Origin of the sequence: Streptomyces sp. NPDC001678 (genome assembly GCF_042892945.1) — a bacterium.
Classification (GTDB): domain Bacteria; phylum Actinomycetota; class Actinomycetes; order Streptomycetales; family Streptomycetaceae; genus Streptomyces.
Genome location: NZ_JBIAUP010000007.1, coordinates 56496 through 170832 on the forward strand (window position 1 = coordinate 56496; position 114337 = coordinate 170832).

Consider the following 114337-nt stretch of genomic DNA (forward strand, 5'->3'; position numbering starts at 1 on the left):
GGGAACAAGACGTGGTCATCGCGGGCGGTGTTCGCGGACCGGGCCTTCGGGCTGTTCCGCAGCCATCCCGGTGCGGACCGTCCGCACCGGGGGCTGACGTACGCGCTGTTCCCGCTGGACGCGCCCGGGGTGACCGTACGGCCCGTCGGGCGTCTCGACGGTAAGCCCGTCTTCGCCGAGATCTTCCTGGACGAGGTCTTCGTGCCCGACGAGGACGTCGTCGGGGAGCCGGGGCAGGGCTGGCGGGTGGCGATGAGCACGGCGGGCAGCGAGCGCGGGACGGCGCTGCGCGCCCCGGGCCGGTTCACGGCGGCGGCCGGTCGGCTGGTGGAGCTGTGGCGTTCGGCCGCCGGTCCCGGTCCCGGTGACGCGGCGCTGCGGGACCGGGTCGCGGACGCGGTGATCCGGGCGCGGGCGTACCGGCTGTACGCCTACGCGCAGGCGTCGCGGCCGGGTCCGCCGTCGGGGGCGGAGGCGAGCCTGACGAAGGTGTTCTGGTCGGAGCTGGATCTCGCGCTGCACGAGACGGCCCTCGATCTGCTGGGCGCGGAGGGTGAACTCTCGGACGGCACCTGGGCGCAGGGCTGGCTGTTCGCCCTGGCCGGGCCTGTTTACGCCGGGACGAACGAGATCCAGCGGGATGTGATCGCGGAGCGGCTGCTGGGACTGCCGAAGGGACGCCGGGGATGAGGTTCGCGCTGGACGACGGGCAGACGGCCTTCGGGCGTTCGCTGGACCGGATGTTCGCGGCGGCGGACACGCCCTCGGCGGTACGGGCGTGGGCGCGCGGCGAGCACGGGCCGGGGTGGGCGCTGTGGCGCCGGGCGGCGGACGCGGGCGTGTTCACGCTGGCGGCGCCCGGGGCGTTCGGCGGGGTGGGGCCGCTGCCGGTGGAACTGGGGGTCGCCTTCGTCGAGTTGGGCCGGCACTGCGTGCCCGGCCCGCTGGTGGAGACGGTCGCGGTGACGGCCCTGCTGGCGCGGCTGGCGGAGGCCGGGGAGGCGGCACCCGCGAAGGAGTGGCTGCCGAGGGTGTGCGCGGGCCGGGCACGGGTGACTCTGGCGGCGCCGGCAGCGGGTCCGTACGCGCTGGACGCGGACGCGGCGGACGCGGTCTTCGTGGTGACCAGCGGTGCCGGGGACGCGGCGGCCGGGCTGTGGCTGGCGCCGGGCCACGGGCCGGTCCTGCCGTCCGTCGACCCCGCGCGGCGTCTGGCCGTCCCGGCGGCGGGCGGGGAGCGGCTGGCGGCCGGGCCCGCCGTGCGGGAGGCGACCGCGCACGCGCACCTGTGGGCGGCGTTCGCGACCGCCGCGCAGGCGCTCGGGGTGGGGCACGCGCTTCTCGACCGGACGGTGGCCCATGCCGGGCGGCGCGTCCAGTTCGGTGCGGCGATCGGCTCGTTCCAGGCGGTCAAGCACCGGCTGGCGGACGTGCTGATCGGCCTGGAATTCGCGCGGCCGCTGCTGTACGGCGCGGCCGTGGCCCTCGCGGCGGGCTCCCCGGGGGTCCGGGCGGAGGTGGCGGCGGCCAAGGCGGCCGCCTGCGACGCGGCGTACGCGGCGGCACGCACGGCGCTCCAGGTGCACGGCGCGATCGGCTACACGTCCGACTACGAGCTGTCGCTGTGGCTGGGCAAGGCGCGGGCGCTGCGGCAGGCGTGGGGGTCGCCGGAGGACTGCCGCCGGGAGGTCCTGGAACTCCCCTCCCAACTCTTTCGCGAGTAAAACACCTGCTAATGTCTTTGTATGGTGAAGCTCCCTCCCCTGCCCCTGCGCGGTCTGGTCCGGCTGAGGCCGGCGGCGGACATCTGGCCCCGGCCCGCGCTGAGCGCGGCCGCCGCGATGGCCGTCCCCGATGTGACGCTCCTCGCGCTCGGCCGCCTCGACCTCGCCCTCTACACCGCCGCCGGCGCGCTCTGCGCGCTGTACGGGCACGACCGGCCCTACGCCCGGCGCGCCCGGACGCTGGCCTGGGTGGTCCTGGGCGCGGTCGCGGGCATGGGCGTGGCCCTGACCAGCGCCGCTCTCGTCCGTTCGGCCCCGCTACTGGTCCTGCTCGCGGCGCTCGTCGCGGCGGTCCACAAGGCCGTGTGCGACGCGGCGCGGATCGGACCGCCGGGGAACGTGGTACTGACGTTCGTCACGTCGACGGCGTTCTTCGTCCCGCAGCGGGCGGCGGAGGTGCCCGGACATCTGGGGCTGGTCGCGGCGAGCGGGGCGCTGGCCTGGCTGATCTGCATGGCCCCGGGCCTCGTCCGGCCGCGCGGGCCGGAGCGGATCGCCGTGGCACGGGCCCTGGAGGCGGCGGCCCGGGGCGACCGGCACGCGGTGCTGGTGACGGCGGAGGCGGCACACCGGGCGTGTGCGGGCGAGCCCGCCCTGGCGGCGCTCGTGGCGTGGGCGGAGAGGGCGTCGGAGGCGGAGGCGGAACGGCTGCGGGAGGTGGCGCGGGAGCTGCGCCGTGGGAATTCCCCGGTCCCGCCCCTTCCCGATGCCGGGGGCTTCGCCCCCGGGCCCCCGTTCCGCGCTGACGCGCGGTGTCCTCAAACGCCGGACGGGCTGTATTTGGCCGCGACCCGCGTCGCGCTCGGCGCCGCCCTCGCCGGGTGGGCCTCCCTCGCGCTGGGCAGCACCCATCCCCACTGGGCCGTCGTCGCCGCCGCGTCCGTCGTCCAGGCCCATGCCACCGCGTCGTGGCAGCGCGGCGCCCAACGCGTGATCGGCAATGTCGTGGGGCTGGCGCTGTTCGCCGCGCTGCTGCCCGTCGCCCGCGCGGGTGAGGTCGTCATGGTGGCGGTCGCGCTCGCGCTCCAGGTGGCGGCGGAGGCGACCATCGCCCGGAACTACTGGCTGGGCAGCGTGTTCGTGACGCCGATGGCCCTGCTCCTGGGCGAGTTCGCCGGGGCGCACCCGGCGGGCGGGACGATGGCGGACCGGGGCGCCGACACGGTGGGGGGCGTGGTGATCGGGGTGCTGGTGTGCGTCGTGCTCGCCGACGGCCGGGCCATGAACCGGGTGGAGGACGCTCTCCTCCAGGTCCGCGACGCCCGTACCGGCACGCAGGACGCCGCCCGCGCCCGGGAGCGGCTCGGCGCGGCGCTGCTGGAGCTGCGCGCGGCGGTGGACGTCGCGGCCGGTGAGCGGCGGCGGCACGCGCTGCCCGAGGCGCGGATCGCCGCACGGGCCGCCCACGAGGAGCGCGAGGGGCACCGGGCCCTGGCCGCCCTCCACACCCCCGCGCCGTCCGCCGCCGGCTGACGGCACACGGCCCTCCGGCGGGCCTCGACGGATCCGGCCGCGCCCCGCGCGGCAGAATCTACCGGGGAACACCGACTGGAGAGGATCGAGAACTGTGGCCGAGGACGCCGAGGACATCGTCGCGCGCGTGCTGCGCCAGTGGCAGCAGGTCCATCCCGGACTCGACACCGCGCCGATGGCCGTGATCGGCAGGCTCAACAGGTGCGCGGCCCTGCTTCAGCAGGCCACGGACGCCCCGCTGGTGCGCGAGGGGCTGACGCGGGCGGAGTTCGACATCCTGGGCACCCTGCGGCGCACGGGCCGGGAGCTGACGCCCGGGCAGATCGCCCGGGAGACGTTCGCCTCGGGCGCGGCCGTCACCAAGCGGCTGCGGGTGCTGGAAGAGCGCGACCTGGTCGCGCGCCGCCCGGACGGCCGCGACCGGCGGGTGGCCCACCTGTCGCTGACCGACTCCGGCCGGGAGCTCATCGACATACTGATCCCGCGCCAGCTGGACTACGAACAGGCGCTCCTCGCGGGCCTCGGCAAGGACCGGCAGGACGAGCTCGCCGACACGCTTGCCGCGCTGCTCGTCCATCTTGAAGGGCGGCTGGGTGGGCTCCAGCCCTGAGCGGCCGTCGTACACCTGCGGGCCGTCCGTGGCTGGTCGCGCCCACGCGGCGGTAGCCGCATGACGGCACTGCCCCGCGCCCCTACGGGCGCGGCTGCGTGAAGCGGAGCATGTTGCCGGACGGGTCGCGGAAGGCGCAGTCGCGGACGCCGTAGGGCTGGTCGACCGGCTCCTGGAGGACCTCGCCGCCGCCGGCCCGGATCCGCTCGAAGGTGGCGTCGCAGTCGTCGGTGGAGAAGATCACGCCGCGCAGCAGGCCCTTGGCCAGCAGTTCCGCCATGGCCTGCCGGTCGGCGGGCGAGGCGTTGGGGTCGGCGAGCGGCGGTTCGAGGACGATCTCCACGTCCGGCTGCGCGGGCGACCCGACGGTCACCCAGCGCATCCCCTCGAACCCGACGTCGTTGCGGACCTCCAGGCCGAGGATGTCGCGGTAGAAGGCGAGGGCCTTGTCGTGGTCGTCGACGGCGATGAAGCACTGGGAAAGCTTGATGGTCATGCCCTCGACGCTACGAGGCGACGGCCGGATCCGCTTCTCCGATCCTGAGCGGCCGTGTGCAGATCTTGGCCACGCACGCCGGGATTCCGGCGCCCGCCTCGTGGCGGCGGGCCCGGTACGCGCTCGGGCTCTCGCCGAACGCGGCGCGGAAGCCGCGGGAGAAGTGCCCGGACGACATGAGCGCGACGCGGGCCAGTGCACCGCACGGCGGTCAGGGCGCGGGCGTGATCGAGGCGGCCGGGGCGGGGCTGCTGCCGACCCGGGGCGTGAGGAGCTCGTTGTCGCAGACCAGGTTCCTCAGGGTCTTGCCGTTGCCCTGGAGGTCGACCTTGACGTCCTCGGGCCGGCGGTCGTCGGGCACGCCGTTGTGGGAGGCCGTGCAGACGAGCTGGTTGCGGGCGATGGCGCTGAAGCGGGTGGGGTCCAGCGGCAGCCGGATGGTCACGGTGCCGGGGAGCGTGACCACGCCGACGGAGCCCTGCGGCACCTTCGGCAGGTCCGTGAACAGGCCCTGCATCCGCTCGGCCTCGTTGGGACCCTGGAGCAGCAGGACCACCGCCTCCTCCGCGCCGACCTCGCCGGCGGCGGGCCGGGAGCGGGGTTCGAGGCCACCGGGGAAGCCGAAGTACAACCGGACCTCCCGCACGGGGGCGCCGGGTTGCTTCGCGCCCTGCGCCGGCTGTCCCACCTCGATGACGTCGGTGGGCTCGACGCCGCACCCGGCCAGGACGCCCGCGATGGCGCCGCACAGCGCCGCGGCGGCGGCCGCGCGCCGCTTCTCCATACCTCGCCGCCTCATGACCCGTCGCCTCATCACTCGTCACCTCCGCGCCGCAGCGGGAGGTCGACGGTGAACACCGCGCCTCCCCCGGGCCCGTTGGCGGCCCGTACGGTCCCGTCGTGCAGTCGTACGTTCTCCAGGGTGATGGCGAGGCCGAGGCCGCTGCCCTCGGAGCGGACCCGGGCGGCGTCGGCCTTGAAGAACCGCTCGAAGACGTGCGGCAGGACCTCCGGGTCGATGCCCTCGCCCCGGTCGGCGACCTCGATCAGCAGCCGCTCCCCGCTGTGCTCCCCGCCGTCGTACCGGACCTCCGTGCGGACGGCGACGGCGACCGGCTCCCCGCCGTGCCGCAGCGCGTTGCCGACGAGGTTGGCGACGACGACGTCGACGCGGCGCGGGTCCAGCCGGGCCCGTACGCCCTCGGGCAGGTCGGCGGTGACCTTGTCCTGCCAGCCGCGTGCCTGGAGGGTCTTGCGGACCGTCTCGGCCACGTCGACCTCGTCGAGGTGGAGGGCGGCGGCGCCGGCGTCGAAGCGGGAGATCTCCATCAGGTCCTCGACCATGCGGGCGAGCTTGCCGGTCTCCTGGCTGATGAGCCGGACGGCGTAGGCGGTGTCCTCGTCGAGGCTCTCGGCGTCCTCGTCGAGGACGTCGACGACGGCGGTCATCGCGGCCAGCGGGGTGCGCAGCTCGTGGGAGACGTCGGCGGCGAAGCGGCGGGAGTTGGCCTCCATGCGGCGCAGTTCGGCGACGTTCTCCTCCAGGGCGGCGGCCATGTCGTTGAAGGTACGCGAGAGGTCGGCGAGTTCGTCGCTGCCGGTGACCTTCAGCCGGGTGTCCAGCTCACCCTCGGTGATCCGCTGGGTGGCGCGACGCAGTTCGCGTACGGGCCGCAGCACGCCGCGCGCGGCGAGGAGGGCGGGCACGATGGCCAGCGCGGCGGCGGGCAGGGCGCCGCTCTGGGCCGCGTCGACCAGCGCCTGGACGTTCGCCTCGTCCTCGCGGAGCGGCACCTGGGCGTAGACCTCCAGGCCGGACAGCCGGCCGTCCTCGCCGCTGAAGGCGACGGGCAGGCCGATGGCGAGCCAGGGCTCGCCGTTTATGTCGACGCGCTGGAAGGCGGCGATGCCGTCGTGGACCTTCTGCTGCACGCCGTCGGGGATGCCCTTGGCGCCGGGGCGGGCCGGGGGGACCATGGCGCCGCCCTGGTAGCGGGCGTAGATGTTCCAGTGCTGCGCCTGGCCGGCCCGGGCGAGATTGGTGGTGAATCTGACCAGGTCGCCGTGGCCGGGCGGGAAGCGCAGGTCGGGGACCTGGGAGTTGACCTGGGCGCGGAGCGCGGAGACGGCCGTGTCCTGGGTGCGCTTGAGGATCGCGGTACGCGCCTCGCGGAAGGTGAGCGCGGCCGTGGTGAGCGCGCTGAGCGCGGCGACGAGGAGGAACGCCACCACGAGCCGGGCCCGCAGGCCCCGGTAGAAGGTGCGCAGGGCCGGCCGTCCCAGGGTGGGGCGGCGCAGGTGGACCGGGCGGTTCAGAGGGCTCATTCCAGGGGGCTCGTGGGGAGGGGTTTTCCGGGGCTCACACGGGGCCGAAGCGGTAGCCGAAGCCCCGTACGGTCTGGATGTAGCGGGGGGAGCGGGTGGACTCCTCGACCTTGGTGCGCAGCCGCATGACGCAGGCGTCCACGAGGCGGGCGTCGCCGTGGTAGCTGTGCTCCCAGACGTGCTCCAACAGCTGCTGGCGGCTGAAGACCCGGCCGGGGGTGGCGGACAGGTAGAGCAGCAGCTTCATCTCGGAGGGGGCGAGCGGCAGGTCCTGGCCGTGCCTGGAGACGAGCAGCCCGGCGCGGTCGATGGTCAGGTCGCCGTGGGTCTCGGCGGTGGCCTGGGGGACGGCCGGGTCGGGGCCGCCGCCGTCGACGGGGGCGGCGCGGCGCAGGACGGCCCGGATGCGGGCCTCCAGGACCTCGCCGCGGGCGGGCTTGACGATGTAGTCGTCGGCCCCGGCCTCCAGGCCGAGCACGACGTCGATGTCGTCGCCGCGGGCGGTGAGCATGATGATGGGTATCTGCTGGGTGGCGCGGATGCGCCGGCAGACCTCGAAGCCGCTCTTGTCGGGCAGCATCAGGTCCAGCAGCACCAGGTCGGGGCGGAAGCTTTCCAGCGCCGTCAGCCCGGCCTCGCCGGTCGGCGCGGCCTCGACCTCGTGGCCGCGGCGGCGCAGGGTGAGGGTGACCCCTTCCCTGACGGCCCGGTCGTCCTCGATCAGAAGCACGCGTGACATGAGGACCAGTATCGGTCGTTCGTGTGCGCGAACGCGCCCGGGGGCTCACTCCCGCCGGAACTGTCACCGACTCCTCATAAATCGGCCCCTGTCCCTTACACCCCGATGTGCCGCAGCAGCAAGGACCGGAAGTCCCGGTCGAAGGCCTCGTAGCGCTGCCGCAGCCGTTCCCCCGGCCAGTCGGGGGGCAGCAGGGGCGCGGGCAGCACCGGGTCGGCCAGCAGATGGCGCAGTACCGCCGCCGACACGGTGAACCGCTCGGCGAGACGGTCCGGACCGCCGGGCAGCGCCTCAAGGGCGGCTTCCAGGGCCCGGGCGCGGCGGGCCCAGCCCGTCAGGTCCCACAGGCCGGCGGCGAGGGCGGCCGGGTCCCCCTCGGGCGCCCCGGTGAACAGGGCGCACTGTCCGGCCACCACGGGCGGCCACGCCGGGTCGCGGACGAGGTTGGCGGGCCGCGTCCAGCACCCTTCCCGCAGCTCGGCCAGGCGCAGGGCGGCCATCGCCTGCCGCAGCGCGGCGCGCTCCGGGGCGGGGCGCCGTTCGGCCGTGACGACGGCGATCTCCCAGCCGCCGGACCAGGCGCGGGTGCGGGGCGCGCGGCTGTCGTCCTGCCGGGCCTGGCGGGCGAGCAGCCGCCTCGTGAGCCGGTACGTGCCGTCGCGCTGCTCCAGGTCCCCGGCGGCGACCATCCGGGTCAGGGCGGTGCGCACGGTGCCCTCTGCGGTGCCGAAGAGCTCGCCGACGCGGACCAGGGCGCGGGCGGGGAGGGCGGGCGGGTGGTGGCCCAGGAGCGTCGAGAGCACGACCGAGCGCGCGGTCAGCGGCCGCAGGGCGAGGGAATCGGTGGTGTCCATGACTGACGAAACCCTATCCATTACAGCTCCACATCACGCATCATGAAAGTGTAATGCCATGCGGACCGTGTCCCCCGGAGGTCACCGTGAGCGCCACGCACGACGTGTTCAACCAGGCCCCGCCCCTGACCGGCTTCTCCACGGCCGACGAGCCCGCGCTGCTGGAGGCGCTGCGCCGGGACGGCGGCGGCCGGGGCGAGGCCGAGGTCCGGGCGCTGGGGGCGCGGGCCGGCTCGGAGGAGGTGGCGGAGTGGGCCCGGACGGCCGAGGCGAGCCCGCCGGTCCTGCGCACCCACGACCGCTACGGCCACCGCATCGACGAGGTCGAGTTCCACCCGGCGTGGCACCACCTGATGGCGGCCGCCGTCGGGAGCGGCCAGCACGCCGCCCCCTGGGCCGAGGCCCGGCCCGGCGCGCATCTGGTGCGGGCGGCGAAGTTCTACGCCTGGGCGCAGGCCGAGGCCGGGCACGGCTGCCCGGTGTCGATGACGTACGCCGCCGTGCCCGCCCTGCGCGCCCAGCCGGAGCTGGCCGCCGTGTACGAGCCGCTGCTGGCGTCCCGGACGTACGACTTCGGGCTGCGCCCGCCGCTCGGCAAGCGGGGCCTGATCGCGGGCATGTCGATGACGGAGAAGCAGGGCGGCTCGGACGTCCGGGCCAATACGACCCGGGCCGAGCCCACGGGCGACGGCTCGTACGCGGTCACGGGCCACAAGTGGTTCACGTCGGCGCCGATGAGCGACGTCTTCCTCATGCTGGCGCGGACGGAGGAGGGCCTGACCTGCTTCCTGATGCCGCGAGTGCTGCCCGACGGCACCCGCAACGCGATGCGCCTCCAGCGGCTGAAGGACAAGCTGGGCAACCGCTCCAACGCCTCGGCGGAGATCGAGTACGAGCAGGCGCTGGCCTGGCCCGTGGGCGAACCCGGGCGCGGGGTGCGCACGATCGTCGAGATGGTCAACATCACCCGCCTCGACTGTGTGATCGGCTCGGCCGCCGGGATGCGCGCCGGACTGCGGCAGGCGCTCCACCACACCGCGCACCGGCGGGCGTTCGGCGCCGAGCTGATCGACCAGCCACTGATGCGCAACGTCCTGGCCGACCTCGCCGTCGAGTCCGAGGCGGCGACGACGCTGGCCCTGCGGCTCGCGGCGGCGCTCGACCGCTCGGAGGCGGGCGACGAGGGGGAGGCGGCCCTGCGCCGGCTCGCGCTGGCCGCCGGCAAGTACTGGGTGTGCAAGCGCGGCAGCGCCCACGCCGCCGAGGCCCTGGAGTGCCTGGGCGGCAACGGCTACGTCGAGGAGTCCGGCATGCCCCGGCTCTACCGGGAGGCGCCGCTGCTGTCCATCTGGGAGGGCTCGGGCAATGTGGCGGCGCTCGACGTGCTGCGGGCGCTGACCCGGGAACCGGCCTCGCTGGACGCCTACTTCGCCGAGGTCGGCCTCGCCGCCGGCGCGGACGCCCGGCTGGACGCCGCCACGGCCCGGCTGCGCGCCCTGCTCGGCGAGCTCTCCGACCCCCACCGCGCCCAGCTCCTCGCCCGCCGCGTGGCCGAGCAGCTCACGCTCGTCCTCCAGGGCAGCCTGCTGGTGCGCCACAGCACCCCGGCCGTCGCCGACGCGTTCTGCGCCTCGCGGCTCGGCGGCGAGTGGGGCAACGCCTTCGGCACCCTGCCGACGGGCAGCGACCTCGGGCAGATCCTCGACCGGGCCCGCCCGAAGGACACCCCGTGACTCCTGTGCCGACAGCTGTCCGCATCGAGCGCCGGGGCCCGGTGACCACCGTCGTCCTCTCCCGCCCGGAGGTGCGCAACGCGGTGGACGGCCCGACGGCCGCCGCCCTGGCGGACGCCTTCCGGGCGTTCGACGCGGACCCGGCGGCGCGGGTCGCGGTGCTGTGGGGCGAGGGCGGCGCGTTCTGCGCGGGCGCCGACCTCAAGGCCTTCGGCACCGGCCGCGCCAACCGCGTGGCGCCCGACGGCGACGGGCCGATGGGCCCCACCCGGCTGCGGATGGCCAAACCGGTGATCGCGGCGATCGCCGGGCACGCCGTCGCGGGCGGCCTGGAACTCGCGCTCTGGTGCGATCTGCGGGTGGCGGAGGAGGACGCCGTCCTCGGCGTCCTCTGCCGCCGCTGGGGCGTCCCCCTGATCGACGGCGGCACGGTCCGGCTGCCCCGCCTGATCGGCACCTCCCGGGCCATGGACCTGATCCTGACCGGCCGCCCGGTCCCGGCCGCCGAGGCGTACGCCATGGGGCTCGTCAACCGCCTGGTGCCGCCGGGCACTTCGCGCGCGGCGGCGGAGTCGCTCGCGGAGGAGATCGCCCGCTTCCCGCAGGCGTGTCTGCGGAGCGACCGGGCGTCGGTGCTCGACCAGGAGGGGCTGGAGGAGGAGCGGGCGCTGGGCGTCGAACTCACCCATGGGGTGGGGGCCTTGCCGGAGGCGGCGGAGGGGGTGGCCCGCTTCACCGGGCGACGGCGGCGGCGCTGAGGCAGAACTGCAGGAGACCCGCGCTCACGTCCTTGATGATTTTCTCCATCTCGGCCCACTGCGGCTGGAATTCCGTGCCCCATTCAATGGTGTAGGCGAGGATCTTCTCCTTCTTGTCGTCGGTGAAGTACCGGGAGAACGCGTAGTCGTCGCTGGTCCCGCATGTCGGGTAGAGGTCGAAGCTCGACTTCGGGGTGTACTCGGTGCCCCGTACGTCGTGCAGTGCGCCACTGAAGCTCCGCGCGAGCGCGGTCGCGCTGTCGAGGTCTTCCTTGGGGATGTATTCACGGTAGCCGGTGTCCCCGGCCAGGCCTCGGCTTCCGTCGTAGTCGGGATTGCGGAAGGTCATCGAATCGTCGTCGGACTGGTCCTCGTCGTCGCCCCATGCGTAGAGCATGTCCTGGGAATAGCTGTGCACGTCCACGAACCAGCGCGTGTGCGGGAATTTCTTTTCCAGGAGCCATCGGACGTTACGGGTCTCGGGCTCGGAGAACGCGTAAGGCCCCTGGTAGACCTGTGGGTCGCACGGATCGCTCGACACACGTACGCCCGCCGTGGGCGAGAACGCCTTGGCGGCGTCGAACAGGAAGTCGTAATTGCGGTTGATGTCGACGCCCACGCAGTCGCCGTTATGACCGGCGGGCGCGTGGGCGGGGTTGCGGTTCTTGCGCCACATCGGTTCGACGGTCTGGCTGTAACGGCGCCCGTCCGGATTGACCAGCGGGAAGACGACGATGTTCAGGTCCTCCAGCAGCGTACGCACCTCGGCGGCGGTGAAGCTCTTGCGGCCGTAGCGGAGGCCGGACCGGGACTTGTACGCCTCCAGCAGATCGGCGGCGAAATCGACGAGGATCTCGCAGCTTCCCCACTCCCGGGCGTGGACTCCCCCGATGAGTACGGCACAGTCACGGTCGCCGTCGGAGGACACACCCATGCGCAGCGCGTGGCAGGCGACTCCCTCGATCGATGTCTCGGGAAGCTCGACGAGTTCGCAGAGACCGGGGTAGGCGTGCGACAGGTTCACCGCCGCCGAGTCGACTTCGGCGATGTTGAGGTACGTCATCTCAACGCTCCCGCCTCTCGTCCTTCGTCTTCTCCCCGAGCCCGTGCGGAACCGCGTCGGGTGCCGCGAACCGGTTGCCGGTGCCCACTTCCGCCTGCCGGGCCCGGCCGGTGGCGGTCGCGTCCTTCAGGACGTGCACGGTGACGCCGTCACGCCCGTCGATCTCGAGGGCCTTCCGTTCGGTGACATAGGCCTCGATGCTCACCTCGTCCCCCGGGCCACCGGTGCGGCACGGGCCTCCGCCGATGTCCGGCCGCTCCTCCCGGAGCGTGGTGTGCAGCGTCTTGTCGTCCGTCGCCGTCACGCGTACGTGGAGCGTCCTTTCCCGGTCAGCCATGTCGGCTCCTTTGCGTTGCAGGGAGAACGTATTGCTCGCGGGGATCCGGGATCTGGCCGCCATGTCCTCCCAGAAGTCCCGTAGTTCCTTGCACGTCACGCCCTGCCAGGGCGCGCGCTTGCGTCGCACCCAGGACAGGGGGTTCGCATGGCTCAGCCGGCGGTACGGGCGCAGGAGCGCCTGCTGCTGCCGGCAGAACGTCTCACGCACCTCCGCTCGCGGCAGGGAGCCCATGGCGGGGTAGGGGCACAGCTCGAAGGGGCAGTCCCGCAGGCAGGCGCTGCCCGGTGGCGCGTTCTCGGCCATGCCGACGGTCCGCTTGGGGTCCAGGGGCCGGCGGTCCTTGGTGAGGCAGGGCGGCAGCGCGGTCCTGTTCACGCGCTTGAGGCGTGCTTCCAGCTCGTCCACGTTCTCCGTGTCGCGCTCCGTGAGGTTGAGGAGAAGGATGACGTCGGCGAGCAGTTGCTGGGCCCGGGGGTGGAGGGTGGACCATCCCACCGAGGGCGGAATCCAGAGGCTGTGCTTGCGGTACGCGCCGGGTTCGGCGGGTGAGGAGCCGATGTTGCCGACCGTCCCCATCTCGTCGATCCAGACGAACCGCTCGGGGTGGCCGCTCTGCAGGGCGAGCACCGCCAGGTTCGCCGCTTCGGCGACGAAGGGATGCAGCCGGTCTCCTTTGGGGGTCCGGTCCTCGTCCTGAGCGCGGCCCTGCGGGTCCTGTTTGGTGCCCGCCATCTCCAGCCAGCGCCGCACCGCCTGGACCGGATCGGCTTTCGCCGACGCGTGGGTACGGCCGGGCTGCCCGGTCCGGTTTCTCGTCGAGCTGTCCGGGAGCTCCCACAGACACAGCGCCTGGATGAGTATCAGCTGTGCGAACCAGGAACGCGCGTGGGCGAGCATCCCTTCCGCCTGCGTGATGAGGAATTCCCGGGCCTCCTCGTTCACCTGCGGGTGCAGCTTCCGCCGGTTGGCGGCGCTCTTGAAGCCCTGTGCCAGGGCGATCTCCAGGGAGAGCGGCAGGTCCGCCTGACGGGAGTGGGTGTGCTCCGGCTCCAGATGGCCTAGCCACAGCCGGACCCTCTCCTTCGCCTGGCTTCGGTGCGCTTCCCCGACGGATTCGGTCATCAGCGGCACCAGCCAGGCCCGCATGACGAACTTCCGCCAGATCTCGGCCCGGCGCTCGACGCTGTCCTTCTCGAATTTCGCGTACTGCACGCGGACTTCATCGTTGCCCGCCATCTGCCGGAGATAGAACTCCCGGGTCCGGTGTTCCGTGTACGACTCGTCCCGGGTCTCCCTCCCGTACTGCACCCAGGGGTCGTCGTCCCGGGACATCTCCTCCTTGGGCGGCAGCGGGAACATATTGCGAATGGCGTCGAAGGCCAGATCGCCCCCCGCGCCCACCTCCTGTGCGATGGCGAGCCTGATGGGGTACGAGGGCTCGACGGTGGCGAGGGAGATCAGGGAGCCGTAGCCGTTCCGGACCCGGTCGGCGATGTCCTCGCCGGAACCGGCCCCGGCGATCGCCCGGAGGACCTCGCCGAACCGGTGCACCAGCGTCAGCTTCGTCCCTTCGATGGTCCTCGGGTCGCCCGACCTGATCCACTTCCAGCGCCGGAGGACGGACCGCGCGATGGCCTGGAGATCGGCGCCCTTGCCGACCTGATCGATTTCGAGGGCGGCGGCGTACATCTCCAGCGCCTTGGGATCCGTGCGTCCTTCGGCCGCGCGGAGCAGCCGCCGGACGACGTCCGCCCAGTCGACGGCTCCCCACCGGGTGGTGTGCCGGTCCGCCCGGGACCTGAGGACGAGCCCGATGAGCAGCTCCCGGCCCGGCCCCGGCTCTTCGAGCGCCCTGGAGAAGGCTTCCCGGCAGGAGACGTCGAAATATCCGGCACCGAGATAGGCCTGGACGATGCTGTGCGGGAAGCGGACCCGATTGCCGTGCGCCTCCACCAGGCCGAGTTGTTCGCCCTGGGTGGCGCACAGGGCCAGGAGCACCCGGCACCGGCGCAGATCCCCGTGCACCGGGCAACGTACTCCCAGCCTCTCCGAGAGCCGTTCCCAGACCCCCGGGAATCTCGATTCCGCGTCGTTGTCCTTCCCGATCAGTTCATCGAACCGGACCTCCAGCCGGTCCCGCAGCAGACCTATCCCGGCCAGCGCGGAAATGACCTCGATGGTGGTCTCACGGTCCTCGGAGGACAGCGCGATATTGCCCCGGACATGCCCCGTGCTCAGGGCACTCCGCCAGGTCTCCAGCAGCTGCAGCCGCAAGCCCACCCGGTCGGAGTCACGGGTGTCCAGTTTCTCCGAACCCTTGGCTCCGCCGAGGTGGTCGAGCAGGTGATTGTCCCGCAGCTGCCGTGCGATCTGGAGGTACAGGGGGGATTCCGCCACGCACGCCGTTTCGACGATCCAGTCCAGCCGGTGGTCGTCCGGGTCGACGCTGTCCCGCTCCAGATATTCCAGCGCCGCCTCCTCGCTGAGCGGCTCCAGATCGATGATCGCCGCCTGGGTGTTCTCCAGTGGCGAGTGCGGCCGGGAGGCGATGACGAGGGGGAGCTTCTGACGCCGCGCCCGCTCGATCGCGTGCCGGATCTGGATGTCCCGCTCCTTCTGCTCCTCCCCTTCGGCGAAGGTCTCCTCGAGGCCGTCGGCCAGGATCACCACTTTGTCGTCGATGCACAGTTGCCGCCACACCCGCTCGCTCTGATGGCTGGACAGCACACCGCGGTCCACCAGCTCGGCGAAGCGCTTCATGCCCAACTCGTGGAAGTCCAGCCGCGACCCGTCCAGCTCGGCGTCCCGCAGCCGTACCGGCACGGGGGTGGCCCCTTTCCTGGCCAGCAGCTCGGTGAGCTGGACGAGCACCGACGTCTTTCCGGTGCCCACACCGCCGACCAGCAGGTAGGGCCGTCTGGTGCGCCGGTCGCGCAACGCCCGCGCGATGATGAGGCACACCTCTTTCCGCCCGACCACATCCGCCATCGTCGGACCGGCCGTCGGCACCAGACGGCGGGCGTTCTTCTTGGCCGTCTTGTTCAGCGGTCTGCGCACCAGGAGGTACTGCACGCCCAGAAAGACGCACGTCGCCAGCCCGATGCTCAGGAACGGCGCCAGGAAGCCGTACACCACCATGCAGCCGCTGTTGCCCGGGGGCTGCTCGCAGTATCTCTGCATGGGCGACTTGCGGTGGGTGAACATTCCGTACGCGCCCTCGGCGACCCAGGCCAGGAGGAGCAGGACGCCGAGGTAGGAGAGACGCTGCACGAACGTCTTCATCGACACCTTCGCCCACCAGCGCCGGGCCGGCGCCACCATGCTGCGGGCGGCCATACGGACCCGCAGTCTTCGGACGAACCGCTCGACGGCTCCGGCCACGCGGCGCAGCCCGCGCCGGACCCGGACCAGGGGCGGCCTGCTCGGCGGTGCGACTTTTCCCTTGGGATGTCTGATGGCGTAGTTCATGGTGCCTCAGCCCTTGCCGATCGGCCCTGAACCCTCCGTCCCTTCCATCGTGCGCTGGGCCTCCGCCGCTGTCGAACGCTGCCGAACACCGGGTGTCACGGCAGCCGGGCCACCCCCACCCTCACCCGATCGGAGTAATTCCGCCGGACAGGTGGAAATCCGGGCCACCACCCCCGCAAGATCCCCGACGTGAATGGATGGCGCCGAGCGGGACGGACCGGATGCGCGACCTTGGTGGTCGCCTTCGCGACGGTGGGGGCCGGGGTGCTCCCGGAGCCGCCCGACGCGGCGGGGCCCTCGAGCGGGATCGTCGTCACCGACGAGCTCGTCGAATCCCGCACCGCCGAAACCTTCGTGCACGCCGGGCCCGGCTGTCTGATCGCCCGCGCGGAGGGCACGCTCGGCGTGGCGTTCGCCGCCCTCTGCCCGGCGACCCCGGCACCACCGCCGCCCCCTCCCCCGTCGCCGTCCCCGACGCCCGCGCCCCCGCTCCTGCCGAAGGCCGCGCCCGCGCCCCCGGCCGCGCCGCTCGCGTCACCCGAGCCGCCGCCGGGCAAGGAGCCCCCGCCGCCGGCGCCCGCTCCCCCGGCCCGCCCCGCGCCCGCGCCCACCCCGCCGCCACCGGCTCCCGCGCCCACGCCGCACATCGCGCGGCCGTACCACCAGGCCGTCGCCAAGCCGGCCAAGAACGGCGCTTCGCTCGTCACGCTCACGCTGGTGATCACCGCTCCCGCCGTGCTCGCCGCCGCCCTGCTGCGCCCGCGCGGCAGCGGTGGCGGCGGCACCGGGGGCGGAAGCTGACCGCCCGGTTCCGACCCGCCGACCCACCCTCCTTGGAGGTAACCCTTGTCCGAGTGGCTGATGCTGGCCCTCGCCATGGCCGCCGCGTGCGCGGTCGTCCTGTCGATCACCGTCCTCAAGCAGCGCCGGGTCCGTGTGGACGACAACCCCCACGAGACCCCCGACGTCATCGAGTACATGACCATGATGGTCGGGGTGGTCTATGCCATCGTGCTCGGCCTGGCCATCGCCGGTGTCTGGGAGGCGCGCAACGGCGCGCAGGACACCGCCCGGGCCGAGGCCCAGGCCCTCCACGAGGTGAGCGAGCGGGTCCAGGCGTACTCCCCGGCCGCCCGTGAGCAGGTGCGCGCGGACGTGAACTCCTATGTGAGCTACACGGTCAAGAAGGAGTGGCCGTCGATGCTCAAGTCGGGCGAGCTGAACGACAAGGGCGCCGAGCTGCTCGAGAAGGTGCGCGCCGACCTCACCTCGTACCAGCCGCGCGACGACCACGAGGGCCAGTCGTACCAGCCGCTGCTCGACCAGATCGGCGCGGCCGACGCGGCGCGCAACGCGCGGGCTGCCAACGCCGGGCCGACGATGCCGGGCGTGGTCTGGTTCGGGCTGATCGCGGGGGCGCTGGTGGCGGTGGGGCTGATCTTCACGCTCCAGATCCGGCGGTCGCCGCGCGAACTGCTGCTCGCCGGGCTCTACAGCGCGCTGATCGCCTTCCTCCTCTTCCTCATCTGGGACTTCAACTCGCCCTTCGGCCATCAAGTGGTCGACACGGCGGGCCCGTTCAGCGAACTGTTCTCCATCTGACGGGCAGGTGCTTGAGGCCGTTCTGGAAGTTGGACGTCAGCCGGACCGGTTCGCCCGCCCGTTCCAGGCCGGGCAGCCGGTCCAGCGTCGCCCGCAGCATGGCCCGGATCTGGGTGCGGGCGAGGTGGGCGCCCAGGCAGAAGTGCGGGCCGAAGCCGAAGCTGACGTGGTCGTTGGGCGTGCGGGTGATGTCGAAGCGGTCGGGGTCGGGGAAGACGCGCTCGTCGCGGTTGGCGGAGGCGTGGTAGACGACGACCTTCTCGCCGCGCCGGATGAGCTGCCCGCCGAGCTCGGTGTCCCGGGCGGCGGTGCGCCGGATGTCCAGCACGGGCGGCCAGTGGCGCAGCACCTCCTCGACGGCGGAGCCGGTCAGCTCGGGCCGGCGGCGTAACGCCTCGTACTGCTCGGGATGGTCGAGGAGCGAGTGGAGGCCGCCGGGGATGCCGTTGCGGAGCGTCTCGTTCCCGGCGACGGCCAGGAGGAAGAACATGGTCTCGAACTCGTCGCCGGTGAGCCCGCCCTCGCGCATCCGGGCCATGACGCTGCCGGGCCGGGGCGCGTCGGCGAGCGCGTGGGCGTAGGCGTACATGTCGGTGAGCGCCTCGGGCGAGCGCGGGTTCAGCGGGGTGCCGTCGGGTTTGAGGAGCGTGGCGGGCCGGTGGGCGAGGGCGGCCCGGCCGAGGGGGCTGAGGGTGTCGGGGTCGGCGGTGCTGGAGGCGGCGTGGTCGGCGTCCTGGTAGCCGATCACCCGGTTGGACCAGTCGTAGAGCAGCCGCCGGTCCTCCTCGGGGACGCCGAGGATGTGGGCGAGGGTCCAGATCGGCAGGTCGGCGGCGAGCTCCACGTAGTCGGCCTCGCCCCGTCCGGCGACGCCCTCGACGAGATCGCGGGCGCGGGCCTCGATGGCGGTCTCCAGCTCCCGGGTCGCGCGCGGGGTGAAGGCGGCGGCGACGATGCGGCGCAGCCGGACGTGGGCGGGCGGGTCCTGGTTGAGCATCATCGCGCGGACGAAGGCGAGGTCGGCGTCGGTGTCCGGGTCACGGATCTGGGTGGCGCCCAGGTGCGAGGAGAAGGTCTCCGTGTCGCGCAGCACCTGCTTGACGTCGGCGTGCCGGAAGACCGCCCAGTAGCCGGGGCCCGCCGGCCACGGTCCGACGGCCGTCTCGGGCACCCGGCAGACGGGGGCGTGGTCGCGCAGCTCCCGGAAGAGGGCGTAGGGGACGCCGCGGGCGTAGGTCGCCGGGTCGAACACGGCGGCGGGGCCGGCGGGCGCCCCGGGGTGCGTCTGATGTGCGCTCACGGGCCGGACGGTACGTCGTCGGCTGGCGGGCCCGTCAAGGGGCCAGGAGAATTGTCCGGATGCTCCCGGCGGCCGCGCGCGCCGGGTCGCACCCCGGAATGACCGGTTCGGAGCTAGGTTCCCCACGCGTCGACTGGTGCCGCGGTTTTGGGGGTACTGAGCAACGGACGGGAGGTAGAGAGCGTGACCGACTGCTTTGCTGACAGGGAAGGCCTCACCCGGCCGGTCGGTGAATCGGAAGCCGACGCGTATGTGCGCGGCATCTCTTTCAAGACCGGACCGCCCCGCCTTCTCGGTGTCGAACTGGAATGGCTCGTCCACGATCTGCACGACCCCACCCGCCCCGTCGCCGCCCACCGGCTGGCGGAGGCCGCCGACCGGGTGGGCGCACTGCCGCTGAGGTCGCTGTTCACCGTCGAACCGGGCGGCCAGCTGGAGTTCAGCTCCCAGCCCGCGGAGTCCCTCACCGCCTGTGTGACGGACGTCTCCGCCGATCTCTCCCTCGCCCGCGCGGAGCTGCGCACCCTGGGCCTGACGCTGGCCGGGTACGGCAAGGAGCCGTGGTACGAGCCCCCGAGGGTCCGTAGCACCCCCCGCTACAACGCGATGGAGGTGTACTACGACCGTATCAACGGCGCCGGGCGCAATGTCATGTGCCGCACGGCGTCGGTGCAGGTCTGTGTGGACGCCGGGTACGAGGGGCCGGGGCCGCTGGGGTATCTGCGGCGCTGGCGGCTGGCCCATCTGCTGGGCGCGGTGCTGTCGGCGGCGTTCGCCAACTCTCCGCTGCTGCACGGCCGTCCCTGTGGCTGGCGCTCCAGCCGGCAGGCCTGCTACGCGCGGATGGACCCGGGGCGCACGCTGGCCCCGCCGGACTGGCACGACCCCCGGGCGGCCTGGGCGGCGTACGCGCTGGACGCGAAGGTGATGTTCGTACGGTCCGAGGGCGAGCCGTGGGCCGTGCAGCGGGGGCTGCCGCTGCGGCAGTGGACGCGCACCGGATCCCCCCGGCAGGTCACGGCCGACGACGTGGCCTACCACCTGACCACGCTGTTCCCGCCGATAAGGCCGCGGGGTCATCTGGAGCTGCGGATGATCGACGCGCAGCCGGGCGAGGACGGCTGGATGGTGCCGCTGGCGGTGACGGCGGCGCTGTTCGACGACCCGTCGGCGGCGGAGACCGCGTACCGGGCGGTCAAGGGACTGGGTGACGTCCCGGGCCGGCAGCCTCCGCCGAGGAACGCGCTGTGGCGGCGGGCGGCCCGGCACGGGCTGGCCGACCCCGAGCTCCACGCGGCGGCGGTGGCCTGTTTCGCCGCCGCGCGGGAGGCGCTGCCCCGGCTGGGGGCGTCGCCCCGGGTGCTCGATGCCGTCGAGGAGTTCACCGGCCGGTACGTCGAGCGGGGCCGGTGTCCCGCCGACGATCTGCTGGATCTGGTCGGGGCGCGGCAGGGGGGCGGGTCGTGAGGCCCGCCCCCGGGTCCGGCCCGGCCGCCCTGCGGGAGCGCGCCGCGAGTGCCCTGCTCGCCGCCCGCGCGCGCACCCGCGCGCTGACGACCTGTGTGGACGAGCGTGAGCTCGTCGCCCAGCACTCCCCGCTGATGTCCCCGCTGGTGTGGGATCTCGCCCACATCGGCAATCAGGAGGAGTTGTGGCTGTTGCGCGCCGTGGCCGGGCAGGAGGCGCTGCGCCCCGAGCTCGACCCGGTGTACGACGCCTTCGAGCATCCCCGGGCCGAGCGGCCGTCGCTGCCGCTGCTGCCCCCGCGCGAGGCCCACGCCTATGCGGCCGATGTGCGCGGCAGGGTGCTGGACGTGCTGGAGCGGGTGCCCATGGAGGGCGGGGGTCCGCTGCTCGCGGACGGCTTCGCCTTCGGCATGATCGCGCAGCATGAGCAGCAGCACGACGAGACGATGCTCATCACGCACCAGCTGCGGGCGGGCCCGGCGGCGCTGACGGCGCCCGAGCCGCCGCCCGCCGCGCCCGATACGGCCCTGCTGCCGGCGGAAGTGCTGGTGGAGGGCGGTCCGTTCACGATGGGCACGTCCACGGAGCCCTGGGCGCTGGACAACGAGCGCCCGGCCCATCCCCGGCTGGTGGCGTCGTTCTTCATCGACACGCTGCCGGTGAGCAACGGCGCGTATCTGCGTTTCATCGAGGACGGCGGCTATACGGATCCGCGCTGGTGGCGTCCGGAGGGCTGGGAGCAGGTGCGCCGCCATTCCCTTTCCGCCCCGCTGTTCTGGCGGCGCGAGGGCGGCGCGTGGGTGCGGCGGCGGTTCGGGGTGAGCGAGCCCGTGCCGCCCGACGAGCCGGTGCTGCACGTGAGCTGGTACGAGGCGGCGGCCTACGCGGCGTGGGCCGGGCGGCGGCTGCCCACGGAGGTCGAGTGGGAGAAGGCCGCCCGCCACGACCCGGCCTCGGGGCGCTCCCGGCGCTATCCGTGGGGCGATGACGATCCCACCCCCGAGCACGCCAACCTCGGCCAGCGCCATCTGCGTCCGGCGCCGGTGGGCGCCTACGCGCGGGGCGCCTCCCCGCTGGGGGTGCGGCAGCTGATGGGGGACGTCTGGGAGTGGACGGCGAGCGACTTCCTGCCGTACCCGGGGTTCCGGGCGTTCCCGTACCGCGAGTACTCCGAGGTGTTCTTCGGCGACGGCCACAAGGTCCTGCGCGGTGGTTCCTTCGCCGTCGACCCGGTGGCCTGCCGGGGGACGTTCCGCAACTGGGACCTGCCCGTCCGCCGGCAGATCTTCTCCGGCTTCCGTACGGCGCGCGACGCGGAACCCGTCTGATGTGCCGTCATATCGCGGTCCTGGGCCCCGACGCCCCACTCGCCGAAAGCCTGGCCGATCCGCCGTACTCGCTGGTGCGCCAGTCCTGGGCGCCGCGTCACCAGCGGAACGGGACCGTCAACGCGGACGGCTTCGGCGTGGGCTGGTACGCGCCGGGCGACCCGCTGCCCGCGCGCTACCGCAGGGCCGGGCCCATATGGGGCGACGAGTCGTTCGCCGACATCGCCCGGGTGGTACGGACCCGGGCGCTGCTCGCCGCCGTGCGCGACGCGACGTTCGCCGGCGGGGACGGGGAGGCCGCCGCGGCGCCCTTCGCGCGCGGCCCCTGGCTGTTCAGCCACAACGGGGCCGTCGCAGGCTGGCCGGACACGGCGGAGGCGCTGGTCCCGCTGCTGCCGCCGGGCGCGCTGCTGCGCCTGGCCGCCCGCTGCGACTCGGCGTTCGTCTGGGCGCTGGTGGAGCACCGGCTGCTGGGCGGCGAGCCGCTGGGCCGGGCGCTGGCCGGGGCCGTCACGGACCTGGCGCGGGCCGCTCCCACTTCGCGGCTCAATCTGCTGCTCACGGACGGCGCCTCGATCGCCGCCACGGCGTGGGGCGATTCGCTCTGGTACCGCGCCGGGCCCGGGGAGCGCACGGTCGTGGCCTCCGAGCCGTACGACGACGCCCCCGGCTGGGCCGAGGTCCCCGACCGGTCGCTGCTGACGGCCGACCGCGGAGGCGTGTCCGTCTCCTCTCTCACCCCACCCACATCACGCACCGCACGCTTCCCGGATTCCCCGCGCAAGGAGCCCGTTCAGTGAGTCCGTTCGTCCTCACCCGTACCCTCCCCCTCGACGCGACGGCCGCCGCCCTGCGCGCGGACGTCTCCGAGGGTCTGACCCGCTCGCCGAAGGAGCTCCCGCCGAAGTGGTTCTACGACGCCCGGGGCAGTGAGCTGTTCGACGAGATCACCCTGCTGCCGGAGTACTACCCGACCCGTGCCGAGCGCGAGATCCTCATCGCCCGCTCCGGGGAGATCGCCGCCGCGACCCGGGCCCGTACGCTCGTCGAGCTCGGTTCGGGCTCCTCGGACAAGACCCGCCACCTCCTCGACGAGCTGTCGTCGCTGGAGGTGTACGTCCCCGTCGACGTCAGCGAGTCCGCCCTGACCGGGGCGGCGGAGACGCTGCTGGCCGAGCATCCGTCACTGACGGTGCACGCGCTGGTCGCCGACTTCCAGTACGGGCTCACGCTGCCGGACGCTCCGGGGCCGCGGCTGGTCGCGTTCCTCGGCGGCACGATCGGCAATCTGCTGCCGCCCGAGCGGGCGGTCTTCCTCGCGGGCATCCGCGCCGGGCTCGCCGAGGGCGACGCGCTGCTGCTGGGCACCGACCTGGTCAAGGACGAGAGCGTGCTGGTGCCCGCCTACGACGACGCGCGCGGGGTGACCGCCGCGTTCAACAAGAACGTCCTCACCGTCATCAACCGCGAGCTCGAAGCCGACTTCGACCCCGACGACTTCGACCACGTGACGCTGTGGGACGCGCGGCGGGAGTGGATCGAGATGCGGCTGCGCGCCCGCGGCCCGGTGGTGGCGAAGATCCAGGGGCTGGACCTGGCCGTCACCTTCGAGCCGGGCGAGGAGCTGCGGACGGAGGTGTCGGCGAAGTTCCGTCAGGAGGGCGTGCGGCGGGAGCTGGCGGCGGCCGGTCTCGAACTCACCCACTGGTGGACGGACCGGGCGGGACGTTTCGCCCTGTCCCTGGCGGTACCCGTGTGACGGGAGGGGTCTGCATCCGCCGGTGCCGGTGAGATCACCATCTCATCGCACCGGCGCGCCGGGGCATGGTTCAATTCCGTGCGTGAAACCGCCCGTAGCCCCCCGCAGATTCGAGTAGCGCATGGTCGAGCCGCTGCGCCCCGGCGATCCCCGGCGTATTGGCCCGTACCGGCTGGAAGGCCGGCTGGGCGCGGGCGGCATGGGGCAGGTGTACCTCGGCGCGTCGCCGTCGGGCCGCAAGGTCGCGGTGAAGCTGATCCTCCGGGAGCTGGCGGACGCCCCGCAGTTCCGGGCCCGGTTCGCCCGCGAGGTCGACGCGGCGCGGCGGGTGGGCGGCTTCCACACGGCCCAGGTCGTCGACGCCGACCCGGACGCGGCGTCGCCATGGCTGGTCACCGCGTTCATCCCCGGTCCCACCCTGCAACGGACCGTCACCGAGCGGGGCCCCCTCGCCGCCGACGCCGTGCTGCGCCTCGGCGCCGGGCTCGTCGAAGGGCTCGCCGCCATCCACCGCTGCGGCCTCGTCCACCGCGACCTCAAGCCCGGCAACGTCATCCTCGCCGACGACGGCCCCCGCATCATCGACTTCGGCGTGGCCCACACCCCGGGCGACACGATGACCCGCACGGGCTCGGTCATCGGCACGTACGCCTATATGTCGCCGGAACAGATACGCGCCGAGGCCGTCTCCCCCGCCAGCGACGTGTTCGCGCTCGGCTCGGTGCTGGCCTTCGCCGCCACCGGGCGCGGCCCCTTCGACGCGACGTCCGTGCCGGCCATCGTCCACCGGGTCACCAGCGGAGAGCCCCACCTGGACGGCCTGCCGGGCGAGTTGTACGAGCTGGTGGCCGCCTGCCTGGCCAAGGAGCCGGCCGCCCGGCCGTCCACCGCAGACGTCCTCGACCGGCTGTCGGTCACGGGCCCCGGCATCGCGCCGCCCGTCGCGCCGCCTTCCGTTTCGCCCGCCGCTCCGCCGAGCACCGTGCCCGTCGTGCCCGTCGTGCCCGGCAAGCCGCTCGCCCGGCGGTCGGTGCTGTTCGGCGGAGCGGCGGCCGCGGTCGGCGTCGCGATACCCGGGTACTTCCTGTGGCCGAAGTCCGGTGACGGCGGGTCCGGCGACGGAAAGCCCGGTGACAGCGGGTCCGGTGGCGGCGGGTCCGGTGGGGACGGCAAGGACCCCGCCCTGCCCGTCGCACGCCTCGCCGGCCACACCAGTCAGGTGGAGAGCCTCGCCTTCGGCCCGAACGGCAGGACCCTGGCCAGCGGCGACTTCAACGGGACCGTGCGGCTGTGGGACGTCGCCACCGGCAATGCGATCACCACGTTCAAGGGGCAGGGGCACACCGGGTGGGTCATGTCCCTGGTCTTCGGCCGGGACGGGCAGACGCTGTACTCCGGAGGCTTCGACAAGGCGCTGAAGGGCTGGGACGTGCGCAGCGGCCTGCCGCGCGACGTCGCCTCGTACGACGGCCAGTTCGACAGCGTCGGCTGCCTGGCGCTCTCCCCCGACGGCACGACGCTCGCCGTGGGCGTGGGCGGCAGAGTCGAGTTGATGGACCCGTCCACCGGCCGCCGTACCGTCACCTTCACCGGGCACACCGGCAGCATCCACGGCATCGCGTTCAGCCCCGACGGCAGGTCCGTGGCCAGCGTGGCCGCCGAAACGAGGGCGAACAGCGTGGTCCAGCTGTGGGACGCCGGCACCGGTCGTGGCATCAAGAGCTTCACCGGCACCGACGGCAAGCCCTTCTCCTCCGTGACGTTCAGCCCGGACGGCAGGACCGTCATGGCCTCCGGCACGGGCGTCCACCTGTGGGACGTCGGCACCGGCGACCGCGTCGCGACGCTCACGGACGCCCACCCGTACCTGGCGACGGCGGCGTACCGCCCGGGCAGAACGGTGATCGCGGGCGCGGGCGGTGTCCGCGAGCCCAACATCAAGGACGGCACCGGCAAGACCGTCAGCCTCTGGGACGTGACCACCAAGCAGGTGACCACCACGCTGAAGGCCGTCATGCCCGAGTCGCGGCGCGACACCTCGATCTCGAAGCTGGCGTTCAGCCCGGACGGCAAGCTGCTGGCGGCCGGTGTCAACCAGGTCGGCGCGAGCGACGAGAAGGCCACCTCGATCCAGCTCTGGAAACTCCCCTGACCTCCTCCGGTCTCCCCTGATCCCTCTCGACGGACGGTATCCATGGACGCGTTGTTGCCCGACGACCCCCGCTCGGTCGGCCCCTACCGGCTGGACGGCCGGCTGGGCGCGGGTGGCATGGGACAGGTCTACGCCGGCATGTCGCCCGGCGGCCGGAGGGTGGCGGTGAAGCTGATCCGTCCGGAGCTGGCCGACACCCCGCAGTTCCGGGCCCGTTTCAAGCGCGAGGTCGACGCGGCGCGGCAGGTCGGCGGCTTCCACACCGCCCAGGTCGTCGACGCGGACCCGGACGCGGCGTCCCCCTGGCTGGTCACCGCGTTCATACCGGGGCCGACGCTCCACCAGGTCGTCAGGGAGCGGGGCCCGCTCACGCCGGACGCGGTCCTGCGGCTCGGCGCGGGGCTCGCGGAAGGGCTGGCCGCCATCCACGGGTGCGGCCTCGTCCACCGCGACCTGAAGCCCGGCAACGTCATCCTCGCGGAGGACGGCCCGCGCATCATCGACTTCGGCATCGCCCGTGCGGTGGACGCCAGTTCGCTGACCGCCACCGGCGCTGTCATCGGTACGTACGCGTACATGTCGCCCGAGCAGATCCGTGCCGACCGGGCGGGCCCGGCCAGCGACGTCTTCGCGCTCGGCTCGGTGCTGGGCTTCGCGGCCACGGGCCACAGCCCGTTCGACGCGCCCACGCTGCTGACGGTCGTCCAGCGCATCCTGGACGACCCGCCCGCGCTCGACGGCGTCGACGGCGAACTGCGCCGCCTGCTGTCCGCGTGCCTCGCCAAGGAACCGACGGAACGCCCGCCGGTCACCGGCCTCCCCGAACGGTTCGCGGCCGCGGCGGATGAGGAGGCGGCCGTGCCGCCGGAACGGACGGCGGCCTCGACGCCGGGGGAAAGCGGCATGCCGCCGACCCGGGCCGAGCCGACGATGCCGGTCCCTCCGGCGGAGCACGGCGCGCCGTCGCGCCCGGGGGAACACACCACACCCCTGACCCCTGGGCGCACCACGCCCCTGACCCCCGGGGACCAGGCGCGGCCTGCCGCCCCCGCGGGGCGGCCCTGGCCCGCGACGGTGGCGGACCCGGGCGCAGGCGCGACGCCGGGCGCGGCCCCGAGCGCGGGACCAGGTACGCCCCCAGGCGCGGGCGCCGCCCCGGCGGCGCCCGCCCATCCGTACGCCGCCACGCAGGCGAACCCGTACGCCGCCCTCCGAACGAGCCCGGCGCAGCCCGCGCATGCGGGCGCGGGCGCGACGCCGGACGCAGGCCCAGGTGCGCCCCAGGGCACGGGCGCCGCCACACAGGCGAACCCGTACGCCCCGGGCGCGGGCGCCGCCCCGGGCGCGGGCCCGGCGGCCCCAACGGCGCCGGCCCCGACCGCCCCCACCCCGGCCGGAGGCCCCAGGGTGTCCCGGCGTGCGCTTCTCATCGGCGGCCTCTCCGTCGTCGCGACCGCCGCCGCCATCGCCGTCCCCGTCGTCCTGCTCGACGACGACTCGGGCGACCCGTCCGCCCCCGGGGCGGACGGCGCCACCCTCGACGGTGCCTCCAGCGCGCAGGAGCTCGCCTACGGAGCCGACGGCAAAACGCTGCTCGTCTCCGCCGGGGACGGCACCATCTGGCGCTGGGACCTGGCCGCCCGGAGCAGCACGACCTCACGGATCGGCATCGCCAAGTACGAGCAGGCCAATGTGTTCACCCGGGACGGCAAGACCCTCTTCCGGGCGGACGAGAACCGGATCCTGGCGTGGGACGTGGCCTCCGGCCGTACCACCGGCACGTTCACCGGCGTCACGAACTACCGGCTCCAGGACGGCTTCGTCAACTCCCTGGACGTGAGCCCGGACGGCAGGACCCTGGCCGCGAGCACCCCGCAGGGCCTGTACCTGTGGGACATACCCTCGGGCCGCAGACTCGCCGTCCACGAGGACGTGAAGAACGGCCCGGCCGCGTTCGGCCCGGACGGCAAGACGCTGGCGACCGGAAGCCCCCTCCAGCTGCGGCGGATGCCCGACGACCGGACGCTGCTCACCATCGACGGAACCGACGGCGGGAGGATCGCGGCGTTCAGCCCGGACGGCCAGCTCCTCGCCGCGGTGAACAGGGGAACCGTCCTGCTGTGGAACACCGCCTCCCGGCAGGAGGTCGCCACCCTCAAGGGCGACGGGGAACTCATCCAGGCCGTGGCCTTCCACCCCGGTGGCCGGATCCTGGCCGGCGGTGCCATGGGCGGCAAGGTCTTCCTGTGGGACACGACATCGGGGCAGGTCACCACCACCTTCGACGCCCACGTCTCCGTCACGGCGCTGGCGTTCAGCCCGGACGGCAAGGCCCTCGCGGTGGGGCTCAGCCACGGCGCCTCCTCCGGTGGCAGGGACACCGTCCGTATCTGGCCGGTGCCCTGAGCACGCCCCGCGCGGCACGGTATTAGCCTGCCCGTGTGAGCGAATACCTGAGCGAGGGTTCGAACGAGGGGCAGAGCGCCCCGCTGCCGGCCGGTTTCGAGCGCGGCACCGACGGCCCCAAGGTCATCGTCGTCGGTGTCGACGGCTCCGACACGTCCTGGCGCGCGGCCGCCTACGCGGCGGGCCTGGCCCGCCGGCAGAACGCCCTGCTGGCCGTCGTCTACGTCCAGCCCCTCCTCGTGGGCGGCGCCGCCCTGGGCGCCCCGGTGGCCGAGACGACCGAGCGGGTCGCCGAGGAGCTGCTGGCGGAGATCCGCGAGACGACCGAGCGGCTGCGCGGTGTCCACGAGGTCCGCTGGCAGTTCCACACCTTCCGCGGCGACCCCTACACCGGGCTGGTGGAGACGGCCGACCAGCTGAAGGCGGACGCGGTGGTCGTCGGTGCGTCGGAGCAGGCGGGCCACCGCTTCGTCGGCTCGGTGGCGGTCCGTCTGGTGAAGGCGGGGCGGTGGCCGGTGACGGTGGTGCCGTAAGCACCATCCCGAAGTGCCGGATCGGCGGTGCCGGGTGAGGCTGAGGTGACACCCCCACCCCATCACCGACACCACACGGGAGGCGCCCCATGGGGCGACACACGTACGCAGCCGGAGCCGCCGTCACCACCGTCGCCGTCCTGTTCGCCGGAACGGGCGCGGCACAAGCGGCCGACCACCGCCGCCGGCTCCCCAGCGAGCGGGAGATCAGGAATCTGTTCGACCGGTGGAACGCCGCCCTGGGCACCCTCGACGCGAACCGCGTCGCCGACCTCTACGCCCCGGACGCCGTACTGCTGCCGACCGTCTCCGCCGAGATCCGCAAGACCCGGGCGGCGAGGGTCGACTACTTCAAGCACTTCCTGGAGAACAAGCCCGTCGGCAGGATCCAGGAGCGGGTCATCAACATCCTGGGCCGCACCAGCGCCATCGACACGGGCCTCTACCAGTTCACGCTGACCGACAAGCAGGGCCACAGGTCCAAGGTCGACGCGCGCTACACCTTCGTCTACAAGCTGCGCGGCGACAGGTGGCTGATCATCAACCACCACTCCTCGAAGCTGCCCACGGAGTAGCTAAAGTCGGGCGATGAACAACACCGCCCTTCTCGTAATGGACGTCCAACAGGCCATCGTGGACATCGTCGACGACGGCTCCGGCTACCTGCCACGGCTGCGCAGGGCGATCGACGGGGCACGGGCGGCCGGCATCCCCGTGATCTACGTGGTCATCGCCTTGCGCCCCGGCTTCCCGGAAGTCGGCACGCGCAACAAGCCCTTGGCCGCCATCGCACAAGCCGGCCTCTTCATCGAGGGCGCCCCGGGCACGGAGATCCACCCCGAGGTCGCGCCCCGGCCGGGCGACGTGGTGGTCACCAAGCGCCGGGCCAGCGCGTTCTCGGGCAGCGACCTGGACGTGGTGCTGAGGGCACGCGGCATCGACAATCTCGTGCTCACCGGCATCGCCACCAGCGCCGTGGTGCTGTCGACCGTGTGCCAGGCGAACGACCTGGACTTCGGCCTCACCGTCCTCTCCGACGGCTGCCTGGACCTCGACCCGGAGCTGCACCGGGCCCTTGTCGAGCGGCTGTTCCCGCAGTGGGCGGACATCGTCACCGTCGACGACTGGCTGAAAGAGATCAGTACGCGCTCACCCCGGTGAGCTCGCAGGAGAGCTCCCACAGCCGTGCCGCCGCCTCCGGGTCGACGGCCCAGGGCTTGACCCCGCCGACGAGCATGTCGTCGGACGCCGCCGGCTCGGCGATGTCGCAGTCCTGGCAGTAGGCGCCGCCGTGGGCGTCGAGCAGCGGTGAGGTCGCCGCCCACACGGCGGTCGCCGCGCCCTGCTCGGGTGTCTTGAAACCGTCGGCCGGGCGGCCGTCGGGCGTGATCCAGCCGAGCGCCTGCCACTCCTCGCGGGGCACGTGGCGCTGCAACGGCGTGAGGATGCTGCCCGGATGCGCGGAGAAGGCCCGCAGGCCGCTCGCGGAGCCGAGCCGGTCGAGGTGCGCGGCGAAGAGGGCGTTGGCGGTCTTGGACTGCGCGTACGCGAGCCAGCGGTCGTAGCCGGTGCGGAAGTGGATGTCGTCCCAGCGGATGTCCGACAGGAAGTGGCCCGCCGATGTCAGGGACACCACCCGGGCGCCCGGGGCGAGGGCGGGGCGGAGCCGGTTGACGAGCGCGAAGTGCCCGAGGTGGTTGACGGCGAACTGCGCCTCCCAGCCGGGGCCCACGCGGGTCTCGGGGCAGGCCATCACGCCCGCGTTGGTGATGACGACGTCGAGGGCGCGCCCGGAGTCCAGGAAGCGGTCGGAGAAGTCCCGCACGCTGTCCAGGTCGGCCAGGTCGAGCACATCGACCTCCGCCCGGGGCAGGAGGTCCGCCAGCGCCTCCTCGGCCGTCCCGGACCGGCGCGCGGGCACGACGACCCGCGCCCCGGCGCGCACCAGGGCGCGCGTGGCCTCCAGGCCGAGCCCCGAATACCCGCCGGTGACCAGGGCGGTGGTGCCGGTCAGATCGACGCCGGCGAGCACGTCGTCGGCCGTGCTGTGCGCACCGAAGCCGGTGCCGAGCCTCTGCTGTTTGGTGATCATGCGGGGGAGGCTAGGAGCTGAAGCGCACTCCAAGTCAAGGCGCGTGCCTCCGATGGCCCACCCGCTTAGCGCCCGCGCCGCCGCTGGGGCACGGTGGGGGGCATGGGCAACCACACCTACCGGGTGACCGAGATCGTCGGCTCCTCGCCGGAGAGCGTGGACGCGGCGATCCGCAACGGGATCAGCCGTGCCTCGCAGACCCTCCGGGAACTCGACTGGTTCGAGGTGACCGAGGTCCGCGGTCACCTCGAGAACGGCGCGATCGCGCACTACCAGGTCGGGATCAAGCTGGGCTTCCGGCTGGAGGACACCTGACGCACCGGCCCGCCCCGGCCCCCGTCAGCGGCCGCGCCGCCGGTACTCGCGGAGCAGGACGCCCAGAGCCGCGCGCGGAGACGGGCCGGCCGGTTCGCGCAGGACCAGGCCGCCCTTCGCCAGCGCCGCCTCGTTCGTGAGGAGCTCCAGCGCGAGGAAGGCCCGGACGAAGGCACGGTGAGCGGGCGGCGCCAGCTCCGGCAGCGAACGGCTGGCGAGAAGGTCCCGGCGGCTCTGCTCCAGGAGGTCCCGGAGCAGGGCGCGGGAGAGCGCGGTGTCCCGCTTCCGCTCGAGATCGGAGCGCGAGACCCCGTACCGCGCCAGGGTCTCCTCGGGAAGGGTGAGCCGGCCGTCCCCGAGGTCCTCGGCGAGGTCGTTGACGAAATCCAGACGCTGACTGCCGTCGATGTAGGAGCGGCACAGCGCACGGCTCTCCTCGGGGTCGGCGTCGGCCGAGAGGACGAGGCACGCCACGAGCATGAAGGCCGGAAGCGAGTACCCGTCGACGTACCGCTGATAGCCCGCCTCGTCCGCGAACCCCGCGAAGTCCCTGTCCATCGGCGCCCCGGCGAGGAACCGCTCGGCGTGCTCGCGCAGGCCGGGATGGACGGAGGCGGTGTGCAGCAACGGGCGGAGCACGGGGTGAGTGCTGTCACCGACAGCCAGCCCGTCGCGCACTTCCTTCTCCCAGACCGTGAACCGGTCGTCACCGCCCGCCGGATCGGTGGAACTCTCCTCGGCGAGCAGATCGGTGTGGTGCATGAACGCCGTGGCGGCGATGACGTGCGGAACGAGCTCGGGGGGCAGCAACAGCCGCACGGCGACATAGGCGTTCCGCTTGTAGTCCGCCACGAGTCTCCGCTGGCGGGTGTAGTCGTCACGCAGACGTCGGTCATGGATGCCTGCGGTGGTGAGCGTCCTGCCCCACGTGTGCATGCTGATCGTTCTCTCCGGGAGACGGCGATGACAGCCGAGCCTAACCGCCTCGCGCGGGGCGCCCTCCCGGGCCGGGGCTCAGGCCGCCGCCGACCGGCCGACGGCCGCCTGCTCGCGGCTGCTCGGCCCTGCGACGGCGGCCGCCGGGCGCGCACCGCCGTCCACCGACCGCAGGGCCGCCTTGGCCTCGGACGCGTACGTGTCCACGTACTCCTGCTCGGACAGCCGCCAGATCGCGTACATGATCTCGTCCGTGACGGCCCGCAGCACGGCCCGGTGGTCCTCCATGCCCGCGTACCGCGAGAAGTCCAGCGGCTCCCCGAAGCGGATGGTGATGGGGACGACGCGCGGCAGCAGTTTCCCCGTCGGCTGGGCCTCGAACGTGCCGATCATCGCGCACGGAATGACGGGCGCCCCCGACTTCAGCGCCATCGCGGCCACCCCCACCTTGCCCTTGTACAGCCGCCCGTCGTGCGAGCGCGTCCCTTCGGGGTAGATGCCGAGCAACTCGCCGGAGCCCAGCACGCCGAGGCCCGTGTCGAGCGCCGCCTGCGCCGCCTCCTTGCCGGAACGGTCGACGGGGATCGCCCCGATGCCCCGGAAGAACGCGGCAATGAGCTTGCCCTTGACGCCGCGACCGGTGAAGTACTCCATCTTTCCGAGAAACCGGATCCGGCGCTTCACCATCACCGGCATCAGGAAGTGGTCGGAGAAGGAGAGATGGTTCCCCGCGATGATGGCCGACCCGTGGGCCGGCAGGTGGTGGAGGCCCTCGACCTTCGGCCGGAAGACCCACCTCAACAGCGGTATCAACACCACGTTCTTGAAGAAGTAGTAGAACACGCAGCAAGCCCCTTGTCCGAGCCGACCTGACCCCCGCGCCGACGCACAGTAGTCGGCTGCGGGGATCATGTGGAGAGTGACTATTCGGCCACTCTCGGTGATACCAGCGGTAGGGGCGGTCACTCGTGCGCGTGCGCCTGCCGCTGATGAACGCCCATGCGGGCGGCTGCGTCGCCCATGCGCCGCGCGTCCCCTTGCACCTCCGCCTCGCGCCGCTGGTCCTTGATGGCGGCGCAGACGGCGCAGCGCGGCGCGGGCGGCCCGGCGGGGCGGGCGAGGAGCTCGGTGGGCTCGGGGGCCCGGATCGCCTCCTTCGGGCAGTCCCACTCGAGCCCCCCGCGAACGGGCCGGAGTTGGACGTCCGGCCCCTCGCGCCCCATCAGCTGACCGATCTTGCCGGTGCGCGCGTCCACGACGATGTCGCCGATGCGGAAAGCCATGGCCAGGCCCTCGATTCCTGTCGCGTTCGGTGATCTTTCCTGCACTCCAGGCAACCGGTTGTCAGTGGGCGGCGGTACTGTGGGCCACGGTGGCCGGACTTAAACCCTTTAAACGGGGGCCATGGGCGAGGAGTTGAGTGCCTTGACGAAGCGAGAGCCGAATACGGGTCTGGAGCGGCTGTACCGCGAGACCACGTGGACGCTGCGGCAGTTCGCCCGCGAGGTCAACCGCATAGGGACCGAGCGCGGCACCCCGCTCAGGTACCAGGAGCCTTCGGTCCACCAGTGGCTGAGGGGCTATGTGCCGAGGGAGGACGTCCGTCCGCTGATCCTGGAGGCGCTCTCCCGGCGCCTCGACCGCCCGGTGACGTACGCGGAGGCGGGGTTTCCGTCCCCGGCCGGGGACGAGTCCGGTGGCGGCACGGTGGAGGGGCTCGTCGACCTCGGTCGGCAGGACATGGACCCGTCCCGGAGGAGTGTCCTCGGGTACAGCCTGTTCTCCGTGGCGTTGACGGTTCCGGGTTGGCCGGATGTGGTGGGGCGGATGGAGGCGGCGCAGACGGGGCGTACGCAGCGGATAGGCATGCCCGAGGTCGGCATGGTCATCGCCATGACCGAGCGGGTCTCGGAGCTCGACGACCAGTTCGGCGGGCGGCACGCACGCCCGATGGCAGCGGCGTTCCTCGTGAATACGGTCGCGCCGTATCTCCGGACCGATGCGCCCGACGACGTACGGAAAGCGATGATGTCGGCCGCGTCGGACCTCTGTTACCTCACCGGATGGATGGCCGTCGATGAAGGACTTCACGGTCTGGCGCAGCAGTATTACGTCAAGGCGCTGCAATTGGCGGGTGCTTCGGAGGACCACCTGACCTATTGCACGACGCTGCGAGGCATGAGTGTCCAGGCCGTCGACCTGGGCCACGGCCCGCAGGCCATGCGACTGGCCGATGCCGCTGCTGCCGCGTCGCCGCAGGCCGGGCCACGTATGCGGGCGTTCCTCGCGGGTCAGCAGGCGCACGCCGCCGCGCAGACCGGTGATCGCAGCAGCGCTTTGCTGTACCTCAAGGAAGCGGAAATCGCCATGGACAAGGCGGAATCCCGGGAGAAGGCGTTCGGCTCCTACGACCCTGCGTCGCTCCACTACCACATCAGTCATGTCCGCCATGAGCTGGGCGATGTGCCGGGCGCGGTCGAAGCGATGCAGGAATCCGACAAGCTGTGCCACGAAATCTATCGGCGGTCGAGAATCAAGGAGCGGGCGACTCTCGCCGAATTCCAGATGGAGACGGGCCATCTGGAGGCGGCGTGTGCCACCTGGAACGGGGCTCTCGACGAATATCCGCTGGTGCAGAGCTCCAAGGTCGACCAGCGCATGAGGACCATGTTCGGAATGATCCGTCCCCACCTCAAGAACCCCCACGCCCGCCATCTCCACGAGCGTGCCCGGTCCGTCGTACCGGCCACGCTCACCGCGTGACCGTCACTCCTCCGCAGTCGCCGTCGCGAGCGCCTCGTCGCGTACGTCCGGGTGGGCGTGGCGACGCAGGGCCCGCAGTTGTTCGCGCCAGGAGGGCGACCAGTGGGTGCGGCGGCCTCCCATCGTGGTGAGGGCGACCGCGAACAGCCCGGCGGCGTGGCTCCCGGTGGCGGTCAGGGCGCGGGCCGCGTGGGCGAGCGCCTCGTCGCCGGTACGCCTGTCCAGGCGCTGGGTGAGGGAGGCGGCCGTGCGGGCGGCGAGCGCGGGCCTGCCGTCGTGGCAGCGGGCGAGGTGCTCGAGTCGCGCTGTCAGCGCTTCCGGTGCCGCGTGCGGGTCGAGGGTCCGGGCCAGCAGGTCGGCCGCCTCGGGCGCGTAGCCCCCGTCCCCCAGCCGGCCGAGGAGTTCGGCTACCTCGGGCGCCGCTTCCCGTACGGCGCGGGGCTGCCAGGTGCTCCGCGCCGCCAGGCCGGCGGTCAGGTGCCGGACGCGACGGCGGGCGGGCCGGTCGCGGTCGGGCTCGGCGTCAGGGGTGCCGGGCAGGGCGTCGGCCTCGGCCAGGGCCGTGAGCGTACGCAGGAGGGGGGCGGCGTCGGGTGAGCCGGAGGGGGCCAGGGCGACGAGGTCGCACAGCGCGTCGGCGGCCTGGCGCCAGCTCGTCCGGTTCTCCAGGTCGGTGACGGCGGCCTCCAGGACGCGCGCGGCGTCCGGGGACCAGGGCGACCAGGTCCCGAGGGCCGGGTATCCCAGGCGCGCGACCTCGGGGTCGTCGGTGTCGCAGGCGGCCCGCACGAGTGCGGCGTAACGGGGCCGGTGGTGCTCGGGCAGGTCGTGGGGACGGCTCGCGAGGACGGCCTTGCGGAGTTCGCTCCGCCCGGTCGCCGCCGTCTCCAGCAGCGCCCAGGCCGCTTCGTGCGCGAGCAGACCTTTTGCCACCGCCACGCACGCGGCCCGCACGTCGTGGTGCTGGTCCGGAAGCGCGCACGTCTCGGCCAGGAGTGCCACCGCCTCCGGCGCGGCGAGCGCGGTGGCGGCGAGCCGGGCGGCCTCCTTCCTGCTGGTCACCTTCGTCCCGCTCGTCCCGGTGAGCAGTCCCCTCAGCTCTCCCACCAGGGTGGAGGGCGCGACGAACCGGCTCGCGCGGGACGCCGCCGGGATCGCGACCCGGGCCCGGTCCCCGCCGGCGTGGGAGAGCAGCAGCCGCAGATGCCGCCCCGGGGTGTCCGTCCGGGCGAGGGCCGCGAGGGCGGCCTCGGCGAGCGGCACGTCACTGTTGTCGGCGTAACGCAGCAGCAGTTCGGTGCCGTGTCCTGGGATCCACGCTGCCAGCCGGAGAGCGGACACGCGCTGGTGGGTCGTGAGGCCGTCGTCCGCCGCCGCGCGCGCCAGCAGCCGTGCGGCTGCGGCCTGCTGGCGCGGCGTCCAGGACGCGGTGTCCCGGCAGACGGGCGGCAGCCAGTGGCTGCCCTCGATCAGGAACCGGCCGTACGGAGGCGTGTCGCCCAGCAGAACGTCCAGCAGATCGGTACGACGGCGCACGAGTATCCGTTGCACATGGGAGAACGTGGCGGCGGACGGTTCCAGCGCGAGGAGCTCGGTCAGCCGGGCGTCCCGGGTCCGGGGGGCGTCCAGCCAGTGCGCGGCGGCCTGTTGTCCGTCATCGGGTGTGCCGTGCTCGATGGCGCGCCGCAGCAGGGCCTGCAGCCCGGGTATGCCGTGGCCGAGCTCCTGGAGCGAGTCGGCGAGCCGGATGGTCTCCGTGAAGTCGGCCCTGTCGGCGGCGGCTTCGAGGGAAGGGCGCAGCGCCGCGAAGACCTCGTGCTCCTGGCCGGGGCGCAGGTCCTCGCGCGAGGGCACGGCGCCCCGCAGCCGGGCCACGGTGCGGAGCGCCCAGCCCGTGGGTTCCGCCGCTTCCGCCGGTCCCGCCGGTTTCCCCGCCTCGCGCAGCAGGCGGCGGGCCAGGGTGCGCAGGGCGTGGCTCTCGGGCCACGAGAAGTCCCGGGCCTCGACGGTGTCGGTGGTGATGCGCTCCAGGTGGGGGGCGGCTTCGGGGGCGAACAGGGCGGGCCGGAGCTCGGCGAGCGCGGCCAGGACGGCGGAGCGTACCGGCTGCTGCTCGTTGCGCAGCCGGTCCAGGCCCGCGAGCAGTTCCGTGACGGCGGCGGGGTCGCGGGTGAGGGCCGCGTTGCGCACCAGCAGTTTGTAGGCGTAGGCGCGCTCGGTGGGTTCGGAGCGGCGGGTGGCGGCCAGCAGTTCCGGGCGGGCCTCCGCCACCAGCAGGTGCGCCATGGCCGACAGGATCGTCTGCCAGCTCCCGCCGTACTCGCGGGCCTGCTCGGCCATGCGCCGGGCCTCGGCCTGGCGCCGGGCCCGGGGCAGCACGTCGAGGATGCCGTGGGCCAGGGCGGAATGGCTCGTGCTCCGCCCGTTCATCGCGAGGTCGTAGCACTCGGCACGCCGCGACGGCGCCATGGTCTTCAGCAGCCGTGCGAGGGCGCGGTCGTCACGGCCCATCACCCGGGCGAACGCGTCGAAGCCGGGCGGCCGGTGGCGTACGAGCACGCGCAGTACGGACGGCTTCAGGCCGTGGAGCTCGCTGTCCTCGCGCCCCGGTGCCAGCAGGACCCGGAGGGTGGCGCCGGGGCCGGCGGCGGCCAGCCGGCCGAGCCGCCCGCGGACGCGCTCGGGCAGCGCGCCCGGGCACAGTCGTTCCAGCAGGTCGAGCACCCTCAGGGGCCGTGCCTCGACGGCGGCTGCCACGATGGACCCGTACGCCTGCCACCACCTCCTGCGGTGGTCCTCGGGGAGTGCGGTGAGCCGGCGTTCCGCCTCGTCGAGGACGGCGTCGGGGTGGCGGTCGGCGAGCCCGCGCCAGGGGACGGTGGTGTGGAAGAGGGCGGGGAGCAGCTCCGCGACGGTGGCGGGCCCGCAGGCCGGCAGCAGCTTTGCCGCCTCCGCGTCGCCCCAGCGCTCGCGGACCGGCCGGACGAGGGCCTCGGCGACGGCTGTGCGGCGGCCCGCGACGACGGCCCGGGCGATCTCGCGGCGGATGGCCATGGGGGCGTCGTCCAGCGCCGCCGTGACGGCGGCGTCGGGGATCAGGCCCTGGCGGACGGCGGCGACGGAGTGGCCCCGGACGGCCGGGTCGGGGTCGGTCAGCCGGTCCCGCAGCCAGGCGACGTCACGGCCGGCTGTCGCGGCCATGGCGGCGACGCCCCGTTCGTACGTCCCGCGCCCCGACAGCTCGTCCAGCACCGCGCCCAGTTCCGCGCGGGCGCCGAGCTCGCGGGCCCAGAGGGCGATGTGGCGTACGCGCTGGGGGAAGGGCAGGGGGGCGACGGTGGTGAGGAGTGCGTCGGCGAGCGCGGGGGCGGTGTTCTCGATCACGTGGCCGATTCTCGTCGCTGCCGTCCGGATCGCCAAAGGGCCGCCGGACAAGGGCGGCCCGGGTGGCCCGGGCGATAGGGTGCGATCGCCCCCGTAGGTACGACGACCGAAGGAACCGCCCGGCCCATGCGCCTCGACGAGCTCGCCGACGTGGGACCGTTCTTCACCCTGCGCACCGGCGAAGGCGGCCTTCCGCTCCTCCACGAGGAGACCGTGCGGCAGCGCGTCGCGACCGTCGCCGCGCGGCTGGGCACCGACGACACCCGGGTCGCCGCGTCCATCGCCTTCCAGGGCATCGCCGGGCGGTTGTTGTCCATCGGCCTGGGCTCCGCCGTGCTGACCGGCGAGGTGCCCGATCTCGCCACGGGCGGCCTCCGCTGGGACACCGCCCGTACCGCCCCCGACGACCTGTGGTCGCCCTCCCCCGCCGCCCCGTCCGGTGAGGACCTCCGCACGGCCGTCCTGCACGGGCTGCTCGTCCCGCTGCACGACCTCGTCCGTACCGTCACCCCCATCTCTTCCCCTCTCCTCTGGGGCAACGCGGGCTCTTCCCTCGCGGGATCCCTGCGCGTTCTCCACACCTGGCTTCTCCACCGGCACCGGGCCGAGGACGCCGCCCGTGCCGTCGCCCTCACCCGCGACCTCTTCACCGACCCGCTCCTCCGCGACACCGGCGAGCTGAGCGGCAGCGCCACCTTCGTCCGCCGCACCTGCTGCCTCTACTACCGCGTGCCCGGCGGCGGCATGTGCGGCGACTGCGTGCTGCGGCACCCGCCGCGTCACTCGGCCCGGCGCCGCTGAGCCGGCGGCCAGCTCCCCGGGTCGAGTACGCCGAGGACATACGCCTTCGCCACCAGCGCCGTACGGTTCGGCACCCGCCAGCGGCGGCTGAGGCGGGTGAGGTGGTAGTTGACGCCGTCGACGGTCAGTCCGACCGCCTTGCCGATCGCCGCCGTCGTGGCCCCGGCGGCGGCGAGCTCCAGAATCCGCGCTTCCACAGCGCTCACCTCCGTCTGCGGGCCCGACGGCGTCAAGGTTTCCGCTGGCCGAACGTGCAGCACCGTCAGCAGCGCCGGATACGTCGGGGAGGCGTCGCCGACCGGTTCGACGATCAGCTCGCCCTCGCGTCTCGCGCCCTCATCGCCCGCCGCCGTCCAGCGCACGTCGATGGTGTAGCGGGACCGGCGGCCCAGGCGCAGGGCCTCGATGAGCCGGTTCATCTGGGGGGCGGCGCTGTCGCTGGGGTGGAAGAGGTCCAGCAGGTTGCGGCCGCGCACCTGCCCGGGCGCGAGGCCCCACTCGGCCGCCATGGCCGGGTTGACGGCGGTCACCTCGCCGTTCGCGCGGCAGATGGCGATGGGGACGGGCAGCCGGTCCAGCAGCATCATGAAGTAGTTGCGCCACGTGAAGTACGCCTCGTGCTCCGCGCTGTCCACGGTTCCCGGTCCCCCTCGTTCGTACGGTGACCGTCGTCGGCGCAAGAGCGACACGCCGTTGGTCACTGCACAATCATGCAGTGGAACGTACCGACGGTTCGGTTCGGGGAGGTGACCCTGAAGTCATGACAGCGACGTCCCTCACCACCGACATCCCCCTCGTCGACATCACCGCCGTCGGGGCCGGCGACACCCCGCTTCAGCAGGTCATGCGGCTGGCCCGGCACCACGGGCCGATATTCACCCGGCGGCTGCACGGCGCGGACCGGCTCTTCGTCACCTCCCTCGAGCTCGTCTCCGAGCTGGCGGACGAGGAGCGGTTCACCAAGTCCGTGGGTCCGGCGCTGGAGAACGTCCGGGAGTTCACCGCCGACGGGCTGTTCACCGCCTACAACCACGAGGCGAACTGGGCGAAGGCGCACGACATCCTGATGCCGGCCTTCGCCCTGGGCTCGATGCGCGCCTACCACCCGGCCATGCTGCGCGTGGCCCGCCGGCTGATCGACGCGTGGGACGGCCACCTGGCCTCGGGCACCCCCGTCGACGTGCCCGAGGACATGACGCGGATGACGCTCGACACCATCGGGCTCGCGGGATTCGGCTACGACTTCGAGTCGTTCGCCCGCCCCGAGCCGCACCCGTTCGTCGGGGCGATGGTGCGCTGCCTGGACTGGGCGATGAACAAGCTGGGCCGCGATCCCGACGCCGACTTCGCCGCCGAGGACGCGGCGTTCCGGGAGGACGCCGCGTTCCTGGCCGGGGTCGTCGACGAGGTCATCGCCGCCCGTACGGCGTCCGGTGACACCCGCACCGACGATCTGCTGGGGCTGATGCTGGGTGCCCCGCATCCGTCCGACGGGACCACCCTGGACGCCGCCAACATCCGCAACCAGGTGATCACCTTCCTCATCGCCGGGCACGAGACGACGTCAGGCGCCCTGTCCTTCGCGCTCCATCACCTCCTCAAGGACCCCGTCTCGCTGCGGCTGGCGCAGCGGGAGACGGACGAGCTGTGGGGCGACGCCGAGAACCCCGAGCCGACGTTCGAGGACGTCGGGCGGCTGCGCTGGACCCGGCAGGTGCTGCTGGAGGCGCTGCGGCTGTGGCCGACGGCGGCGGCGTTCACGCGTGAGGCCCGGGAGGACACGGTGCTCGCCGGCCGCTATCCGCTGCGCGCCGGTGAGAGCGTCGCCGTTCTCACGCCGATGCTCCACCGGGACCCGGTCTGGGGCGACAACCCCGAGCTGTTCGACCCCACGCGCTTCGACCCGGCCGTCGAAGCCGCTCGTTCCCCGCACGCGTACAAGCCGTTCGGCACCGGGGAACGGGCCTGCATCGGGCGGCAGTTCGCGCTGCACGAGGCGACGATGCTGCTGGGGATGCTGATCCACCGCTACCGGTTCGCCGACACCGCCGGCTCCACCGGCTCCACCGGATACCGGCTGCGGATCAAGGAGACCCTCACCCTCAAGCCGGACGGCTTCACCCTCACCCTCGGCCGCCGCACGGCGGCCGACCGGGCCGTGAACCGGGCCGCACTGCCGGGGGCGGCGCGCACGGAGACCGCCGGCGCGAAGACCGTCCGCGCGGAGAAGGGCGACGGCGGGCCCACCCGGGCCCGCACCGGCACCGGGCTCCTGGTCCTGCACGGTTCCAACTACGGCACGTGCCGCGAGCTGGCCCGGGATCTCGCCGACGAGGCCGCGCGGCTGGGCTTCGACGCGTCCGCCGCCCCGCTCGACGAGCGGACGGGGGCACTGCCCACGGACTCGCCGGTGGTGTTCGTCGCCGCCTCGTACAACGGGCGGCCGACAGACGACGCGGCCCGTTTCATGGAGTGGGCCGAGCGTACGGCCGGGCCGGGCGCCGCCGACGGCGTCCACTACGCCGTCCTCGGCGTCGGCGACCGCAACTGGGCCGCCACCTACCAGCGCGTTCCCACCCTCCTCGACGAGCGGCTCGCCGCGCTCGGCGGCACCCGGCTGCTGCCGCGCGCCGAGGCCGACGCGTCCGGCGATCTCACCGGATCCGTCGAGAACTTCACCCGTTCCCTGTGCCGGACGCTGCTGGAGCGCTACGGCGACCCGGAGAGCGCGGGGACGGCCGCGCCCCAGGCCGTCGACGGTCCGGCCTACGAGGTCGCCGAGGTCACCGGCGGTCCGCTGACCGCCCTGGCCGAGCGGCACGGGATGCTGCCGATGACCGTCACCGAGGCGTACGAGCTCACCGACCCGGCCCATCCGCGCACCAAGCGTTTCCTGCGGCTGGTGCTGCCGGACGGCATCACCTATCGCACCGCCGACCATCTGGCCGTGCTGCCCGCCAACGCCCCGGAGCTCGTCGCACGCGCCGCCGCGCTCTTCGGCGCGGACCTCGACGCGGTCCTGTCGCTGCGGCCGCGCCGCGCCGGGCGCGACACGCTGCCCGTCGACCGCCCGCTGACCGTACGGGAACTCCTCACCCACCACCTGGAACTGGCCCAGCGCCCCACGTCCCGGCAGGTGGCGGCGCTGGCGGAGCGCAACCCCTGCCCACCCGAGCGGGCCGCCCTGGAGTCCCTCTCCCCCGACGACCCGCGTACGCTCCTGGAGCTGATCGAGGACCACCCGGCCCTGCGCGGCGCCCTGGGCGCGGCGGCCCTGCCCGAGCTGCTGTCGCCGCTGCGGCCGCGTACCTACTCCATCTCCTCCTCCCCGGCCGTGGACGCCCGTCACGCCGATCTGATGGTGTCCGTGCTGGAGGCGCCGTCCCGCTCGGGCCGGGGGGTGTTCAAGGGAACGGCGTCCGGGCATCTGGCCGCGCTGCGGCCGGGTGACACGGTGCTCGCCCGGGTCCAGCCGTGCCGTGAGGCATTCCGGATCCCGATGGACGAGCGGACGCCGGTGGTGATGATCGCTGCCGGAACGGGGCTGGCCCCCTTCCGGGGGACGATCGCCGACCGCACCGCCCTCGCGGCGACCGGCACCGAACCCGCCCCGGCGCTGCTCTACTTCGGCTGTGACGCCCCGGAAGCGGACTTCCTCCACTCGGCCGAGCTCCGCGCCGCCGAGGACGCGGGAGCCGTCTCCGTACGCCCGGCGTTCAGCGAACGCCCGGAGGCGGGCGGCGGCCCGTACGTCCAGCACCGGCTGGCCGCCGAGGGCGACGAGGTCTGGTCACTGCTGGAGGCGGGGGCGCGGGTGTACGTCTGCGGTGACGGCGCCCGGATGGCGCCGGGCGTCCGGGCCGCGCTGCGCGACCTCTGCGCCCGCCGGACGGGCGCGGACGCCCGGGCCGCCGACGCGTGGCTGCGCGAGCTGACGGACGCGGGCCGGTACGTCGAGGACGTGTACGCGGCGGGGTGAGACCCGCACCGCCGCACCCGTCCGGTGGGTTCGGGGCCTCTTCTGCCCCGAACCCACCGGCGACGCGGCAGGCCGCAGCGGCTACGCTGCGGCCTGGGCCGGGCGACACGCACGGCCCGGAGCGACTTCACGGGGGACAGGGGGGTCGGTGAGCGGGACGACCGAGACCACGAGCACGAGCACCACCACGAGCGGCGGCGGCCCGGCCCGCATCGGCCGCCGCCGGGTGCTGGCCGTCCTGGCCGGCGCCGCCCTGCTGCCGGTGACGGGCTGCGGGAGCGGCTCGAAGCCGGGGGCGAAGCCCTCGGAGCCGCCACCGGGCGCCCGGTCCGGCCCCGACGCCACCATCATGATCATCCGGCATGGGGAGAAGCCGCGCGGCGCTGTGCGGGGGATGGACGAGAACGGCGAGCCGGACAAGAAGTCGCTGACGCAGCGGGGCTGGGAGCGGGCCCGTTCCCTCCCGAAGCTGTTCGCCCCCATGGCGGGCGCCTCCGCGCTGCCCCGACCGGCCACCCTCTTCGCCGCCGCAGACTACGGCCCCAACGCGGGCTCCCGCCGTATGCGGCAGACCGTCACCCCGCTGGCCGAGGAGCTCAAGCTGCCGGTCAACACCTCCTTCTCCGAGACGGAGGAGGCGAAGCTGGCCGCCGCCGCGCTGATATCGCCGCAGCCCGTGCTCATCTGCTGGGAGCACTCCAGGATCGCGGACATCGTCAAGGCGCTGGGCGCGGCTTCCGCGCACGGGGTGCCCAAATCCTGGCCGGACCGGTTCGACCTGGTCTGGGTGCTCACGCGGCGGAACAACGTCTGGTCCTTCCGGTCCGTCCCGCAGCATCTGCTGGACGGCGACGCGGCGTGACCGACCGTCAGTTTCCGTTGTCGTGCGGCTGACCGCCGGTGGGTTTTTCCGCGCCTTCGGCGCGGTTCTGCCCCACCCGCCCACCCGATCACCCGGAACCGCAGCCACGAGGTAGTGACGCCGCCCCCGTCACCCGGACGGGCCTGTCCTGAACACCACGCCCACCATCCGACGCATCCTTGACTCCCCCACCCGCCCACGCGAGCCTCGGCGCTGACACCAGTGTCGCCTGAGGGGTCGTGGTCACATGAGGGGTCGCAGGAGAGCCAGGAGAGTGACGGCGCCGCTCGCCGTGGCGGCGTTGCTGGTCGCCGGCAGCCCCCCGACGGCAACGGCCGCCGCCCCCGACGGCGACCTCACCAGCCTCGTCAACCCCTTCATCGGCACCGAGAACGAAGGCAACACCTTCCCCGGCGCCGCCGTGCCCTTCGGCATGGTGCAGCTCTCCCCCGACACCGGGCACAACACCGGCTACGACTACAAGGACCACCACATCCGGGGCTTCAGCACCGTCCACCTCTCAGGCGTCGGCTGCCGCATCGGCGGCGACCTTCCCGTGCTGCCGACCACGGGTGAGGTGAGCCAGACCGACAACGCCCGCTACGCCGCCGAGTTCAGCCACCGGGACGAGACGGCCCGCCCGGGCTACTACCGGGTCCGGCTGGGCTCGTACGGCGGGATCACCGCCGAGCTGACGGCCACCGCCCGCACCGGGCGGCAGCGCTACACCTTCCCCGCCACCGAAAAGGCGAACGTCCTGTTCAACGCGGGCCAGTCGCTGCACCGGCCGGTCTCCAGCTCTGTCCAGGTCGTCGACAGCCGTACCGTCCGCACCACCATCACCGGCCGTGGCTTCTGCCAGGACACCCGCCCGTACACCCTCCACACCCTCACCCGCTTCGACCGCCCCTTCCACTCCTACGGCACCTGGAAGGACGACCGGGTGACGAAGAACTCCCGCTCCTCGTCCGCCGCCACGGGCCGCAACGGCGCGTGGGTGCGCTTCGACACCACCGACGACCGGGAGGTGGAGGCCACCACGGCGATCAGCTATGTGGACGCGGCGGGCGCGGAGCGCAATCTGCGCGCGGAGGAGGACGACTTCGACCGCACGGCGGACGCGGCGCAGGAGGCGTGGGAGCGGCGGCTGCGGGACGTGGAGGTGCAGGGCGGCAGCCGGACGCTGCGGCGCACGTTCTACTCCTCCCTCTACCGCTCCTTCCTCTCCCCCAACATCGGCAGCGACACCGACGGCCGCTACACCGGCTGGGACCAGAAGACGCACCGCACGCGGGGCTTCACCTACTACCAGAACTGGTCGTTGTGGGACACCTACCGCACCCAGGCGCAACTGCTGGCGCTGCTGGCGCCGCGCGAGGCGAGGGACATGGCCCTGTCGGTGCTGCGGATCGACGCCGAGGGCGGCTGGCTGCCGAAGTGGGGCTACGGGACGGTCGAGACGAACATCATGACCGGTGACCCGGTGACGCCGTACCTCACCAACGCCTTCCACCACGGGCTGCTGACGGGCCATGAGGAGGACGCGTACCGCGTGCTGAGGAAGAACGCGGACGGGGTGCCTCCGCCCACGAACCCGGGAGTCGGCCGGGAGGGCAACGCCCAGTACCTCAAGAACGGTTACGTCCCGTACCTGCCGGACCGGCCGCAGACGAAACCGGGGGACTCCGACTTCCGCGAGGGCGCCTCCGCCACCCTGGAGTACGCGCTGGCGGACGGGGCGCTGGCGAGGATGGCCCGGGCGCTGGGCCACCGCGAGGACGCGCGGCGCTACACGGCCCGTTCCCGCAACTACCGGACGCTCTTCGACAAGGCCACGGGCTTCTTCCGGCCGCGCGGGGCCGACGGGGCGTTCACGGGGTCCGCCGACCCGGCGAAGAGCCCGGGCTTCCACGAGGGCACGGCCTGGCAGTACCAGTGGCTGGTGCCGCAGGACCTGCCGGGGCTGGTGGAGCTGATCGGCGGCAAGGACAGGGCGGACCGGCGGCTGGACTCCTTCTTCGCCTACGACAAGCTGCTGGCCGACCCCGCGCGCACCGCCCGCGAGGTGTGGGTGAACGGCCCGTACGACTACTACAGCGCCGACAAGTACAACCCGCAGAACGAGCCGGACCTCACCGCCCCGTACACCTACCTCTCCACGGGCCGGCCGTGGAAGACGACGGACGTGGTGCACGCCGCGCTGACGCTCTTCACGGACACCCCGGACGGGATGACGGGCAACGACGACCTGGGGACGATGTCGGCGTGGATGGTGCTGTCGGCCATCGGGGTGTACCCGGTGCAGCCGGGGGCGGACGTATGGGGCCTGAGCACCCCGGTGTTCGAACGGGTGGACCTGCGGCTGGACCGGCGCTGGTATCCGCGCGGGCGGTTCACGGTGAGCGCGCCGGGCACCTCGCACACGGACCGGTACGTGCGCTCGGTGCGGCTGGACGGGGAGGTGTACGACCGGACGTATGTGACGACGGAGGCGATCCGCGAGGGCGAGCGGCTGGACTTCCGGGTCGGGCCGCGGCCCGGTGACTGGGGCACGGGCGCGGCGGCGGTGCCGCCCGCCATCGGCTGATCCCCGGGGGCCGGTGCGGGGCGGCGCCTTCCGTCGCCGCCCGCGCTCGGCCATGATGACGCCAATGTGCGCCCGTGGGGCGAGCCGCCTCCAGGCCGACGAGAGGACGAGGCTATGGCCGGGCTCGGGATGGGGCGCGGTGTGCTGCGCCGCAAGCCGATCGAGACGATCGAGGAGGCGGAGGAGGCGGAGGCGCACGGCGAGCGGCTGTCCCGCACTCTGGGGCTGTGGCAGCTGACCGCGATCGGCGTCGGCGGCATCATCGGCGCGGGCATCTTCAGTCTGGCGGGCACCATCGCCAACGGGGTGGCGGGCCCGGCCGTGCTGGTCTCCTTCCTGATCGCGGGCATCGCGAGCGCGGCGGCGGCGTTCTCGTACGCGGAGTTCGCGGGGCTCATCCCCCGGGCGGGCTCGGCGTACACGTACGGCTACGCGGTCCTGGGCGAGCTGGGCGGCTGGTTCATCGGCTGGGACCTGCTGCTGGAGTACACGGCGATCGTGGCGGTCGTCGCCATCGGCATCTCGGGGTACATCAACTTCCTGCTCGGGGAGACGAACGCCCAGCTGCCCGCCTGGATGCTGGGGGCGCCGGGGACGGGGCACGGGCACCGGGTGGACCTGTTCGCGATGGTGCTGTGCCTGCTGATCGCCTATCTGCTGACCTTGGGCATCAAGAACGCGGCCCGGTTCGAGACCGTGGTGGTGGGCCTGAAGATCCTCGTGGTGCTGCTGGTGGTCGTCGTGGGGTTCTTCCACGTCAAGAGCGCCAACTACCACCCCTTCTTCCCGTTCGGGCTGAGCGGCGCGTTCACGGGCGCGGCCACGGTCTTCTTCGCGGTCTTCGGCTACGACGCGATGTCGACGGCGGCCGAGGAGTCCAAGGACGCGCAGCGCCATATGCCCAGGGCGATCATCTACTCGCTGGTGATCTCGATGGTGCTGTACGTGCTGGCCTGCCTGGTGCTGACGGGCATGCAGAACTACAAGGACATCGACAAGGCGAGCGGTTTCTCCACGGCCTTCAAGTCGGTCGGGCTGGAGGGGATCGCGGACGTGATCGCGGTGGGCGCGATCATCGGCATTCTCACGGTGATGTTCACCTTCATGCTGGGAGTCACCCGGGTCTGGTTCGCGATGAGCCGCGACGGGCTGCTGCCGAAGTGGTTCGCGCACACCCACCCGACGCGGCACGTACCGACGCGGGTGACGTGGATCGTGGGCGGCGCGTCGGCGCTGATCGCGGGGGTGATCCCGATCGGCGAGGCGGCGGAGCTCACCAACATCGGCATCCTGCTGGCCTTCGCGGTGGTGTGCACGGCGGTGATCGTGCTCCGCTACAAGCGGCCGGACCTGCCGCGCTCCTTCCGCTGCCCGGGGGTGCCGGTGGTGCCGGCGATCGGGGTGGCGGCGTCGATCTGGCTGATCACCTATCTGGCGTGGCAGACGTGGGTGCGGTTCGCGGTGTGGTTCGTGATCGGGCTGGCGGTGTACTTCAGCTACTCGTACCGGCACTCGGAGCTGGCGCACGCGGACGCGCGGGGGATTCCGCAGGACTAACGGGATTCGGCGGGACCGACCGGGGCGGGGGCGCCGCCACGCCGACCGCCCGGGGCCGACAGGCCGACCGCCCCCGTGAGCAGGGCCACCACCGTGCCGGCCGTGAGGAACGCGCCCGCCGGGGAGGCGTCGACGAGTGGCGGGAGGAGGAGTATCGCGGCCACGGTGCCCGCGCGGGTGACGGTGTGTTCGACGGCCATCAGCCGCAGCCGTTCCGCCGGTGGGTACGTGCCCAGGCGCGCCCGCATCGTGACGGTCCCCACGGGCACCGCCAGTCCCGACAGCAGGCACAGCGATCCCAGCGCCAGGTCGGAACGCGCCGCCGCCATGCAGGCGGTCGCCAGGCCGTCGACGGCCCAGGCGGTGCAGCAGACGGTGAGCCAGGCGCGCGGGCGCAGGCCGCCGGCGACCGGGTTGCCGATGAGCGCGCCGATGCCGGAGACGGCGGTGATCAGCCCGTAGGCGCCCGCGCGGGTGTCGTGGCCGTGGGCGAGCAGCGCGGGCAGCCCGATCGTCGTCGCGGCGACGCACAGCGGCAGGGCGCCGTGCACTCCGATCGCCAGGCCGATGTCGGGCCGTTCCCGTACCAGCGCGGTGACGCGCACGGCGGGGCCCCGTGCGGCGGAGGCGGCCCGGGGCGGTGGGGGCAGGCGCCGGGCCATGGCACCCAGCGCCGCCGAGGAGACGGCGAACGCGGCGCCCACGCAGGTGAAGAGCTCGCTCTTGGAGATCACCAGCAGCAGCGCGCCCGCGCAGGCGTGCCCGGTGGTGCGGGCCACTCTGCTGGTGAGGTCGAACAGCCCGGTGAGGGACTGGATCTGCCCGGCCCGTCCGAGACCGGGCACCAGGGCCTCGAGGTTCGGGTCGAAGAGCGCCCCGAGGACCCCGAGGACGCCCACGCCGCCCAGTACCAGGGCCGTGCCCCGGGCGTCGGGCGTCCAGACGAACGGCAGGGCCGCGGCGACGCCCGCGCGCAGGGCGTCGACCGCGCACAGCGCTCCGTAGGAGGAGAAACGGGCGACGACGCGCCGGCCGACGGCGCCGAGGACGACGTAGGGCAGCGACTCGAGGAGGGCCACGAGCCCGGTGAGCGATGCCGATCCGGTGCCCGCCCACACGCTCCACATGACCGCCATCGCGTACAGCCGGTCCCCCAGCGCGGACATGCTGCGGGCCAGCCACAGGACCAGCACGGGGCGCTGTCGCAAGAGCCGCGCGTACTCCATGCGTCCTCACCGTAGGAGGCGGGCGGAAGGACACGGCCGTCCGTTCGCGACAGATCACTCGATCACAGGAGAAGTCATCACATGTGATGGGAGGGCGCTATTTCAGCAGCCGGGACAGCCTGCGATCGGCCAGGGGCTTGCCGCCCGTCTGGCAGGTGGGGCAGTACTGGAGGGACGAATCGCTGTAGGAGACCTCGCGGATGGTGTCCCCGCAGACCGGGCAGGGCTGCCCGGTGCGGCCGTGCACCCGCAGCCCCGTCTTCTTCTCCGCCTTGAGGTCGGCGGCGGCGTGGCCGCGCGAGCGCTCGACGGCCTCGCGGAGGGTGGTCTCCAGGGCCTCGTAGAGCGTGGTGTGCTCCTCGTCCGTCAGGGAGGCGGCGAGCTTGAACGGGGACATGCGGGCGGCGTGGAGGATCTCGTCGGAGTAGGCGTTGCCGATGCCGGCGATGACGCTCTGGTCCCGCAGGACGCCCTTGATCTGCCGGCGCTCGTCGCGCAGCAGCCCCGCGAGGACGTCGGGGGTGAAGCCGGGCGCGAGCGGGTCGGGGCCGAGCCGGGCGACGCCGGGTACGTCCTCGGGGGCGTGGACGCAGTACACGGCGAGCCGCTTGCGGGTGCCCGCCTCGGTGAGGTCGAAGCCCGCGCCGCAGGCCAGCCGGACGCGCAGCGCCAGCGGCCCCTTGCCGGGGCGCGGCGGCGCGGCGGGGAGCGTGTCGTGCCAGCGCAGCCAGCCCGCGCGGGCCAGGTGGAGGACGAGGTGGGGGCCGTCGCCTTCGCTGTCGCCGGTGGCCAGGGCGAGGAACTTGCCGTACCGGCGCACGGCGGTGACCTCGCGGCCCTCCAGGGCGGACGGCGGCGGGTCGTAGGTCTTGAGGACGCTCACCGCGACCGGCAGGACCCGCTCGACCGTGCGGCCGACGAGGCGCTCGGTGAGGAAGCCCGCGAGGGCCTCGACCTCGGGGAGCTCCGGCATGGGTCCAGTTTGCCCCGCATTGCTGGGGTGGCAACTTTGCGGGCGTTTCGTCGCTGAGTGCGGGCCGATGGGTGGTTTGCGCCCACCCGTTCCGCCCTTGCGGAACGCCTGCCCACAAACCAGGTCACCAGTCGATGCGGTAACCCGTGAGCCAGTCCCGGACCGGGCGCGCGGACCTTGCCAGGCGGCGTTCCACCTCGGCGTCGCGGGCGCGCCGTTCCTCGGCGGTCACGGGTCTGCGGCGGGCGAGGGAGGCGCTCAGGGCGACGACGCGCTCGACGCGCTCGCGCCGCAGCCGCTCGTACCCGGCGAACGCCCGCCCGGTGTCCGGCAGGTCGCGCAGGCAGCGGGCGAGGACGACGGCGTCCTCGATGGCCAGGGAGGCGCCCTGGGCGGCGTTGGGCGCGGTGGCGTGGGCGGCGTCGCCGATGAGGACGGTCCGCTCGTCGTGCCACACGGGGGTGCTGGGCAGGTCGTAGCAGTTGACGCCCACGACGTCGTCGCCGGTGGCGGCCACGATGGCGGCGGCGGGGGTGTCGTCGGCGGCGAAGACCTCCCCGAGGCGGCGGCGCCACCCGTCGGGGGTGGCGGCGAGAGCGGCCCGGGGCAGCTCCGGCCCGGGGACGTTGGCGAACCAGAAGGTGGTGCCGTCCGGGGCCGTGGTGCAGCCGAAGAAGCCGCCCCGCCCGTAGTACATCCGGTAGGTGCGCGGCGGGGCCGGTTCGGCGCCGCCGATGGTGGTGCGGGGCCCGGTGCGCCCGGAGACCGTGAACTGGCCGGTGTGGCGGGGCGGTGGCGAGGCCGGGTCGAGGTGGGCGCGGACCCGGGAGCGGATGCCGTCGGCGCCGATCACCAGGGTGCCCTCGGCGTGGGTGCCGTCCGCGAAGGACGCCACCATCCGGCCGTGGGAACGGGTGGTGAGGCCGACGAGCCGTTTGCCGTGCTCGACGCGGATGCCCCGGCGGAGGGCCTCCTCCCGCAGCACCCGGCAGAGCACGGCCCGGGGGACGGTACGGGGGCTCAGCCCGGCCTCGCCCGAGCCGGACATGGGCCGCCGGCCGAGGAGCCGGCCGGACTCGCTGTAGGACTCGACCGTGTCGGCCGCGCAGGAGACCGCGCGGACGGGCCCGTCGGCGCCGATCGCGCGCAGGGCCGCGAGCCCGTTGGCGAAGAGGGTGAGGAACGAGCCGGACGGCCCGGCTCCGGCCGGGACCGCCTCGTAGACGGTCGCGTCGAGGCCGGCCCGGCGCAGGGCCATCGCGGCCACCGGTCCGGCGACGCCACCACCGATGATCAGGGCATGGGCCATGGTCCGGGTTCCGTCCCCCCACGTCGCGTCCGCTCGAATAATCGCTCGAACATGTGACTAGGCGTGCCTGTGACTAGGACGAAACCAGACGGGGTGGGAGGCGTCCAGAGCGCATGGCCTCCCGTCAGCGCCCCAGGGCGGCGGCGAGATACCGCGCGGTGGCGCTCCCGGCGGCCCGCGCGACCTGTCCGGGGGTGCCGGCGGCGACGATCCGGCCGCCCTCCGCGCCCCCGCCCGGCCCGAGGTCCACTACGTGGTCGGCGCCGGCCACCACGGCCATGTCGTGCTCGACGACCACCACCGAATGGCCCGCGTCCACCAGGCCGTGCAGCTGGCGCAGCAGCACCTCGGTGTCGGCGGGGTGGAGCCCGGTCGTCGGCTCGTCCAGGACGTACAGGGTGTGGCCCCGGTGGGCTCGCTGGAGTTCGGTGGCGAGCTTGATGCGCTGCGCCTCGCCGCCGGAGAGCTCGGTCGCGGGCTGTCCGAGCCGCAGATAGCCCAGGCCGACGTCCTGGAGGGTGCGCAGGCCGCGCCGGGCGGCCGGCACGTCGGCGAGGAATTCGGCGGCCGCGTCGACGGTCATGTCGAGGACGTCCGCGACGGTGGCGCCCCGGTGGGTGACCTCCAGCGTCTCCGGGTTGTAGCGGGCACCCCGGCAGGCGGTGCACGGCGTGTAGGTGCCGGGCAGGAACAGCAGTTCGACGGCGACGAACCCCTCGCCCTGGCAGACCTCGCAGCGGCCCGCGACGACGTTGAAGGAAAAGCGCCCGGCGGTGTAGCCGCGGGCCCGGGCCTCGTCGGTGGCCGCGAAGACCTTGCGGACGGCGTCGAACAGCCCGGTGTAGGTGGCGAGGTTGGAGCGCGGGGTGCGGCCGATGGGCTTCTGGTCGACGCGGACGAGCCGGCTGACGGCTTCCAGTCCGTCGGCCTTGCCGACGGGTTCGGTGCCGTCGAGGTGTGCGGCGACGGTCTCCGCCAGCACCTGGCCGACGAGTGTCGACTTGCCGGAGCCGGACACGCCGGTGACGGCCGTGAAGACGCCGAGCGGGAAGTCCACGTCGAGGTCGCGGAGGTTGTGCCGGTTCACCCCGTGCAGCCGCAGCGCGCCGGACGGCTCCCGGGGCGTCCGGGCGGGGGCGGGGGCGGCCTCGGGGAAGAGGAACCGGCGGGTCGCCGACTCCGGCACGTCCGCGAGCCCCGCGACGGGCCCGCTGTAGAGCACCTGCCCGCCGTGCTCCCCGGCCCGGGGGCCGACGTCGACGATCCAGTCGGCGCGGCGCACGACGTCCATGTGGTGCTCGACGACGAACAGCGAGTTGCCCGCCGCCTTCAGCCGGTCCAGGACGGTCAGCAGGGCGGCGCTGTCGGCGGGGTGCAGCCCGGCGGACGGCTCGTCCAGGACGTACACCACCCCGAACAGCCCGGAGCGCAGCTGGGTGGCGAGCCGCAGCCGCTGGAGCTCGCCGGCGGAGAGGGTGGGGGTGGGGCGGTCGGTGCTGAGGTAGCCGAGGCCGAGCTCGGTGAGCACCTCGATACGGGCGGTCAGGTCGCGGGCGAGGGCGGCGGCCACCCCCTCCTCGCCCTCGCGGGCCGGGCGCAGGGTCTCCGCCAGCGCGGCGAGCGGCAGGGCGGCGAGCTCGGCGATGTCCCGCCCGGCGAAGGTGACGGCGAGCGCCTCGGGGCGCAGCCGCCGGCCCGCGCAGGACGGGCAGTCCGCGCTCACCAGGTGCCGTTCGGCGCGGGCCCGCAGGGCGGCGCTCTTGGAGTCGGCGAAGGTGTGGAGGACATAGCGGCGGGCGCTCATGTACGTGCCCTTGTAGGGCCGCTGGATGCGCTCGGCCTCCCGGACGGGGTGCACGGTGACGACGGGCTGCTCGTCGGTGAACAGGATCCAGTCGCGGTCGGCCCGCGGCAGCTCGCGCCAGGGCCGGTCGATGTCGTACCCGAGGGTGTCGAGGATGTCGCGGAGGTTCTTGCCCTGCCAGGCGCCGGGCCAGGCGGCGATGGCGCCGTCGCGGATCGACAGCGACGGGTCGGGGACGAGGGAGTCCTCGGTGACGGTGTGGACCCGGCCCAGGCCGTGGCACTCGGGGCACGCGCCGGCGGGCGTGTTCGGCGAGAAGGCGTCGGAGTCGAGGCGGCCGGCGCCCTCGGGGTAGGTCCCGGCGCGGGAGAAGAGCATGCGCAGGGAGTTGGAGAGCGTGGTGACCGTGCCGACGGAGGAGCGCGAGGTGGGCGCGGAGCGCCGCTGCTCCAGCGCGACGGCGGGCGGCAGCCCGCCGACCTCCGCCACCTCCGGCGCGCCGGCCTGGTGGATCAGCCGGCGGGCGTAGGGGGCGACGGACTCGAAGTACCGCCGCTGGGCCTCGGCGTACAGGGTGCCGAAGGCGAGGGAGCTCTTGCCGGATCCGGAGACGCCGGTGAAGACGACGAGGGCGTCGCGGGGGATGTCGACGTCGACGCCTTTGAGGTTGTGTGTCTTCGCTCCGCGCACGCGGACGTAGGGATCGCGCATGGGGTCGATCTTGCCCCAGAGGGGCCGGCGTCAGCCCGTCCGGCGTTCGAGGACGCCGTGCGAGGGGCGGTCCGGGGGCCGGGGGCCCGCCCCCGGCCGCCACCGCCGCAGTGCCCAGCCCGCCGTCACCGCGCCGGCGGCCAGCGCGTAGGCCGTCGTGCCCAGCAGGTCCGGGTCGCCCACCGCCCGGCCGCCGACGTACTTCGCCACGCCCGCCACGGCGACGCCCAGCCATTCCCAGCGTCCGTCGAGGGCGACCAGGGCCACGAGCAGCAGCGCGTACCACGAGTATCCCGGGGTCAGCAGCAGGAACGCCGCCCCGGTGACCAGCAGCGCGCCGCGCCAGGGCCGGTCCGCGTCGCCCCGGCGCAGCACATGTCCCACCAGCACCGCCAGTACCAGGAGGGCCGCGGGCAGGGCCCAGGCGTCGGGCAGCAGGAGCCGTAGCAGGGCGTAGCGGTTGCGGGCGGAGGCGTCGTCGTACCCCTCCTCCTGTGTGTAGCCGCTCAGATATCCGAGGACCGAGGAGTGGGAGAGCAGGACGTACGGCAGGTAGCCGAGCGCCACGACCGCGGCCGCGGGCAGCAGGACCGCCGCCGCGCGGCGGGCCCCTTCCCGCCACGTGGTCCCCTCGGCCAGCAGTCCGCTCAGCGCCCCCGGCACGGTGACCGCGGGCAGCAGCTTGGTGGCGATGCCCGCGCCCAGCAGTACGCCGCCCCCGGCCCGGCGGCGCCGGGCGAGGGCGGCGAAGGCGGCCGCGGTCAGCAGCGCGCCCAGCACATCGGCGTGGGCGTTGTTGACCGCCTCGACGGGAACGGCCGGGCACCAGGCCCAGTACGCGGCGTGCCGCCCGCGGTCGCCCCGGCGCAGCGCGTACAGCAGGAGCGCCGAGGTGGCCACGGCCAGCACCGCGCCGCCCGTCTGGAGCGGCTTGTGGCGGGAGCCGGGCGGCGAGAGCTCGTGGACGAGGAGGAAGTAGCCCTCGGCCACGGGCGGGTAAATGGTGTGTACGGAGGGCCTGTTGATGCGGGTGCAGGCGACGGTGCGCGGGTCCTCCGGTGGGATGCGGGCGCGGCCGGGGCCCCGGCAGGCCGCGCCCTCGGGGAAGAGCCAGCGGTCGCGCAGCGGCTTGAGGGCCGGGTCGGCGGGTGCGTGGTCGTACGGGGAAATACCGGCGGCCTGGACCCGGCCGTCCCAGGCGTAGCGGTAGGAGTCGGTGCTGGTGCGGGGCTCGGCGAGCAGCCCGGTGGCGGCGACCGCGACGGACCCGGCCAGGACCAGGGGCGCCACGTGCCGGGCGGGCACGCGGCGCAGCGTCCAGGCGGCCGCGCCGAACAGGGCCCAGGCCGCCGCGTACCAGGCGGTGAGGACGGCGGGGGCGGTGTCGTAGCCGTCGCTGCGGACCGCCGCCGCGAGGACGGCGGTGAGGGCGGCGAGGAGGGCGGTGGTGACGGCGGTGGCGGGGACGGCGGTGCGCTTGATCACGCCTTCAGCCTGGCACCGGAAGGGCGCGCGGCCCGGCCGTACGTGCCCGCCGTCCGTGTTTCGTAAGGTGTCGGTCCGCTCCTTCCGTTCGCGGGCCGGGGTCTGATGGGGGCATGAAGTTCCCTCTCCAGCGCCTCTGTTCATCCCTCCGAGATATCCGGCTGCACGACGCCCGTACGGCCACGGCGATCGGCCGCTGGCTGGGGGTGGCGGTCGCGGTCTGCTTTGTGACGGGCCTCGTCAGCCACTACGAGCAGCATCCGCCAGGCTGGCTGGGGAACGCGCTGCCCAGCCGTCCGGTGTGGGGGTACCGGGTGAGCCAGGGCCTGCACGTGGCGACCGGCATCGCGGCCGTCCCGCTGCTGCTGGCGAAGTTGTGGGCGGTGTACCCCCGGTTGTTCGTGTGGCCCGCGCTGCGGTCGGTCCGGCACGCGCTGGAGCGGCTGTCGGTGGCGGTCCTGGTCGCCTCGGCGCTCCTGGAGCTCTTCACCGGCCTGCTCAACTCGGCGCAGTGGTACCCGTGGCCGTTCTCCTTCGTGCCGGTGCACTTCGCGCTGGCCTGGGTGCTCCTCGGCGGGCTCGTCCTGCACCTGGCGGTCAAGGCCCCCGAGATCAGGGCCCATTGGCGGCTCCACTCGGCGGGCACGCTGTCCCTGCCCGCCGGGGACGGGCCCGACCGGCGGTCCCTGCTGAGGGCCGTGGGCGCGGCGGCCGGCGCGGTGACGCTCACCACCGTCGGCCAGAGCGTCACCCCGCTGGGCGCGCTCGACCTGCTGGCTCCCCGTCACCCCGGTCACGGCACGCAGGGCGGCCTGCCCATCAACCGCACGGCCGCCCTCGCGGGGGTGGACGCGTCCGCCGTGCGGGACTGGCGGCTGCGGGTCGACGGGCCGCGCCCGTACGAGCTCACCCTGGACGAACTGCGTGCCCTGCCCCAGCGGGAGGCCACGCTGCCGATCTCCTGTGTGGAGGGCTGGAGCAGGACGGCCCGCTGGACGGGCGTGCCGGTGCGGGACCTGCTGGACCGCGCGGGCGCGCCGCCGGGTGCCCTGATCCGCGTCACCTCCCTGGAGCGGCACGGCGCGTACCGGGTGACGGAGATGGCCCACACCTACGCCCGCGACCCGCTGACGCTGCTGGCGCTGCGGGTCAACGGCGAGGTCCTCTCCTTCGACCACGGCTACCCGGCCCGCGTCATCGCCCCGAACCGGCCGGGTGTCCTGCAGACCAAGTGGGTCTCGCGGCTGGAGGTGCTGTGATGCGGATCGCCGTGGGCACGGTGGGGGTCGCGCTGATGGGGGTGGGGGTGTGGGCGCTGTTGTACGGCGGTGCGCCGCAGGATCCCTGGCCGGTGGTGAAGTGGCTGGCCGGCGCGCTCGTCCTGCACGACGGTGTCGTCGCGCCGCTGACGCTCGCGGCCGGCTTCGTGGTGTCCCGGCTGCCGGGGCGCCGCCTGGTGCGGGGCACGCTGCTGGTGGTGGCCGCGCTGACGGCCGTGGCATATCCGGTGCTGTTCCGGCCGGGACGGCCGCAGAACCCGACGGTGCTGCCGCTGGACTATCCACGCAACTGGGCGCTGGCGGTGGCCGTAACGGTGGGGGTGACGGCGGCACTGTGGGCGGCAGCGCCCCGAAGGGGCGCGGGACACCGCTGATATGCGGCTACCGCCGCGTGGGCGCGAGCAACCACGACGCACCCGCGGATGACGCACCGGAGTCCCATCGGGACGCTTAGCGGGCACCCCCCGCGCCGCGGTGGCTGTCGCGTCGCAGCGCCGCGAACTCGCGCCCTCCGGCCGCCCAGCGCTCCGTCACCGTCCAGCCCGTCGCCGTCGCGTGGCGCGCCAGCGCGGGCGCGCCGACGCGGGCCCAGGGGAAGGACTCGCCGAGCCGTCCCCTGCCGTCGTCCACCCGTACCCGCACCCGCTCGTCGACGTCGACGGGTGCCGCTTCGACGAGCAGCAGCCCGTCGGGGGCCGCGATGCGGGTGGCGCGGTCGAGCAGGGCGCGCGGGTCGCCGCCGATGCCGATGTTGCCGTCGATGAGCAGCGCCGTGCCCCAGCGGCCCTCGCCGGGAAGCGTGTCGAACACCGAACGGCACAGCGCCGTCGCCCCGTTGCCCTGTGCCCGGGTGACGGCCGCCGGGCTCACGTCGACGCCCAGGGCGGGGTGGCCGAGCGCGGCGAGGGCGGCGACGAGGCGGCCGGGGCCGCATCCGATGTCGACGACCGCTCCCCGGCAGCGGCCGAGCACGGTCATGTCGGCCGGGTCCGCGGTCGCGCACCAGCGCTCGACGTCCAGCGGCAGCAGCCAGCCGTCGGCCCGGCGCAGGAACAGCGGGCCGCTGCCGAGGCGCACCGCGTCGGCGTAGGGGTCGGCACACCAGGGGCCGGTGGCCCGGCTGCCGGGAATCAGATCGGAGGCCGTCATCCGCGCGGGCCTCCGGCGAGCCGGGCCGCGGTGGCCGCGAAGCGGCCGCGCGGTGCGGCGGCGGCGACCCGGGCCACGTCGGCCGCGGTGTCGACGTCGAGGAGTTCGGGCAGTTCGCGGACGGCGAGTCCCGCCGCGACGAGCCGGGCGCGCTGACGCGCCCCGGTCGTGGGCGTCGACATCGGTACGCCGCGCAGCAGCTCGGGCCGGGGCTCGGCGAGCCCGAGGGCCCAGAAACCGCCGTCGGCGGCGGGCCCGAACCAGGCGTCGCAGCCGTGCCAGGCGTCGGCGGCCAGTGCGGGCGCGAGCAGGCGGGCCGTGACCTGCGGGGTGTCCATGCCGAGGAGGAGGGCCGGGCCCGCGCATCCCGCGAAGGCGTGGGCGAGCCGTTCGTCCAGCCCGCCCGCGCACTGCGGCACGACGTCGAAGCCGGCCGGCAGCCAGGGCCCGGGGCGGCCTTCGAGGACGAGCACCCGGCGGCGCGCGGGCATGTCCCGTACGGCGTGGAGGGTGTCGGCGAGGGACGCCTCGGCCAGCCGTGCGGCCTCGCCGGGGGTGTACGGCGGGGTGAGCCGGGTCTTGACGCGGCCGGGAAGGGGCTCCTTGGCGATGACGAGGAGGGTGGCCGGGCCGCCGGAGCCGGTGGCCGCGCTCACCGGGCGGCCGTCCGGGCGGCGGGGGCCCACAGCACCGCCCGCATGTCGCGCACCGCGCACCACGTGCCGCGCCAGGTGCCGGTCACCTTCGACTCCCCCGTGCGCGGCCGGTAGGGAACGTCCGTCTCACGGACCCGCCATCCCGCGTCGCCGGCCCGTACGACCATCTCCAGCGGATAGCCGCTGCGCCGGTCGGTCAGGCCCAGGGCGAGCAGCGGCTCGCGCCGGGCCGCCCGCATGGGGCCGAGGTCACGCAGGGCCAGGCCCGTACGCCGGCGGAGCATATGGGCGAGGGCGAGGTTGCCGAGGCGGGCGTGGAGGGGCCAGGCGCCGCGGCCCTGGGGGCGGCGGCGGCCGAGGACGAGGTCGGCGGAGCCGTCGCGGACGGCCGCCACGAGTCCCGGGAGCAGCCCGGGGTCGAGGGAGGCGTCGCAGTCGCAGAAGCACACCAGGTCCGCGTCGGCGGCCCGCAGCCCGGCGTGGCAGGCGGCGCCGAAGCCCCGGCGCCGCTCGTGGACGACGGTGGCGCCCAGCGAGCGGGCGAGAGCGGCGGAGCCGTCGGTCGAACCGTTGTCGACGACGATGGCCCGCCAGCCGTCCGGGATCCGTGCGAGCACCCAGGGCAGGGCGGCCGCCTCGTCGAGGCAGGGCAGTACGACGTCCACCCGGTCGGTGGTCGTGGTCGAGTTGGTCACCCCCGTCACCCTACGAAGACGAAACGGGCAAAAGGGATCCACGGTCCTTACGAAACGAGGACGTCGCTCCTGCTGGGAGCCCTGCGCGGGGCATCGCGGGACCGGTGGTGCGACCCTTGCGGAATGCAGCAGACACCGCCCGCCCGGGTGCTCGTCGTGGACGACGACCCCACCGTCGCCGAAGTCGTCACCGGCTATCTCGACCGTGCCGGCTTCACCGTCGACCGGGCCGCCGACGGCCCCGCCGCGCTGGAGCGGGCCGCGGCCGCCCGGCCCGACCTCGTCGTCCTCGACCTGATGCTGCCCGGCATGGACGGGCTGGAGGTGTGCCGACGGCTGCGCGACGACGGCCCGGTGCCCGTCATCATGCTGACGGCGCGCGGCGACGAGGAGGACCGTGTCCTGGGCCTGGAGATCGGCGCCGACGACTATGTGACCAAACCGTTCTCCCCCCGGGAGCTCGTGCTGCGCGTGGAGTCCGTCCTGCGCCGCGTCCGCGCCCTGGCCGACAGCCGCTCCGGTCCGGCGCCCCTGCTGCGCGCGGCCGGGCTCACGCTCGACCCGGTGGCCCGCCGCGCCACCAAGGACGGTGTGGAACTGCCGCTCACCCTGCGCGAGTTCGACCTACTGGCCTACCTGCTGCGCCACCCGGGGCAGGCCTGCGGCCGCGAGGCGCTGATGCGGGAGGTGTGGGGCTGGGAGTTCGGGGACCTGTCCACGGTGACCGTGCACGTCCGGCGGCTGCGGAGCAAGGTCGAGGACGATCCGGCACGCCCGTCCCTGATCCAGACGGTGTGGGGCGTCGGCTACCGCTTCGACGTGCCGGACGGCGAGGGCGGCGAGGGCGGCGACCGTGCGTGACCTGCTGCTGATCGCCCTGTTCGCGTTCCTCGGCGCGGCCGCGGCCGGGCTGCTGGGCGCCGTCGTCCTGCGGGCGCTGCGCCACCGCTCGGTGGCGGTCGCCCTGACCGTGGTGGCCGCGGTCTCCGTGACCGCCATGCTGGCCGGGACGCTGGCCGTGGCGTGGGCGATGTTCCTGTCCTCGCACGACCTGACCGTCGTGACGACCGTGTGCGCCATGGCCGCCGTGGTCTCGCTCGCCACGGCGCTGCTGCTGGGCCGCTGGGTGGTGGCGCGCAGCGACGCGCTGACCCGGGCGGCCCGTTCCTTCGGCGACGACGGCCGGTTCGCCGCGCCGGGGGGCCGCGCCACGGCCGAACTCGCGGCGCTCGGCCGGGAGCTGGCCGCCACCAGTGAGCGGCTCGCCCGGTCGCGGGAGCGGGAGAAGGCGCTGGAGACGTCCCGGCGTGAGCTCGTGGCGTGGATCTCCCACGATCTGCGCACCCCGCTGGCCGGGCTGCGCGCGATGTCCGAGGCGCTGGAGGACGGGGTGGCGGAGGACCCGGCGCGTTACGTCCGCCGGATCCGCACCGAGGTGGACCGGCTCAACACGATGGTCGGCGACCTGTTCGAGCTCTCCCGCATCCACGCCGGGGTGCTGCCGCTGAACCCGAGCCGGATGTCGGTGTACGACCTGGTGGACGACGCCCTGGCCGGGGTGGGGCCGCTGGCCCGGGAACACGGCGTCCGGCTCGTCGGGGACGGCGTGGACAGGGTCCCGGTCGAGGTCGACGGCAAGGAGATGACCAGGGTGCTGGGCAACCTCCTGGTCAACGCCATCCGCCGGACCCCCGCCGACGGCACGGTGGCGGTGGCCGCCCGGCGCGAGGAGGACCGTGTCGTGCTCTCCGTCACGGACGGCTGCGGCGGCATCCCCGAGGAGGACCTCCCCCGCGTCTTCGACACGGGCTGGCGCGGCTCGGCGGCCCGTACCCCGCCCGGGGGCGCGGGGCTGGGCCTGGCGATCGTGCGCGGCATCGTCGAGGCCCACTCGGGCCACGCGGCGGTGCGCAACGTCCCCGGCGGCTGCCGCTTCGAGGTCGTCCTGCCGACGGCGCCCTCGCCGCACCCCTCGCACGACAGGGGTGATCGGGGCCCAACGCGCTGACGTGATCAGGGATCGTGCGTCACGATGCACCCATCTCTGGCAGAGCGAGGACCGCCGAAGCGAACGGGATGGCCCATGTCCGACGACGGCACCGACACCGACCCCCTGCTCAGGATCGCCGCGACGATCGACCGGGAGCGGGACGCCTCCTCCCTGACCTGCCTGCGGTGCGGAGGGCCGTCCCGCGTGGTGGTGAGCGAGGAATCGACCGGGAGCGGCCCGCCCGTCATCCGGGTGCGCAAGGAGTGCGCGCTCCAGGGGTGCGAGCGCCCTTGACGCGGTGCGGCGCGGGCGGGCCCGCGCCGCGCTCCTCCTCACGCCCCGGCGCGCGCCCCGGTCGGCGCCCGCTGGGGCGCCCGCGCGAACTCCGCCATCCCCTCGGCGAAGCCGACCTCCGGCCGCCAGCCCAGCTCTTCCCGCAGCCGCCGCGAATCGGCCGTGATGTGCCGGACGTCCCCGAGCCGGTACTCCCCCGTCACCACCGGGCGCGGGCCGCCGTACGCGGCCGACAGGGCCAGCGCCATGTCGGCGATCGTCCTCGGCTCGCCGCTGCCGCAGTTGTACGGGCGTGCCAGGCCCGGCTCGCGGCCCGCGAGCGCCTCCAGGGCGAGGACGTTCGCGGCGGCGACGTCCCGGACGTGGACGAAGTCCCGGCGCTGGCCGCCGTCCTCGAAGACGCGCGGCGCCTCGCCCCGGGCGAGGGAGGAGCGGTAGAAGGAGGCGACGCCCGCGTAGGGAGTGTCGCGGGGCATCCCGGGACCGTAGACGTTGTGGTAGCGCAGCGCCACGGCCGTGCCGTCGGTGGCCCGGGCCCAGGCCGCGGCCAGGTGTTCCTGGGCGAGCTTGGTCGTGGCGTAGACGTTCCGGGGGTCGGCGGGGGCCTCTTCGCCGACCAGGCCGGGGACCAGTTCCCGGGCGCAGTCGGGGCAGCGGGGCTCGAAGCGGCCCGCCGCCAGGTCAGCCGCCGCCCGGGGGCCCGGCCGCACCCGGCCGTGCGCGGGGCAGTCGTACCGCCCCTCGCCGTAGACGACCATCGAGCCGGCCAGCACCAGCCCCCGCACCCCGGCCTCCGCCATGGCGGCGAGCAGGACCGCCGTACCGAGGTCGTTGCAGCCCACGTAGGCGGGGGCGTCGGCGAAGTCCTTGCCGAGGCCGACCATGGCGGCCTGGTGGCAGACGGCGTCGACGCCGCGCAGCGACCGGGCCACCGCGGCCCGGTCGCGCACGTCGGCCTCGTACCACTCGACGCCGTGGGGCCGGGGCGGGGCGGTGGGGTGGGCGGCGGGCAGCAGGGCGTCGAGGACGACGGCTTCATGGCCCCGGGCGGTCAGGGCCCGGACGATGTGCGAGCCGATGAAGCCCGCGCCTCCGGTGACAAGTACGCGCATGCCGCCGACGTTAGGGCCGGCGGCACCCGGAAGGCCCCTGCGCGCCGCCGTTCGTCACCGGTCCGTAAGGGCTCCGGCGGCGGTCGTCCGGGCCGCCCAGCGCTGTTCGACCTTGGCGAAGCGCCAGTAGCCGAGGGCGGCGGCCCAGACCACCACGAACAGCCCGACGATGACGAAACCGACGTTGTCGAGGTTCAGCCCCGCGATCCAGCCGGTCACCGCGTCGTCCAGATCGAGTTTCTCGTGGAGCACGCCCACCAGCTCGATGGTGCCGATGAGGAAGGCGACGGCGATGGACAGCCCGGTGATGGTGAGGTTGTAGTAGACCTTTCTGACGGGGTTGGAGAACGCCCACTGGTAGGCGAAGTTCATGAACGTGCCGTCGAGCGTGTCGAACAGGCTCATGCCGGCGGCGAACAGCAGCGGCAGGCACATGATCGCGTACCAGGGCAGCCCGGCGGCGGCGCCGCTGCCCGCCATGACCATCAGGGTGACCTCGGTGGCGGTGTCGAAGCCCAGGCCGAAGAGGAAGCCCAGCGGGTACATCTGGCCGGGGCGGGTGATGGAGCGGGTGAAACGGCCGAGGAGGCGGTTCATGAAGCCGCGCGAGTCGAGCTGCTTCTCCAGTTCGGCCTCGTCGTAGCGGCCCTCGCGCATGGCGCGGAAGACCCTCATGATGCCGGCGAGGGCGACGAGGTTGAGGAGGGCGATGAGGTAGAGGAAGCCGCCGGAGACCGAGGTGCCGACGACACCGAGGGTCTGATGAGTGGTGGAGTCCTCGTTCATCAGCGTCCCGGCCAGCCGGGTGCCCCCGCTGACCAGCAGGGTCAGCAGGACGACGACGCTGGAGTGGCCGAGGGCGAACCAGAAGCCGACGGAGACCGGGCGTTTGCCGTCCGCCATCAGCTTGCGGGTGGTGTTGTCGATGGCGGCGATGTGGTCGGCGTCGAAGGCGTGCCGCATGCCGAGGGTGTAGGCGGTGACGCCGAGGCCGACGCCGAAGGCCTTGGAGCCGACGGTGTAGTGGTTCGGCACGACCAGCAGGAAGAGCACGCCGAAGGCGACGACGTGGAGGGCGACGACGACGGCCAGCAGGCCGGCGGTCCGCAGGGTGTCCTCACGGCGCCAGCGGAAGGCGGGCGCGGACGGTTCGGTGGACGGGTCAGTGGATATGGACATCTTGGGGTGAACGCTCCAGCACCTCGTGGATCATTTCGAGATGCCGTGGCCGGTCTCCTGGCTTACGGGTGACTGGCGTTACCGCCCCGCCTTCCCGGCAGCCGGACGCTGCCAGTGGCTCCGCGCGCCGGGGCGCGCGGAAGAGGACGGTCACTCCCCGATCACAGTGGCGAGGGCCGCTCCGGAATCGGCCCACGAGGGCCTCACCGGTCTTCCCGAACACCACGGCCGGGCAACCATAACGTCCCGGCCGGGCTCCGGGGCGAGAATGTGGCACTTGCCATCTCCTCGCAGCAAGGTCCGACACTTCGCAGGTGATGGACGTGCCGGGCGGCCCGGTGTACGAGTGCAGGAACACCTCGACGGACGGACGCGAGAGGGCTGAGCGCCAATGGCGGGCACGGCAGGGGACATCGAGCGGGGGCCCGGGCGACCGGAGCCCGAGGTGCCGGAAGAGCGGGCGGCGTTCGTCCGCCGTATCGGGCTGTTCCAGGCCACCGCCATCAACATGAGCCAGATGTGCGGCATAGGACCGTTCGTCACCATTCCCTTGATGGTGGCCTCCTTCGGCGGGCCGCAGGCGGTCATCGGCTTCGTCGCCGGGGCGCTGCTGGCCCTGGCCGACGGGCTGGTGTGGGCCGAGCTGGGCGCGGCGATGCCCGGCGCGGGCGGCAGCTACGTCTATCTGCGGCAGGCGTTCCAGTACCGCACCGGCAGACTGGTGCCGTTCCTGTTCGTGTGGACGGCGATGCTCTTCATCCCGCTGGCCATGGCCACGGGTGTGATCGGCTTCGTCCAGTACCTGGGCTACCTCTGGCCGGGCATGACACAGACCCAGGGCGATCTGACGGGCCTGGCGTTCGTCGTGGTGGTCGTCGGGCTGCTGTGGCGGCGGGTGGAGAGCATCGCGCGGATCACGGCCGTGCTGTGGGGCGTGATGATCGTCTCCGTCGTCCTGGTCATCGTCGCCGCGTTCACCCACTTCAGCCCGGACCTGGCCTTCACCTACCCGGCGGGCGCCTTCGACCTCACGACCGGTCAGTTCTGGCTGGGCTTCGCGGCGGGCCTGACCATCGGCATCTACGACTACGGGGGCTACAGCACCGTCGCCTACATGGGCGCCGAGATCAAGGACCCCGGGCGGGTCATGCCACGGTCCATCATCTACTCGATCCTCGGCATCATGGCCATCTACCTGCTGCTCCAGATCGGCACCCTGGGCGTCGTCGACTGGCGGCAGATGCTGGACCCGGACTCCACGGCCGGGTCCTCCGTGGCCTCGGCGGTCCTGGAGCAGACGTGGGGCAAGGGCGCGGCGGACGTCGTCACCGTGCTGATCCTCGTCACGGCCTTCGCGTCGGTCTTCACCGGACTGCTGGGCGGCTCGCGCATCCCCGTGGACGCCGCGCGGGAGAACGTCTTCTTCCGCCGCTTCGGCGCCCTCCACCCACGGCTGCGCTTCCCGGTGCTGCCCCTGACGACGATGGGACTGATCTCGGCGATCGGCTTTCTGATCGGCCGTCACACCGACCTGGCGACGATCATCCAGTTGCTGATGGCGGTCATGGTGATCCTCCAGGCGCTGTCGCAGGTGCTGGCCGTGACCGTGCTGCGGCGCCGGCAGCCGGGGCTGCCGCGCCCGTACCGGATGTGGCTCTATCCGCTGCCGAGCCTGGTGGCGCTGGCGGGCTGGCTGGTGATCTACGGCTTCGCCGACCGGAACTCCCCCGGCCGCCATCCCATCGAGTGGTCGCTGGCCTGGGTGGGCGCCGGGTGCGTGGCCTTCGTGCTGTGGGCGGCGCGGGAGAAGGTGTGGCCGTTCGGGCCACGGGAGATCAGCGAGGACTACCTGCCCGCAGCGACCTTGGCGCCCGGGCTCGGCGAGCCCGTGACGGCCGTCCCCGACAGGCCCGCGGCCGACGCGGGGGACGACGATCCCGACCCCGGTACGGACCCGGGTACGGGCCCCGGCGGCGTGGCGCCCACGCCCGCCTGACGGTACGTCCGCTCCACCGGCCGGGCCGCCCGGACTCCTGCGGTCCGGCCGAACGGTGATAAAACGGCACCCATGCCTGTGACCACTGCCCCTCCCCCGCCCGTCCCCGGTGCCCAGCCGCGCAAGCTGCTCTGGCACCGCCTCATATTCGGGCTCTGGTACCGGCCCGTCGAGGTCCTCGACGAGGCGCGGGACCGGAGCGTCTGGGGAGCGGCGGCCTTCCTGTCCCTGCTGTGCGGGGCGCTGGGGACGCTGGCCAACGACTCCTTCTGGGTGCAGTGGGGGGTCAGCCCCGTGCTGGCGCTGGAGGCCATGGCCATCGGCTCGCTGGTGATGATGCTCGCCAGTCTGCTGCTGGGCGCCGCCACCCACGCCATCGCCCGCCGGCTGGGCGGCAACGGCAGGTTCGCCCCCACGGCGAGCCTGTTCGTCGTGCTGTTCTGGGCGAGCGATCTGCCCCGGCTGATCCTCGACACCTGGCTGCCTGCCGGTTCGGTGCCGGTGCGCGCCGCCGCGTCGGTGACGGCGGCCTTCGGCTACGCGCTCGCCACGCTGCTGATACGGGGTCAGCACCATCTGCCCACCCACAAGGCGGTGGCGGCGGTGAGCCTCCAGATGCTGGCGGCCGTGACGCTGCTCAAGTTCCCGCCCGGCAGCGCCTGAGCGAGCCCGAGCGGGCCTTGGCGGGCCCGAGCGGTGGGGTGACGACGAAGGCCCGCCCGGTGCGACGGGGGATGCACACCGGGCGGGCTCGAGGACAGTTCTACCTCATCAAGGATGGGTTATGCATCAAAAACCTGTTCGGTCGGCCGAAGACCAGCGAACGGGGAGCGATTTCAGGCCACGCGCGCGGATGGCCGGACGCCAGGTCAGCTCCTCCCTCGGAACGTCGAGTTCCAGATTTTCGAAGCGCTCCAGCAGCGCGGCGAGCGCGGTCTCCGTCTCCATCCGGCCCAGCGCGGCGCCCAGGCAGTAGTGGATGCCATGGCCCAGCGCGAGGTTCCCCGAGCGGTCCCGTCCCAGGTCGAAGCGGTCGGGGTCGGGGAATCGGGCCGGGTCGCGATTGGCCGAGGCCAGCGACAGCAGAACGGTCTCGCCCGCCGGGACCGTCACTCCGCCGATCTCGACGTCCTCCACCGGAAAGCGCCGGATCGCCAGCGGAACGGGTCCGTCCCACCGGCTGACCTCGTCCACGAGCGCCGCGAGACCGTCCGGATCCTTACGCACCGTCTGAAGCAGTTCAGGACGGTCCAGCAGGGCGAGAACGGTGTTGCCGATGAGGTGGGTCACGTTCTCGTATCCACCGAACACGATGAGGAACGCCAGGGACGTCAGCTCGTCCTGGGACAGCGTGTCCCCGGCCTCCTGCACCGCGATCAGGTCCGAGAGCAGATCGTCGCCGGGCTCGGCGCGCTTGGACTCGATGAGCCCGGTGAAGAAGGCCAACAGGGAGGCGACCGCCTCCTTCATCAGATGGGGCCGCGTCCGGTCGGGCGTGATCATCGCGTCGGTCCAGGCCCGGAAGTCGACCCGGTCGACCTGGGGAATGCCCAGCAGATCGCAGATCACGGCGATCGGCAGCGGTCCCGCGAAGGACTCCAGCAGATCCGCCCGCCCCGCCGGCTCGACGGCGTCCAGCAGCTCGTCGGCGAACTTCCGCACCGGGCCGCGCAGCTTCTCCACCCGGCCCGGGGTGAACGCCTTCACCACCAGCCGGCGCAGCCGGGTGTGGTCGGGCGGGTCCATGTTCAGCAGGTTGGCGTCGAGCGCCGGGGGCAGGGAGAAGCCGCTGTAGTTGCCGGGCAGGGCGTTGCTCCGGTCGAGGGAGAGCCGGGGGTCGGCGAGGGCGGCCCGTACGTCGTCGTAACGGGTCACCAGCCAGGCGGGCTTGCCGTCGGGGCCCTCGAACCGGTGCACGGGGCCGCTCTCGCGGAGCCGGGCGTAGCAGCCGTAGGGATCGGATATCAGGTCCGCCGTCGTGGGTGGGGTGTCGGTCGGTCGCATGGGATCCGACTCTAGACCGGACCGACCGGCCCTTTTGTCCTAGATCGGATATTCGATCGGCCATCCGGCCGGGGTGCCGGGACAGGTGGGGCGGAATCGCACAAGCGGCGCCGGATTCCGGCGGATCGACGATCCGTCGGAATCCGGCGCCGGCCTGTGTCGTAGGCGGCCTTGACCCCCGTCCAGGGCCGCCTCGTCCATGGGCCGCACGCCGTCAGGGGCGGCGTGCCGCGCTGAGCTCCCGTAGTTCGGTGAGCACCGCGTCGACCAGCGGATCGTGGAAGACGTCGGCGACGCGTGCCAAGTGCTCGTGCTCCTCCGCCGGGTCGGCGCTCACGGTCATCACCACGCTGTCGGCGGACGGCCGTGCCACGTGCCCCACGACCTGGTTGCCCAGGCCCCTGCGGAGCGCGGCGGCCTCGACCACCGCGGCGGTGCGGTGCTCGTCGAGGGCGGCGGCGCCGGCCTTCTCCCGGGCGATCTCCAGGGTGATGGGCTCGACGTGCCGGCGCACGCCGCGCTGGATGTCACGGATCTCGGCCATCTGCCGGTTGGCCCGCCACTCCAGGTCCGCGAGCGGCCAGCGGGCCGCCCAGCGGGACTCGGGGATGGTGACCTCGGGGGCGTGGGCGGTGACCTCCTGCCACAGCGGCTCCAGCCGGCGCAGCCGGCGCCAGGCGGCGGCCCGGGGGCCGACGGCCGGCAGCGAGAAGCCGAGCAGGACCAGGAGCGCGGCCACCGAGGCAGTCATCGGGGCCACCCCGTTGGACAGCCAGTACTGCTCGTGCCCGGCCCAGCTCAGGGCGAACCCGGCGAGCTTGCAGGCGCAGTACACCAGGCCCAGCCAGCAGCCCGCGGCCAGGGTCCGCAGCCCCCTGGCGAGCCAGGAGCGGCCCAGCTGGGCGGCGTAGCGCGGGCAGAGCGTACCGAGCCCGGCGAGGCTCACGCCGAAGATCAGCAGATAGATCACCAGGAAGGCGACGACGCCGGGGGCGTCGGCGTAGGCGGTGCTGAAGTCGCGCGGGTGCTCCACGTCGTCCGGGCGGCCGACGAGGAAGCAGACGACGGCCGATGCCCAGGCCAGCCCCACCGCCCACACCGCGAGCCGGCTGCGCGCGGCGGCGCGGGCGTGGGCCTCCTCGTCGCCCCGGCTGGTCCAGCGCAGCAGCAGCACGGTGGCGCCGGAGGCGAACAGCACGACGGCCGAGTAGAGGAAGACCATCGCCAGGTTCGCGACGCCCGTCAGCCGGTCGAAGGCGCGGTAGACGCTGGGCGCGGAGAACAGGAAGACGATCGGCACGCCGGAGGTCATCAGGGCGGTCAGGCCCAGGTCGACATTGCCGCGGTCACGGAACCAGGCCCGGGCCTTGTAGCCGACGATGGCCCAGGTGACGACGCTGAAGCTCAGGTAGAGGGCGTCAAACACCGGCGCCCCTTCCGTCGGCGGACCCGTCCTGGAGCTTCTGCCGGACGTGCTGGAGCGCGGGCCCCAGCGACGCGGCGAGCTCGGCGGCCTGACCCTCCAGCAGGACGTCCTGGCCCGGCGGCGGAGGCACCACCTTCGCCATGAGGAGGGTGCCGAGGATCTCCGTCTCGCGCTCGGTGAGGTTGTCGTAGCAGTGGTGCCGCGCGAGGCCCATGGTCAGGCCCATGCGCCGCATGGCGGTGGCCACGTCGACCGAGGGCGTCCACACCTTGAGGGCGTCCTCGGTGACGGCGGGGTCCTGGTCGTGGCCCAGCAGCAGATGACCGATCTCGTGCAGCACGATGTGGACCTGGTGCCAGGGGGAGGTCTTCTGCTCGTAGATGACCCAGTACGCGTCGTCCGTGGTGGCCGTCATACCGGAGACGACCCCGTCCAGGCTCATGGGCACCAGATGGATGGGCCGGCCCACATGGCGTGCCACGGCGGCGCACATGCCCTGGAGATCGGTCGACGCGGGCAGGGCGAGCTCATGGATGAGCTGCTTGCACCGGCGACGTATCCGTCCCACGCGCATGCTTGCACCGTCCTCGTCCTCGCTACGCCGCCAGTTGGTGAAGAGGCCGTCCTCCGCTGTCACGGTCACGGGCGCTCCACACCCCCCGCGTCGGGCGGGTCGGACGGAAGGTTCATCTGCTGCCGGAACTGGCTGATGATCGTGGTCAGGCTGTCCTGCACCTCGGGGGGCAGGCCCACCGAGCGCAGGGCGATGGCCCGGACGCGCTGGTCCCTCATCGCGACGAGGAAGCGGACCTCCTCCTCCACGCGCTCGGCCTGGGAGGCCGACAGATCGCCCATCAGATACCCCACCGGCACGGCGAAGAACTTCGCCAGCGCCCGCAGGACGTCCGGGCTGGGGTTGGCGCGCTTGCCGTTGCGCAGCATCGACAGATACTGCTCGGTGAGCGTGACGCCGCCGTACTCCTCCCCGCGGCTGATCTCCTCGGCCACGTGCCCGTTGGTGTACGGCGCGCCGGGCGGGTGCATGTTCGCGAACAGGTAGTTGAGCCGCTGCGCGAGCGGGCTGCCCGCGTCACCGGCCGTTGCCGGCCTGTCCCCCCCGTTTGTCATCTGCCCCGTTCCTTCACACGCGCTGTGTCCCGCGGCCGCATGGCCTGGTACGACATACGACCAATTACTGCCTTTCACGGCCAGTTAAGTCCGTGGCGACTACGAGGGGCATCCTGCCATGACCGGAACTTCGCGCACTAGTCCGCCGGGCGTTACAAGCGGATGTCGGACTTAACCACGGGTTGAGCCGCACCGGACCGGCCGGATTCGCCTACGGTGGGGGCGGCAACGGAAGCGGGGGCGCAGTGGCGCAAAAGGGTTGCGGGGGCGGCATGGCAGGCGGTAAGGGCGTCGGGAGCATAGGGAGCCGGGAGCCGGGAGCCGGGAGCCGGGAGCCGGGAGCCGGGAGCCGGGAGCCGGGCAGACCGGCTGAACCGGGCGATCTGCTCGTTCCGGTGGGGCCGGACGCCCGCCGGTGGGGAACGTTCCGGGGCGACCGGATCCTGGTCGCGGCGGCCCGTACCGTCACCTCCACCGTCCGGCTGCTGGACACGCTCCCCGCGCTGTTCCGCTCCGACCCTCGCGTCGACGTCGTCTTCGCCTTCGACCCCACCTCCGCCTTCAACGACGGCGTCCATGACCTCCTCCGCGACGCGGGCGTCCGGGTCATGCCCTGGGGGCAGCTGGCCCGGACGGAGTGCCATCTCGTCGTCTCCGCCAGCGAGAACATCGACCTGGCCCCCGTCCCCGCCGGCTGCCCCGTCCTCGTCCTGCCGCACGGCGTCGGCTTCCACAAGCTGGTGCCGGACGCGCGCGGCACCGGCCGGCGGCTGTCGGGGGTCATGGACGACGAGCGCGCCTGGCACGCCGTCTCCCACCCCGACCAGATCACGCAACTCGCCGAGCACCACCCGGCCCTGGCGGCCCGCGCCCGCCTCGTCGGCGACCCCTGCCACGACCAGCTCACGGCGTCCCGGCCGCTGCGCGACCGCTACCGCGCGGCGCTGGGGGTCCGGGACGGACAGCGGCTGGTGCTGCTGAGCTCCACCTGGGGCCCGCAGTCCCTGCTGGGCACCGACCCCGCCCTGCCCGCCCGGCTGACGGCCGGGCTCTCCCCGGACGACCACCGCGTCGCCGCGGTTACCCACCCCAACGTCCGGTCGGCGCACGGCTCCTGGCAGATCCGCCAGGTCCAGGCGGCGGCCCTGGACGCCGGGCTGCTGCTCGTCCCGCCGCAGCGCGGCTGGCAGGCCGCGCTCCTCGCGGCGGACGTCCTCGTGGGCGACCACGGCTCGGTGACCTTCTACGGCGCGGCGCTCGGCACACCGCTGCTGTTCGCCGCGTTCGGCGAGGAGTCGGTGCCGGGCACGCCGATGGCGGAGCTGGGACGCGTCGTGCCGCGCCTCGACCCCCACGCGCCGTTCGCCCCGCAACTGGAGCGGGCCGTGGCCGAGCACGACGCGGAACGCGTGGCCAAGGTGGCGTCGGGCGCCTTCGTCGAACCCGGGCGGGCGCTGGAGCGCCTCCGGTCGCTGGCCTACGGCCTCCTGACCCTCCCCGAACCGGCCACCGCGGGCCCGCCGCCCCTGTACGCGGCACCGGAGCCGCGGGCCGAGGGCCGGGAGGCGACGGCGCTATGGGTCGGCGTGAGCGTGACCACCGACGGCACGGTGGCGGTGACCCGGCTGCCTGCTGTCGGCGGCGCCGAACCCGTGGAGGACGACGACGTGTCCGTCCACCTGGCGTGCGACGAGCGCGAGCGGGACCTGCGACTGCTGGGCAGCGCCTCCGTGCTCACGTGCGGGACGGCGGAGTCCTGCACGGTGGCCGCCCGCTCGGCGCGCGAGACGCTCGCCCGCTGGCCGGGCTGCCGCCTGGCGACGGCGGGCTTCCCCGGTGGGTGCGTGAGTGTGCTGCGGGACGGGCGGGTGGTGGAGTCCCGGGCTACGGGCCCGGTGAGCGATCCGGGCCTGCACGCGGCCGTCGTGTACGGACTGTTGCGGGCCGGGAGGGAACTGGGCGGGGTGGTGGCGCTGCGCGTCGGGGGGCGGGAGGAGGACGTGGCGATCACACCCCGGTCCCGCCCTAACCCTTTCCCGCGCGGCTCGTTGTCGTAGATACGACAGTACGACGCCGAGGGGCCGAGGGGGGTAGGGCGTGGCGGCCACCGAGGAGGGCAGCCTCTGGCGGCACCCGGGCTTCGTCCGATACTGGAGCGCGAACGCCGTCGACCTCGTGGGCAGCGGTGTCACGCAGGTGGCACTTCCGCTGATCGCCGTGGTGGCGCTCCACGCCTCCGTCTGGCAGGTCGCGCTGCTGTCGTTCGCGCAGAAACTCCCGCCCTTGCTGGTGTCACTGCCCGCCGGGGTGCTCGCGGACCGGCACCGCAAGCGTCCCGTGATGGTGGGCGCGGCGCTGGCCAGTGGCGCCGCGTTCCTCGTCGTCCCGCTCGCCGACGCCTCGGGCCGGCTGTCCCTGGGGCTGCTGTACGGGGTGGCGATGGTGAGCGCGGTCTCGGAGGTGTTCGGCTCCACCGCCCGTATCAGCTTCCTCCCCTCGCTGTTGCCCCGTTCGCGGCTGCTGGAGGCCAACTCCAAGCTGGCCGGCGTCAACTCCCTGGCCGACAGCGCGGGCTCCCAGCTCGGCGGCACCCTGGTGACCGCCCTCGGCGCCACTCATGCCGTGTACCTGGACGTCGCCTCCTACCTGACCTGCGCCCTTCTCCTCACGCGCGTCCGCACCCCCGAGGCGGCCGCCGCCCGGCCCGCGCGGAGCGCGACCTTCCGGGCCGACATCGCCGAGGGCATGCGCTATGTGTGGTCCCATCCCACGATCCGGCCACTGGTGCTCGCCGCCACCGCGTACGTCGCCGTCACGGCCTTCCTCACCACGCTGTGGTCCGTCTACTTGCTGCGCCAGCTGCACTATTCGAGTGCGGCCCTGGGCTCGACGCTCAGCGTGGCCGCGCTCGGCGGGCTGTGCGGCGCCGTCGTCGTCCGCCCGGTGGTCGCGCGCTACGGACCGGTGCGCGTGATGCTCACCTCCCTGGCCCTGGCCCCGTTCACCGAGGTGCCGCTCCTGCTCGCCGCGCCGGGCCGCCCCTGGCAAGTGGCGGTCGGTCTGGGGATGTTCGTCCAGTTGGGGTGCGCCGTCGTCCAGGGCTCCACCCAGCGCACCGTCCGTCAGGCCGTCTGCGACCCCGCGCTGCAGGGCCGCATGCTCGCCACGAGCCGCTGGGTCGTCTACGGCTCCCAGCCGGTGGCCGCCCTCCTCGCCGGTGCTGCCGGAACCTGGCTCGGGCTGTGGAACGGCCTGGCCGTCGGCACCCTCGCCCTGGCCGTCCCGTTCGCCGTACTGCGATCCTCCCCGCTCCCCGAAGCGCCCGAAGCGCCCGGGGGAACCGCTGTCCCGAAGAAGCCCATCGGGCACGTGTGCCCGCAAAAAGGAAAGTGATGCCGCATGAGCCCTGGAGGACTTCCGGGCCGGTCCCCTCAGTCCCGGCCCGTCGGACGGTACGTTCCCGCCAGGGGGATCTACACGGAGTCGGCGCGCCTTCAGCGGCTCGGCTGGCTTCGCTCCGTCACCCGGCTGGGGCTGGAGTCCTTGCAGCACACACAGCTCGACGCCGGCAAGCTCACCGGGAACGTCGAGGGATTCGTCGGCGCCGTCGAGATCCCGGTCGGTGTGGCCGGGCCCTTGCTGTTCCGCGGGGAGAACGTCCAGGGCGAGATCTACGCCCCCATGGCGACCACGGAGGGCGCCCTCGTGTCGTCGGCGACCCGGGGAGCCCTCGCCGTCACCATGGCAGGCGGCGTCGGCACCCGCGCCGTCTCGCAGGCGATGACGCGCGCACCCGTCTTCGCGTTCTCCCGGCTGTCGGCCGCCGGCCGTTTCGCCTCGGCCGTTCCCCGGCACCTCGGCGACCTCCGCTCGGCCGTCCGGCAGGTCTCCCACCATGCCGAACTCGTCTCGGTCGAACCCGTGGTGCTGGGCAGGACCGTTCACCTGAGATTCAGGTACACCACCGGGGACGCGGCAGGGCAGAACATGACCACCGCCTGCACCTGGCACGCCTGTCAGTGGATTCTGGAGCAGCGGCAGCTGGTCGGGGACGGGGAACTCGAATCGTTCATCGTCGAGGGAAACACCTCGGGCGACAAGAAGGCGTCGTCCCAGGCGATGGCGGAAGGCCGTGGAATCAGGGCGTCCGCCGACTGCGTCCTGCCGGGAGGCATTGTCGAGCGGGTCCTGAAGACCACGCCCGACGAACTGGTCAGGGGCTATCAGCACATCGTGGCCGGGGCCGTGCACAGCGGAGTGCTGGGCTCGAACGCGAACACCGCCAACATCGTGGCGGCGATCTTCACCGCGACGGGTCAGGACATCGCCTGCGTCCACGAGTCGGGCGTGGGACAGTTCATCCTCGAACGGACGCCGGAAGGCGTCTACGCGAGCATGACCCTCCCCGGTCTGGCGGTCGGCACGGTCGGCGGCGGCACCCACCTCCCCGCGCAGCACGAACTCCTGGAGGCGATGGGCTGCACGGGCCGGGGAAGCGCGGCCCGGCTGGCGGAGATCATCGCCGGCTTCGCGCTGGCCCTGGACCTCTCGACGGTCTCGGCGGCCGTTTCCGGGCAGTTCGCCAGCGCCCATGAACGCCTCGGGCGCAACAGGCCCGTGCGCTGGTTCCAGCTCGACGAGCTCGACGCCCGGTTCTTCGAGTCGGCGCTGGGCCACTCCGCCATGCCGGGGGCCAAGGTCACCGGCGTCGAGACCGTCGACATTCCCATGGGGCCCAGCGTCCTGTCCGAGCTGACGTCGCGGACGGTGAAGAAGGCCGTCGGGCTCTTTCCGATGCAGCTGAAGGTCGACCACGACGGCGTGGAGCAGAAGCTCGACGTCATGGTCAAGGTCAAGCCCACCGACCGGGAGGTCATCAAGATGGCCGGGCTGGCGGCCGCCCTGTGCGGCGGCCCGGTGGCGACCCACTACCGCAGATTCGACCAACGCCTCGGATTCGTCGGATGCGATGTACGGGAACTGGCCCTGTACGAGCAGACCGACACCCGCTTCACCGGCCTGGTGCCGAAACAGTACCGGACCTACCGCGATGATCGGCGAGAGGCGTACGTCATCGTCATGGAGTGCCTCGGCGACATGGCGCGGATGGACACGTCGGACCAGGCGCACGGCTGGTCACACCGGCATCTCGAAATCGCCCTGCGCGACCTCGGGCAGCTCCACTCCGTCTGGTACGGCAGGGAATCGGAGCTCCGCCGGGCGCCATGGATCGGGCACATTCCCAATGCCGCCGACATGGTGGAGATGAGGGACCTGTGGCTGGCCCTGGCCGACCACTCGGCGCAGGAATTCCCCGAACTCGTCGACGGCCGCCACCACGACCGGCTGGTCTCCTCCATCGGGACCATCGACCGCTGGTGGCCGCGGATCGAGGCGATGCCGAGGACCCTCGTGCACAACGACTTCAATCCCCGCAACCTCGCCATCCGGGCGGACGGAAGGCTGTGCGCGTACGACTGGGAGCTCGCTACCCTGCACATTCCTCAGCACGATCTGGCGGAACTGCTCTGCACCGCCCTGGAACCCGCCGACATCAATGCCACGACGGTCGGGGAACTTTCGGAAATCCACCGCCGGTCACTGGAGACCCATGCCCGGACCGTCATCGACAGGGACCGGTGGGAAACCGGGTACCGCCTCGCCCTCAGGGACCTGGCGGTCAACCGCTTCGGGCTCTACTTCGTGGCGCACACCGTCCGTCACTACGGCTTTCTCGAGCAGTGGTGGCGGAATCTCTGGGCCCTGATCGATCTGGCGGAGGAGGCCGGCGAATCCGATACCGCCGGGCTTTTCGTCGGACCGTAACTCCGGTCACGCCGGCGCGTTGAGCCAGGCGGGTGAACGCCGGAAGCGGTGCTTCACCTTCCATCGCGCAGCATCCATCGAAATCCATCGAAAAGACAAGGCTGACCAGTGGGTTCTCTGAAGCGATTCGCAGTTCTGTCCGGCATGGCCGTGGCCGTCCTGGCCTCCCCCATGTGCATCGGAGCCGCGAGCGCCGACACGATCGACCTGGGGGCGGGCGGTCTGCTGTCCAACATCGGAAGCAGGAACGCGGCGACGCACTCCAACCAGTGCGGCTCCAGCCGAGTAGGCCTCCTCAGCGACCGTACCTGTGTGGCCCGGCACAGCTCCCACCACCGGCACGACGACAACCGTCAGGTGACCGGTCCGAGCGGTGGTCTGCTCTCCAACATCGACTCCCGCAACGCCTCCGGATCCAGCAACAACTGCGGGACGGACACCGTGGGAATCCTCAACCACACCACCTGCGTCACCGAGGAGAAGTAGGACACCCGGGGTCCGGGGCTCCGCCCCGGACCCCGGTCCTCAATCGCCGGACGGGCTGATTTCAGCCCGTCCGGCGATTGAGGACAGCGCGCGGAGCGCGGTCCGCAGCTCACCCGCCCGTGGGCTGCCTCCGGCATCCAGCAGTTCGACGGCTCGCGCGAGGTGCGTCCGCGCGGCCTCGGCGTCACCGGAGCGTTCCAACAGCCCTGCCAGTTCCTCCCGCACCTCCGCCTCGTAATACGCCGCCCGCGTCTCCCGCAGCATCTCCGCCGCGCGTCCCAACGCCTCCGCGTCCTCCGCGAGCCGCCCGACGGCCGCCAGGGCGCGCCCCGCCATCCGTACGTCGCCGAGCGCGCTCAGCTGCTCGTACGCCTCGGTGAGGGCCGCGAGGCCCGCCTCGTGGTCGCCGGAGGCGGCGAGGGTGCCGCCCAGGAAGAGACGGGCCAGGGCGGCTCCGCGCCGCTCGTCCGCCGCGAGGTTGAGGGCGAGGGACTCCTCGTAGACCCGCACCGCGCGGGCGGGGTCGAAGCGGTCCCAGTAGCGGCCGGAGAACTCCCGGACGGACGCGCGGAGCACCGGGTGCCCCGAGGCGTCGGCGAGGGCTACGGCGGCCTCCAGTTCCGCGCGGGCCCGCTCGTGGTCGCCCGCGTCCATCAGCGGACGGGAGAGGAGGCTGCGCAGCCGGGCCTCGGCGGCGGTGTCGCCGGTGCGGGCGGCGGCCGCGGCGCCGAGGGTGCCGGACTCGATCCAGTCGGCGAGGTACCGGTGGTGGAGGTAGAGCGCGGTGAGGGACTCCGCGAGCTGCCACACCCGGCGGTCCATGCCGTGTGCCGCGGCGGCCCGCAGCACGGCGAGCGCGTCGGCGCGTTCGGCCTCCAGCCAGTCGAGGGCGGCGGCGCGCGCGTCCGGTCCGGCGAAGGGGTCGTCGTGGCCGGTCAGCAGCTCGTCGTGGTCGGTGATGCGCAGCCGGGCGCCCATCACGGCGCGGTCGGCGAAGGCGGCGCGGACGGTGTAGTGGTCGACGATCCGGCGCAGGACCGCTGCTCGTTCGGCCGCCGGCTCGTCGGTCTCGGCCAGGTCGCGGGCGTGGCGCCGGACGAGGTCGTGGAGCCGGTGACGGTCGGGCACGGCGTCCTCCAGGAGGCTGGCCCTCTCCAGGACGTCGAGGAGCCGCCGCGCGGTGGCGGGGTCGCCGCCGTCGGCCGCGGCGGCGGTCTCCGCGTCGAAGCCGCGGCCGGGCAGCAGGCCGAGGCGCCGGTAGAGGCGCAGGGCGTCGGCGGGCAGGTCGCGGCAGGCGGCGCCGAGGAGCACGGACATGCCGTTCGCGGAGTCCAGGGACAGGGCGTCGAGTCCGCCGCTCTCCTTCTCCAGCTCGGCGACGAGCGTCGCGATGGTGAGCCGGCGGTGGGTCAGCAGCCGGGCGGCGGCGAGGTGGAGGGCGACGGGCAGGCCGCCGCAGCCCGCGACGAGCCGGGCGGCCGCCTCGGGTTCGGCGGCCACCCGTTTCGCGCCGCAGAGGTCCGCGAGGAGCCGGGCGCCGCTCCTGGCGCTCAGGGGTTCGAGGGGCAGCAGGCGGGCGCCGTCGAGGATCAGCTCGCCCAGGCGGCGGCCGCTGGTGGCGAGTACGGCGCTGCCGGGCGCGGCGGGGAGGAACGTGCTGACGTGGGCGGGGTGGGTGACGTTGTCCAGGACGACCAGGACGCCGCGCTCGGCGGTGCGGGTGCGGTAGAGACCGGCCAGCTCGCCGAGGGTCGTGGGGAGATAGCGGTCGTCCGTGCCGAGGCTGCGCAGCAGGCCGGCGAGCGCGGCGGAGACGTCGGCCGCGCCGCCCGACGGGCCGCGCAGCTCGGCGAAGTCGACGTAGAGCTCGCCGCCGGGGTACCGGCCGCGCGTGTCCTCCACCCAGCGCCGTGCGGTGTTCCTCTTGCCGACGCCCGGTAATCCGGTGAGCAGCGCGATCCGGGGCGGCCCGCCCGCGGCCGGGTCCAACCAGCCGCTGAGGTCGGCCAGGTCATCGGTGCGGTTGACGAACCAGGGCGTGCTCGGCGGCACTTGGTGCGGGTCCGGGACCGGGGGCGGCTCGGGTGCCTGGTGGTAGGTCACCTCGCGGGCCTGGATGACGGTCTTGGCGCGGCCCGCGAAGTGATTGTTCGTCTCACCGCCCAATGTTGAAGTCCCTGCCCTGGTAGAGGTGGGTGGCGTGGCCGCCGGAGAAGGTGTTGTTGACCGTACTGTTGTCCACGGACACGCGTACGGCCTCGGCCTGCTCGGCCCACCGGCGGTATTCCTCGGCGAACGCGGTGTCCTGGTAGACGCGCCCGAAGATCAGCGCGGCCAGCGACTGGACCTGCTGCTCGTCGGCCGGGTCGAGCGGCAGTACCGCCGTGCTCGCCTCGTCCTCGCCGGCCGGGCCCCGGCCGAACGCGCGGCGGGCCAGCTGCACCAGCGATCCCCAGACCTGGCGCCCCGCCTCCGTGCCGACGGATCCCGCGGCCGCGGTGACCGCGCTCGTGATCGCCCCCAACGACACCGGATCAACCATCAGTCCACTCCCCCCTCGTGAGCCGGCGGACCGGACGTCCGCCCGTCCGCGACAGGCTACCGCCCGCCTCCGACAGTCACGCCCCAAGTGCCCGGGGTCACTGTGCGGCGTCCCGGTGAATCCTGTCGCGTCGGCGACTCACCCCTCGCGCCTCCGCCGTAGGACGATGACACGCTCACCTCGCACCACCTCGTACCCGTCCCCCGCGCACACCAGGAAGGAAACGCTCATGAACAGACCCGGATACAGACCGGCGCCAAGGCCGTTCGCCATACGCGGCACCGTGGCGCTGCTGTCCGGCCTGATGGCGGTGGCGGCGTCCGTCGCCCTGCCGGGCCCGGCGCTGGCGGCGGGCGCCCCGTCCGCCGGGTATCGCACGTCGGCCGCGTCGGCCGACGCCTACTGGACGCCCGCGCGGATGCGGGCCGCCCTCCCGGCCACCGGCGGCGGCAAGCGGGCCGGCGCCCCGGCCCCCGCCGCCGGGTCCGTGCCGCCCAGCCATCCCTTCGACGGGCTGCCGCAGGTGGGGACGTTCTTCTGGACGGACGGGCACAACACCGGCCGGTTCTGCGGCGGTACGGTCGTCCGCAGCCCGCACCGCGACCTCGTGGTCAGCGCCGCCCACTGCCTGCGCTCGCCGGACCCGAAGAAGCAGTTCTCGTTCGTGCCGCAGTACCACGACGGCCTCAAGCCGCACGGCGTCTTCCCGGTCGAGGAGATCTACCTCGACCAGCGCTACTACGACCTGGGCACGGACGGCGGGGCGCGCTGGGACTACGCGGTGGTGCGGCTGGGCGACCGGGCGGACGGGACCCCGGTCCAGCGGGCCGTCGGCGGCTTCGGCCTGGGGATCCGGCCGGGGTACGCCCACGACGAGGTGCGGCTGATCGGCTACCCGGGCAACAGCGACGCCGTCTACCCCAAGCCGCTCGACTGCTCCTCCTCCACGCACCGCTACACCAGTACGGATCCGGCCGCTCCCGGCGACTTCCTGGAGATCGCCTGCGCGGGGTACGTCGGCGGCACCTCGGGCGGGCCGTTCCTGGTGCGCGGCGACGGCGGGTACGAGGTGATCGGTGTCATCGGCGGCTATCACACCGGTGGTGACACCCCCGACATCTCCTACAGCTCCTACTTCGGCGACGATCTGCTCGACCTGTTCGCTGACGCGGTTGAGGGGGCGGCGCCGGCGGAACCGGGCGGGCACTGACGCCGACGCCGGCAAAGCGAAAGGCGGCGCCCCCGGACGTTCAGGACGTCCGGGGGCGCCGCCGGGTGAGTATGCCGCGGGCCGGTGGGGGCTGGTCGCGCAGTTCCCCGCGCCCCTTACGGGGCTAGCGTCGGCGCGGGTGGCGGGTCAGTGTGTACCCGCCGACGGCCGCGAGGGCGCAGAGCACGGCGCCGCCGACCGTCCAGCCCCAACGGCCGGACCACCAGCTGCCGTTCCAGCCGTCGTCGGGCTCGGCGAGGGCCGCCGCGTGCAGCGGCTTGCCCAGTTCGCCGCCCTCGGCGTGGGCTCCGCCCATGTCCTCGGACGTGGCCTCGACCTCCGCCTTCACGGGCAGTCCCTGGTCGCGGTCGGGCGCGTCGGTGACGGTGAGCCGCACGTAGTACGCGCCGGGCAGCGGGTCGTTGGACCAGCGCTCGGACCAGGGGCGGACCGTGCGCAGCGTGCAGGTCAGGGCCACGGTGGCGGCCTGCTGCCCGGCGGTCGCGGCCTGCTCGCCCGCGGTGCAGGCCTGGCGGCGGCGCAGTCCGTCGTAGACGTCGAGGCGCCAGGTGGCGGCGCCGGTCCGGGTGGCCGCGTCGGGCAGGGTGACGGTGGCCTTCACCGTCGGCCGCTGCCCGGCGCCCGCCGGGAACTGCCAGTAGAGGTAGTCGCCCGTGGAGGCGTTGGCCGTGGCCTTCTGCCCCTGCTGAATGGCGACGGCCGTCCGGAAGGCGGTGCCGGCCTCGCTGGGGGCGTCGTCGGCGACGGCCGTCCCGGCCGGGGCGAGCAGGGCCGCGCCCGCGAGCAGGACGGCGGTCAACACGCGTTTCATCCGCATCAGTTCTCCCTCCACACGGCGATGCGCCAGCGGGCCAGCCAGCCCCACAGCAGTCCGGCGAGCAGTCCGGTCAGGCCCAGCACGAGGAGCAGCACCCAGCCGCGGCCGAGGCCGAAGGCGGCCAGGTCGGAGGGGTCGTCGGGCCCCTTGACGACGTCGACGGCCAGTTCCACTGGCAGTCCGGGGTCGCGCTTGACGGAGGCGGGCGCGGAGAAGGAGTTGGAGACCTCCACGCAGACGGTCCTCGGCTCCTTGTCGTTCTCGTCCTCGGCGACGGGATAGCGCAGTCCGGAGGCCATCACGTCGGTGCGGCCGCTGCCCGCGTCGCTGCCGCGCACGAGCTCCTGCCCGTTCTCGCCCATAGCGCGGACGAGTACGCCGTAGTCCCGGTCGACGGCGCGGTCGGCGGCGACGCTCGCGGCGAAGCGCAGTTCCTGGCCGGGCTTGACCTTGACCTTGTACGCGCGGTGCTGGGAGAAGGTCTCGCGGTCGGTCCAGATGCCGGCGCCGATCTCGGGCGCGGTCCGGCACTCATCGGTGCCCGAGACGGGCTTGGGCGTCTCGACGGGCGTGTCGGCCCGCTTCACGAGCTGCTTGATGCGGCCGGAGAGCTCCTTGCGGTGCCGCACGGTGGTGTACGTGCCGCCGGTGGCCCCGGCGATGCAGCTCAGCTGCTCGCGGGTCTTGTCGTCGGAGGCCAGGCCGAGGGTGTCGATGGTCAAGTGCGTGCCCTTGGCGGCGAGTTCGCGGGCCACGTCACAGGGGTCGGGCAGGCCGCAGGAGTCCTCGCCGTCGGTGATGAGCACGATCCGGCGCGTCCCGCCGTCCGTCCCGAGGTCCTGGTCGGCGCCGCGCAGGGCGAGGCCGATGGGCGTCCAGCCGGTGGGCTTGAGGTCGGCCACGGACGCCTTGGCGTCCGCCTTGTCCACGTTGCCGACGCGGTACAGCTGCTGGCTGTCGCGGCAGCCGAGCGTCTTGTCCTCACCGGCGTAGTTGGCACCGAGCGTGCGGATGCCGAGCCGGACACCGGCCGGCACCGAGTCGATGACCTCGTTGAACGCCTGCTTGGCGGCCGTCATGCGCGACTGCCCGTCGATGTCCGTCGCACTCATCGAGCCGCTGACGTCGAGGACGAGCTCGACCTTCGGCGAATCCTTCGGGTCCTTCGAGGGCCCGTCCGCGGCGTTCGCCGGGGTGACGCCCAGGGCCAGGGCGGCGAGCAGGGCACAGGCCCCCGCCGCCAGCCGTTTTCTGATGATCATCCAAAGGATCCTAGTGCCCCCGGGAGGGGCCGTCGCCGGCGTACCGGCGCATGACAAAGGCGAGGAACGCAACCATTCCTCGCCATGCTCAACATATAGCGCACCGGGGGCCTTGCCGCAAGGCCCCCGGTGTACCGCACAATCACCGGGCTGAAGCCAGGAACTGCGGAAATGAGACTTGTGATGATCGACGTGATCGTTGTCGGCGGTGGACCGACCGGCCTGATGCTGGCCAGTGAGCTGCGGCTGCACGGGGTACACGTGGTCGTTCTCGAGAAGGAGGCGCGGCCCGCCCCGATGGTCCGCGCGCTGGGACTCCACGTGCGCAGCATCGAGGTGATGGACCAGCGCGGCCTGCTGGACACGTTCCTCGCGAACGGCACGAAGTACGAACGGTTCCCCGGGTTCTTCGCCGGCATCGGCAAGCCGTGGCCCGAGCGGATGGACACGGCGCACTCGTACGTCCTCGGCATCCCGCAGACCGTCACCGACCGCCTGCTGGAGGAGCACGCCACCGCGGCCGGCACGGAGATCCGGCGCGGCTGCGAGGTGACCGGGCTGAGCCAGGACGAGGACGGGGTGACCGTCGAGCTGGCCGATGGGGGCACCCCCGCCAATGAGGGCGTAGCCGGCGGGGGAGGCACCCGGCTGCGCGCCCGTTACCTCGTCGGCTGCGACGGCGGTCGCAGTACGGTCCGCAAGCTCGCCGGGGTCGCCTTTCCCGGTGAGCCCAGCAGGGTCGAGACGCTGCTGGGCGAGATGGAGGTGACCATGCCGCAGGAGGAACTGGACGCGGTGATGGCCGAAGTCCGCAAGACGCAGAAGCGGTTCGGCTTCATGCCCCTCGGGGGCGGGACGTTCCGCGTCATCGTGCCCGCCGAGGGGGTGGCCGAGGACCGCACGGTCCCGCCGACGCTGGAGGAGTTCAAGCAGCAGCTGCGGGCGGTCGCCGGGACCGACTTCGGCGTGCACTCGCCGCGCTGGCTCTCCCGGTTCGGCGACGCCACCCGGCAGGCCGAGCGCTACCGGGTCGGCCGGGTGCTGCTGGCCGGCGACGCCGCGCACATCCACCCGCCGACCGGCGGGCAGGGCCTCAACCTCGGCGTCCAGGACGCGTTCAACCTCGGTTGGAAGCTGGCCGCCACGGTGGCGGGCTGGGCCCCCGAGGACCTGCTGGACAGCTATCACGCCGAACGGCACCCGGTGGCCGCCGACGTGCTGGACAACACCCGCGCGCAGATGCTGCTGATGTCCACCGAGCCGGGTCCCCAGTCGGTACGGCGGCTGGTGTCGGAGCTGATGGACTTCGAGGAGGTCAACCGCCACCTGATCGAGAAGATCACCGCGATCGGCGTTCGCTACGACTTCGGCGGGGGCCACGAGCTGCTCGGCAAGCGGATGCGGGACGTGCGGCTGAAGCGGGGGCGCCTGTACGAGCTGACGCGCGGTGGCCGCGGGCTGCTGCTCGACCAGACCGGCCGGCTCTCGGTGGAGGGCTGGGCGGACCGGGTCGACCACGTCGTCGACGTCAGCGAGGAACTGGACGCGCCCGCGGTACTGCTGCGGCCGGACGGCCACGTGGCGTGGGCGGGTGAGGACCAGCGGGAGCTGGTCGGCCACCTGCCGAGGTGGTTCGGCGCCGCCGCCTGACGACCGCCGCCTGACGACGGCGCGTTTCCGGCCCGGAGCGCTCCGGGCCGGAACGAACCGGCCGGGTCAGTCGTCCCCGCCCTCCAGGTTCCCCTCCGTCTCCAGGAACAGCTGTCGCAGCTCCGCCAGCGTCTCCGCGTCCGGCTTGGCCCACATGCCGCGGCTCTCGGCCTCCAGGAGGCGCTCGGCGATGCCGTGGAGGGCCCAGGGGTTGGCCTCCTCCAGGAAGGCGCGGTTCTCCGGGTCCAGGGCGTAGGTCCGGGCGAGCTTGTCGTACATCCAGTCGGGGACGACACCGGTGGTGGCGTCGTAGCCGAAGAGGTAGTCGACGGTGGCGGCGAGTTCGAAGGCGCCCTTGTAACCGTGGCGGCGCATCGCCTCGATCCAGCGGGGGTTGACCACACGGGCCCGGAAGACGCGGGACGTCTCCTCGACGAGGGTACGGGTGCGGACCGTCTCGGGGCGGGTGGAGTCGCCGATGTACGCGGCGGGGGCGGTGCCCTTCAGGGCCTTCACCGTGGCGACCATGCCGCCGTGGTACTGGAAGTAGTCGTCGGAGTCGGCGATGTCGTGCTCGCGGGTGTCGGTGTTCTTGGCCGCGACCGCGATGCGCTTGTAGGCCGTCTCCATGTCCTCGCGGGCCGGGCGGCCCTCCAGGCCCCGGCCGTAGGCGTAGCCGCCCCAGACCGTGTAGACCTCGGCCAGGTCGGCGTCGGTGCGCCAGTCGCGGCTGTCGATGAGCTGGAGCAGACCGGCGCCGTACGTACCCGGGCGGGAGCCGAAGATACGGGTGGTGGCCCGGCGTTCGTCGCCGTGGGCGGCGAGGTCGGCCTGGGCGTGGGCGCGGACGAAGTTCCGGTCGTCCGGCTCGTCGAGGCCGGCGACGAGCCGCACGGCGTCGTCCAGCAGACCGATGACATGCGGGAACGCGTCGCGGAAGAAACCGCTGATGCGCAGGGTGACATCGATGCGGGGGCGGCCCAGCTCATCCAGGGGGATCGGCTCCAGGCCCGTGACGCGGCGCGACGCCTCGTCCCAGACCGGACGGACGCCCAGCAGCGCCAGGGCCTCGGCCACGTCGTCGCCCGCCGTGCGCATCGCGCTCGTGCCCCACAGGGACAGGCCCACGGACTCGGGCCAGTCGCCGTTGTCCGTGCGGTAGCGCTCCAGGAGGGAGTCGGCGAGGGCCTGGCCGGTCTCCCAGGCGAGACGGCTGGGGACGGCCTTGGGGTCGACGGAGTAGAAGTTGCGGCCGGTCGGCAGGACGTTGACGAGGCCGCGGAGGGGGGAGCCGGAGGGGCCTGCGGGGACGAAGCGGCCCTCCAACGCCTTGACGGCGTTGTCGAGTTCGTCTGTGGTGCGTCCGAGGCGCGGGACGACCTCGCGGGCCGCGAAGTCGAGGACGGCGGCCACGGGGTTGCCGTTCACGGGAGCGGTGCCCGGCACCGTGGGTTGTGCCCACCCGTCCCGCCCTGCGGGACGATTGCCCACAACAGCACGTACGGCGGCCGGGTCCCAGTCTGCCGCTTCCATCGCCTCGACCAGCGCTCGGGCCTCCGCCTCCGCCTCGTCCGCCGTGGTGCGGGTGGCGGCCGACTCGTCGAGGCCGAGGGCCTCGCGCAGGCCCGGCAGGGCCGTCGTGCTGCCCCAGATCTGGCGGGCGCGCAGGATCGACAGGACCAGGTTGACGCGGTCGGCACCGGCCGGGGCGGCGCCCAGGACGTGGAGGCCGTCGCGGATCTGGGCGTCCTTCACCTCGCAGAGCCAGCCGTCGACGTGCAGGAGGAAGTCGTCGAAGCCGTCGTCGTCGGGGCGGTCGGCCATGCCCAGGTCGTGGTCGAGCTTGGCCGCCTGGATCAGGGTCCAGATCTGGGCGCGGATCGCGGGGAGCTTGGCCGGGTCCATGGACGAGATCTGGGCGTATTCGTCGAGGAGCTGCTCCAGGCGCGCGATGTCGCCGTAGGAGTCGGCGCGGGCCATGGGCGGCACGAGGTGGTCGACGAGCGTGGCGTGGGCGCGGCGCTTGGCCTGGGTGCCCTCGCCGGGGTCGTTGACGAGGAACGGGTAGACGAGCGGCAGGTCGCCGAGGGCCGCGTCGGGGCCGCAGGCGGCGGACAGGCCGGCGTTCTTGCCGGGCAGCCACTCCAGATTGCCGTGCTTGCCCAGGTGGACCATCGCGTCGGCGCCGAAGCCGCCGTCCTCCCGGGAGGCGGCGATCCAGCGGTAGGCGGCGAGGTAGTGGTGCGAGGGCGGCAGGTCGGGGTCGTGGTAGATGGCGATGGGGTTCTCGCCGAAACCGCGCGGCGGCTGGATGAGGATCAGCAGATTGCCGCGGCGCAGGGCGGCGAGGACGATGTCGCCCTCGGGGTTGCGGCTGCGGTCGACGAACATCTCGCCGGGCGCCGGGCCCCAGTGCTCCTCGACGGCCTCGCGCAGCTCGGCGGGGAGCTGCTCGTACCAGCGCTTGTAGTCGGCGGCCGGGATGCGGACGGGGTTGCGGGCGAGCTGCTCCTCCGTCAGCCAGTCCTGGTCGTGGCCGCCCGCCTCGATGAGGGCGTAGATGAGCTCGTCGCCGTCGCCGGACGCGAGCCCCGGGACCTCCTCGTCACCGAAGTCGTAGCCCTCCTCGCGCAGCCGGCGCAGCAGGGCGACGGCGCTGGCGGGGGTGTCGAGGCCGACGGCGTTGCCGATGCGGGAGTGCTTGGTGGGGTACGCGGAGAGGACGAGCGCGAGCCGCTTGTCGGCGGCGGGGATGTGGCGGAGGCGGGCGTGGCGTACGGCGATGCCCGCGACGCGGGCGGCGCGCTCCAGGTCGGGGACGTAGGCGGGCAGGCCGTCCTCGTCGATCTCCTTGAAGGAGAAGGGGACGGTGATGATGCGGCCGTCGAACTCGGGCACGGCGACCTGGGTGGCGGAGTCGAGCGGGGAGAGCCCCTCGTCGTTCTCCTCCCAGGCCTCGCGGGTGCCGGTCAGGCAGAGGGCCTGGAGGATCGGCACGTCGAGGGCGGCGAGCGCGCCGGCGTCCCAGGACTCGTCGTCGCCCCCGGCGGAAGCGTCGGCGGGCCGGGTGCCACCTGCGGCGAGGACGGTGGTGACGATGGCGTCGGCGTCGCGCAGGGCGTCGATCAGCTCGGGCTCGGGGGCACGCAGCGAGGCGACGTACAGCGGCAGGGCGCGGCCGCCGGCCCGCTCGATCTGCTCGCACAGGGCCTCGACGAAGGCGGTGTTGCCGCTCATGTGGTGGGCACGGTAGTAGAGCACGGCGACGACAGGCCCGAACAGACCGCGTGCCTCCCGCTCCAGCGCGCCCCACGCGGGGCCGGCGGCCGGCGGCTCGAAGCCGTGGCCGGTGAGCAGCACGGTGTCGGAGAGGAAGCGGGCCAGCTGTTCGAGGTTGGCGGGGCCGCCGTGGGCGAGGTAGGCGTGGGCCTCGGCGGCGATGCCGACGGGGACGGTGGACGCCTCCATCAGCTGGGCGTCGGGGGCCTGTTCGCCGGTGAGGACGACGACGGGGCGCGGGCCGGCCAGCAGCTGGTCGAGCCCCTCCTGCCAGGCGCGCAGACCGCCGAGGAGGCGCACGACGACGAGGTCGGTGCCGTCCAGCAGGTCCGGGAGTTCTTCGAGGGCGAGCCGGGCGGGGTTGGCGAGCCGGTACGGGACCGGGCCGCCGGCCGCACGGGCGCTGAGCAGGTCGGTGTCGGACGTCGACAGGAGCAGGATCACGGCATGCCTTCCTCGGGGTCCGCGCCCCGGGCGGTGGGAGGACGGCGGGAGTTCCTGACTCACCGCGGCCGCGCGCTCGCGCTGCCGGGCACACAGTGGCGGGACCGTGCCGGGATCACACCGGCTTCCTCCCCTGTCGCCGTCGCTGGCGAGAGTCATAGTAGCGATGCGGGGTCCCGCCCAGGGGGTTCGAGGGGGCGGAGCCCCCTCGGAAACGGTGAGAGGGCGGGACTGGGGCCCCTCCCGCCGCCGTCGGTATGCTCGCGGCCATGTCCACTCCCCCCGGCCGCGAACGCGGCGACGCCTGCCCGGGCGCCCTGCGGCTGCACACCGCGGACGACGGCGCGCTCGCGCGCGTACGCCTCCCGGGCGGGCTGCTGACCTACCGTCAGGCATCCGTACTCGCCGACCTCGCCGACGACTTGGCCGACGGCCACCTCGACCTCACCTCCCGTGGCAACGTCCAGCTCCGCGGCCTCGCCGACGGCTGCGGCGCCGCGCTGGGCGCCCGGCTGCGGGGGGCCGGGCTGCTGCCGTCGGACCGGCACGACCGTATCCGGAACGTCGCGGCCTCCCCCCTGTCCGGCCTGGACGGAAAGGGCTTCTCGGACATTCGGCCCTGGGCGCGCGAACTCGACCGTCTCCTCTGCGCGTCCGACGGCCTCACGGCCCTCTCCGGCCGTTTCCTCTTCGGCCTCGACGACGGGCGGGGCGACATCGCGGCCCTCGTGCCCGATGTGACATTGATCGCAACCGAGGGCGGCCGCGAGGCCCTCCTGTGCTTCGGCCCCGGCCCCGACGCCCTGCGCGTCGCCGCCCAGGACGTGCCGCACGCGGCCGTCCTGGCGGCCCGTGAGTTCCTCGCGGTGCTGCGCGAGAGCGGCGGCAAGGCCTGGCGCGTCCGCGAACTGGCCCCCGAACTGCGGCCGCGCCCGGAGCGGCTCGCGGCCCGGCTGGCGGCGGCCGGCATCGGCTCCGCGCCCGTACCGCGCGCCGCGCTCCCCCTCGGCTCCCCGCCCGCGCCCGGCGCGGTCCAGGGTCCCGGCGGGCGGTGGGCCGTGTCGGTGGCCGCGCCCCTGGGCCGGTTCTCCGCCGCCCAGTGGCGGCTCCTCACCCGTACCGCCGGCCAGGACGGCGACGGCGAACTCCGCGTCACGCCCTGGCGCGGCGTCGTCGTCCCGGGGCTCACCGCCCCGGTGGCCGCGGCGCGCCTCGCGGCGCTCGCGGACGCGGGCCTGATCACCTCCGCCGCCTCCCCCTGGCACGGCGCGGGCGCCTGTACCGGCCGGCCGGGGTGCGTCAAGTCCCTCGCGGATGTACGGGCCGACGCGACCGCCTCCCTCCGGGCCGCGCGCCCTGGCGGCCCCGGGGCGCTGCCCGTGTACTGGTCCGGGTGCGAACGGCGCTGCGGTCACCCCGGCGGCCGGTGGGTCGACGTCCTGGCGACCGGCGACGGCTACCGCGTCGCCGTACGGCGGGAGACGGAGGACGAGACGGTCGCCATGACGACCGCCGCCGGCCTGACCGACGCGGTCACGGCGGCACGAGACCCACACCCCACGGAGCCCACGACGGCCGGCGGCCCCCACGGCTGAGCGGACCACGGCAGCAGCAACCCGGCAGACCCGGCAACCCCCACGCAGAACCAGCGACATGCACCACCCAGCGAGCGAGGGCACAGTGTTCGACTACGACAAGGACGGCGCGTCCATCTACCGCCAGTCCTTCGCCACCATCCGCGCCGAGGCGGACCTCGGCGGGCTGCCGCCCGACGTCGGCCGGGTCGCGGTCCGCATGATCCACGCCTGTGGGATGACCGACCTGGTCCAGGACCTCGCGTACTCGCCGGGGGTCGTGGCCCGCGCCCGTGAGGCGCTGCTCGCGGGCGCGCCGATCCTGTGCGACGCGAACATGGTCGCCAGCGGCGTCACCCGCAAGCGGCTGCCCGCGGACAACGAGGTGGTGTGCACCCTCGCCGACCCGGCCGTGCCGGAGCTGGCGCGGCGCATGGGCACGACCCGCAGCGCGGCGGCGCTGGAGCTGTGGCGCGACAGGATGGAGGGCGCGGTGGTCGCGGTCGGCAACGCCCCCACGGCGCTGTTCCGCCTGCTGGAGATGATCCAGGAGGGCGCGCCGCGCCCGGCCGCCGTGCTGGGCATCCCGGTCGGCTTCATCGGCGCGGCGGAGTCGAAGGACGCCCTGGCCGGGAGCCCGCTGGGGCTGGAGTATCTGGTGGTGCGGGGCCGGCGCGGCGGCAGCGCCATGGCCGCGGCCGCGATCAACGCGATAGCGAGCGAGGAAGAGTGAACGAGAAGCCCATGCCCACCGGGCGGCTGTACGGGGTGGGGCTGGGGCCCGGCGACCCCTCGCTGCTGACCGTACGGGCCGTCGAGGTCATCGCGTCGGCGGACGTCGTCGCCTACCACAGCGCCCGGCACGGGCGCAGCATCGCGCGTTCCATCGCCGAACGCCATCTGCGGCCCGGTCAGATCGAGGAACCGCTGGTCTATCCGGTGACGACGGAGACCACCGACCACCCCGGCGGCTACCGGGGCGCGCTGGAGGAGTTCTACGAGGAGGCCTCGGCCCGGCTCGCGGCGCACCTGGACGCCGGGCGCGTGGTGGCGGTGCTCGCCGAGGGCGACCCGTTCTTCTACAGCTCGTACCAGCACATGCACAAGCGGCTCGCGCACCGCTATCCGACGGAGGTCGTACCGGGGGTGACGTCGTTCAGCGCGGCGTCGGCCCGGCTGGGCAGGCCGCTGGTGGAGGGCGAGGAGACGCTGACGATCCTGCCGGGCACGCTGCCCGAGGAGGAGCTGACCGCGCGGCTGGCGCAGGCCGACTCCGCCGTGGTGATGAAGCTCGGCCGGACGTTCCCGGCGGTGCGGGGGGCGCTGGAGCGCTCCGGGCGGCTGGCGGAGGCGCGGTACGTCGAGCGCGCGACGATGAGCGGGGAGCGCACGGGGCCGGTGGCGGACATCGACCCGGAGTCGGTGCCGTACTTCTCGGTGGCCGTGCTGCCGAGCCGGGTGGCCGCCCTCCCGGACCGGCCGGAGGAGACCGGCCGTGGCGAGGTCGTGGTCGTCGGCCTCGGTCCGGCGGGCCCGTTGTGGCTGACGCCGGAGGCCCGGGGCGCGCTGGCCGCGGCGGAGGACGTCGTCGGCTACACCACCTACGTGGACCGGGTGCCCGTACGACCGGGCCAGCGCCGGCACGGCTCGGACAACAAGGTGGAGTCGGAGCGCGCCGAGTTCGCCCTCGACCTGGCCCGGCAGGGCCACCGCGTCGCGGTGGTGTCCTCGGGCGACCCGGGTGTCTTCGCGATGGCCTCCGCCGTGCTGGAGGTCGCCGCCGAGGACCCCTACCGGGAGGTCCCGGTCCGGGTGGTCCCCGGGATCACCGCCGCCCACGCGGCCGCGGCCCGCGCGGGCGCCCCGCTGGGCCACGACTACGCCGTCGTCTCCCTCTCCGACCGGCTCAAGCCGTGGGAGGTCATCGCGGAACGGCTGCGCGCGGCGGTCGCGGCCGACCTGGTGCTGGCCCTGTACAACCCCGGTTCCCGCAGCCGCCTCTGGCAGGTCGGCGCGGCCCGCGACCTGCTCCTGGAACACCGCGCCCCGGACACCCCGGTGGTCGTGGCCCGTGACGTGGGCGGTCCGGAGGAGCGCGTACGGATCGTCTCCCTCGGCGAACTCGACCCGGCGGAGGTCGACATGCGCACGCTCCTCATCGTCGGCTCCACGCAGACGCGCACCGCGCGGCGGGGCGAGGACGGCGCGGAGCGGATCGTCTGGACGCCGCGCCGCTACCCGGAAGGCTGACGGTTCTCAATCGCCGGACGGGCTGAATTCAGCCCGTCCGGCGATTGAGGACACGCGGCGCAGCCGAGGTCCGGGGCGGAGCCCCGGTTACGGGAAGGGGCGGGATCGGGGAAAGAGCCCCCTCAGCCACTCCACGGCCGCCTCCGGGCCCGGCACCTCCGGCACCCCCTCCGGTACCGGTGGGCGGCGTACCACCACCACCGGGATACCCGCCTCGCGCGCGGCGCCCAGCTTCGCCGCCGTCGCCGCCGCGCCGCTGTCCTTCGTCACCAGCACGTCGATCGCATGGCGCCGCAGCAACTCCCGCTCGCCGTCGAGCGTGAACGGGCCCCGGTCGAGGAGGACCTCCATGCGCGGGGGCGCCGGCGGCTCGGGCGCGTCCACGGAGCGGACCAGGAACCACTTATCCTCAAGGTGCGCGAAGGCGCCGAGGCCCATCCGGCCCGTGGTCAGGAACACCCGCTCGCCCATCGCCGGCAGGGCCCGTGCCGCGTCGGCCAGGGAGGCGACGTCACGCCAGTCGTCGCCCGGCCCCGCCACCCAGCCGGGACGGCGGACGGCCAGCAGGGGCACCCCGGCCGCGGCGGCGGCCCGCGCCGCGTTGAAACTGATCGTGCCGGCGAAAGGATGGGTGGCGTCGATGAGCGCGTCCACCTGCTGCTCACCCAGCCAGTGGGCGAGGCCCTCGGGGCCTCCGAACCCCCCGATCCGCACCTCCCCCGCCGGCAGCCGCGGCGCGGCGACGCGCCCCGCGAGCGAGCTGGTGACCCGCAGCGCCGGGTCGGCGGCCAGCTCCTCCGCGAGCCGTCGCGCCTCGGTCGTACCGCCCAGGATGAGGATGTGGCGCTCGGCGCCGGCGTTCACGATCCACTGCCCTTCCGTCGTCGTCCGGTCGTCGGCCCAGCCTACGGGCGGGGGCCGGCATGGCTGACGGCACGGCCACCGGAGGACGCGCTGCCCAGCTCCAGCACACCGGGATGCGGCACGGCTGGACGACGGGCGCCTGCGCCACCGCCGCCACCACGGCGGCGTACACAGCGCTGCTCAGCGGCGACTTCCCCGACCCCGTGGGAATCACGCTGCCGAAGGGGCAGACCCCGGCCTTCGCGCTCGCCGCGGAGCGGCTGGACGAGGACGGGAACGGGGACGGGCGCGCCGCCATGGCCGCCATAGTCAAGGACGCCGGCGACGACCCGGACGTCACCCACGGCGCGCTGATCCGGGCCACGGTACGGCTCCTGCCGCCCGGTTCCGGCGTGGTCTTCCGGGCCGGCCCGGGCGTCGGCACGGTCACCCGGCCCGGGCTGCCGCTGGCCGTGGGCGAGCCCGCCATCAACCCCGTGCCCCGGCAGATGATGCGCGACCACGTCGCCGAGGTCGCCGCCCGGCACGGCGGCACGGGGGACGTCGAGATCGAGGTGTCCGTCGACCACGGCGAGGAGATCGCCCGGTCCACCTGGAACCCGCGCCTGGGCATCCTCGGCGGGATCTCCATCCTGGGCACGACCGGCATCGTCGTCCCCTACTCCTGCTCGGCGTGGATCGACAGCATCCGGCGCGGCGTGGACGTGGCCCGCGCGGCGGGCCGTACGCACGTGGCGGGGTGTACGGGGTCGACGTCCGAGAAGGTCGCGGTGGCCGTACACGGGCTGCCCGAGGACGCGCTGCTGGACATGGGCGACTTCGCGGGGGCGGTGCTCAAGTACATCCGCCGTCACCCGGTGGACCGGCTGACCGTCGCCGGCGGCTTCGCCAAGCTCTCCAAGCTGGCCGCCGGCCACCTCGACCTCCACTCGGCCCGCTCGCAGGTGAACAAGGCGTTCCTGGCGGAACTCGCCCGCCACGGCGGCGGTGACGACGCGCTCGCGGCCGCCGTCACCGGCGCCAACACGGGCCTGGAGGCGCTGCGCCTGTGCGAGGCCGCCGGCGTCCCCCTCGGCGACCTCGTCGCCGTGACCGCCCGCGACGAGGCACTGGCCGTGCTGCGGGGGGCGCCCGTCGCGGTCGACGTCATCTGCATCGACCGCGCGGGCGTCATCGTGGGCCGAGCGGCCCCGAAGGGGCCGTAGCGGCCGCGGCGAGCGCGACGAGCCGGCCGCGCTTCTCACACATCCGGTTTCACCCGGTTCGGGTCACCGGCTCCTGGATCTCCGTCACCCATCCCGCCGGGTCGCCCTCGCCGTACGCGAGGTACACCTCGCGCGCGTAGCCCGTCGAGCGGTAGCCGTTGGCGTCGATCCAGTGGGCCAGGGCCTGGGCGGTGGGCACGATGTCGTCCATGGAACCGTGGTGGACGACGGCCGCCACGGTGGGCACGGCCGGCAGGTCGACGACCTCGAAGTCCTCGCCGTGGGTGTCCGCGCCGACGGGGAAGGCGACGTGGACGACGATCCCGCCGCCGTCCGGGGCGTCCTCGTAGTACTGGACGCCCGGTCCCGCCGGTGCGACGCCCGCGGCCGCCAGCCGACGGCACAGTTCCTCGAACAGCGGTCCGGCCACGGGGCTGATGTCCTCCGGGCCGAAGCTCGCCACCTGCGTGCTCAGCCGGGCCACCCGGACCGCCGGCACGCTCTTGATCACTACGTCGTGGGTGCTCATCCGTCCCTCGCTCTCGATCGTGCGGAGCCTCGCCTCGACCCGCGCCAGCCGGGCCGCGGCCGCCGCGGCGGCGGCCTCCAGCTCGGCGCGGCGCAGCCGCAGCATCCCGCGCAGCTCCTCGGCGCTCACCTCGTCGTCCACGATCGCCTGGACCTGCTGGAGGGTGAATCCGAGGTCCTTGAGGGCGATGACGCGGTTGAGCCGGGTGAGCTGTCCGGCCTCGTAGAAGCGGTAGCCGCTGTACGGGTCGACACGGGCGGGGCGCAGCAGTCCGATGGCGTCGTAGTGGCGCAGCATGCGGACGGACACGCGGCCGTGGCGGGCGAAGTCTCCGATGGTGAACATGATGAGCTCAGTTACGGGCCTGACACGGTGTGAGGGTCAAGCGTTCAGCCGTTCGCGCCGTCCAGGACCGTGCGGCCGCAGCTGTCCCGGTCCCGTTCGGCCGAGTACAGGAAGCTGTCGGGGAACTGCCCGGCGGCGAGGGCGCGGCCGACGAGGATGACGGCGGTGCGGACCACGCCCGCCTCCTTCACCTGCCCGGCGATGTCGGCGAGGGTGCCGCGCAACACGATCTCGTCGGGGCGGCTGGCCATGGCGACGACGGCGGCCGGGCAGTCGGCACCGTAGTGCGGGAGGAGTTCACCGACGACGCGGTCGGCGTGGCGGGCGGCGAGGTGGAGGACGAGCAGGGCGCCGCTGCGGCCGAGGGTGGCGAGGTCCTCGCCGGGCGGCATGGGGGTGGCCCGCTGGGCGACGCGGGTGAGGATGACGGTCTGGCCGACGGTGGGCACGGTCAGTTCGCGGCCCAGGGCGGCCGCGGCGGCGGCGAAGGCGGGAACGCCGGGGACGATCTCGTACGGGATGCCGTGGGCGTCGAGGCGGCGGATCTGCTCGGCGACGGCGCTGAAGACGGCGGGGTCGCCGGAGTGCAGCCGGGCCACGTCCTGGCCGGCCTCGTGGGCGCGGACGAACTCGGCGGTGATGTCGTCCAGGTCGAGGCGGGCGGTGTCGACGAGCCGGGCGCCGGGCGGGCACTCGGCGAGGAGCTCCGTCGGGACGAGGCTGCCGGCGTAGAGGCACACCCCGCACCGGGCGAGGGTCCGGGCGCCGCGCACGGTGATGAGATCGGCGGCGCCGGGCCCGGCGCCGATGAAGTAGACGGTCATGGGGTCTCCTCGGGCGACGTGCTGACATTCGGGGTAATCGGGCGGGAGGGTGGGCGAAACCGCGCCGAAGGCGCGGAACCCCCGACGGCGGGAAGGCCGGACGTCAAGGTTTCGCCACGGACCACTGCGTCACCGGCATCGCCTGCCGCCACCCGGTGAACCCGCCCACGGGCACGGCGTGCGCGACCGCGAGGCGCGTCAGTTCGCCGCCATGACGGCGGTACCACTCCGTCAGCAGCGCCTCGGATTCGAGCGTGACCGTGTTCACGACCAGTCGGCCCCCCGGCGGAAGCCGGTCCCAGCAAGCCTCCAGCATCCCCGGCGCCGTGAGCCCCCCGCCGATGAAGACCGCATCGGGCGTCGGCAGCCCCGCCGCCAGGGCCGCCGGCGCGGCGCCCGTGACCACACGGAGCCCCGGCACCCCGAGCGCCTCCGCGTTGCGCGCGACACGCGCGGCCCGCACCGGATCGCGCTCGACACTGACGGCCCGGCAGGAGGGATGGGCGCGCATCCATTCGATGCCGATGGAGCCGGAGCCCCCGCCGACGTCCCAGAGGAGTTCACCGGGCGAGGGGGCGAGGGCGGCGAGCGTCACGGCCCGTACGTGCCGCTTCGTCAGCTGGCCGTCGTGGTCGAAGGCGTCGTCGGGCAGACCGGGGGTGAGGGGCAGCCGCGGGGCGCCGGGGTCACGTCGGCAGGTGACGGCGATGACGTTGAGCGGATCGCCGGCCGGGTGCGGCCAGTCGTCCGCCGTGCCCTCGACGCGGCGTTCACGATCGCCGCCGAGTTGTTCGAGGACGGTGAGCGCGCTCGGCCCGTAACCGCGCTCGCGCAGCAGCGCCGCGACCTCGGCGGGCGTGTCCGCGCCGGCGCTGAGCAGCAGCAGCCGGCGGCCGTCGTGGAGGGCCGCGGTGAGTGCCGCGAGCGGGCGGCCGACGAGGCTGAGGACCTCCGTGTCGTGCAGCGGCCAGCCGAGCCGGGCGCAGGCGTAGGAGGCGGAGGAGGGATGCGGGAGGACGTTCAGCCGCTCCTCGCCCACGATCTCGGCGAGGGTGCGGCCGATGCCGAAGAACATGGGGTCGCCGCTGGCGAGGACGCAGACGCGCCGTCCCTCGTGCGCGGCGAGCAGGCCGGGGACGGCGGGACGCAGGGGCGAGGGCCAGGCGACGTGTTCGCCCGCGCACTCCCCGGGCGGCAGCAGGCCGAGCTGGCGCGGGCCGCCGATGATCACCTCGGCGTGGCGCAGGGCCTCCCGGGAGGCGGGGGCGAGGCCGGGCCAGCCGTCCGCGCCGATGCCGACGACCGTCACGGGGGCTGGGGTCACAGGTGCTTACCTCACGGAGGCGGTGATCAGGGAGCACCGGAACTCTACTGACCCTCGGTGACGGGGGGCACGGCCGGGGATCTTGTTGCATAGACTATGCAATTACGAAGCTGTGCAATTACGAACCAGAAGCAGGAGGGTAGGACGTGGCGCGTTCGCCGGTGGTGCTGGGTATCGAGTCGTCCTGCGACGAGACCGGCGCCGGTCTCGTCCGGGACGGAAGGCTGCTGGGCCACGCGGTGGCGTCCAGCATGGACGAGCACGCGCGCTTCGGCGGCGTCGTGCCGGAGATCGCGGCCCGCGCCCATGTGCACGCCGCCGCGCCCGTGGTGCGGGCGGCGCTGGCCGACGCGGGGCTGGCCATGGGCGACATCGACGCGGTCGCGGTGACGACGGGCCCGGGGCTCTCCGGCGCCCTGCAGGTCGGGGTAGCGGCGGCGAAGGGCGTCGCCTACTCGCTGGGCGTGCCGCTCTACGGCGTCCACCACCTGGCCGGGCACGTGGCCGCCGACACCCTGGAGCACGGCCCGCTGCCGAACCCCTGCGTGGTGCTGATCGTCTCCGGGGGTCACACCTCGCTGCTGCTGGTCAGGGATCTGGCCCGCGACCCGATCGTCCATCTCGGCGACACGCTCGACGACGCGGCCGGCGAGTGCTTCGACAAGGTCGCGCGGGTCTTCGGGCTGCCGTACCCGGGCGGCCCGGCCGTCGACCGGGCGGCGCGCGGGGGCGACCCGCGCGCGGTCCCCTTCCCCCGGCCGCTGACCGGGCCGCGCGACGACCCGTACGCGTTCTCCTTCTCCGGGCTGAAGACGGCCGCCGCCCGCTGGGCCGAGCGGCACCGGCAGGCGGGTCTGCCGCTGCCCGTCGCGGACGGCGCGGCCTCACTCCAGGAGGCGATCGCCGATGTGCTCACCCGCAAGGCCGTCGCCGCGTGCGCCGAGCACGGGGTGGGCACGCTCGTCGTCGTCGGCGGCGTGGCCGCGAACTCCCGGGTGCGGGCGCTGGCGCAGTCGCGCTGCGATGCTGCGGGCATCGAGCTGCGCGTACCGCCGCTGCGGCTGTGCACCGACAACGGCGCGATGATCGCCGCCGTCGGCGATCTGCTGGTGCGGGCGGGGGCCGAGCCCGCACCGCTCGATGTGTCCGTCGACCCGTCCGCGCCCCTCACGTACGCGGCCCTGCACCCCGTGGCCCGGCCCGCCCGAGCCACCCGGTCCGCCCGGGCCGCCTGACCCGTCCGACCGCTGCCCGAGCCGCCCGACCCGTCCGGAGCCGCCCTGTGCGTACCGCCGACATCCGCAGCCGCTTCCTCGACTTCTTCGCCGGGCGCGGCCACACCGTCGTCCCCAGCGCGCCGCTGCCGACGCCCGACCCGACACTGCTGTTCGTCAACGCGGGCATGGTGCCCTTCAAGCCGTATCTGACGGGCGAGGCGACGCCGCCGTGGCCGCGCGCGACCAGTGTGCAGAAGTGCGTACGGACCCTCGACATCGAGGAGGTCGGCAAGACCACCCGGCACGGCTCGTTCTTCCAGATGAACGGCAACTTCTCCTTCGGGGACTACTTCAAGGAGGAGGCCATCGGCTACGCCTGGGAGCTGTCCACTTCCGAGAGCGGATTCGGTCTCGACCCCGACCGGATCTGGGTCACCGTCCACCACTCCGACGACGAGGCCGCGGCGATCTGGCGGCGCGTGGCCGCCCTGCCCGAGGAGCGGATCGTCCGGCGGGGCGACGAGGACAACTTCTGGTCCATGGGTGTCCCCGGGCCCTGCGGCCCCTGCTCGGAGCTCTACTACGACCGGGGTCCCGCCCTGGGCCGCGCGGGCGGCCCGGCCGTGGACGAGGACCGGTACATGGAGTTCTGGAACCTCGTCTTCATGCAGTACGAGCGCGGCGAGGGCACCGGGAAGACCGGCTATCCGGTCCTCGGCGAGCTGCCCCGCCGCAACATCGACACCGGCATGGGCCTGGAGCGCATGGCCACCCTCCTCCAGGGCGTCGACAACCTCTACGAGATCGACGAGACCCGGCCCGTCCTCGACCGCGCCGCCGAGCTCACCGGCGTGCGCTACGGCGCCGACCACCGGGCGGACGTCCGGCTGCGCGTCGTCGCCGACCACGTCCGCACGGCCCTGATGCTGCTGGCCGACGGCACCGCCCCCGGCAACGAGGGGCGCGGCTATGTGCTGCGGCGCGTCCTGCGCCGGGCCGTGCGCTCGGTACGGCTGCTGGGGTACCAGGACCCGGCGCTGCCGGAGCTGCTGCCCGCCGCCCGGGACTGCATGAAGCACAGCTATCCGGAGGTGGCCGAGGAGTTCGGCCGCATTTCCCAGCAGGCGTACGCGGAGGAGGACGCCTTCCGCGCCACCCTCCGGCAGGGCACGACCGTCCTCGACACGGCGGTCGCCGAGGTCAAGGCCGAGGGCGGCCGGCTGCTGCCGGGCCCCAAGGCGTTCCTGCTCCACGACACCTACGGCTTCCCCATCGACCTCACCCTGGAGATGGCCGAGGAACAGGGCGTCGAGGTCGACCGCGAGGGCTTCACCGCCCTGATGGCCGAGCAGCGCGAGCGCGCCCGCGCCGACGCCCGCGCCCGCAAGTCCGGCGGCGCGCTCGACACCTCGGCGCTGCGGGCGGTGCTGGAAGCGCACGGGCCGACGGACTGGCGGGCGTACGACACGCTGACGACGGACTCGACGGTACTGGCCCTGTCGGGCCCGTCCGGCCCGCTGACGTCGGTGCGCACCGGCGATATCGCCACGGCCGTCCTCGACCGCACCCCCTTCTACGCCGAGTCGGGCGGCCAGGACAGCGACGCGGGCGCGCTGACGGGCGCGTCGGTCGAGGCCGAGGTCCTCGACGTCCAGCGCCCCCTGCCGGGCCTGATCGTCCATCAGGTGCGGGTCACGGCGGGCGAGCTGGCGGTCGGCGACACCGTACGGGCCGCCGTGGACCCCGAGTGGCGGCTGGGCGCGCGGCAGGCGCACTCCGGCACCCACATCCTCCACGCGGCCCTGCGCCAGATCCTCGGCCCGACGGCCCTGCAGTCCGGCTCGTACAACCGGCCCGGCTACCTGCGCCTGGACTTCCCCTGGCGCGGCGCCCTCGGCCCGGCCGCGCGGAGCGAGGTCGAGGAGGCGGCGAACCGCGCGCTGCGCCGGGACCTGCCGGTGGACGTGCGCTGGATGCCGCTGCCCGAGGCCAAGGAGATCGGCGCCCTCGCCCTCTTCGGCGAGACCTACGGCGAGCGGGTGCGGGTCGTGGAGATCGGCGGCCCGTGGTCGCGCGAGCTGTGCGGCGGCACCCATGTGGAGCACGCCTCGCAGGTCGGGGTCGTGGCCCTCACCGGCGAGTCCTCGGTGGGCGCGGGCATGCGCCGACTGGAGGCGGCGGTCGGCTTCGAGGGCTTCGGGTACCTGGCCCGCGAGCGCGACCTGGTGACGCGGCTGGCGGAGCAGCTCCAGGCGCCGCGCGCGCAACTGCCCGAGCGCGTCGCGGTGTTGCTGGACCGGCTGAAGGCCGCCGACCAGCGGGCGGAGGAACTGCGGCGGCGCGCCGCGCTGGAGCGCGCGGCGGAGCTGGCGGGCGCGGCGACCGATGCCGATGGCACGCTCGTGGTCACGGCGACGACGGACGCCGACGCGCGCGCCCTGGCCCTGGCCGTCCGCGACCGGCTGCCGGAGGGACGGCGGGGCGTGGTGGCGATCGGCGCGGCCACGGGCGACCGCACGGTCGTGACGATCGCGCTGAACCGGGCGGCGACGGCCGCGGGCCTGTCGGCCGCCACGCTGGTGAAGTCCCTCCTCGGCGGCCGGGGCGGCGGCACGGCGGAGGTGGCCCAGGGCGGCGGCGTCCCGGCGGAGTCGCTGCGGGCGACGCTCGACGGGGTGCGGGCGCTGCTGGCGGGTCAGGGCTGAGGCCCGCCGCCGGGCCCGGTGGGCGCCCCGAGGCGCGCGCCGGCCCTGGTGGGCGCCGGACGGGCCGCCGATGCCCCCGTGGGGGCGCCGTCGGCACTTCTCCGGGCCGACGGCGGATTTCTAGACTTGCCGGCATGGCTTCCGGGGGCTGGGGATGGTTCACGACCGTCGCGTCGATCCTGATCGGCCAGGCGACCGCGCTGACGATGGGCCTCATCAACAACCGGTCCACGACCAGGCGGGAGGCGCGGGCCAGGGCGGCCGAGCGGTACAAGGTGGTCGCGGAGCGCCGTGAGACGTTCGAGCTGGCCCAGCTCGTCGAGGTGAACACCCTGCTGAGGGACGCCATGGCGTCCCTCCACGCCTTCGTCTCCGCCCGGCGGCACTACAGTTCGCGCCTGCGCGAGGACCCGGCCGCCTCGCCGGAGACCTACCGGCAGCCGTTGCAGGACGCGTCCGACGCCGCGGACGCCGCTCTCGGCGCGCTGCGGTCCCGAACCGGCTTCATCCTGGCGGACGACGTGCGGGCGCTGGCCGACGCCGCGGAGAAGGCGCTGACGACGGCCGCGGCGGGCGTCCAGCGGGACGAAGCGGTCGACCCCGGCGCCCTGGGCGCCCGGGCCGACGCCGCGTACGAAGCGCTGGCCGCCCGGCTCCGGGACATCTACGCGACCCGGGAGTCGGCGGGCGGTCCGGGAATATAGGTAAGGAAACGGTAAAAACGGCTGGTAGTGTCGTTGATTCACTGATTCGACCTGCCTGAAGGACTTTGCATGAGCGTGCCCGCTCCGCCCGGCGACCAGAATCCTGTGGACCGGACTCCTGCGGACCCGACCCCCGTGGACCAGACTCCCGTGGACCAGGTGCCGGCCGGCCAGAACCCGTGGGGCCCCCGGCCGACGGGGCCGGCCACTCCGTACTGGCCGCCGTCGCCGTCGCCGTACCCGATACCGGTGCCGCAGCCCCGCAACGGCATGGGCGTCACGGCCCTGGTGCTCGGCATCATCGGCCTGGTCCTCAGTCTGGCCGTCATCCTGTTCTGGGTGTCCTGGCTGCCGGCCCTGCTGGCCGTGGTCTTCGGTTTCGTCGGGCTGAGCTACGCGCGCAAGGGGCTGGCGACCAACAGGCCGATGGCGCTGGCCGGGGTGATCCTGGGCGCGGCCGGTCTCCTGATCTCGGCCGGCACCGGCGTGCTCGCCGCGGTGGCGGTCAAGGAGGTCGCCGACGACAGGCGTGCGAGGGTCGCGAAAGAGAAGGAGTCCGCCGCCGCGGAGGAAGAGAAGCGGAAGGCGGAGGAGAAGGCCAGGCACTTGTCGTTCGGCCAGTCGTACACGTTCGAGAACGGCCTGAAGGTCACGGTGGCCAAGCCGCAGCCGTTCGCCCCGGACGACTTCGTACTCGGCCACGAGAAGGGGAACAAGGCCGTCGAGGTGACGATCACCGTCGTCAACACCGGCACGGAGCGACTCTCGGTCGAGACGGGGCTGCCCAGTGTCAACGACGCCACCGGGGCCTCCACGGAGCTGGTGATCGACGGAAGCGGACGCCAGAAGGTCATCACCGGCTACGTCCTGCCCGGCAAGGAAGCGGTCGGCAAGTACGCCTTCTCACTGCCGCCCGACGCGGCCGACAAGATCGAGGTCGAGTTCAGCCCCGACGCGAAGCGGTGGCCGGACGCCTACTGGTCCGGCCCCACCTCTTGAGCGAACCGCCTCCGCGGCGTCAGTGACCGGGGCGGTCCCGTCGCCGGCCGTACGGCGGCCGTCCCGGCACAGCCGGGACGGCCGCCGTGGGGCGGTCTACCAGTTCGCCTTGCGGTAGTCCTTCAGGAAGCACCCGTACAGGTCCTCCCCCTCCTCGCCGCGCACGACCGGGTCGTAGACCCGGGCCGCGCCGTCGACCAGGTCGAGGGGGGCGTGGAAGCCCTCCTCGGCCAGCCGCAGCTTGTCGTAGTGCGGGCGCTCGTCGGTGATCCAGCCGGTGTCGACCGAGGTCATGAGGATCTTGTCGGTCTCGAACATCTCCTGGCCGCTGGTCCGGGTCACCATGTTCATCGCGGCCTTGGCGGCGTTGGTGTTCGGGTGCCCCGCGCCCTTGTAGCCGCGGCTGAACACGCCCTCCATGGCGGAGACGTTGACGATGTACGCGCGACCGCTGGCCGCCCGCCGGGCCGCCTCGGCCATCGCCGGGCGCAGCGCGCTGATCAGGATGAACGGCGAGGTGTAGTTGCACAGCTGGGTTTCGAGCAGCTCCACCGGGGAGATCTGGTCGATGGTCTGCACCCAGGTGTTGGTCTCGACGACGTCCGGCAGCAGGCCGCCGGCGTCGATGGCGGTGCCGTCGAGGTGCCGTTCGAGGCTGGCGTTGCCCGCGACCAGGGCGAGGTCGGCGACCTTCTGGGCGTCCAGGCCGCTCGCGCCCAGCGGCAGCGCCGCCAGGCCGTCGACCGCGCCGGAGTTGAAGGCGCCGATGACGTGGTGGGCGGGCAGCTCGCCGGCGGGCAGCGGGGCGCCCTCGCCCTCGACCAGCGCGGCGTACGCGCTGGGCAGCCGGCGCACGGTCTGGGTGGCGTTGTTGATCAGGATGTCCAGCGGGCCGGCCTCGGCGACCTGCTCGGCGAGCGCGACGGCCTGGGCCGGGTCGCGCAGGTCGATGCCGACGACCTCCAGGCGGTGCATCCAGTCCGCCGAGTCCTCCATCGCCTTGAAACGGCGGATGGCGTCCTTGGGGAAGCGGGTGGTGATCGTGGTGTGGGCGCCGTCGCGCAGCAGCCGCAGCGCGATGTACATGCCGATCTTGGCCCGGCCGCCGGTGAGCAGCGCGCGCTTGCCCGTGAGGTCGGCGCGGGCGTCGCGCTTGGCGCGGTTCTCGGTCGCGCAGCTCGGGCAGAGCTGGTGGTAGAAGTAGTCGACCTCGACGTACCGCGTCTTGCAGACGTAGCAGGAGCGCGGGCGCTGGAGGATCCCGGCGATCCGGCCGGCCTCGGTGATCGAGGACGGCAGGATGCCCTCGGTCTCGTCGTCGATGCGGTCGGCGGAGCCGGTGGCGGTGGCCTCGGTGACCTTGCGGTCGTTGGCGGTCTTGGCCGCGCGGCGCTCCTGGCGGCGGCGCTGCTTCACCGTGCGGTAGACGCCGGAGGTGGCGCGCCGGACGGCGATCGCGTCGGGGTGGTCGACGGGCAGCCGGTCGAGCTCCTCGAGCACGCTCAGGAGGACGGCCATGCGCTCGGGGGCTATGCCCTCGCCGTACTCCACGGCATCCGTGATCTCCGGGAGATCGGTGATCGACAGGTGGCCTGCACCGTCGCGGTTCTCTTCAGTGACGGTCATGGCCGCTGTCGTATCCCAGTCCGCTTGTTCGACAAATCTTCCAGGAAACTGTACGTAGCCGAACGCGGCAGTGCCAAACCGCCTGCCGGGGGGCTTGCGACCGGGCCGTGCGCCGGGGCGTCGCCGACGGCGCCCCTCCCCTGCCCGGGCGCCGTCCGTCATACCGGGCCGGGCGGTCCGGCCACCGTCTCGAACTGCCGGGATCCCCACCCCCAACCGCCGTTCATCCCATACGACTTATTGATCTTTCTGGGTTAATTGCCAGCGTTGTCCAGCACATTTGCCCAATTCCCACCGAATCGGCAGTCACAATCGTCTCTCAACACCCCTTAGAAAGGTTGAGCCATGTCGCGTATCGCCAAGGCTGCCGTCCTGACCGCCGCCGTAGGCACCGCCGTGACCGGCATCGCCGGCGTCGCCACCGCGGACTCCGGCGCACAGGGAGCGGCCGTGGGCTCCCCCGGCGTCATCTCGGGCAACGTCATTCAGGTCCCGATCCACATCCCGATCAACCTCTGCGGGAACTCGATCGACATCATCGCCCTGCTGAACCCGACCTTCGGCAACGTCTGCGTGAACGGCTGATCACCGCCCCCCTTTCTGCGCGCGTCTCAGCCGGACCGCGCGCAGCGCCGGGGCCCGGGTCACAGTCAGCCGCCGGACCCGTCCCCCGCGCGTTCGTGGCGCCCATCTCCCTCCTGATGGGCGCCACTGCCGTGTCCGGACCCCGCCGGCACCGAGCCCTCGGTGCCGGCGGCGCCGGGCAGGTCGGGTATCTCCACGATCGGCGGCAGATCCGGGGTCAGCCGCGAGTGCTCTGACGTCATGGCGGTGCGCCTTCCCTCACGTCGGAAAGACCGGGTGGAACAACCGGGCGGGAACAGGGGGAACGGGGACCCCGGCGGAGTCAGGCGGCGGCGAGCAGTTGCCGGCGCAGCCGGTCGCAGGTGCGGCTGAGGATGCGGGAGATCTGCATCTGGGAGACGCCCAGGCGCGCCCCGATCTGCTTCTGGGTGAGATTGCCGAAGAAGCGCCAGTACAGGACGTACCGTTCGCGCTCGGGCAGCGCGTCCAGGAGGGGGCGCAGCGACTGCCGGTCGACGACCAGCTCCAGCGCCAGGTCGGCCCGGCCCAGGGTGTCGGCGAGGGGCAGTTCGTCGGTGCCGGCGATGGAATGGTCGAGCGAGAGCGTCTGGTGGACGCCGTCCGCGTCGAGCCCGCGCAGCACCTCCTCCTCCGACAGCCCGGTCTCGGCGGCGAGTTCGGCGGGGGTGACCCCGCTGCTCGAGCCCCGCTGTTCGAGCCGGGCGCGGGCGGCGCGGACGGCGGCCCGCAGCTCCTGGTCCCGGCGCGGGATGTGCAGGGACCACACATGGTCGCGGACGTGCCGTTTGAGTTCGCCGCTGATCGTGGGGATGGCGAAGGACTCGAAGGCGAAGCCGAGCCCCGGGTCGTAGCGGTCCACGGCGTGGACGAGGGCCAGCGCGGCCACCTGGCGCAGATCCGCCGGGCTCTCCCCGGACTTGCGGAAGCGCAGGCTGACGCGCTCGGCCATGGGCAGCCAGGCGGCGATCACGTCGTCCCGGAGCCGGTCGCGCTCGGGGCCCGCGGGGAGGGCCGCCAGCCGCCGGAAGGCGTCCTCGGTGCCGGGGGTGTCGGGGCGGCGTCCGCGGGGAGGGAGCTCGGTTTCGGCCATGGTCACACTTGTCCCCTCGCTCGTGCGTCAAGGAGTGCCTGCCGGCCGGGCGCCGCCGGGGGCGCGACCGCCCCAGGGGTCCGCCCGTGGCCGGGCCGGGTTCCGGGGGCCGGGCCGGCCGGTGTCGGCCACGGTTGTCCCAGCATGCCCCCGGCCCGCGCCACTCGCGACTCGGAGCTCCCTTTCCGTCACACAGAGCGAGACCCTGCCGGGGGCGCGCGGGGCGGCCACCCTCCGGCGCACCGCGCCCCGTTCGAGCACTCGGCCGGACGGGTGACGGCGCCCCGGTGACGGGCGTCACACTCATGGCGTCTTGACCGCCGATCCGTGCAATCGATTTCCTGTGGGCGCGAAATCGATTGCACGGATCGGTCGTACGGGTCGGGGAGGGACCGTGGCGAACATCAAGGACGTCGCCCGGCGGGCCGGGGTGTCCGCGGCCACCGTCTCCCGCGTCCTCAACGGCCGCTCCCCCGTCGCCGAGACGCGCGAGCGCGTCCTGGCCGCCGTCGAGGAGCTCGGCTACCGCCCCAACGTCGTCGCCCGCGCCCTGCGCACCGCCCGGACCCGCACCCTCGGGCTCGTCGTCAGCGATCTGCGCAACCCCTTCTTCACCGAACTCGCCGACGCCGTCGAACAGGAGGCCCGGCGGCTGGGCTACAGCCTGATCATCGGCAACGCGGGCGAGAGCCCCGAGCAGCAGGACGACTACATCCGCACCCTCCTGGACCGCCGCATCGACGGGCTGATGGTCAGCTCCGCCGGCACCGGCTCCCCCATGCTGGGCGAGGCGGCGGCCTCCGGCACCCCGCTCGTCCTGCTCGACCGCGCCGTCCCCGGCGTCGCCGCGCCCTGCGTCCGGGCCGAGGGCGGCGCCGCGCTCACCGAACTCGCCGCGCACCTGGCCGCGCTGGGCCGGCGCCGGCCCGCCGTGATCGTCGCCCCGGCGGGCACCCCGACCGGCGACGAACGGCTCAACCGGTTCCGTACGGCCCTGGCGGCGCACGGCATCGCCCTGCCGCCCACCCTCGTGGGGGCCTCGCCGGACCCGAGCCCCGCCGGGGGCCGGCAGGTGATGCGGCGGCTGCTGGAGACGGCCGAACCGCCGGACGCCGTGCTCGCCACCGACAATCTGATGGCGCTCGGCGCCCTGGACGAACTCCGGGCGCGCGGCCTGCGCGTCCCCGCCGACATGGCGCTCGTGGCCTTCGACGACGTGCCCTGGTTCGCCCACCTCGACCCGCCGCTCACGGCCGTCGCCCAGCCGACGGAGGCGCTCGGCCGGGCCGCCGTGCACACCCTGCTGGAACGGATCGCGGGGCGCCCGGCGGGCTCGGTCCTGCTGCCGGCCCGGCTCGTACGCCGCCGCTCCTGCGGCGAGTGACTCAATCCTTAGCCGGCCGAGAGGGGCGACACATGACCGGCGTCGACGGCGACGCACCGGACCGCCACCGGGAACTGCTGCGCGTGGAAGGCGTGGTGAAGACCTTCCCCGGTGTCCGCGCCCTCGACGGCGTGTCCTTGAGCGTGCGCGCGGGCGAGGTGCACGTACTGCTGGGCGAGAACGGCGCGGGCAAGAGCACGCTCATCAAACTGCTCGCCGGAGCCCACCGCCCGGACGCCGGCCGGATCCTGGCCGACGGCGAGGAGGTGACGATCCGCTCCGGGCGGGACGCCGAACGCCTCGGCATCGCCACCATCCACCAGGAGTTCACCCTCGTCCCCGGCCTCAGTGTCGCCGAGAACCTGTTCCTCGGCCGCCAGCCGCGCACCGCCCTCGGCCTGATCGACCGGCGCGCCCTGCGGACGCGGGCCGCGGCGCTGCTGCGCCGGGTCCGCCTCGACGTGCCGCCCACCACGCCCGTGGCCGCGCTCGGTGTCGCCCAGCGGCAGATGGTGGAGATCGCCAAGGCCCTGAGCCTGGACGCCCGCGTCCTGATCATGGACGAGCCGACGGCGGTGCTCACCGCCGAGGAGACCGGCACGCTCTTCGGCATCGTGCGCGAGCTGCGCGCCGAGGGGGTGGGCATCGTCTTCATCACCCACCACCTGGAGGAGATCACCGCCCTCGGCGACCGCGTGACCGTACTGCGCGACGGCCGCTCGGTGGCCGAGGTGCCCGCGTCGACGCCCGAGGACGAGCTCATCCGGCTGATGGTGGGCCGCGACATCACCGACCGCTACCCCCGCGAACGCCCGGGTGAGCCCGGCGCCCCACTGCTGCGCGTCCATGGGCTGACCAGGCGCGGGGCCTTCACGGACGTGAGCTTCGAGGTCCGGGCGGGCGAGGTCGTGGGCCTGGCCGGGCTGGTCGGCGCGGGCCGTACGGAGGTGGCGCGGGCGGTCTTCGGCGCGGACCGGTACGACGCCGGAACGGTCGAGGTCGACGGCGGGCGGCTGCCCCCGGGCGACGTCCGGGCGGCCATGCGGGCCGGGGCCGGGCTCGTCCCCGAGGACCGCAAGGGCCAGGGCCTGGTCCTCGGCGCCTCCCTGGACGACAACCTCACCCTGGCCCGGCTGGACCGCGACACCCGCCTGGGCCTGGTCGACCGGCTGGCCCGGCGACGCGCGGCGGCCGCCGTCGCCGACCGGCTGAAGGTGCGGCACAGCGGCCTGGACCGCGAGGCCCGCACCCTCTCGGGCGGCAACCAGCAGAAGATCGTCATCGGCAAGTGGCTGCTGGCCGGGGCCCGGCTGCTGATCCTCGACGAGCCCACGCGCGGCATCGACGTCGGCGCGAAGGTCGAGATCTACCGGCTCGTCAACGAACTGACGGCGGCGGGCCACGCCGTCCTGCTGATCTCCAGCGACCTGCCGGAGGTCCTGGGCATGAGCGACCGCGTGCTGGTGATGGCCCAGGGCCGGCTCGCCGGGGAACTCCCGGCCGCGACGGCGACGCAGGACGCGGTCATGGAACTGGCGCTCCGGCAGAACATCCAGGACGAGAACACGGACGAGAACGACGAGAACACGGACGAGAGCGCGATGGAGGGCTCCGATGTCGGCTGAGGTGCTTCGGGCGCCCGGGAAAACCGGTCAGTGGTTCACCCGGGCGGTGCTCCGCAACGGCCCCCTGGGCGGACTGCTCGCCCTGATCGCGACCATGACCCTCCTCTCCCGGGACTTCCTGAACGGGCAGAACCTCCTCAACGTCGGGGTGCAGGCGTCCGTCACGGCGATCCTGGCCTTCGGCCTGACGTTCGTGATCGTGTCGGCGGGCATCGACCTGTCCGTCGGCTCGGTGGCCGCGCTGTCGGCCACCGTCGTCGCCTGGGCCTCCACCGGCCACGGTCTGCCCGTGTGGCTGGCGCTGCCGCTCGGCCTCGCGGCGGGCGCGGTGGCGGGCCTGATCTCGGGCGCCCTGGTCGCGTACGGGAGGCTGCCCGCCTTCATCGCCACGCTCGCGATGCTGTCGGTCGCCCGCGGCCTCGCCCTGGTCGTCTCCGGCGGCTCCCCGATCGCCTTCCCGGCCCCGCTCGGCCACCTGGGCGACACCCTCGGCGGTTGGCTCCCGGTGCCCGTGGTGGTGATGGGGGCGGCCGGCCTGCTGACGGCGCTGATCCTGGGGCATACGTACACGGGCCGGGCGATGTTCGCGATCGGCGGCAACGAGGAGGCGGCCCGGCTGTCCGGCATCGCCGTCCGCCGCCGCAAGCTCACCGTCTACGCGCTGTCCGGGCTCTTCGCCGCCGTGGCCGGCGTCGTCCTGGCCGCCCGGCTCACGTCGGCCCAGCCCCAGGCGGCCGCGGGGTACGAACTGGACGCGATCGCCGCCGTGGTGATCGGCGGGGCGAGCCTGTCGGGCGGCTCCGGGAAGGCGTCCGGGACGCTCGTCGGCGCGCTGATCCTGGCGGTGCTGCGCAACGGCCTCAACCTGCTGAGCGTGTCGGCGTTCTGGCAGCAGGTGGCCACGGGCGCAGTGATCGCGGTGGCGGTGCTGCTGGACACGCTGCGCCGCAGGAGCGCGCGGTGAGGGGCCGCGAGAGCCGCCGGAAGGCCGTCCTCGTCGCGGCCGCGCTCCTCACGGCCACGACCCTGGCCGGCTGCGACAGGGGCGGGCACACGGACCTGGGCCTGGCCCTCTCCACGATGAACAACCCCTTCTTCGTGGGCATCAAGGAGGGCGCGCGGGCCGAGGCGAAGGCACGCGGCCTGAAGATCAACATCACGGACGCCCAGAACGACCCCGTGCAGCAGGTCAATCAGATGGAGACGTTCACCAGCCAGAACGTCAAGGCCGCCGTGATCAACCCGGTGGACTCCGACGCGGCCGTCCCGGCCGTGGGCGTGGCGAACCGGGCCCGGGTGCCGGTGATCTCCATCGACCGGGGCGTCAACGGCGGCAAGGTCGGCTCCACCATCGCCTCCGACAACGTCGAGGGCGGCCGCCAGGCGGCGAAGGCCCTCGCCGACGCGCTGGGAGGAAGGGGCAAGGTGGCGTTCCTGGAGGGGCTGCCCGGCACATCGGCGGCCCGGGAACGCGCCAAGGGCTTCGACGCGGGCATCAGGACCTACCCCGGCATCGAAGTCGTCGCCCGCCAGCCGGCCGACTTCGACCGCACCAAGGGCATGGACGTGATGGCCAATATGCTCCAGGCGCACCGGGACGTCACGGGGGTCTTCGCGGCCAACGACGAGATGGCGCTGGGCGCGGCGAAGGCCCTGGGCGCGGCGGCGGGCAGGAACGTCAGGATCGTGGCCTTCGACGGCACCCCGGACGGCGTCCGGGCCGTGCGCGCGGGGACGCTGACGGCGACGGTGGCCCAGCAGCCGAGGCTGCTGGGCAGGGCGGCGGTGGAGTGGGCGGTCAGGGCCGCGCACGGCGAACGGCTGCCGGACCGGGTGAAGATCCCGGTGGTGCTGGTGACCCGCGGGAACGCGGCGGACTTTGAATGACGGCGGACTTCGAATGACGGTGACGATATGAGCGACAGCCACAGCCACTCCTACGTCTACGACTACGACTACGACTACGACGTTCTGGTGATCGGCTCGGCCAACGCGGACCTGACCGTCCGCGTGGCCCGCCGCCCGGGCCCGGGCGAGACCGTCCTGGGCACCGACCTGGTGGAGTCCGCGGGCGGCAAGGGCGCCAACCAGGCAGCGGCGGCCGCCAGGCTCGGCGCCCGGACAGCACTGCTCGCCAGGGTCGGTGACGACGCGTTCGGGCAATTGCTGCTGGAGGCACAGCACGCGGCGGGCACGGAGCTGCGGCACGTGCTGGTGGAGAAGGGTGCCCGAACGGGCACCGCGATGATCGTCGTAGGACCGGACGGGGACAACACGATCGTGGTCTCCCCCGGCGCCAACGCCCGCCTCTCCCCCGCCGACGTACGGGCCGCGCGGGAGCTCGTGGCCGCCTCGACGGTGGTCTCGCTCCAGCTGGAGATCGCCCCGGAGACGGTCCGGACAGCGGTGGAGACGGCGGCCGAAGCCGGAACCCGGGTCGTCCTCAACCCTTCCCCGGCCCCGGAGACCCTGGACGCCCGCCTGCTCACGGCGGCCGACCCGCTGGTGGTCAACGAACACGAGGCCGGGCTCCTCTCGGGCCTGCCCGCCGGCACCCCGACGGACCAGGCCCACGCGCTGCGCGAGCGGGGCGCCCGTTCGGTGGTGATCACCCTGGGCGCGAAGGGCGCACTGGTCCTGGACACGGGGGCACCCGTCCACGTCCCGGGCGTCAAGGTCGAAGCGGTGGACACCACGGGCGCGGGCGACGCCTTCACCGGCGCCCTGGCCCTGCGTCTGGCCCGGGGCGCGACCCTGGAGGACGCGGCCCGCTTCGCGGTCCGGGTGGGCGCGGCGTCGGTGACGCGCCCGGGCGCGCAGCCGTCGTACCCGACGGCGGAGGAACTGGCGTAGGCGGCTGAGCGGCTTTGGCGAAGTCCGGTGCGGTTCGAGCGCCCCGAAGGGGCGCGGGGCAGTGTCGATACGCGGCTACCGCCGCGTGGGCGCGACCAGCCACGACGCACCAGCGGATGACGTACCGGACTTCCAGCGGAGCGCTTAGGCCCGCCGCCCCTGACGCGGCACCAGGTCGACCGCCCCCGGCCCCTCCGCCTCGCACTCCGCCAGTGCCACGATCTCCGCCGAGGCCCTGCCCACCCCCGTGGCCGTGCCGAGCCGCAGGAACGCGACGCGGGCCGCCGTGAGGTGCCGCCCCGCGCGCGTCGTGCGCCGGAGCATCCGGCACAGCCGGCCGAGCGCCAGGGAGCCCTCGGCGACCAGCGGCAGATCGCCGAGCGCCTCCCCGACGCCCAGCGCGTCCGCGAACGCCCCCTCCGCCTCGTCGAAGAGCCCGTCCGCCAGCAGCGTCTCCCCGACGTCGAGCAGCGCCCGCGCGGCCGCCGCGCGCCGGATGTGGAGCCGGGCGGCCTCGCCCTCGGTGACGCGTCCGCCCACCCCGTCCAGCGCCGGGCCGCGCCACAGGCCGAGGGCGCGGCGGTACAGCTCGCCCGCCGACTCGGACGCGTCCCGCCCGGCGGCCGAGGCAGCCGCGTCGACCAGGGCGTCGAAGTCGTCGACGTCGACACCGATGTGCGCGGTGCGCAGCCGGTAGCCGGGCGAGGCGGCGACGATCAGCGGCTCCGTGTACCCGGCGGCGCGGAACGCCCTCCGCAACGCCTGGACGCACAGGGCGATCTGAGCACGCGCGGACAGCGGCGGCCGTTCGCCCCAGATCGCATCGGCGAGGGTACGGACGGAGACCACCCGCCCCCTGGCGAGAGCGAGCAGGGAAAGTACGACGCGCTGTCTGCGCCCGTCGACGGCCACGAGCCGCTCGCCGACCCCGGCGGAGACCGGCCCCAGCAGGGCGAGGGCGACGGGGGCGGCCTCGGGCGGGGCGGCCTGCGCCGCCCCGGTGGTCACGGTCGTCGTGCCGGTCACTGTGCCGGTGCTCATCGCTGTACCTGCCCCCGTGTGCGCGGCGTCGCCGCGTGCGTGCTCTGGTCCCCGCGCGGCCGGTGCCGGCGGGCTGTCCGTACGGACCGGTGCGCCGTCACCCGGCCCGGCGCTCGAGCTCGTTGGCGAAGCGCAGCCAGGAGGCGGCGCAGTGCCGGGCGGCCTGGGCCACCGTCTGCCGCCGGTGGGCGGGCACCGCCTCCAGGAGCCGGCGCCAGCGGTCGCCGCCCATGGCGTGGGCGTTGAGCAGGCGCAGCAGGATGCGGCCGCCGTCGGTGAGCCGGAGCGAGGGATCCATGTGGAGCCTCGACAGGGAGGACGAGCCGTCACCCGCCGCGGCGACGGCGACCGGCGTGGCCACGGCCACCGCCACCGCCGACGAGGCTTCCCTCGCGGGGGAAGTGACGACGTCCGTGCCCCGCCGCTCCGCGTCCCGCAGTTTCTTCGGTACCGGGTCCTGACCGAGCGCCAGTCGCAGCCGGACGTCACGCGCGGTGCCGACGGCGATGCCGGCGTCGTGGGCGATCTCCCTGAGGCTCGCCTCGGGCCGGGCGGCGATGAGTGCTCCGGCGCGGCGCCGGCCGTCCGCCGCGTTGAGCGGGCGGACCCGGCCGTCGCGGCCGGTGCGGGCCGTGGTGGGTGCGGCGGGGTGGCCGGTGCGGCGGCGCAGGGAGGCCACCGTGCTGGCGGCCAGGCCCGCCGCCGATGCGATCAGCCGGTCCGACCAGTGCGGATGGCTCCGGATGATGCGCTCGGCGGCGGCCGACCGGTCCGCCCGGGTGAGGGGAAGGCCACCCGGCCGGGTGTTCGCCCGGACCGCGTGGACGAACGCGTCCTCCTCGCTGCCCTCGAAGAACCGGACCGCGATCCGCTCATCCCCCCGTAGACGAGCGGCTCGCAGCCGGTGCATTCCGTCGACGACCCGCAGGGTGGCGCGGTGGACGACGATGGGCGGCAGGGGGCTGTCCAGCCGGGCGATGGCCTGGACGTGCCGGGGGTCCTCCCCCGCCAGCCGCGGTGACGCCGCGGGCAGCAGGGACGTGAGGGGGAGCACGACGGTGTGCCGCTGATCCGGCCCCGGAACCGTCACGAAACCCCCTCCAGAAGTGCCTCCGGCCGACGGCGGATCACGCCCGGTGGGCGCGGTGCCGCAAGGCCCCGCCCCCGCCAACTGGTGACCGACCGCCCTCTCGGGCCGTCCAACACCAGTCGATCCGCCGACACCGAGGACGCTAAGGAGCGAGCGCGCTCGCTGTCAACCGCGTTATGCGTCCGAGCACATGACCACGCATGACTCGGCACGTGGGGGTGCGCTTCGGCCCGTAAGCTAGATTGACCGCGGGAGGGAGGTGCGATCATGAACGATTCCGAAGCCAGGGCCGCGCGGACGCTGGCCGACAAGCTCAACCACCTCTTCCGGACGGTGGTGCCCGACGGCCGGGAGCCGTACACCACGGAGGAAGTGGCGCGTGCGATCACCGCGGGGGGTGTGTCGATCTCCGGCAGCTACATCTGGCTGCTGCGGAAGGGGCAGCGCAGCAATCCGACGCTGCGGCATGTGGAGGCGCTGGCGAAGTTCTTCGGCGTACCCCCGGCTTATTTCTTCGACGACCAGGTGACGGAGACGGTCGACGCCGATCTGGGCCTCCTGGTGGCACTGCGTGAGCCGCAGGTCCAGCGCGTGGCGCTCCGCGCGGCCGGGCTGTCGGCGGAGAGCCTCCACTCCATCAACGAAGTGATCGAGCGCGTACGCGAGTTGGAGGGTCTCCCGACCAACCGCGCCACCCCGCCCGAGAAGCAGCCCTGAACGACGGAACGATCGTGACAGTACGTCCTTGCGCCGGCGCCGAGACGGTCACCATGCCGCACGGCAAGTCCCTCGACATCCACCGCCCCGTGCCGGGAGCCGTCCGGCCGCCGGTCGTGCTGCTCTGGCACGGCGTCGGGCCCGACGAGCGGGACGTCATGCGGCCGTTGGCCGAGGCGGTCGCGCGCGAGGGGCTGCTCGTCCTCGTGCCCGACTGGCGTTCCGACGAGCCCGACGGCGGCCGGGCGCAGTTGCTGGCGTCGCTGGAGTTCGCCCGTGCGCGGGCGGCGGAGCTCGGGGGCGATCCGGAGCGGTTCGTGCTGGCGGGCTGGTCGGCCGGCGGGT

Annotated in this window: 94 protein-coding genes, 1 pseudogene and 2 riboswitches (2 of these 97 only partly in view); of the genes and pseudogenes, 52 read left to right on the forward strand and 43 right to left on the reverse strand. The window is 73.7% G+C overall.

What is annotated here, in order from left to right; translation table 11 throughout:
• From ACFYZR_RS16835 to ACFYZR_RS16850, 4 genes are all read left to right on the forward strand, one after another.
• Nucleotides 1-690 carry the 3' portion of an acyl-CoA dehydrogenase family protein gene (locus tag ACFYZR_RS16835; RefSeq protein WP_391910808.1) on the forward strand. 459 nt of this gene lie to the left of the window's left edge, so the window shows 690 of its 1149 coding nt (coding positions 460-1149); its start codon lies beyond the left edge, outside the window; the stop codon is at nucleotides 688-690.
• Complete coding sequence (locus ACFYZR_RS16840) at nucleotides 687-1724, forward strand: acyl-CoA dehydrogenase family protein (RefSeq protein ID WP_391910810.1); 1038 nt, start codon at nucleotides 687-689, stop codon at nucleotides 1722-1724. The genes ACFYZR_RS16835 and ACFYZR_RS16840 overlap by 4 nt, the downstream gene beginning before the upstream one ends.
• Nucleotides 1725-1745: 21 nt before the next feature.
• Nucleotides 1746-3257 carry an FUSC family protein gene (locus tag ACFYZR_RS16845; RefSeq protein ID WP_391910812.1) on the forward strand — a complete coding sequence of 504 codons (1512 nt, stop codon included), beginning with the start codon at nucleotides 1746-1748 and terminating at the stop codon, nucleotides 3255-3257.
• A gap of 94 nt (nucleotides 3258-3351) precedes the next feature.
• Nucleotides 3352-3867: a MarR family winged helix-turn-helix transcriptional regulator gene (locus tag ACFYZR_RS16850; protein ID WP_391910814.1), complete on the forward strand. Its 516-nt coding sequence runs from the start codon at nucleotides 3352-3354 to the stop codon at nucleotides 3865-3867.
• Between the two features lie 82 nt (nucleotides 3868-3949).
• Here ACFYZR_RS16850 and ACFYZR_RS16855 read toward each other — a convergent pair whose 3' ends face one another.
• From ACFYZR_RS16855 to ACFYZR_RS16880, 6 genes are all read right to left on the reverse strand, one after another.
• A complete protein-coding gene (locus ACFYZR_RS16855; protein WP_391910816.1) occupies nucleotides 3950-4363 on the reverse strand; it encodes a VOC family protein in 414 nt (137 codons plus the stop codon).
• Nucleotides 4364-4373: 10 nt separating this feature from the next.
• Nucleotides 4374-4559 carry a helix-turn-helix transcriptional regulator gene (locus tag ACFYZR_RS16860; protein WP_391911329.1) on the reverse strand — a complete coding sequence of 62 codons (186 nt, stop codon included), beginning with the start codon at nucleotides 4557-4559 and terminating at the stop codon, nucleotides 4374-4376.
• A 15-nt stretch (nucleotides 4560-4574) separates the two neighbouring features.
• Nucleotides 4575-5147: a hypothetical protein gene (locus tag ACFYZR_RS16865; protein WP_391910818.1), complete on the reverse strand. Its 573-nt coding sequence runs from the start codon at nucleotides 5145-5147 to the stop codon at nucleotides 4575-4577.
• Nucleotides 5148-5176: 29 nt separating this feature from the next.
• Entirely contained in the window at nucleotides 5177-6688 is a 1512-nt protein-coding gene (locus tag ACFYZR_RS16870; RefSeq protein WP_391910820.1) for an ATP-binding protein, read from the reverse strand.
• A 34-nt stretch (nucleotides 6689-6722) separates the two neighbouring features.
• Nucleotides 6723-7427 (reverse strand): response regulator, encoded by a 705-nt coding sequence (locus tag ACFYZR_RS16875; RefSeq protein WP_391910822.1) that lies wholly within the window; start codon nucleotides 7425-7427, stop codon nucleotides 6723-6725.
• 95 nt (nucleotides 7428-7522) lie between these two features.
• Nucleotides 7523-8281 carry a PaaX family transcriptional regulator C-terminal domain-containing protein gene (locus tag ACFYZR_RS16880; protein WP_391910824.1) on the reverse strand — a complete coding sequence of 253 codons (759 nt, stop codon included), beginning with the start codon at nucleotides 8279-8281 and terminating at the stop codon, nucleotides 7523-7525.
• An 86-nt stretch (nucleotides 8282-8367) separates the two neighbouring features.
• Here ACFYZR_RS16880 and ACFYZR_RS16885 point away from each other — a divergent pair, with 86 nt between their 5' ends.
• Both ACFYZR_RS16885 and ACFYZR_RS16890 read left to right on the forward strand, forming a co-directional pair.
• Complete coding sequence (locus ACFYZR_RS16885; RefSeq protein WP_391910826.1) at nucleotides 8368-10014, forward strand: acyl-CoA dehydrogenase family protein; 1647 nt, start codon at nucleotides 8368-8370, stop codon at nucleotides 10012-10014.
• Nucleotides 10011-10772, forward strand: a complete 762-nt coding sequence (locus ACFYZR_RS16890; RefSeq protein WP_391910828.1) for a crotonase/enoyl-CoA hydratase family protein — start codon at nucleotides 10011-10013, stop codon at nucleotides 10770-10772. Before ACFYZR_RS16885 ends, ACFYZR_RS16890 begins: the two co-directional genes overlap by 4 nt.
• On the opposite strand, the gene ACFYZR_RS16895 is transcribed toward ACFYZR_RS16890, so the two are convergent.
• Nucleotides 10747-11835, reverse strand: coding sequence for a M14 family metallopeptidase (locus ACFYZR_RS16895; protein WP_391910830.1), 1089 nt, complete (start codon nucleotides 11833-11835; stop codon nucleotides 10747-10749). The two genes, ACFYZR_RS16890 and ACFYZR_RS16895, sit on opposite strands and share 26 nt — an antisense overlap.
• A gap of 1 nt (nucleotide 11836) precedes the next feature.
• The gene (locus ACFYZR_RS16900; RefSeq protein WP_391910832.1) at nucleotides 11837-15643 is read right to left on the reverse strand and encodes an ATP-binding protein; all 3807 of its coding nucleotides are present in this window, start codon (nucleotides 15641-15643) and stop codon (nucleotides 11837-11839) included.
• Between the two features lie 231 nt (nucleotides 15644-15874).
• Between ACFYZR_RS16900 and ACFYZR_RS16905 the strand changes: the two genes are divergently transcribed.
• Together ACFYZR_RS16905 and ACFYZR_RS16910 are read left to right on the forward strand one after the other, a co-directional pair.
• The gene (locus ACFYZR_RS16905; RefSeq protein WP_391910834.1) at nucleotides 15875-16444 is read left to right on the forward strand and encodes a hypothetical protein; all 570 of its coding nucleotides are present in this window, start codon (nucleotides 15875-15877) and stop codon (nucleotides 16442-16444) included.
• A 45-nt stretch (nucleotides 16445-16489) separates the two neighbouring features.
• Entirely contained in the window at nucleotides 16490-17245 is a 756-nt protein-coding gene (locus ACFYZR_RS16910) for a hypothetical protein (RefSeq protein ID WP_391910836.1), read from the forward strand.
• Here ACFYZR_RS16910 and ACFYZR_RS16915 read toward each other — a convergent pair.
• Entirely contained in the window at nucleotides 17223-18545 is a 1323-nt protein-coding gene (locus tag ACFYZR_RS16915; protein ID WP_391910838.1) for a cytochrome P450, read from the reverse strand. The two genes, ACFYZR_RS16910 and ACFYZR_RS16915, sit on opposite strands and share 23 nt — an antisense overlap.
• Before the next feature lie 183 nt (nucleotides 18546-18728).
• On the opposite strand from ACFYZR_RS16915, the gene egtA reads away from it, so the two are divergent.
• The 9 genes from egtA (at nucleotide 18729) to ACFYZR_RS16960 (ending at nucleotide 29351) form a co-directional block, all read left to right on the forward strand.
• On the forward strand, nucleotides 18729-20012 hold the full coding sequence (gene egtA, locus ACFYZR_RS16920) for an ergothioneine biosynthesis glutamate--cysteine ligase EgtA (protein WP_391910840.1): 1284 nt from the start codon (nucleotides 18729-18731) through the stop codon (nucleotides 20010-20012).
• On the forward strand, nucleotides 20009-21340 hold the full coding sequence (egtB, locus tag ACFYZR_RS16925; protein WP_391910842.1) for an ergothioneine biosynthesis protein EgtB: 1332 nt from the start codon (nucleotides 20009-20011) through the stop codon (nucleotides 21338-21340). The genes egtA and egtB overlap by 4 nt, the downstream gene beginning before the upstream one ends.
• Nucleotides 21340-22140 (forward strand): ergothioneine biosynthesis protein EgtC, encoded by an 801-nt coding sequence (egtC, locus tag ACFYZR_RS16930; protein WP_391910844.1) that lies wholly within the window; start codon nucleotides 21340-21342, stop codon nucleotides 22138-22140. Before egtB ends, egtC begins: the two co-directional genes overlap by 1 nt.
• Nucleotides 22137-23099, forward strand: a complete 963-nt coding sequence (gene egtD, locus ACFYZR_RS16935; RefSeq protein ID WP_391910846.1) for an L-histidine N(alpha)-methyltransferase — start codon at nucleotides 22137-22139, stop codon at nucleotides 23097-23099. The genes egtC and egtD overlap by 4 nt, the downstream gene beginning before the upstream one ends.
• Nucleotides 23100-23220: 121 nt before the next feature.
• Nucleotides 23221-25251, forward strand: coding sequence for a WD40 repeat domain-containing serine/threonine protein kinase (locus ACFYZR_RS16940; protein ID WP_391910848.1), 2031 nt, complete (start codon nucleotides 23221-23223; stop codon nucleotides 25249-25251).
• 42 nt (nucleotides 25252-25293) lie between these two features.
• Entirely contained in the window at nucleotides 25294-27657 is a 2364-nt protein-coding gene (locus ACFYZR_RS16945) for a protein kinase (protein WP_391910850.1), read from the forward strand.
• 35 nt (nucleotides 27658-27692) lie between these two features.
• Nucleotides 27693-28190 (forward strand): universal stress protein, encoded by a 498-nt coding sequence (locus ACFYZR_RS16950; protein WP_391910852.1) that lies wholly within the window; start codon nucleotides 27693-27695, stop codon nucleotides 28188-28190.
• A gap of 89 nt (nucleotides 28191-28279) precedes the next feature.
• Complete coding sequence (locus tag ACFYZR_RS16955; RefSeq protein ID WP_391910854.1) at nucleotides 28280-28765, forward strand: SgcJ/EcaC family oxidoreductase; 486 nt, start codon at nucleotides 28280-28282, stop codon at nucleotides 28763-28765.
• A gap of 13 nt (nucleotides 28766-28778) precedes the next feature.
• Nucleotides 28779-29351, forward strand: a complete 573-nt coding sequence (locus ACFYZR_RS16960) for a cysteine hydrolase family protein (RefSeq protein ID WP_391910856.1) — start codon at nucleotides 28779-28781, stop codon at nucleotides 29349-29351.
• Here the strand turns inward: ACFYZR_RS16960 and ACFYZR_RS16965 are convergent.
• Nucleotides 29329-30282: an SDR family NAD(P)-dependent oxidoreductase gene (locus tag ACFYZR_RS16965; RefSeq protein ID WP_391910858.1), complete on the reverse strand. Its 954-nt coding sequence runs from the start codon at nucleotides 30280-30282 to the stop codon at nucleotides 29329-29331. The two genes, ACFYZR_RS16960 and ACFYZR_RS16965, sit on opposite strands and share 23 nt — an antisense overlap.
• 102 nt (nucleotides 30283-30384) lie before the next feature.
• On the opposite strand from ACFYZR_RS16965, the gene ACFYZR_RS16970 reads away from it, so the two are divergent.
• Complete coding sequence (locus tag ACFYZR_RS16970) at nucleotides 30385-30597, forward strand: dodecin (protein WP_126917008.1); 213 nt, start codon at nucleotides 30385-30387, stop codon at nucleotides 30595-30597.
• A gap of 24 nt (nucleotides 30598-30621) precedes the next feature.
• Here the strand turns inward: ACFYZR_RS16970 and ACFYZR_RS16975 are convergent, their stop codons facing one another.
• The 3 genes from ACFYZR_RS16975 to ACFYZR_RS16985 all read right to left on the reverse strand — a co-directional run bounded on the left by ACFYZR_RS16975 (nucleotide 30622) and on the right by ACFYZR_RS16985 (nucleotide 32816).
• Nucleotides 30622-31533: a phytoene/squalene synthase family protein gene (locus tag ACFYZR_RS16975; protein WP_391910861.1), complete on the reverse strand. Its 912-nt coding sequence runs from the start codon at nucleotides 31531-31533 to the stop codon at nucleotides 30622-30624.
• A 78-nt stretch (nucleotides 31534-31611) separates the two neighbouring features.
• Nucleotides 31612-32376 carry a lysophospholipid acyltransferase family protein gene (locus ACFYZR_RS16980; RefSeq protein ID WP_358621752.1) on the reverse strand — a complete coding sequence of 255 codons (765 nt, stop codon included), beginning with the start codon at nucleotides 32374-32376 and terminating at the stop codon, nucleotides 31612-31614.
• A gap of 119 nt (nucleotides 32377-32495) precedes the next feature.
• Nucleotides 32496-32816, reverse strand: a complete 321-nt coding sequence (locus ACFYZR_RS16985) for a hypothetical protein (RefSeq protein WP_391910864.1) — start codon at nucleotides 32814-32816, stop codon at nucleotides 32496-32498.
• Nucleotides 32817-32958: 142 nt separating this feature from the next.
• On the opposite strand from ACFYZR_RS16985, the gene ACFYZR_RS16990 reads away from it, so the two are divergent.
• Nucleotides 32959-34296, forward strand: coding sequence for a tetratricopeptide repeat protein (locus tag ACFYZR_RS16990; protein WP_391910866.1), 1338 nt, complete (start codon nucleotides 32959-32961; stop codon nucleotides 34294-34296).
• Between the two features lie 3 nt (nucleotides 34297-34299).
• Here ACFYZR_RS16990 and ACFYZR_RS16995 read toward each other — a convergent pair whose 3' ends face one another.
• Nucleotides 34300-37680, reverse strand: a complete 3381-nt coding sequence (locus tag ACFYZR_RS16995) for a hypothetical protein (RefSeq protein ID WP_391910868.1) — start codon at nucleotides 37678-37680, stop codon at nucleotides 34300-34302.
• A gap of 126 nt (nucleotides 37681-37806) precedes the next feature.
• Between ACFYZR_RS16995 and ACFYZR_RS17000 the strand changes: the two genes are divergently transcribed.
• Complete coding sequence (locus ACFYZR_RS17000; RefSeq protein ID WP_391910870.1) at nucleotides 37807-38481, forward strand: (2Fe-2S)-binding protein; 675 nt, start codon at nucleotides 37807-37809, stop codon at nucleotides 38479-38481.
• Here the strand turns inward: ACFYZR_RS17000 and ACFYZR_RS17005 are convergent.
• On the reverse strand, nucleotides 38460-39116 hold the full coding sequence (locus ACFYZR_RS17005) for a PAS domain-containing protein (protein ID WP_391910872.1): 657 nt from the start codon (nucleotides 39114-39116) through the stop codon (nucleotides 38460-38462). The two genes, ACFYZR_RS17000 and ACFYZR_RS17005, sit on opposite strands and share 22 nt — an antisense overlap.
• Nucleotides 39117-39241: 125 nt before the next feature.
• Between ACFYZR_RS17005 and ACFYZR_RS17010 the strand changes: the two genes are divergently transcribed.
• The 4 genes from ACFYZR_RS17010 (at nucleotide 39242) to ACFYZR_RS17025 (ending at nucleotide 47466) form a co-directional block, all read left to right on the forward strand.
• Complete coding sequence (locus ACFYZR_RS17010; protein WP_391910875.1) at nucleotides 39242-42460, forward strand: bifunctional cytochrome P450/NADPH--P450 reductase; 3219 nt, start codon at nucleotides 39242-39244, stop codon at nucleotides 42458-42460.
• Nucleotides 42461-42608: 148 nt separating this feature from the next.
• On the forward strand, nucleotides 42609-43322 hold the full coding sequence (locus tag ACFYZR_RS17015; RefSeq protein WP_391910877.1) for a histidine phosphatase family protein: 714 nt from the start codon (nucleotides 42609-42611) through the stop codon (nucleotides 43320-43322).
• A 247-nt stretch (nucleotides 43323-43569) separates the two neighbouring features.
• Nucleotides 43570-45909, forward strand: a complete 2340-nt coding sequence (locus tag ACFYZR_RS17020) for a GH92 family glycosyl hydrolase (RefSeq protein ID WP_391910879.1) — start codon at nucleotides 43570-43572, stop codon at nucleotides 45907-45909.
• A 114-nt stretch (nucleotides 45910-46023) separates the two neighbouring features.
• On the forward strand, nucleotides 46024-47466 hold the full coding sequence (locus ACFYZR_RS17025) for an amino acid permease (RefSeq protein WP_391910881.1): 1443 nt from the start codon (nucleotides 46024-46026) through the stop codon (nucleotides 47464-47466).
• Here the strand turns inward: ACFYZR_RS17025 and ACFYZR_RS17030 are convergent.
• The 5 genes from ACFYZR_RS17030 to ACFYZR_RS17050 form a co-directional block, all read right to left on the reverse strand.
• Nucleotides 47463-48692: a hypothetical protein gene (locus ACFYZR_RS17030; protein ID WP_391910883.1), complete on the reverse strand. Its 1230-nt coding sequence runs from the start codon at nucleotides 48690-48692 to the stop codon at nucleotides 47463-47465. The two genes, ACFYZR_RS17025 and ACFYZR_RS17030, sit on opposite strands and share 4 nt — an antisense overlap.
• A 97-nt stretch (nucleotides 48693-48789) precedes the next feature.
• Nucleotides 48790-49665 carry an Fpg/Nei family DNA glycosylase gene (locus tag ACFYZR_RS17035; protein WP_391910885.1) on the reverse strand — a complete coding sequence of 292 codons (876 nt, stop codon included), beginning with the start codon at nucleotides 49663-49665 and terminating at the stop codon, nucleotides 48790-48792.
• Nucleotides 49666-49789: 124 nt separating this feature from the next.
• Nucleotides 49790-50974 carry an FAD-dependent monooxygenase gene (locus tag ACFYZR_RS17040; protein ID WP_391910887.1) on the reverse strand — a complete coding sequence of 395 codons (1185 nt, stop codon included), beginning with the start codon at nucleotides 50972-50974 and terminating at the stop codon, nucleotides 49790-49792.
• 124 nt (nucleotides 50975-51098) lie between these two features.
• Nucleotides 51099-53489 (reverse strand): excinuclease ABC subunit UvrA, encoded by a 2391-nt coding sequence (uvrA, locus tag ACFYZR_RS17045; RefSeq protein ID WP_391910889.1) that lies wholly within the window; start codon nucleotides 53487-53489, stop codon nucleotides 51099-51101.
• Nucleotides 53490-53519: 30 nt separating this feature from the next.
• Nucleotides 53520-54974, reverse strand: coding sequence for a glycosyltransferase 87 family protein (locus tag ACFYZR_RS17050; protein WP_391910891.1), 1455 nt, complete (start codon nucleotides 54972-54974; stop codon nucleotides 53520-53522).
• 113 nt (nucleotides 54975-55087) lie between these two features.
• On the opposite strand from ACFYZR_RS17050, the gene ACFYZR_RS17055 reads away from it, so the two are divergent.
• Nucleotides 55088-56233, forward strand: coding sequence for a molybdopterin-dependent oxidoreductase (locus ACFYZR_RS17055; RefSeq protein ID WP_391910893.1), 1146 nt, complete (start codon nucleotides 55088-55090; stop codon nucleotides 56231-56233).
• The gene (locus ACFYZR_RS17060) at nucleotides 56233-56628 is read left to right on the forward strand and encodes a hypothetical protein (RefSeq protein ID WP_391910895.1); all 396 of its coding nucleotides are present in this window, start codon (nucleotides 56233-56235) and stop codon (nucleotides 56626-56628) included. Before ACFYZR_RS17055 ends, ACFYZR_RS17060 begins: the two co-directional genes overlap by 1 nt.
• A 76-nt stretch (nucleotides 56629-56704) precedes the next feature.
• On the opposite strand, the gene ACFYZR_RS17065 is transcribed toward ACFYZR_RS17060, so the two are convergent.
• From ACFYZR_RS17065 to ACFYZR_RS17075, 3 genes are read right to left on the reverse strand one after another with little or no spacing between them, the layout of a single operon-like run.
• Nucleotides 56705-57403, reverse strand: coding sequence for a class I SAM-dependent methyltransferase (locus ACFYZR_RS17065; RefSeq protein WP_391910897.1), 699 nt, complete (start codon nucleotides 57401-57403; stop codon nucleotides 56705-56707).
• Complete coding sequence (locus ACFYZR_RS17070) at nucleotides 57400-58059, reverse strand: DUF2064 domain-containing protein (RefSeq protein WP_391910899.1); 660 nt, start codon at nucleotides 58057-58059, stop codon at nucleotides 57400-57402. Before ACFYZR_RS17070 ends, ACFYZR_RS17065 begins: the two co-directional genes overlap by 4 nt.
• Nucleotides 58056-58763, reverse strand: a complete 708-nt coding sequence (locus ACFYZR_RS17075) for a glycosyltransferase family 2 protein (RefSeq protein ID WP_391910901.1) — start codon at nucleotides 58761-58763, stop codon at nucleotides 58056-58058. The genes ACFYZR_RS17070 and ACFYZR_RS17075 overlap by 4 nt, the downstream gene beginning before the upstream one ends.
• 114 nt (nucleotides 58764-58877) lie before the next feature.
• Between ACFYZR_RS17075 and ACFYZR_RS17080 the strand changes: the two genes are divergently transcribed.
• From ACFYZR_RS17080 to ACFYZR_RS17090, 3 genes are all read left to right on the forward strand, one after another.
• On the forward strand, nucleotides 58878-59615 hold the full coding sequence (locus ACFYZR_RS17080; protein ID WP_391910903.1) for a response regulator: 738 nt from the start codon (nucleotides 58878-58880) through the stop codon (nucleotides 59613-59615).
• Nucleotides 59608-60762, forward strand: coding sequence for a sensor histidine kinase (locus ACFYZR_RS17085; protein WP_391910905.1), 1155 nt, complete (start codon nucleotides 59608-59610; stop codon nucleotides 60760-60762). The genes ACFYZR_RS17080 and ACFYZR_RS17085 overlap by 8 nt, the downstream gene beginning before the upstream one ends.
• Nucleotides 60763-60837: 75 nt before the next feature.
• Entirely contained in the window at nucleotides 60838-61038 is a 201-nt protein-coding gene (locus ACFYZR_RS17090; RefSeq protein WP_391910907.1) for a hypothetical protein, read from the forward strand.
• Nucleotides 61039-61076: 38 nt separating this feature from the next.
• Here the strand turns inward: ACFYZR_RS17090 and ACFYZR_RS17095 are convergent, their stop codons facing one another.
• The gene (locus ACFYZR_RS17095; protein WP_391910909.1) at nucleotides 61077-62150 is read right to left on the reverse strand and encodes an NAD-dependent epimerase/dehydratase family protein; all 1074 of its coding nucleotides are present in this window, start codon (nucleotides 62148-62150) and stop codon (nucleotides 61077-61079) included.
• Nucleotides 62151-62204: 54 nt separating this feature from the next.
• On the reverse strand, nucleotides 62205-63329 hold the full coding sequence (locus ACFYZR_RS17100) for a HoxN/HupN/NixA family nickel/cobalt transporter (RefSeq protein ID WP_391910911.1): 1125 nt from the start codon (nucleotides 63327-63329) through the stop codon (nucleotides 62205-62207).
• Between the two features lie 29 nt (nucleotides 63330-63358).
• A riboswitch (cobalamin riboswitch) is annotated at nucleotides 63359-63571 on the reverse strand.
• Between the two features lie 149 nt (nucleotides 63572-63720).
• Here ACFYZR_RS17100 and ACFYZR_RS17105 point away from each other — a divergent pair.
• The gene (locus ACFYZR_RS17105; protein WP_391910913.1) at nucleotides 63721-65325 is read left to right on the forward strand and encodes an APC family permease; all 1605 of its coding nucleotides are present in this window, start codon (nucleotides 63721-63723) and stop codon (nucleotides 65323-65325) included.
• Nucleotides 65326-65397: 72 nt separating this feature from the next.
• Nucleotides 65398-65988 carry a YIP1 family protein gene (locus ACFYZR_RS17110; protein ID WP_391910915.1) on the forward strand — a complete coding sequence of 197 codons (591 nt, stop codon included), beginning with the start codon at nucleotides 65398-65400 and terminating at the stop codon, nucleotides 65986-65988.
• 126 nt (nucleotides 65989-66114) lie between these two features.
• On the opposite strand, the gene ACFYZR_RS17115 is transcribed toward ACFYZR_RS17110, so the two are convergent.
• The 4 genes from ACFYZR_RS17115 to ACFYZR_RS17130 form a co-directional block, all read right to left on the reverse strand.
• Nucleotides 66115-67329: a cytochrome P450 gene (locus ACFYZR_RS17115; RefSeq protein ID WP_391910917.1), complete on the reverse strand. Its 1215-nt coding sequence runs from the start codon at nucleotides 67327-67329 to the stop codon at nucleotides 66115-66117.
• A gap of 214 nt (nucleotides 67330-67543) precedes the next feature.
• A complete protein-coding gene (locus ACFYZR_RS17120) occupies nucleotides 67544-68755 on the reverse strand; it encodes an MAB_1171c family putative transporter (protein WP_391910919.1) in 1212 nt (403 codons plus the stop codon).
• Nucleotides 68748-69398: a hypothetical protein gene (locus tag ACFYZR_RS17125; protein ID WP_391910921.1), complete on the reverse strand. Its 651-nt coding sequence runs from the start codon at nucleotides 69396-69398 to the stop codon at nucleotides 68748-68750. The genes ACFYZR_RS17120 and ACFYZR_RS17125 overlap by 8 nt, the downstream gene beginning before the upstream one ends.
• Complete coding sequence (locus tag ACFYZR_RS17130; protein WP_391910923.1) at nucleotides 69395-69883, reverse strand: helix-turn-helix domain-containing protein; 489 nt, start codon at nucleotides 69881-69883, stop codon at nucleotides 69395-69397. The genes ACFYZR_RS17125 and ACFYZR_RS17130 overlap by 4 nt, the downstream gene beginning before the upstream one ends.
• Nucleotides 69884-70278: 395 nt before the next feature.
• On the opposite strand from ACFYZR_RS17130, the gene ACFYZR_RS17135 reads away from it, so the two are divergent.
• The 4 genes from ACFYZR_RS17135 to ACFYZR_RS17150 all read left to right on the forward strand — a co-directional run bounded on the left by ACFYZR_RS17135 (nucleotide 70279) and on the right by ACFYZR_RS17150 (nucleotide 76195).
• Nucleotides 70279-71940 (forward strand): hypothetical protein, encoded by a 1662-nt coding sequence (locus ACFYZR_RS17135; RefSeq protein ID WP_391910925.1) that lies wholly within the window; start codon nucleotides 70279-70281, stop codon nucleotides 71938-71940.
• A gap of 40 nt (nucleotides 71941-71980) precedes the next feature.
• Nucleotides 71981-73276, forward strand: coding sequence for an MFS transporter (locus tag ACFYZR_RS17140; protein WP_391910927.1), 1296 nt, complete (start codon nucleotides 71981-71983; stop codon nucleotides 73274-73276).
• Between the two features lie 6 nt (nucleotides 73277-73282).
• Entirely contained in the window at nucleotides 73283-75709 is a 2427-nt protein-coding gene (locus ACFYZR_RS17145; protein WP_391910929.1) for a phosphotransferase, read from the forward strand.
• A gap of 144 nt (nucleotides 75710-75853) precedes the next feature.
• Nucleotides 75854-76195, forward strand: a complete 342-nt coding sequence (locus ACFYZR_RS17150) for a hypothetical protein (protein WP_391910931.1) — start codon at nucleotides 75854-75856, stop codon at nucleotides 76193-76195.
• Nucleotides 76196-76234: 39 nt separating this feature from the next.
• Here the strand turns inward: ACFYZR_RS17150 and ACFYZR_RS17155 are convergent, their stop codons facing one another.
• Entirely contained in the window at nucleotides 76235-78361 is a 2127-nt protein-coding gene (locus ACFYZR_RS17155; protein ID WP_391910933.1) for a hypothetical protein, read from the reverse strand.
• Entirely contained in the window at nucleotides 78351-78737 is a 387-nt protein-coding gene (locus ACFYZR_RS17160) for a hypothetical protein (RefSeq protein ID WP_391910935.1), read from the reverse strand. The genes ACFYZR_RS17155 and ACFYZR_RS17160 overlap by 11 nt, the downstream gene beginning before the upstream one ends.
• A gap of 229 nt (nucleotides 78738-78966) precedes the next feature.
• On the opposite strand from ACFYZR_RS17160, the gene ACFYZR_RS17165 reads away from it, so the two are divergent.
• Nucleotides 78967-79947, forward strand: a complete 981-nt coding sequence (locus ACFYZR_RS17165; RefSeq protein WP_391910937.1) for a trypsin-like serine peptidase — start codon at nucleotides 78967-78969, stop codon at nucleotides 79945-79947.
• A gap of 124 nt (nucleotides 79948-80071) precedes the next feature.
• Here the strand turns inward: ACFYZR_RS17165 and ACFYZR_RS17170 are convergent, their stop codons facing one another.
• Nucleotides 80072-80785 (reverse strand): hypothetical protein, encoded by a 714-nt coding sequence (locus tag ACFYZR_RS17170; RefSeq protein WP_391910939.1) that lies wholly within the window; start codon nucleotides 80783-80785, stop codon nucleotides 80072-80074.
• Complete coding sequence (locus ACFYZR_RS17175) at nucleotides 80785-82047, reverse strand: VWA domain-containing protein (RefSeq protein WP_391910941.1); 1263 nt, start codon at nucleotides 82045-82047, stop codon at nucleotides 80785-80787. The genes ACFYZR_RS17170 and ACFYZR_RS17175 overlap by 1 nt, the downstream gene beginning before the upstream one ends.
• 183 nt (nucleotides 82048-82230) lie before the next feature.
• On the opposite strand from ACFYZR_RS17175, the gene rox reads away from it, so the two are divergent.
• Nucleotides 82231-83697 (forward strand): rifampin monooxygenase, encoded by a 1467-nt coding sequence (rox, locus tag ACFYZR_RS17180; RefSeq protein ID WP_391911331.1) that lies wholly within the window; start codon nucleotides 82231-82233, stop codon nucleotides 83695-83697.
• A gap of 66 nt (nucleotides 83698-83763) precedes the next feature.
• On the opposite strand, the gene cobN is transcribed toward rox, so the two are convergent.
• The gene (gene cobN / locus ACFYZR_RS17185) at nucleotides 83764-87420 is read right to left on the reverse strand and encodes a cobaltochelatase subunit CobN (RefSeq protein ID WP_391910943.1); all 3657 of its coding nucleotides are present in this window, start codon (nucleotides 87418-87420) and stop codon (nucleotides 83764-83766) included.
• 48 nt (nucleotides 87421-87468) lie between these two features.
• Nucleotides 87469-87551, reverse strand: a riboswitch (cobalamin riboswitch).
• Nucleotides 87552-87689: 138 nt separating this feature from the next.
• Here cobN and cobG point away from each other — a divergent pair.
• From cobG to ACFYZR_RS17200, 3 genes are read left to right on the forward strand one after another with little or no spacing between them, the layout of a single operon-like run.
• The gene (gene cobG / locus ACFYZR_RS17190; protein ID WP_391910945.1) at nucleotides 87690-89015 is read left to right on the forward strand and encodes a precorrin-3B synthase; all 1326 of its coding nucleotides are present in this window, start codon (nucleotides 87690-87692) and stop codon (nucleotides 89013-89015) included.
• Nucleotides 89016-89073: 58 nt separating this feature from the next.
• The gene (locus tag ACFYZR_RS17195) at nucleotides 89074-89727 is read left to right on the forward strand and encodes a precorrin-8X methylmutase (protein ID WP_391910947.1); all 654 of its coding nucleotides are present in this window, start codon (nucleotides 89074-89076) and stop codon (nucleotides 89725-89727) included.
• An 11-nt stretch (nucleotides 89728-89738) separates the two neighbouring features.
• Entirely contained in the window at nucleotides 89739-91244 is a 1506-nt protein-coding gene (locus ACFYZR_RS17200) for a precorrin-2 C(20)-methyltransferase (protein WP_391911333.1), read from the forward strand.
• Nucleotides 91245-91331: 87 nt separating this feature from the next.
• Here ACFYZR_RS17200 and ACFYZR_RS17205 read toward each other — a convergent pair whose 3' ends face one another.
• Entirely contained in the window at nucleotides 91332-92108 is a 777-nt protein-coding gene (locus ACFYZR_RS17205; protein ID WP_391910949.1) for a cobalt-precorrin-6A reductase, read from the reverse strand.
• A gap of 59 nt (nucleotides 92109-92167) precedes the next feature.
• Between ACFYZR_RS17205 and ACFYZR_RS17210 the strand changes: the two genes are divergently transcribed.
• Nucleotides 92168-93313 (forward strand): cobalt-precorrin-5B (C(1))-methyltransferase, encoded by a 1146-nt coding sequence (locus tag ACFYZR_RS17210; RefSeq protein WP_391910951.1) that lies wholly within the window; start codon nucleotides 92168-92170, stop codon nucleotides 93311-93313.
• A gap of 49 nt (nucleotides 93314-93362) precedes the next feature.
• Here ACFYZR_RS17210 and ACFYZR_RS17215 read toward each other — a convergent pair whose 3' ends face one another.
• The 3 genes from ACFYZR_RS17215 to cbiE all read right to left on the reverse strand — a co-directional run bounded on the left by ACFYZR_RS17215 (nucleotide 93363) and on the right by cbiE (nucleotide 96335).
• The gene (locus tag ACFYZR_RS17215; RefSeq protein ID WP_391910953.1) at nucleotides 93363-94187 is read right to left on the reverse strand and encodes a MerR family transcriptional regulator; all 825 of its coding nucleotides are present in this window, start codon (nucleotides 94185-94187) and stop codon (nucleotides 93363-93365) included.
• A gap of 44 nt (nucleotides 94188-94231) precedes the next feature.
• On the reverse strand, nucleotides 94232-95011 hold the full coding sequence (cobM, locus tag ACFYZR_RS17220; RefSeq protein WP_391910955.1) for a precorrin-4 C(11)-methyltransferase: 780 nt from the start codon (nucleotides 95009-95011) through the stop codon (nucleotides 94232-94234).
• A 103-nt stretch (nucleotides 95012-95114) separates the two neighbouring features.
• Complete coding sequence (gene cbiE, locus ACFYZR_RS17225) at nucleotides 95115-96335, reverse strand: precorrin-6y C5,15-methyltransferase (decarboxylating) subunit CbiE (RefSeq protein WP_391910957.1); 1221 nt, start codon at nucleotides 96333-96335, stop codon at nucleotides 95115-95117.
• Nucleotides 96336-96496: 161 nt separating this feature from the next.
• Between cbiE and tsaD the strand changes: the two genes are divergently transcribed.
• The 4 genes from tsaD (at nucleotide 96497) to ACFYZR_RS17245 (ending at nucleotide 101960) form a co-directional block, all read left to right on the forward strand.
• The gene (gene tsaD, locus ACFYZR_RS17230) at nucleotides 96497-97570 is read left to right on the forward strand and encodes a tRNA (adenosine(37)-N6)-threonylcarbamoyltransferase complex transferase subunit TsaD (RefSeq protein WP_391911335.1); all 1074 of its coding nucleotides are present in this window, start codon (nucleotides 96497-96499) and stop codon (nucleotides 97568-97570) included.
• A gap of 47 nt (nucleotides 97571-97617) precedes the next feature.
• Entirely contained in the window at nucleotides 97618-100257 is a 2640-nt protein-coding gene (gene alaS, locus ACFYZR_RS17235; RefSeq protein ID WP_391910959.1) for an alanine--tRNA ligase, read from the forward strand.
• 134 nt (nucleotides 100258-100391) lie between these two features.
• On the forward strand, nucleotides 100392-100961 hold the full coding sequence (locus ACFYZR_RS17240) for a hypothetical protein (RefSeq protein WP_391910961.1): 570 nt from the start codon (nucleotides 100392-100394) through the stop codon (nucleotides 100959-100961).
• Between the two features lie 69 nt (nucleotides 100962-101030).
• On the forward strand, nucleotides 101031-101960 hold the full coding sequence (locus tag ACFYZR_RS17245; protein ID WP_391910963.1) for a DUF4190 domain-containing protein: 930 nt from the start codon (nucleotides 101031-101033) through the stop codon (nucleotides 101958-101960).
• A 96-nt stretch (nucleotides 101961-102056) separates the two neighbouring features.
• On the opposite strand, the gene ACFYZR_RS17250 is transcribed toward ACFYZR_RS17245, so the two are convergent.
• The gene (locus ACFYZR_RS17250; RefSeq protein ID WP_391910965.1) at nucleotides 102057-103586 is read right to left on the reverse strand and encodes an SDR family NAD(P)-dependent oxidoreductase; all 1530 of its coding nucleotides are present in this window, start codon (nucleotides 103584-103586) and stop codon (nucleotides 102057-102059) included.
• A gap of 345 nt (nucleotides 103587-103931) precedes the next feature.
• On the opposite strand from ACFYZR_RS17250, the gene ACFYZR_RS17255 reads away from it, so the two are divergent.
• A complete protein-coding gene (locus tag ACFYZR_RS17255; RefSeq protein WP_391910967.1) occupies nucleotides 103932-104171 on the forward strand; it encodes a chaplin in 240 nt (79 codons plus the stop codon).
• A gap of 65 nt (nucleotides 104172-104236) precedes the next feature.
• On the opposite strand, the gene ACFYZR_RS17260 is transcribed toward ACFYZR_RS17255, so the two are convergent.
• Both ACFYZR_RS17260 and ACFYZR_RS17265 read right to left on the reverse strand, forming a co-directional pair.
• Nucleotides 104237-104413, reverse strand: coding sequence for a hypothetical protein (locus tag ACFYZR_RS17260; protein ID WP_361703778.1), 177 nt, complete (start codon nucleotides 104411-104413; stop codon nucleotides 104237-104239).
• Between the two features lie 80 nt (nucleotides 104414-104493).
• Nucleotides 104494-105282 (reverse strand): sigma-70 family RNA polymerase sigma factor, encoded by a 789-nt coding sequence (locus tag ACFYZR_RS17265; RefSeq protein ID WP_391911337.1) that lies wholly within the window; start codon nucleotides 105280-105282, stop codon nucleotides 104494-104496.
• Between the two features lie 394 nt (nucleotides 105283-105676).
• Here ACFYZR_RS17265 and ACFYZR_RS17270 point away from each other — a divergent pair, with 394 nt between their 5' ends.
• The 4 genes and pseudogenes from ACFYZR_RS17270 (at nucleotide 105677) to rbsK (ending at nucleotide 111144) form a co-directional block, all read left to right on the forward strand.
• Nucleotides 105677-106666, forward strand: a complete 990-nt coding sequence (locus ACFYZR_RS17270) for a LacI family DNA-binding transcriptional regulator (RefSeq protein ID WP_391910970.1) — start codon at nucleotides 105677-105679, stop codon at nucleotides 106664-106666.
• A gap of 32 nt (nucleotides 106667-106698) precedes the next feature.
• A complete protein-coding gene (locus ACFYZR_RS17275; RefSeq protein WP_391910972.1) occupies nucleotides 106699-108291 on the forward strand; it encodes a sugar ABC transporter ATP-binding protein in 1593 nt (530 codons plus the stop codon).
• Nucleotides 108281-110178 (forward strand): annotated as a pseudogene (locus ACFYZR_RS17280) (substrate-binding domain-containing protein). The gene ACFYZR_RS17275 and the pseudogene ACFYZR_RS17280 overlap by 11 nt, the downstream one beginning before the upstream one ends.
• Nucleotides 110179-110205: 27 nt before the next feature.
• Nucleotides 110206-111144: a ribokinase gene (gene rbsK / locus ACFYZR_RS17285; protein ID WP_391910974.1), complete on the forward strand. Its 939-nt coding sequence runs from the start codon at nucleotides 110206-110208 to the stop codon at nucleotides 111142-111144.
• A gap of 144 nt (nucleotides 111145-111288) precedes the next feature.
• On the opposite strand, the gene ACFYZR_RS17290 is transcribed toward rbsK, so the two are convergent.
• Together ACFYZR_RS17290 and ACFYZR_RS17295 are read right to left on the reverse strand one after the other, a co-directional pair.
• Nucleotides 111289-112185: a BTAD domain-containing putative transcriptional regulator gene (locus tag ACFYZR_RS17290; protein ID WP_391910976.1), complete on the reverse strand. Its 897-nt coding sequence runs from the start codon at nucleotides 112183-112185 to the stop codon at nucleotides 111289-111291.
• Nucleotides 112186-112282: 97 nt separating this feature from the next.
• Entirely contained in the window at nucleotides 112283-113275 is a 993-nt protein-coding gene (locus ACFYZR_RS17295; RefSeq protein WP_391910978.1) for a ParB/RepB/Spo0J family partition protein, read from the reverse strand.
• A gap of 267 nt (nucleotides 113276-113542) precedes the next feature.
• On the opposite strand from ACFYZR_RS17295, the gene ACFYZR_RS17300 reads away from it, so the two are divergent.
• Together ACFYZR_RS17300 and ACFYZR_RS17305 are read left to right on the forward strand one after the other, a co-directional pair.
• On the forward strand, nucleotides 113543-113992 hold the full coding sequence (locus ACFYZR_RS17300) for a helix-turn-helix domain-containing protein (RefSeq protein WP_391910980.1): 450 nt from the start codon (nucleotides 113543-113545) through the stop codon (nucleotides 113990-113992).
• Nucleotides 113993-114006: 14 nt separating this feature from the next.
• Nucleotides 114007-114337, forward strand: the beginning of a protein-coding gene (locus ACFYZR_RS17305; RefSeq protein WP_391910982.1) for an alpha/beta hydrolase. 413 nt of this gene lie beyond the right edge of the window; the window shows 331 of its 744 coding nt (coding positions 1-331); its start codon is at nucleotides 114007-114009; the stop codon falls past the right edge of the window.

Excerpts from the sequence above, each read along its gene's own strand:
- ACFYZR_RS16840 (WP_391910810.1), top strand. The coding sequence starts at position 687 with ATGAGGTTCGCGCTGGACGACGGGCAGACGGCCTTCGGGCGTTCGCTG.
- ACFYZR_RS16845 (WP_391910812.1), top strand. The coding sequence starts at position 1,746 with ATGGTGAAGCTCCCTCCCCTGCCCCTGCGCGGTCTGGTCCGGCTGAGG.
- ACFYZR_RS16855 (WP_391910816.1), bottom strand. The coding sequence starts at position 4,363 with ATGACCATCAAGCTTTCCCAGTGCTTCATCGCCGTCGACGACCACGAC.
- ACFYZR_RS16865 (WP_391910818.1), bottom strand. The coding sequence starts at position 5,147 with ATGGAGAAGCGGCGCGCGGCCGCCGCCGCGGCGCTGTGCGGCGCCATC.
- ACFYZR_RS16870 (WP_391910820.1), bottom strand. The coding sequence starts at position 6,688 with ATGAGCCCTCTGAACCGCCCGGTCCACCTGCGCCGCCCCACCCTGGGA.
- ACFYZR_RS16875 (WP_391910822.1), bottom strand. The coding sequence starts at position 7,427 with ATGTCACGCGTGCTTCTGATCGAGGACGACCGGGCCGTCAGGGAAGGG.
- ACFYZR_RS16880 (WP_391910824.1), bottom strand. The coding sequence starts at position 8,281 with ATGGACACCACCGATTCCCTCGCCCTGCGGCCGCTGACCGCGCGCTCG.
- ACFYZR_RS16895 (WP_391910830.1), bottom strand. The coding sequence starts at position 11,835 with ATGACGTACCTCAACATCGCCGAAGTCGACTCGGCGGCGGTGAACCTG.
- ACFYZR_RS16900 (WP_391910832.1), bottom strand. The coding sequence starts at position 15,643 with ATGAACTACGCCATCAGACATCCCAAGGGAAAAGTCGCACCGCCGAGC.
- egtC (WP_391910844.1), top strand. The coding sequence starts at position 21,340 with ATGTGCCGTCATATCGCGGTCCTGGGCCCCGACGCCCCACTCGCCGAA.
- ACFYZR_RS16940 (WP_391910848.1), top strand. The coding sequence starts at position 23,221 with ATGGTCGAGCCGCTGCGCCCCGGCGATCCCCGGCGTATTGGCCCGTAC.
- ACFYZR_RS16945 (WP_391910850.1), top strand. The coding sequence starts at position 25,294 with ATGGACGCGTTGTTGCCCGACGACCCCCGCTCGGTCGGCCCCTACCGG.
- ACFYZR_RS16955 (WP_391910854.1), top strand. The coding sequence starts at position 28,280 with ATGGGGCGACACACGTACGCAGCCGGAGCCGCCGTCACCACCGTCGCC.
- ACFYZR_RS16960 (WP_391910856.1), top strand. The coding sequence starts at position 28,779 with ATGAACAACACCGCCCTTCTCGTAATGGACGTCCAACAGGCCATCGTG.
- ACFYZR_RS16965 (WP_391910858.1), bottom strand. The coding sequence starts at position 30,282 with ATGATCACCAAACAGCAGAGGCTCGGCACCGGCTTCGGTGCGCACAGC.
- ACFYZR_RS16970 (WP_126917008.1), top strand. The coding sequence starts at position 30,385 with ATGGGCAACCACACCTACCGGGTGACCGAGATCGTCGGCTCCTCGCCG.
- ACFYZR_RS16975 (WP_391910861.1), bottom strand. The coding sequence starts at position 31,533 with ATGCACACGTGGGGCAGGACGCTCACCACCGCAGGCATCCATGACCGA.
- ACFYZR_RS16985 (WP_391910864.1), bottom strand. The coding sequence starts at position 32,816 with ATGGCTTTCCGCATCGGCGACATCGTCGTGGACGCGCGCACCGGCAAG.
- ACFYZR_RS17000 (WP_391910870.1), top strand. The coding sequence starts at position 37,807 with ATGCGCCTCGACGAGCTCGCCGACGTGGGACCGTTCTTCACCCTGCGC.
- ACFYZR_RS17010 (WP_391910875.1), top strand. The coding sequence starts at position 39,242 with ATGACAGCGACGTCCCTCACCACCGACATCCCCCTCGTCGACATCACC.
- ACFYZR_RS17020 (WP_391910879.1), top strand. The coding sequence starts at position 43,570 with ATGAGGGGTCGCAGGAGAGCCAGGAGAGTGACGGCGCCGCTCGCCGTG.
- ACFYZR_RS17025 (WP_391910881.1), top strand. The coding sequence starts at position 46,024 with ATGGCCGGGCTCGGGATGGGGCGCGGTGTGCTGCGCCGCAAGCCGATC.
- ACFYZR_RS17030 (WP_391910883.1), bottom strand. The coding sequence starts at position 48,692 with ATGGAGTACGCGCGGCTCTTGCGACAGCGCCCCGTGCTGGTCCTGTGG.
- ACFYZR_RS17035 (WP_391910885.1), bottom strand. The coding sequence starts at position 49,665 with ATGCCGGAGCTCCCCGAGGTCGAGGCCCTCGCGGGCTTCCTCACCGAG.
- ACFYZR_RS17040 (WP_391910887.1), bottom strand. The coding sequence starts at position 50,974 with ATGGCCCATGCCCTGATCATCGGTGGTGGCGTCGCCGGACCGGTGGCC.
- uvrA (WP_391910889.1), bottom strand. The coding sequence starts at position 53,489 with ATGCGCGATCCCTACGTCCGCGTGCGCGGAGCGAAGACACACAACCTC.
- ACFYZR_RS17055 (WP_391910893.1), top strand. The coding sequence starts at position 55,088 with ATGAAGTTCCCTCTCCAGCGCCTCTGTTCATCCCTCCGAGATATCCGG.
- ACFYZR_RS17060 (WP_391910895.1), top strand. The coding sequence starts at position 56,233 with ATGCGGATCGCCGTGGGCACGGTGGGGGTCGCGCTGATGGGGGTGGGG.
- ACFYZR_RS17065 (WP_391910897.1), bottom strand. The coding sequence starts at position 57,403 with ATGACGGCCTCCGATCTGATTCCCGGCAGCCGGGCCACCGGCCCCTGG.
- ACFYZR_RS17080 (WP_391910903.1), top strand. The coding sequence starts at position 58,878 with ATGCAGCAGACACCGCCCGCCCGGGTGCTCGTCGTGGACGACGACCCC.
- ACFYZR_RS17090 (WP_391910907.1), top strand. The coding sequence starts at position 60,838 with ATGTCCGACGACGGCACCGACACCGACCCCCTGCTCAGGATCGCCGCG.
- ACFYZR_RS17095 (WP_391910909.1), bottom strand. The coding sequence starts at position 62,150 with ATGCGCGTACTTGTCACCGGAGGCGCGGGCTTCATCGGCTCGCACATC.
- ACFYZR_RS17100 (WP_391910911.1), bottom strand. The coding sequence starts at position 63,329 with ATGTCCATATCCACTGACCCGTCCACCGAACCGTCCGCGCCCGCCTTC.
- ACFYZR_RS17105 (WP_391910913.1), top strand. The coding sequence starts at position 63,721 with ATGGCGGGCACGGCAGGGGACATCGAGCGGGGGCCCGGGCGACCGGAG.
- ACFYZR_RS17110 (WP_391910915.1), top strand. The coding sequence starts at position 65,398 with ATGCCTGTGACCACTGCCCCTCCCCCGCCCGTCCCCGGTGCCCAGCCG.
- ACFYZR_RS17115 (WP_391910917.1), bottom strand. The coding sequence starts at position 67,329 with ATGCGACCGACCGACACCCCACCCACGACGGCGGACCTGATATCCGAT.
- ACFYZR_RS17130 (WP_391910923.1), bottom strand. The coding sequence starts at position 69,883 with ATGACAAACGGGGGGGACAGGCCGGCAACGGCCGGTGACGCGGGCAGC.
- ACFYZR_RS17145 (WP_391910929.1), top strand. The coding sequence starts at position 73,283 with ATGAGCCCTGGAGGACTTCCGGGCCGGTCCCCTCAGTCCCGGCCCGTC.
- ACFYZR_RS17150 (WP_391910931.1), top strand. The coding sequence starts at position 75,854 with ATGGCCGTGGCCGTCCTGGCCTCCCCCATGTGCATCGGAGCCGCGAGC.
- ACFYZR_RS17160 (WP_391910935.1), bottom strand. The coding sequence starts at position 78,737 with ATGGTTGATCCGGTGTCGTTGGGGGCGATCACGAGCGCGGTCACCGCG.
- ACFYZR_RS17165 (WP_391910937.1), top strand. The coding sequence starts at position 78,967 with ATGAACAGACCCGGATACAGACCGGCGCCAAGGCCGTTCGCCATACGC.
- ACFYZR_RS17170 (WP_391910939.1), bottom strand. The coding sequence starts at position 80,785 with ATGCGGATGAAACGCGTGTTGACCGCCGTCCTGCTCGCGGGCGCGGCC.
- ACFYZR_RS17175 (WP_391910941.1), bottom strand. The coding sequence starts at position 82,047 with ATGATCATCAGAAAACGGCTGGCGGCGGGGGCCTGTGCCCTGCTCGCC.
- rox (WP_391911331.1), top strand. The coding sequence starts at position 82,231 with ATGATCGACGTGATCGTTGTCGGCGGTGGACCGACCGGCCTGATGCTG.
- cobG (WP_391910945.1), top strand. The coding sequence starts at position 87,690 with ATGTCCACTCCCCCCGGCCGCGAACGCGGCGACGCCTGCCCGGGCGCC.
- ACFYZR_RS17195 (WP_391910947.1), top strand. The coding sequence starts at position 89,074 with ATGCACCACCCAGCGAGCGAGGGCACAGTGTTCGACTACGACAAGGAC.
- ACFYZR_RS17200 (WP_391911333.1), top strand. The coding sequence starts at position 89,739 with ATGCCCACCGGGCGGCTGTACGGGGTGGGGCTGGGGCCCGGCGACCCC.
- ACFYZR_RS17210 (WP_391910951.1), top strand. The coding sequence starts at position 92,168 with ATGGCTGACGGCACGGCCACCGGAGGACGCGCTGCCCAGCTCCAGCAC.
- ACFYZR_RS17215 (WP_391910953.1), bottom strand. The coding sequence starts at position 94,187 with ATGTTCACCATCGGAGACTTCGCCCGCCACGGCCGCGTGTCCGTCCGC.
- cobM (WP_391910955.1), bottom strand. The coding sequence starts at position 95,011 with ATGACCGTCTACTTCATCGGCGCCGGGCCCGGCGCCGCCGATCTCATC.
- ACFYZR_RS17240 (WP_391910961.1), top strand. The coding sequence starts at position 100,392 with ATGGCTTCCGGGGGCTGGGGATGGTTCACGACCGTCGCGTCGATCCTG.
- ACFYZR_RS17245 (WP_391910963.1), top strand. The coding sequence starts at position 101,031 with ATGAGCGTGCCCGCTCCGCCCGGCGACCAGAATCCTGTGGACCGGACT.
- ACFYZR_RS17250 (WP_391910965.1), bottom strand. The coding sequence starts at position 103,586 with ATGACCGTCACTGAAGAGAACCGCGACGGTGCAGGCCACCTGTCGATC.
- ACFYZR_RS17255 (WP_391910967.1), top strand. The coding sequence starts at position 103,932 with ATGTCGCGTATCGCCAAGGCTGCCGTCCTGACCGCCGCCGTAGGCACC.
- ACFYZR_RS17260 (WP_361703778.1), bottom strand. The coding sequence starts at position 104,413 with ATGACGTCAGAGCACTCGCGGCTGACCCCGGATCTGCCGCCGATCGTG.
- ACFYZR_RS17265 (WP_391911337.1), bottom strand. The coding sequence starts at position 105,282 with ATGGCCGAAACCGAGCTCCCTCCCCGCGGACGCCGCCCCGACACCCCC.
- ACFYZR_RS17275 (WP_391910972.1), top strand. The coding sequence starts at position 106,699 with ATGACCGGCGTCGACGGCGACGCACCGGACCGCCACCGGGAACTGCTG.
- rbsK (WP_391910974.1), top strand. The coding sequence starts at position 110,206 with ATGAGCGACAGCCACAGCCACTCCTACGTCTACGACTACGACTACGAC.
- ACFYZR_RS17290 (WP_391910976.1), bottom strand. The coding sequence starts at position 112,185 with ATGAGCACCGGCACAGTGACCGGCACGACGACCGTGACCACCGGGGCG.
- ACFYZR_RS17300 (WP_391910980.1), top strand. The coding sequence starts at position 113,543 with ATGAACGATTCCGAAGCCAGGGCCGCGCGGACGCTGGCCGACAAGCTC.